Genomic DNA, 115,343 nt, shown 5'->3' with positions numbered 1-115,343 from the left:
GCTTTGTTTTAACTGTTCTTTATTATATGCAATAAGCATTCTGCTTGTCAAGGAAAACAGCAGTTTTTTCTGAAATAAAAATATAAAGAGTCTGAAAGGTTAGTCTTGACAGAAATGGGTTAGATGGTATAAACTTACAATAGTTTCAATAAACTAACTGAACGGACGGGAGTGAACACAATGGAAGCACTGAGAGAGACCATATTTAATGATACATTGGATTCTGATAGGAATTCCTGCCGTGATCAGCAATACCAGCGGAGTAATATGCAGAGAAGTGCGATTATGAACAAACTTCGTCAGGCCGGCTGCAGAATTACAAAGCAGAGAAAAATCATATTGGACATCATTTTACAGGAAGAATGTACCTGTTGTAAGGAGATTTATTTTCTGGCAGCCAGGAAAGATCCAAATATTGGAATGGCTACAATTTACCGGATGATCAATCTTCTGGAGGAGATGGGAGCACTTAAGAGAAAACGTGCCTATCGCATCTGCGATGAAGAAACTATGGTAAATATCTGCAGTATCAGACTGGATGATCATACCAACGTTCGTCTGGATGGAGAGAAGCTGCGCCAGGTGATTGAAAGAGGAATGGAATCCTGCGGTTACCTGAATAACAGACGGGTAAGGAGCATTTCTGTGGAGCGTGGTGAGTAACCGCTCTTCACAGAAATTTTGAAAGGATACAGTGTAAAAGCTTATATTTTTACACATTAATGAGAAAATTTCTCAGGGAAGTAAATTGTTCTGGACTTTTGAAGAAGGAAGAATATAATGTCATTAATGTCAAAATATGGAAGCGGATTTCAATGTTCTGGCAGATGCAGCAAATGATTGAAACAAAAAATAACTTACAGGAGGTTTAAGATAATGATCAAACTTAACACAAAACACAGCGGACTTTTTGCAGCAGGAGTGGTATTTGGAACAGCGGGTATTAAAGTGCTTTCCAGTAAAGATGCAAAGAAACTTTATACGAATTGTACAGCAGCAGTTCTTCGTGCAAAGGACTGTGTCATGAAGACAGTATCCAAGGTTCAGGAAAATGCAGAGGATATCTATGCTGAGGCTAAGCAGATCAATGAGGACCGCGCTGCCGCAGAAGAAATCTTTGAGGATGCCGCAGAGGAAGAAACCGTAGAAGAGACAGAAGAAACAACAGAAGAAACAACAGAAGAAACAGCAGAAGAAACAGCAGAAGAATAAAAAACAGGAATACCTGTGGTGATGAAGATCATTGCGGGAGGAAAGATGATATGAAATTCAAAATAGAACATCAGATCAGAGGCAGGATGAGGATTCATCTCTGCCAAAAAAGAATGACCTGCCGTCAGGCAGATCAGCTGGAGTACTTTCTCAGAGGGCTTGAAGGCGTGATCACGGCAAAAGTGGCAGAACGCAATCAGGATGCCGTGATCTGTTATGATGGAGACAAGACAGAAATTCTGAAAGCTGTGCAGAGGTTTTCTTACAGTCATGCGGAGGCACCGGAAAGCTATCTTCAGAACTCCGGGCGGGAGATGAACAGTGAATACTGGGAAAAAATGGTAAATCATGTTGTGATCCATTATGGAAAGAAGCTTTTTCTTCCGATGCCGATAAGGACAGTGCTTACTACGCTACGTTCTGTAAAATATATCTGGAAAGGTGTCCGTACACTTGCCAGACGAAAGATAGAAGTTTCGGTTCTTGATGCGACAGCAATTGGAGTATCCATTTTCCGCGGTGATTTTGCAACAGCATCTTCTGTCATGTTCCTGCTTGGATTTGGAGAAATCCTGGAAGACTGGACACATAAGAAATCCGTAGATGATCTTGCAAGAAGTATGTCTTTGAATGTAAGTAAAGTATGGCTTGTGACAGAAGAAGGAGAAGTGCTTGTAAATTCAGATCGTATCAGACCGGGAGACGAGGTCAGGATCCGTATGGGAACAGTGATTCCATTTGACGGCGTTGTCACGGCCGGAGAGGGAATGGTCAATCAGGCATCTCTTACGGGAGAGTCCATGCCGGTTGCAAAACGGGAATCGAGTTATGCATATGCAGGAACAGTTGTCGAGGAAGGCGAGATTACTATCTGCGTCAAAGAAACGACAGGTTCCACCAAGTTTGAAAAGATTGTTACAATGATCGAAGAAACCGAGAAACTGAAATCAGCAGTGGAAAGTAAAGCAGAACATCTTGCAGACAGCCTGGTTCCATACACACTTGCCGGAACAGGACTTACATATCTGCTTACCAGGAATGTGACCAGGGCATTATCCATTCTTATGGTGGATTTCTCCTGTGCACTGAAGCTTGCAATGCCGATTTCTGTTCTTGCGGCAATACGTGAAGCGAACGCACACAAGATCACCGTCAAGGGAGGCAAATTCCTGGAAGCAGTTGCAGAAGCGGATACGATTGTGTTTGATAAGACAGGAACTCTGACAAAGGCACAGCCGACAGTTGTAGATGTTGTCTCCTTTAACGGAGATTCAGGAGATGATCTTCTTCGTCTTGCTGCCTGCATGGAAGAGCATTTTCCGCATTCTATGGCAAAGGCTGTCATGGATGCGGCCAGAAACCGAGGTCTGACTCATGAAGAAATGCATTCGAAGGTAGAATATATTGTGGCACATGGTATTTCTACAACGATAGATGGAAGAAAGGCTGTTATCGGAAGCCATCATTTTGTGTTTGAAGATGAGAAATGCAAAATCCCGGATGGAATGGAAGAAAAATTTGCAGAGCTTCCACCTGAATATTCACAGCTGTATCTTGGCATCGAAGGAGAACTGGCGGCTGTTATCTGTATTGAGGATCCGCTTCGTGCGGAGGCACCTGGTGTGATCCGGAAACTGCGTGAAGCAGGATTTAAACAGATTGTCATGATGACAGGTGACAGTGACCGCACAGCCAGGGCTATCGCGTCAAAGGTTGGTGTTGATGAATACTATTCTGAAGTACTTCCAGAAGATAAAGCAAGATTTATTGAGGAAGCCAGAAAGAATGGACATAAAGTGATTATGGTCGGGGATGGAATCAATGATTCTCCTGCACTTTCGGCTGCTGATGTGGGCATTGCGATCAGTGACGGAGCAGAACTTGCAAGAGAAATCGCAGATATCACGATAGGGGCAGACGATCTCTCTGTAATGGTTACCCTCAAAGAAATCAGTAACGGACTGATGGCAAAGATACACAGAAACTACAGACGCATTGTGGGAATCAACGGAACACTGATCGCACTTGGTGTGACAGGTGTGATCCAGCCAACGACTTCTGCGCTTCTTCATAATACATCTACTTTACTGATTGGTATGGATTCCATGAAATCGGTAATTTGAAAAAAGTTAAACGCAAAAAACTATTGACAGTGCAGGAAAAATATAGTACTATCCTAGTAGTTAGTTAATACTAACGACGGAGTAAAGATTACGCATATGGAGACATATGCGTAACTTTTAAAACATGGGTTAGTTAGAACTAACGATATTCCTGCGTATAAACGGTGAAAGCCGGAAATTTCTTTCTCCTGCAGGATGCATCATGAGCGAAATGGGGGTAACCAAATGTTAGAATCAGATATTGTTGCGCACTGCGCTCCGACGCTTGCAGGGATAAAGACGGCAAATATGTTTAATTATCTGCCGGATGATATGGAAAAACTGCATCAGGAGATACAGGAAGAAAACTGTAAGCTGAATAGTAAAGGTGTCTATGTGGAAATACTTCGGACAGGTGAGAAGAGGGCTTTGATATATGTCTATCGAAAAAACAGACTGGAAGCTGATCTGAACAGGAAAGGGGCAGAGAGTATTCTTCAGACCTGTGGATATGAATGTGGGGAGACAGACTGCTGTCTTCGAAAGCTTCAGGAGCGCTTTTTTCAGTATGAATGTTTTCCGCATGAGGTGGGACTGTTTCTGGGTTATCCGCTGGATGATGTGGCAGGATTTATTGAACAGAAGGGAAAAAATTACAAGTGCTGTGGAATCTGGAAGGTTTATGGAGATGAGCATAAGAGCCGGATGACTTTTCAGAAGCTGAAGAAGTGTTCAGAAATCTATCAGAGATTATTTGCGGATGGCAGAAGCATTCTCCAGCTTACGGTGGCAGCATGATCAAGGACCAAGAAAGGACAAGGTAAAAAGAATATGAGTAAAGTAGCAGTTGTATACTGGAGTTCTACAGGAAATACAGAAAGCATGGCCAATGCAGTGGCAGATGGTGCAAAAGCAGCAGGTGCAGAAGTGTCTGTATTCGAGACAGCTGATTTTGATGCAGCAAAAGTGGATGGATTTGATGCGATTGCTTTTGGATGCCCGGCTATGGGTGATGAGGTTCTGGAAGAGGATGAGTTTGAGCCGATGTTCAGTTCCTGTGAGGCAAAGCTTTCCGGCAAAAAGATCGGGCTTTTTGGATCCTATGGCTGGGGAGATGGAGAATGGATGCACAACTGGGAAGATAAATGCAGAGAAGATGGAGCACTTCTTGTCTCAGATGGTGTAATCTGCCAGGAAGAGCCAGACGATGAAGCAGTAGAAAAATGCAAAGAACTGGGAAAAGCTCTGGCATAAATGAAAGAATAAATGAAAGATGCTGCCGTCAGAAACCATTATCTTTTATGAAGATAGCTGTAACTGTTCACAGGTAATATCCCGCGAGGTGTTTTGTCATGTATATGACAAAATCCCGAGACATACGGGGCAAAATCCCATCACCGAAGGTGATATGGAATGGATTTTGACCAAGTTACTGCGAACGGAGTGAACAGTAACAGATGGTTTTCTGAGGCAGCATTTTTGCTTTTATAAAAGGATGAACAGTAAATTTCGTATATTGCAATAAAACAGATCTTATATTATACTGTACAGCAGAATAGTGGTAACTGTTCACAGGTAATATTCCGCAAGGGATTTTGCCAACGCTGCTGTGAGCGGAGTGAACAGTAACGATTAATATACAGTATTTTATGAGAAGGAATTTACAGAATGAGCAGAATATATCAGCAGCGTGCCAGAATCCTGGTAATAGACAATTCAGAGATCAACAGAGAAATGTTGAATGATATTTTGGGGGAAATCTATGAGATAAAACTGGCAGGAAATGGTCGTGAGGCTCTGGAAATCCTTGAAAAGGAACATTGGAATCTGGAACTGGTGCTTCTGAAGCTGGAGATGCCGGACATTGATGGATACGAACTCCTCAGGATTATGGGAGAGAAGAAGTGGCTGGATGAGTTTGCTGTGATCGCTGTGATTGCAAGTCTGACTGCAGATGTTAAGAGAGCATACAGACTTGGGGCCTGTGACTGTTTCAGACTTCCTTTTGTTACAAGCATACTGAATCACCGTATCGAGAATGCGATCGCCACTCATGAGAAGGAATACAGAGATTATCTCACCAGAGCCTATAATCGCCGGGGATTCGTCTATATGGTAGAAAGATTCCTGAATCATTGCGAGGACAGAACCAGATATGGAATCCTGTACTTTAACATTAAGAACTTTAAAGCAACAAATGAACTTCTTGGTGTAAAGGAGGGAGACTGCATCCTTCAAAGTTTCTGCAAGAGTATAGAGAGGTCTTTTTTGCATCCTGTTTATACAGCAAGGGTAGAAGCAGATCATTTCGTGAGTTTTGTGGAGCGTGACAGGATCTCTCTGAAGAAGCTGGAAGAGTTTTGTAATCAGACTTTTGAAATTTACAATAAGAAGATTCGTGTGCACAGTTGCTGTGGCATTTTTTATCTGAAGGATGAGAATATGCCCGTGGCAGGGATGGTCGACCGGGCTAAGCTCGCAAAGCAGCACATTGTAGATGAATACCTTAAGCCATATGCAGTGTTCGATCAGAAGATGGAGATGGAATATATTGATAAGGCGGAAATCGCAGCTGCATTCGAAGAAGCAATCATAAATGAAGAACTGGAAGTGTATTATCAGCCGATTGTAGATCCTGTTACAGGCAGGATTATGTCAGCAGAGGCATTGGTTCGTTGGATACATCCAAAGAAGGGATTTATTTCTCCTGGTATATTTGTACTGAAACTGGAGGAGGATGGCTCTGTTTCCAAACTTGACCGTTATGTTTTTCAGAAGGTGCGTTCCTATATCTCGGGCAGATATGAGAAAGGGCTGGAGGTTGTTCCGGTCTCCATGAATCTTTCATGGATGGATTTTTATGATGAGGCACTGATCGATGAAATCGTCGATTTTCTCGAACATCCGGAGTTTCCGTCGGAACTGATCCGGTTTGAGATCACAGAAACCTCCTATGCGGCACTGGAGGAGAATGTCGGTAAGGTTCTGAACAAGATCAAGAAAAAAGGAGCATGGATTCTTCTGGATGATTTCGGAAGTGGATATTCCTCTTTCAACATGCTTCAGAGGTTTTCCTTTGATATCCTCAAGATCGATATGTCTTTTACGAGAGAGATTGAGATGAATTCAAGGACAAGAAGGCTGATTCCACTGATCATAGAGACAGCACACGCACTGGACGCCAAAACCGTGGCAGAGGGTGCAGAAACAAAGGAACAGGTAGAATTCCTCAGAAACCATGGCTGCGATTACATTCAGGGATATTATTTCTACAGACCGTTGAAAAAAGATGAGTTTTCGGAAAAACTGGATCAGAATTCCTGAAAATGTTCACAAAACAAACATAAATCTCTGATAAGATAACAGCATATGAACGATAGAGGAAGCGGTGTAACTGTTTACAGGTAATATCCCGCGAGGTGTTTTGCCATGAATATGGCAAAATCCCGAGACATACGGGGCAAAATGCTATCACCGAAGGTGATTTGGAATGCATTTTGACCAAGTTACTGTGAACGGAGTGAACAGTAACAAAGCGGTCATTGTGAGCAGTGACAAGAAAATTTGATTGGAGGAATCAGAGATGGAAGCCCCGAAAATTCTTATAGTAGATGATGAAAGCCGTATGAGAAAGCTGGTGAGAGACTTTCTCGAAAAAAAGAATTTCCAGGTTCTGGAGGCCGGTGACGGCGAAGAAGCAATGGACATTTTTTATGAAGAAAAGGATATTGCCCTTATACTTCTGGATGTTATGATGCCGAAAATGGACGGCTGGGAAGTATGCAGGGAGATCCGTAAGAATTCCAAGGTGCCGATCATCATGCTGACAGCACGTGGGGATGAGAGGGATGAACTCCTGGGATTTGACCTTGGAGTGGATGAATACATCTCGAAACCGTTTAGCCCGAAGATTCTGGTTGCGAGAGTGGAGGCCATTCTTCGAAGAACAGGACAGGATGCAGGAAATGATGTTCTGTCAGCCGGTGGAATTGTGATCGATAAGGCCGCACATCAGGCGACTGTTGACGGGGCGCCTATGGAACTGAGCTTTAAGGAATTTGAACTCCTGACATATTTCCTTGAGAATCAGGGAATTGCTCTTTCCAGGGAGAAAATTCTGAATTCCGTATGGAATTATGATTATTTTGGAGATGCCAGAACTATTGATACGCATGTCAAGAAACTGAGAAGTAAGATGGGTGCGAAGGGAGAATATATCAAGACAGTCTGGGGAATGGGTTATAAATTTGAGGTGGATGAATCATGAAATGTTTACACGAAGATTCAGCTAAGAAGCACAAGACCAGGAAATTTCATCCGCTTCGCCGACAGATAGCAGTCCTGTTTATCGGACTGCTTCTTCTTTCTATGATCGTCATAACACTGATCAATGGACTGTTTCTGGAACATTATTATATCAGCAGGAAAACAGAAGTTCTGAGAGATGCGGTGCAAAATCTGGAAAGTCTTGATGTAGTAACGGACTCGGACGGAAACAGCAGTGCAGAAATCTCAGATCAGATATTTAAGGACTGCTCTGAGAATAATCTTACCTGGGTGATGATCACAGCGGATGGTCAGACGATATGTGCTGTCGGAAGCAATGAGGATCTGCTGGAGGCCCGGCTGGTAGGATATATTTACGATCTGGACCGGAAGAAAGGTAAGGAAAAAGTCCTTCAGAAGTATGACAGCTATGTGATCCAGCAGGTAAGTGACCGCTTTGCGGGAATGGAGTATGTAGAAAGCTGGGGAGAACTGGGAAATGGATGCTATTTTCTGATCCGTACCCCGCTGGAGAGTATTCGTGAGAGTGTTGCAATCTCCAACAGTTTTTATTTCTACGTGGGTCTTGTGATCATTGCTCTGAGCGGACTGATGATCTGGGTGGTCACGAAGCGTATCACAAAGCCTATCAGTGAACTGACGCGGCTTTCTACCAAGATGAGTGAACTGGATTTTGATGCAAAGTATCACAGCCAGGCAGGTAATGAGATTGATGAGCTTGGAGAGAACTTCAACAGAATGTCCGAACAGCTGGAAAAGACAATCTCAGAGCTTAAATCAGCGAACAATCAGCTCCTTAAGGACATCGAAAATAAGGAAAAGATTGACAGGATGCGTCAGGAGTTTTTGAATAATGTTTCTCATGAGCTTAAGACGCCGATCGCACTGGTGCAGGGATATGCGGAAGGCCTTAAAGAAAATATCTCTGATGATCCGGAGAGCAGAGAATTTTATTGTGATGTGATCATGGATGAAGCGGCCAAGATGAACAAGCTTGTCAAGAACCTGCTGACACTGAATCAGCTGGAATCCGGCCGGGATGAGGTGACCATGGAGAGATTTGATATTGTAAGTCTGATTCGGGGAGTCCTCCAGTCTATGGATATCATGATCCAGCAAAAAGAGGCAAAAGTGAATTTTGAAGCATCGGATCCGGTATATGTCTGGGCAGATGAGTTCAAGATTGAAGAAGTTGTGACGAATTATACCAGCAATGCACTGAATCACTTGAATGGCGAGAGGGAAATTGAAATCCGTGTGCTGCCTGAGGATGACCGTGTCCGGGTAACGGTATTTAATACAGGAACTCCGATCCCGGAGGAGGATATTCCGAAACTGTGGAATAAATTTTACAAGGTAGATAAGGCAAGGACCAGGGAATATGGTGGAAGCGGAATCGGACTTTCCATCGTAAAAGCGATCATGGAAAGTCTGCATCAGCAGTATGGTGTGCAGAATTATGATAACGGAGTCGAATTCTGGTTCACACTGGACCGCAAAAATGATTAAAAAAGGAGCGGATGTAAAGAAATTACTTTGCATCTGCTTCTTTTTGCTGTATACTTGCTTACATGACAGTTGCTTTTTGGAGAACTGTGTTATATGAAAAAAGACAGGATGTGAGACGCGAATGATAGGTATTATTGATTACGATAGCAATTATTTTTTATAACACACTGATTATCATTTAATAACAAGAAAATCTTTAGCACTTTTATTACTTTTACGAATTATTTACGAATTATAGTGTCTCGAATATGTCATATAGAAAAAGAAGGCAGACTGGTTTTTATTTACCAATCTGCCTATATTTATATACACACTCACATTTTCTTACATATTATTTTTCTGCTCTCAACAGCGTCACATCGATATTAGAAGTGTCAGCGTTGACGTCTGTATTGGTGTATGCAGTAGCATCAATCGTATAGTCAACGACTCTTACGATAATGAAGTCACTCTTAGCATATCCTTCTTCATTGAGCATCTTTTCAACTCTTTTATCCAAAGCTTCTTTGGAACCGAGTTCAAGCGGAATTACCTCGCCATCAATATTTGTTGTCAAATATTTATACAGCGTTTCGTAATTATCTCGCTTAGCCTGAGCAATCATAATTCTATACATTCTCAAGCACCTCCTGTTTAATGCTTTGTCTTTGCTTTTGCGTTTTTCACGTATGTAGCAGTACCATCAAATTTGTGTTTATACTGTTCCGGTGGCTGTTTAGGCAACGCACGTATTTCGTCCATAAGACCTTCTACAAATGAGTTACCATGCTCATGCTGATAGATTAAGAATCTACGCTCTAAGCATTCCATAGAGTAGTCATCAATCCATCCATGCTCATATACGAAGAAATGATGACGTTCTGTTACATAAGCCTTGATACTTTCCTTGTCAGACTCAATCAGCATAGCAATACTGTCATTGATTTTGTCTACAGAATTATTCGTATCTTCTTTAGCTTCCTTCAGTTCATCTACATCTTCTTTAATCGTGTCAATCTCTTCTCGTTCGTCATGGTCTTTATCATAGTATTTGCGGACACGATCACAAGCCCAGTCGATAAAAGACACTACTCCCTTAACAGCAAGACACAGGATTACTGTGTACATGATAATATCTGTGGGAGAATAGTTTGTAAGTAATTTTTCCATATTTCCCTCCAAAAGTTACATGCCGGAAACACATAAGGGCGGAATTTACCGCCCAAACATAGATTACAGTTTTACGCAGTAATCAAGAGAAATCCATCCGGCTCCGGATTTCAATTTTCCCCAACCCTTAGTAGAGCCAGTTCCTGCTTTTTCCTCGATAATAGTGAAAGTTCCCTTTCCGGTATATTCACCAGTAGTCGGATAGTTTGTGCCAGCGCCAGACCGAATTCTAAGATCACTTGCATCGACACGAACCTTATACGGTACTTTTGATACGTTTGTAGATGGTTTTGAAGATGTACCAGATACAGATGAGCCAATCGTACAATAATCCGCATTTGCAAGATAAATCCATCCAGCACCAGATTTAAGCTTTCCCCAGCCATTCTTCACAGATGTAATTGTAAATACACCCTTTCCGGTTTTCCCGACAATATCTCCATTAGGTGCTTTTCTGATATTCAAATCAGACACAATCACGTTGACTGTAAATGGTACCTTTGGGAAGTTTGTATTCGGTTTTGATGGTGCAGAAGTGTTTGTAGAGTCATTAGAGTTTCCTCCTGATGCTGTGGTTCCGCTTCCGAGTAATGCATTGATACGATTAGCTAAATCGCTATATCTCGAATAAAGCCAATCGCCAGGACAGCTCTTATTCGCAAAGAAGCGATGAGCAGTCAGCACCATCTCATTGCTCTTTGGTTCGTATGCAAGAGAAGCAGATTTGCTACCCTTCCAAACTACTTTAGTTTTACCGTTTCTACGACAGATATCAGCGCAAAGCTTAATCAGCTTTTCATATACGGTATTATTCATTTCGTAAGGCTCTTTCATACCGCTGGCACATTCAATAGTAATGGCTCTCTGGTCGTTTGCGTTGCTAGATGAACACCAACTCCGGTTGGCTTCATCAACACATAACACAACTCGTCCATCCTTGCCGATACCATAGTTACAGCTTGCTTGTACAGATGAGCTTGTAAAACAACTTCCGATTGATTCAGCAGAAAGCTGTCCAACAACGCAATGCGGTGTTAATCTATCAATGGAGTGAGTACGTCTGCCACTGTGGTTCGGACTCTTTACCACACAATCTACAAGTGAACTATTTGTGTAACCCATAGTTTTACCTCCTTCTGGTTTAGTTGCTTTTGAAGCAAATTTGTCATAATATACCTGACCGTAAGATGCTCTGCGTCTCTGTACGGCAGAACTCTGGTCAGCAGGACGTTCATACTTTAAGAGCACAGCATTGGATGCTTGAAGAACAGAAGTTGCGCTACGCAGTTCGGAAATCACAGTACCGTAGTTTTCACTCAGTTCCTTGTACATGAACTCAAGCTGCATCTCCAGATCGCCAATAGATGTGCCTTTAGACTGGCAGAATGCAAGTAATGCCTGTTTTCTGCTCCAATAAGTCCACTGGCACAGACCATATCCAGCACTGTCTCGTACAAAATTTTTGTATGATCCGTTATCGACTGCTGCTGTGTAAGCTGCATCGGTATATCCGAGTTTCTTTTCAAATGAATTTTGCAGGTTGGTAGGGACTAATCCGCTTTCTGCGTAGATGTTTCCCATAAGACCTGCGGCTCCGCATTTGCTCATTCCTTTGCCAATACAAAAGTTCCAGATGCGTTCTTCATTTGTCGTTCCTTTTAATGCCATAGAGAAATCAATCCCCTTTCGTAAATAATTTAATTAGCATGAATAACTAACAAGAAAGACGGGATTTAATTCCCGTCTTTGCTAGTAGATGTTGCATTTGTTTTTACAATTTCACGCAGAGTATCTAATGCAGAATCAATCTGCTCATCAATCCATTCGATCAGAGCTTTCTGATCTACGACTTTAGAGAGAATAGGATATTCTTCATAGATCTGCTTGATTACCTGAGCACGTTTGATAGAGCCTGCTTTGCTCCATTCCTGCCAATCAACCTCTGCATCACTAATCATTTTCAGAATAGTTGTCTGAATCTGTTTCTTTGCGATTTCAATCTTTTCATCCTGACTCTTGGACATATAATCCTGAGTTTTCTTCACGATGCCGATGACAAGACCAATGCATACGAGAATACTTGTCCAGTTGTCATTCAGAAGCTGTAAAAATTTCTGTAAGCCTTCCATAATCCATTACCCCTTTCCTGATTCCGAATTGATTATTGCTTCCTGTTCTTTCATAGCAGTTTCGTAGACTATGCCACCTTCTGTATTTTCGGCTCTGGACTTACTATAGTATCCAAAGATAACAGGTGCGAGTGACGCTACGATGCCGAGTAGAGCATCAGAATCGCTTATCAGCATTCGTCTAAATACGGTATATAAAAAGGTTTCATCAATACCCGGCTGAGCAATAATCTTATTTGCTCTAATGCCGCGAGCCGCATCGCTTGCGTAGACGAATCGAATCATTGTTCCATCTTTCAATTCAATCCAGCAGCCACAACGTGATTTAATCATCTTGTTAATCATGTCATGCGGATATGCATCCAGAACCTTACTGAACATCTCGTCTCTCCATTCGATGTCAGAATATACAATCAAAATTCGTTGTCTTAATACTGTAGTTAAATCGTTCATTTCTTCTCCTTAAAATTCCATCGATAATATGGCTTTTCTTCTCCAAAAAACCAGTATCGCTCATAGTCATCAATCACAATCGCACATGCAGATAACACCACCCACAAAAGAGAGAATGGTAGACAAATCTGACCGAGAATATTAAATGGCATATTTGAATAGTCCCAGATACCAAGTCCGAGCCATAGATTCAAAATACATCCAGATACAAATTCTCCGATTGTTACAATACACGACCCAATGATTGCCTGCAGCCAGATCGGTGTATCCATTGATAAGACTTCATTAATAAGTCCAATGCATACGCCGCATACGCCTGCTAGAATAAACATGCTGATATGGCTATATCCTCTCCACACGATTTCAATCATGTAGTAAATAGACCCCATCACAGCAAACAGCGACAGATATTTAAGGCATAATGATAGAGCCTTTTTCATCATATAACCTCCGTATAAATGCAAAGAGCCGGATATACCGACTCAGTGCATATTATTTAATTAGCGTGATATGTTAAGCCTCTGCGTTTGCCTGAGAATACAGCATCTTCAGAACTTCGGACTGATAAGCCTCTGGGATATCAGCACCGTACTCTACAGCACAAATATCATTGATATCAGTCATACTCTCGATATAGTCTCTCAGAGAGTTAAAGTATGTAGTCTGGAATTCAATGCAGTTCTCCATTGCTGTATTCAGAGCTACTACTTCATCTTTTGTGTAGAATTTACAGGACTCGCCATCTGCATGATACGGGAGAACCGTGATACCAGCATTGGCTCTGTCATTCAGCTTAGAAATTTTCAGCTGATCTGCAACTTCAAGGCTGAAGTGATGAGATTTCTTATCAGACAGAGTGATGTCAAATCCCTGTGTGATGACTTCGTTACAAGCCACACTCATTTCTGCAATTTTAGCAGACTTTACATCTTCGATATTGTCGTTTGTTACAACACCGGATTTGACAAGCTGCTTCATGACAGCACCCTTGATTTTGTCTGGCACTGCATCAAATTCCTTCTCACCATTGTAAACAAGGTCTGTCCAAAAATTGATTAACTGAATCATATAATACCCTCCTCTTAAAGTAATGCACTCAGTTCAATGATGCACTGTTTCATTTTTTCTGCTTCTGTCATTTCGCGGATGATAAATCGAGTATGACCGTCCTCGCTCCAAATATTTGTGCAGGTCATATCTTTATAATCAACACCGCCGATATTTACACTGGATAAATTGTCATCAGACAGAATCTCAATATTAACTTCATCATCTGTGATGTAGTTGTTGCCATTCAGTGTAGCGTGAATCTCTGTTCCGTTTGCGAGGATAATATTGTAAATAGTATTTTCCATCTATAAAACCTCCAAATAAGTCGTAGTAAAGAAGATTTAAGTTATCACGTTGTATCTTACTCATTAGGTGCGCATGACCGCCCATCCAGGATCGAAACATATTCTCGACTTCTTCCTGCGTGCGCTCACCTCTTTGTACCTTTCTATTCAATGCTTTGAGCTTACGTCTCATATCAACAATTCTTTGCATTGTGTTTCTTGTCAATATTAATTAACGAAGAAAAACGGACGAACGCCAAAAGAACCAGACGCGCCGAGGTTGCTCGCAAAGCCGCTGGCGTCCACAAAACAGAAGCTAGTCGCAGACCTCACACCACGAAGCCAATAGTTGAAGCGACGGTGAATGTACTCAGGGGCAAGAGCGAACAGTGGGAACTGAGAGTTGATACATCCGACCTCATAGCCGCTATTAGCCCATACTTTTGTTCCGTATACCATCGTCTCAGACATCAGCTCAACCTTACAGTCGTACCAAGCCCATCCAGAAGCCTGTCCATCAGCTGTTGCATTTGGCAAGATATCTCTATAGGACATTACGTGAGAAGAACCGAAGTCACTCACAATTTTCTGAGTAGCCTGTGCGAGGTTAGCAGTTCTCATGTCAGAATTAGCATAAGCACCAGTTGTGGTATTTGCGGCAGCGCCTTCTGTATACTGACCGCTGTCTGTGTTATGCATCTGAGCATTGTACAGTGCAGAGTCAGGTACGAGACACATGCTATTACCCATAGATGTATTATCTCCAATCTGTTTTCCAAGATTGAACCCGGCAACTCGATATACAGTACCGTTGATTGTCAGGTAGTCACCTACGAACAGGTCATCAAATGTACCACTCTGAATAGCTTTTGACATAGCAGAAGTATAGGAAGTACCTAAGTTCTTACCTCTGAAAATGGAGTTATGACCGCCTGCATTGTTTCTTGCTGCGTTTGTGTACAGTTCATTAATTGCGGCTGGAAGAGATTTTGTACCCTGATCCAGACCGTATGTTTTGCTTGTCAGCTTATTAAGGACGGCAGTGGAGAGATTTCCGAAAGTCACACCCTTAGTACCATTCGCACCGTCAACTGGGAGTACATCAGTATCAGCAACAGAAGTAACAGCGGAAAGGTCTTTAATTCTTGTTGTATTTGCCATAGTATATTCCTCCTCTTATATACCTAATTTCTTTTCTAGTTTTTCTATACGGTCATTGAAATCCTGCATTTGCAGTTCGTCGTATAGCAATCTGACCAATAAAAAATGAGTATACTCAATGCAGTAATACTCATTTTCATCGTCGGGATTTAATTTTCGTGTGCCAAGCATCAGGAGTTTATCTTCAACTCCATGCCTAGCAAATGCATTTCGTAAATCTTGCGCCAGTATTCCGACACACAATTCCTCGTGGTCATAATCTGGTGCTGACATTCTGAACTGTACGAATCGGACTTCTCCAACAGCTTGAATGATATTTCTTGCTATTGGTTCAATATCACGTTTCATACGTCTGTCTGATAGACTTCCACTCCATGTTCCATCAAGGAAGCCCTTTCCTGTTTGAGCCTTCACATGGACACCATCTGATGCGGCATAAATGGAACCATTCTTTTGCTGAGTACCATTGTTGTTGTAGTACCAGTCAGCACATCCATAACCTCCTGATGTTGTTTCGTTCATTAACTGAACACCTTTGAGAATACGCATCAACATAGCACAATCGATTCCGGCACGATTGGCTGTTTTACCGAAAGCAATACCATCACCACCAGCCTTATAGTCCATTGTTGCGAAGCCGTTTGATAATGTCATAGTGGCGACGGCTTCTTTCCCAGCTTTATCTCTGATGGTAAGTTTGATATCATGCAGACTATGTATGCGGATCATTTACAAAGACAGTATGTGAAGCAAAGAATAAGAACCAGTTACTTAAAGCAAAAACTATTGCCGAGGAATTGGGACTTGTTGAAGACATTGATTATGGATGCATCTATGATAAGTGTCTTACAGAACTTGAGCCGGAAGAGGATAACGGCACGACACTCACTGGCATGTGGTTTTGTCCGTTAGACGATGAGGTTGCTCACAAGATTAGTAAAAAATATCAATTATATAAATAGGAGAGAAAATAATGACAACAGCAGATATGAATATAAAGAAATTAAATAATGACTCTATCGTACCTACAAAAGGATCTGAATATGCAGCGGGTCTTGATTTGTATGCATATATTCCAAGAGGTGCGATTGACATCCCGGCTGGCGCTACTGTCAAAATTGGTACTGGCGTTGCAACTGAAATTCCGGCAGGATGTTTTGGCGCTGTATTTGCACGAAGTGGACTTGCTACTAAACGAGGATTGCGCCCATCTAACTGTGTGGGAGTCGTAGATTCAGATTACCGTGGTGAGGTAATTGTTGCACTATACAATGATTCTGATAAATGCGAAACAATTCATCATGGTGATCGTATTGCTCAGCTGGTTATTATGCCGTATATTGATGTTAAGCTACATGAAGTCAGTAAACTGTCTGATACAGATAGAGGTGCGGGAGGGTTCGGAAGCACGGGACTCGGAAAATAACAAGTAGGAGGTAATAAAGTGCAGGAAAAGATTTTACTTTCCATAGCAGAAGCATCTCAATTATTTGGAATTGGTCAGCATAGGTTACGAGAAATAATGAAAGATGATTATAATTGCATATATCATCTTACTGTCGGTCGTGTCATAAAAGTAAAACGCAAACCCTTTGAAGAATACATAAGCAAAGCTGAACAGATATAATATCGACAAAGAGTTTTGAATATGATAGAATTGCTTATGTGGTCATATTCGAGGCTCTTTAATATGGAGGGCTAACGAATGGCAAACAAGACAGCAAAAGAAAAAAATAAACCTGTAAGAAAAACACTCAGAGAAAATGAATACTATAATCCAAAAACAAAGAGATATGAATATCGATATAAGGATGGATTTGGTAAAAATAGAGTAGTTAGTTCATACAGATTAGAACCAACCGACCAAGTACCTAAAGGAAAGAAATCAGGAAAGAGCCTGCGAGAGAAAGAAGAGGAAATTAATGCGCTTCTTTCAAATGATATTGATATAGATGGTTCAAAATTAACTCTTCTTGAGGTAGTAAATAGATATTTAGAGCATCTTTACAACCGCAAAGAGTTAAGTCATAATACAAAAGTTGGATACAATGTAACTGTCAATACATTAAAGCAGTACAAACTTGGATATATGGAAGTTGGTAAGATTAAGCCAGAACACTGTGAGGAATGGCTTGCTGATATGAAGAAGAAATACAGAGGCTCTTCTATACAAAGTCAAATTAGTTTGATTAAGCGTTCGTTTGAATATGCGATTGATTATGATTATATAGCCAAAAATCCTTTCAGACGAATTACGACAGATAGAAGCGATAGTAAACCGATGGTAGCGATACCGGTCGATGAAATGAACAACTTCCTGGATTTCTGCAAGAATGATTCACACAGCAAACACTGTTACGACATGATTTATATACTGTTTTGGACTGGCTTGAGAGCCTCTGAGCTATGTGGTCTTACATTAGATAATATAGATATGGAAAACCATGTTATTAAAGTCGAAAAACAGTTGCAATGCATTAATCATAAACACGTTGTAACAACCACAAAGACATCGAATGGCGTAAGATATATACCAATGACAGATGGGGTATATAATTGTTTTCAGTCAGTTCTTGATAATAGGTATCTAAAGGGAGATATCGAACCCATGTGTTATGACGAGAGAGGAAATTCATACGATGGGTTCGTATTTCTGGCTACAAGGAGTCGTAGAACGATTGTTAGGGCGCATGTAGAAGAGTATCTTCAAAATTGTATTAAGAGATATAATCTTGCTAACCCTGATACTCCTATCCGTAAGTTTGAACCACATATATGTAGGCACACATTTGCTACTAATATGCAAGGGCTACCATTAAAGACTCTGCAATCTATATTGGGTCATGGTAACGTCAGAACCACGATGAATCATTATGTAGATGCAAGACCTTCTCATATTCAAGTAAATGAGATCAATATCATAGCAAACTCAATCGGTTAATTCGTAAGATTTTTCGTGTACGAATTATTTACGAATTATAATGTTAAACGAGATGTATTAGTATGGAATAAAATGTAACGAAATAGGTGGTATCAAAGAATATCAATGTACTGTTATTCAGCTGAAACCACTTATAATCAGGAGGTTATAATAAATGATAGCAATTATCGATTATGATGCAGGAAATATCAAAAGTGTAGAAAAGGCACTTGCATATCTTGGGGAGGAAACGGTTGTATCTCGTGATCCTGAAGTGCTGACAAAGGCAGACAAGGTGATTCTTCCCGGTGTTGGAAGCTTTGGAGAGGCAATGGAAAACCTGCATAAGTATGGTCTGGTTCCGGTAATAAAGGATATGATAAAGGAAGGAACTCCTTTTCTTGGAATCTGTCTGGGGCTGCAGCTCCTTTTTGAGAGCAGCGAGGAGACACCTGGCGTTGAGGGGCTTGGAATCCTGAAGGGCAGAATCCTCCGAATTCCACCATCTCCGGGACTTAAGATTCCACATATGGGATGGAATTCCCTGCATCTGCAGAATAATGGAAGATTGTTTAAGGGCATTCCGGAAGATACGTATGTTTATTTTGTGCATTCCTATTATCTTCAGGCAGAAGAACCGGAGATTGTAAAAGCAGTGACAGATTACAGCACGACGATTCATGCTTCTGTTGAGAAGGACAATGTATTTGCCTGCCAGTTCCATCCGGAAAAGAGCAGCAGATATGGTCTTAAGATTCTCGAAAACTTTGCAAAACTTGAGAAGGAGGGGAACTGAAATGTTTACAAAAAGAATCATTCCCTGTCTGGATGTAAATAACGGCCGGGTGGTAAAAGGCGTTAATTTTGTGGATCTTAAGGACGCAGGAGATCCGGTGGAGATTGCCAGAGCCTATGATGCAGCAGGTGCAGATGAACTTGTTTTTCTGGATATCACGGCATCCTGCGAGGAACGTGATACCGTTGTGGATATGGTGCGGCAGGTTGCAGCGAATGTTTTTATCCCGTTTACCGTAGGCGGCGGCATTCGTACAGTAGAGGATTTCAGGAAACTTCTCCGTGAGGGTGCAGACAAGATCTCTGTCAATTCTGCGGCGATCGATCGTCCGGAACTGATCACAGAGGCAGCAGAGAAGTTCGGAAGTCAGTGCGTGGTCGTTGCAATCGATGCCAAGAGAAGACAGGATGGCGGCTGGAATATCTATAAACATGGCGGACGACTGGATACAGGCATTGATGCCATTGAGTGGGCCAAGAAGGTTGAGAAGCTCGGTGCGGGTGAAATCCTTCTTACCAGTATGGATTGTGATGGCACCAAGGCAGGATATGACATTGAGCTTACCAGAGCGATCGCGGATGCAGTTTCTGTTCCGGTCATTGCATCCGGAGGTGCGGGAACTCTGGAGCATTTTTATGATGCACTGACAGAAGGCGGTGCGGATGCGGCACTGGCAGCATCTTTATTCCATTACAAAGAATTGGAGATCCGTCAGGTAAAGGACTATCTGGCAGAGAAAGGGATTTCCGTCCGAAGATAAGAGGTGATAGGAAATGGCTCCTTTATCAGGAGAGTGGCTGGAAGCATTAAAGGGAGAATTCCATCAGCCATATTATTCGAAGTTATACAAAACAGTGATGCAGGAATACCAGACACAGAAGATTTTTCCTCCGGCAGAGGATATGTTTAATGCATTTCATTTTACCCCGCTGAGTCAGGTAAAAGTCGTGATTCTCGGACAGGATCCATATCACAATGACGGACAGGCGCATGGACTTTGCTTTTCTGTCAAAAGAGATGTGGAGATTCCGCCGTCATTGGTTAATATTTATCAGGAACTGCATGACGATCTGGGATGCTATATTCCGGATAACGGTTATCTGGAAAAGTGGGCGAAACAGGGAGTGCTGATGTTGAATACAGTGCTGACTGTCCGTGCACATCAGGCAAACTCTCACAGGGGCATCGGCTGGGAACAGTTTACCGATGCAGCGATCCGAATCCTGAATGAACAGGACCGGCCGATTGTTTTTCTTCTGTGGGGACGTCCGGCACAGACCAAAAAATCCATGCTCAATAATCCGAAGCATCTGATCCTGGAGGCTCCGCATCCAAGTCCGCTGTCTGCGTACAGAGGCTTTTTTGGGTGCCGTCATTTCAGCAAAACCAATGAATTTCTGCTTCGCAACGGGCTGGAGCCGATCGACTGGCAGATCGAGAATAAGACAGAACAGGAAAATAAGGAGTGAACATGAATCAGAAGAACAATTTAGTCAAAAACGCGTCTTTTCTGATGATCGCGGCAATGATTTCCAAGGTTATCGGGTTATTATACAAAAGTCCGCTTTCTTCGATCGTAGGAAATATGGGAATGGGATACATCAGTCTTGCCCAGAATGCCTATATGATCCTTCTGATGATTGCTTCTTTCAGTATCCCTCAGGCAGTCTCCAAGCTGATCTCTGAGAGGATTGCTTTAAAGGATTACAAAAACGCACAGAAGATTTTTCATGGTTCTCTGATCTATGCGGCAATCGTAGGCGGAATTGTGGCACTGGTGTGTTTGTTTGGGGCGAGGTTCATCATTCCGAGTAATCAGCCCAATGCGGTGCTGGCACTGCAGATTTTGTCACCTACGATTTTTCTTTCAGGAATTCTTGGCGTGTACAGGGGATATTTTCAGGCATACAGAAATATGATGCCTACTTCGATTTCGCAGATCCTTGAGCAGATTTTTAATGCGGCAGTCAGTCTGATTGCTGCGTGGATGTTCATCAAGTATTTTGCGGATGGAAGTGATGGCAGCGTTGCAAAATGGGGTGCTGCCGGTTCTACGGTGGGAACGACTGCAGGTGTTGTGATCGCACTTCTGTTTATGCTTCTTGTGTATGGTGTGAATCGCAGAAATATCAAGAGAAGAGTAGCAGGAGATCATTATCATGAGGCAGAATCTTATGGGGAGATCCTGAAACTGATCATCCTGATCGTATCGCCGATCATCCTGAGTTCTTTTATTTACAATATCAACGGATACTTAAATGGTGTACTGTACTCGGAAATTATGGGAAAACATGGCATGAACGCTGATACGATCAGTATGCTTTATGCAGAATATGCCACTTATTTCATGAGTATCATCAATATTCCACTGACACTCTCCAGTGCGGCACCGACCTCTATGATACCGGAGGTTTCTGCTCTGTATGCGACTGGCGATATCGATGAAACAAGGAGAAGAGTAGACCAGACGGTACAGCTTTCCATGTTTATTTCCATTCCGTGTGCAGTCGGTCTTGCTGTCCTGGCACAGCCAATCGTATCTCTGCTCTTTGGAGGAACAAATGGTGTTGCAGGGAAGCTTCTTATGCTGGGTTCCTTTACGATCCTCCTGAATGGAATGTCCAATATTTCCAACGGTGTGCTTCAGGGAATCGGAAAGCCGAAGATTCCGATGATGACAGCAGCGGTGGCACTTGTGGTTGATGTGATCGCGGTTGTGCTGCTTCTGATGTTTACGGATCTTGGAATTTATGCACTTCTGGTTGCAATGATTATCTATGCGATTGTTGTATGTGTGATGAATGATATCTTTATGAAAAAATATCTGGATTACAGGAATCCATGGAAGACCGCCTATGTAAGCCCGATCATTGCTTCTGTTGTTATGGGAGTAGTGGCAGCAGGGGTATATTATGGATTACATGCCATAGTGCCATCCAATATTATCTGCCTTGGTGTGTCGATCATCCTGGCAGCGGCAGCATATTTTCTGGTTTATGTTATGGTAGATAAGAGTGCTGCCGAGCGTTTGCTTCGAATACCAGGCGGGACATATCTTGTCAGAATTGCAGATAAATTTCACAGATAATGAATAAAAGAGCATTTTCGGAATTCCTCCGAAAATGCTCTTTCCAAGTATACAATACTACCTGTGAACAGTTATTTTCAAAATCCTGAAGTTGGTCATTGTCATTTGGAAAAGTTTGTCGTATAATGTTACGGAATTCGATTAAGAAACACTTTTTAATAAGAAGTAATATATTTTATTACAAAGAAACACGTTACATTCATAACTGTATGATACAGTTTATGACGAGGAGGTCGATTTATTGAATACATACACATTGGGAATTGACATCGGATCCACGACAGTAAAAATTGCGATTCTTGATGAGCAGGAGAATCTTTTGTTTGCAGATTACGAGCGTCATTTTGCAAACATTCAGGAAACACTGGCTGATCTTCTGGAGAAAGCCCAGGGGAAACTTGGGGAAATGACACTTTGTCCGGTCATCACAGGTTCCGGTGGTCTGACACTTGCAAACCATCTGGAAATTCCGTTTGTGCAGGAGGTCATCGCAGTTTCAACTTCGCTGCAGAAGCTTGCACCAAAGACGGATGTTGCGATCGAACTTGGCGGCGAGGATGCCAAGATCATTTATTTTGAGGGCGGAAATATTGAACAGAGAATGAATGGTATCTGCGCCGGTGGTACTGGCTCCTTCATTGATCAGATGGCATCTCTGCTTCAGACAGATGCACCTGGACTGAACGAATATGCGAAGAATTACAAGGCTCTTTATCCGATTGCTGCAAGATGTGGTGTGTTTGCAAAGACAGATATTCAGCCGTTGATCAACGATGGTGCAACAAAGGAGGATCTTTCTGCGTCTATTTTCCAGGCAGTAGTCAATCAGACGATTTCCGGACTGGCATGTGGTAAACCAATCCGTGGTCATGTGGCATTCTTGGGAGGACCGCTGCATTTCCTTTCTGAACTGAAAGAAGCGTTTATCAGAACATTGAAACTGGATGAGGAGCATACGATCGTTCCGGACAATTCTCATCTGTTTGCTGCAATTGGCTCTGCATTGAATGCAAAGAAGGATGTGACCGTTTCCCTGACAGAACTCAAAGACAGACTTCGCCATTCGATCAAACTGGATTTTGAAGTAGAGCGTATGGAGCCGTTGTTTGCATCAGAAGAAGATTATGAAGCTTTCAAGAAACGTCAGTCCTCCTATAAGGTCAAAAAGGGAGATTTGGCTTCCTATAAGGGAAATTGCTATCTTGGTATCGATGCGGGGTCTACTACGACCAAGACTGCTCTGGTAGGAGAAGACGGAACACTTCTGTATTCTTTTTACAGCAGCAATAATGGAAGCCCACTGAAGACCGCTATCCGTTCTATTCAGGAGATTTATTCCATACTTCCGGATGATGCACAGATCGCCTATGCATGTTCTACAGGATATGGAGAAGCACTGATGAAGGCAGCCTTTCTTCTGGATGAGGGAGAGGTTGAAACGGTGTCCCACTATTATGCGGCAGCGTTCTTTGACCCGGAGGTCGATTGTATTCTGGACATCGGCGGACAGGACATGAAGTGCATCAAGATAAAGAATCAGACCGTAGACAGCGTACAGCTGAATGAGGCGTGTTCTTCTGGATGCGGATCCTTTATTGAAACATTTGCAAAGTCACTGAATTACAGTGTGCAGGATTTTGCAAAGGCTGCTCTTTATGCACAGCATCCGATCGATCTCGGAACCCGCTGTACTGTATTTATGAACTCCAAGGTAAAGCAGGCACAGAAGGAGGGAGCGGAGGTATCGGATATCTCTGCGGGTCTTGCCTATTCTGTTATCAAAAATGCTCTTTACAAGGTTATCAAGGTGTCTGATGCGACAGAGCTTGGCAGACATATTGTGGTGCAGGGCGGTACCTTCTATAATGACGCGGTACTTCGAAGCTTCGAAAAGATTGCCAGCTGTGAAGCAATCCGTCCGGATATCGCCGGAATCATGGGAGCCTTCGGTGCGGCTCTGATCGCAAGAGAGCGTTATGAGACAGGAAAAAAGACAACGATGCTCTCTATCGACAAGATTAATGAGCTGAAATATACCACCTCTATGGCAAACTGCCATGGATGTACAAACAACTGTCGTCTGACGATCAATAAATTTACCGGCGGCCGTCAGTTTGTCAGCGGGAACCGCTGTGAGCGAGGAATTGGTAAAGAGAAGAACAAAGACCATGTTCCGAATCTCTATGAATACAAATATAAACGACTGTTTTCCTATGAACCGCTCAGTGCAGATCAGGCGACAAGAGGACAGGTGGGAATTCCGCGAGTCCTGAATATGTTTGAGAATTATCCGTTCTGGTTTACATTCTTTACAAAACTGAAATATGAAGTGGTGCTCTCACCGACTTCAACCAGAAAGATTTATGAGCTGGGTATTGAGTCTATTCCGAGTGAATCCGAATGTTATCCGGCAAAGCTTGCACATGGACATGTCAGCTGGCTGATCAAAAAAGGCGTGAAATTTATTTTCTATCCGTGCGTGCCTTATGAGCGTAATGAGTTTCCGGATGCAGTCAATCATTATAACTGCCCGATCGTTACTTCCTATGCAGAAAACATCAAGAATAACGTGGATGAACTCAAGAACCCGGATATTCGGTTTATGAATCCGTTTATGGCATTTACAACGGAGGCAATTCTGACAGACCGTCTGGTAGAGGTGTTTAAGGATATCCCGGCTGATGAAGTAAAAGCAGCAGCACATGCGGCATGGGAAGAGCTTGCACAGGTGCGTAAGGATGTACAGGCGAAGGGCGAGGAGACTCTTCAGTATCTTAAAGATACCGGCAGAAGAGGAATTGTTCTTGCAGGTCGTCCGTACCATATTGATCCTGAGATCCACCATGGTATTCCGGATCTGATCAATGGTTATGGTATTGCGGTGCTTACGGAGGATTCTGTTTCTCATCTGGCAAAAATTGAACGTCCGATCCGTGTCAATGACCAGTGGATGTACCATTCCCGTCTGTATGCGGCTGCAAACTTTGTCAAGACACAGGACAATCTGGATCTGATCCAGCTGAACTCCTTTGGCTGTGGTCTGGATGCAGTTACGACCGATGAGGTTTATGAAATTCTGGATGGCAGCGGTAAGATTTATACCTGCTTAAAGATTGATGAGGTCAACAATCTCGGTGCAGCAAGAATCCGTGTACGATCTCTTCTTGCAGCACTTCGTGCAAAGGATGCCCAGCATAAAGAACGCGAGATCCGTCCGTCCTCCATAGAGAAGGTTGTATTTACCAAGCAGATGCGAAAGGACTATACAATCCTGTGTCCGCAGATGTCACCGTTCCATTTTGGTATTCTGGAGGCGGCATTTAACAGCTGTGGATATCATCTGGAAGTACTTCCGAATGACAACAAGCATGCAGTAGATGTCGGACTGAAATATGTCAACAACGATGCCTGCTATCCGTCACTGATGGTTGTCGGTCAGGTCATGGATGCACTTCTTTCCGGGAAATATGACCTTGACAAAACTGCCGTTATCATGTCACAGACAGGTGGTGGATGTCGTGCATCTAACTATATCGCGTTTATCCGCCGTGCACTTAAGAAAGCCGGCATGGAGCAGGTTCCGGTTATTTCTCTCAATTTAAGTGGACTTGAAAGCAATCCGGGCTTTAAGCTGACCCTTCCGCTGATCAAACGTATCTGCTATGGTGCAGTCTTTGGAGACATACTGATGAAATGCGTTTATCGTATGCGTCCGTATGAACTGGAAGAGGGAATTGTCAACCGTAAACATAAGATATGGGAGCAGAGAGTTATTTCTTTCCTGACAGGAGGCAGTGTCAGCCACAGTCAGTTCAAGAAGATGTGCCATGAGATGGTACATGAGTTTGACCTGATCCCGATCAGCGATGAGAAGAAACCACGTGTCGGTATTGTCGGAGAGATTCTTGTCAAATTCCTGCCGGCGGCAAATAATCATCTGGCAGAGCTCCTGGAGGCAGAAGGAGCAGAGGCAGTATGCCCGGATCTGATTGATTTTATTAATTATTGTTTCTATAATCAGAACTTTAAATGTGAGTTTCTTGGATTTAAGAAAAACAAAGCAGCCATGGCAAACTGGGGAATCAAGGCGATCGAATGGCTGCGCAAACCTATGAATGAGGCACTTGCACAGAGCCGTCACTTTACACCGTCTGCAGATATCGCAGATCTGGCAAAGATGGCAGAGCCGATCGTATCACCCGGAAACCAGACAGGTGAGGGATGGTTCCTGACTGGAGAGATGATGGAACTGATCCATGGTGGGGTGCCGAATATTGTATGTATCCAGCCATTTGGATGTCTTCCGAACCACATTGTCGGCAAGGGCGTGATCAAGGAGATCCGAAGAGAGCATCCCGAGGCAAATATTGTAGCGATTGACTACGATCCGGGAGCCAGTGAGGTTAACCAGCTGAACCGTATTAAGCTGATGCTTTCCACAGCACAGAAAAATCTTAACAGGGAATTGTCCTGATACCCATCCAAACATTCCCCTTTACCATTTTCGTACCTTCTGATATACTTAAGACCGAGTGATATTATATAAAAACAGAAAGAGGAACGAATATGGCAAAATATACATTGATGAAAACGGAGGGGCGTGCGAAGCGTGCACAGTTTGAGACTGTCCATGGAACGATCCAGACTCCTGTATTCATGAACGTAGGAACCATCGGTGCGATCAAGGGGGCGGTTTCTACACAGGATCTTTATGACATCGGAACACAGGTGGAGCTTTCCAATACCTATCATCTGCATGTGCGTCCTGGTGACAAAGTAGTCAAACAGCTTGGAGGACTTCATAAGTTTATGAACTGGGAACGTCCGATTCTCACTGATTCCGGTGGATTCCAGGTATTTTCTCTGGCAAAGCTCCGTAAGATCAAGGAAGAGGGCGTACACTTCCAGTCACATATTGACGGACATAAGATTTTTATGGGACCGGAGGAGAGTATGCAGATCCAGTCCAATCTTGCGTCCACCATCGCAATGGCATTTGATGAATGTCCGAGCAGTGTGGCAGACAGAGATTATGTACAGAAATCTGTAGAGCGTACCACACGCTGGCTTGCACGATGCAAGACAGAGATGGCACGCCTCAACAGCCTTCCGGATACCATCAACAAAGAACAGCTTCTGTTCGGTATCAATCAGGGGGCAATCTACGAAGATATCCGAATCGAACATGCAAAAGAAATTGCAAAGATGGATCTTGACGGTTATGCGGTAGGCGGTCTTGCTGTTGGTGAGACACACGAAGAAATGTATCGTATCCTCGATGCGGTTGTGCCGTATCTTCCGCAGGATAAGCCAACTTATCTTATGGGTGTCGGAACACCTGCAAACATTCTTGAGGGTGTGGACAGAGGAATAGACTTCTTTGACTGCGTATATCCAAGCCGCAATGGCCGTCATGGACATGTGTACACCAACCATGGCAAGATGAATATGTTTAATGCCAAATACGAGCTGGATACACGTCCGATCGAGGAAGGCTGCGGCTGTCCGGCATGCCGTCATTACAGCCGGGCTTATATCCGTCATCTTCTCAAGGCAAAAGAAATGCTTGGAATGCGTCTCTGTGTTCTGCACAATCTGTATTTCTATAATCATATGATGAAAGAGATCCGTGACGCACTGGATGAGGGCAGATTTGCCGACTATAAGAAAATGCGTCTGGAAGGATTTGCGGCAGGGGAGCAGAAATAATAAAAATATGCAAAAATACTTGAAGTAAAGACTTTTTTTGTGTATGATAGTGTGTAGTGTTCCTGGAGAAGAACAGGAATGTAAGTCAGAAACAGGAGGAACCTCAAATGAACGAAAGTACCGCAAGCATGGGTATGATGATTTTGTGGATGGTTGTTATCTTCGGAGTTATGTATTTCCTGATGATCCGTCCTCAGAAGAAAGAGCAGAAGAGACTTCAGGCAATGCTCAACAGCATGGAAGTCGGTGACAGCATTGTTACCACAAGCGGCTTCTATGGAGTGATCATCGACATGACTGAAGAAGATGTGATTGTAGAATTCGGCAATAACAAGAACTGCCGTATCCCAATGAGAAAACAGGCTATTGCAGAGGTGGAGAAAGCAGAACAGGCATCCGCATAACTGCAAATAAGAAAGTAAGTGCTGCGTCAGATGCGGCACTTCTTTTTTTTACTTTATAGGTACGGCCACTTCGTCTGGCAACACGTTGTAACTTTTAAGTAGTAAAGGGTTGAAAAGTGACAAAAAGTGCGTTATTATAATAACAATATTCGCAACGAAAGGAATCTGCATGTTTTTCGTGTGATGCAGAGAGAGGAAGAAAAAGATGGAATACAGAATCGCATTGATCCCGGGAGATGGAATCGGACCGGAAATCGTTAGTGAAGCAAAGAAAGTTCTTGATAAGGTATGTGAGAAATATCACCACACCTTCACATATTCAGAGGTACTCCTCGGTGGAGCATCGATTGATGTTCATGGCGTGCCGCTTACAGAGGAGGCAATTGCCACTGCAAAATCCTCTGATGCAGTTCTGATGGGTTCTATCGGCGGAGATGCCAAGACGTCCCCATGGTATAAACTGGAGCCGTCCAAACGTCCGGAGGCAGGTCTTCTTGCTATCCGCAAAGCCTTAAACCTTTTTGCAAACCTTCGTCCGGCGTATCTTTACAAAGAACTGGAAGAAGCCTGCCCGATCAAGAAAGAGGTGATTGGCGAAAACGGATTTGATATGATTATTGTCCGTGAACTGACAGGAGGTCTTTACTTCGGAGAAAGAAAAACTATCGAAGAGGACGGCGTAAAGAAAGCAATCGACACACTTTCTTACAATGAAAACGAAATCCGTCGTATTGCGGTCAAGGCATTTGATATTGCAATGAAGAGAAAGAAAAAGGTTACAAGTGTTGACAAGGCAAACGTTCTTGATTCCTCAAGACTCTGGAGAAAAGTTGTAGAGGAAGTTGCAGCGGACTATCCGGAAGTAACCCTGGAGCATATGCTGGTTGATAACTGTGCAATGCAGCTTGTACATGATCCGGCACAGTTTGACGTTATCCTCACCGAGAATATGTTCGGAGATATTTTATCCGATGAGGCAAGTATGGTCACAGGATCTATCGGAATGCTTTCTTCTGCAAGCCTCAACGAGACAAAATTCGGTCTGTATGAGCCAAGCCATGGATCAGCACCGGATATTGCAGGACAGAATAAGGCAAATCCGATTGCGACTATTCTTTCAGCAGCAATGATGCTTCGTTATTCTCTGAATCTGGATGAGGAAGCCGATGCGGTAGAAGCAGCCGTACAGAAGGTGCTGACAGACGGATATCGTACAGGTGACATCATGTCAGACGGATGCAAGGCTGTCGGAACGAAAGAAATGGGAGATCTGATCGCAGCAGCAGTATGATAATCCCGCAATATGCGAATGTCGGGCAGGATTGTAGGAGTGCTATGCACGGAATAATCCGTAAGTATCGTATAGATTAAGTAAAGAGGAGTAAATAAAATGAGAAGTGATTCAGTAAAAGCAGGCTCACAGCAGGCACCTCATCGTTCCCTGTTTAATGCCCTTGGATTAACAAAAGAAGAAATGGAACGTCCTTTAGTCGGAATCGTAAGTTCCTATAATGAAATCGTACCTGGCCATATGAATCTGGACAAGATCGTGGCAGCCGTAAAACAGGGTGTTGCAATGGCAGGTGGTACACCGGTTGTATTCCCGGCAATTGCTGTCTGTGACGGTATTGCAATGGGACATGTCGGAATGAAATATTCACTGGTAACTAGAGATCTGATTGCAGATTCCACAGAGGCGATGGCAATGGCTCATCAGTTTGATGCTCTTGTTATGGTTCCAAACTGTGACAAAAACGTACCGGGACTTCTGATGGCAGCAGCACGACTGAATGTTCCGACTGTATTCGTAAGCGGAGGTCCGATGCTGGCAGGTCATATTCACGGACATAAGACCAGCCTCTCCAGCATGTTTGAAGCTGTTGGCTCTTATGCGGCAGGTAAGATCACAGAGGATGAACTGACAGAATTTGAGAACAAAACATGTCCTACATGTGGATCCTGTTCCGGTATGTATACCGCAAACTCCATGAACTGTCTGACAGAGGTTCTTGGTATGGGACTTCGTGGAAACGGAACTATCCCGGCAGTATATTCCGAGCGTATCCGTCTTGCAAAGCATGCAGGTATGCAGGTTATGGAGATGTACCGCAGAAATATCCGTCCGAGAGACATCATGACAAGGGAAGCCATCCTGAATGCGCTGACAGTAGATATGGCACTTGGATGTTCTACCAACAGTATGCTCCATCTTCCGGCAATCGCTCATGAAGTCGGAATGGATTTTGATATCAGCTTTGCAAACGAGATCAGCGCAAAGACACCGAACCTCTGCCATCTGGCACCGGCAGGTCCAACTTATATGGAAGACCTGAATGAGGCCGGCGGTGTTTATGCAGTTATGAATGAACTGAACAAAAAGGGACTTCTCCATACGGAATGTATGACAGTAACAGGAAAAACTGTAGGCGAAAATATCGAAGGATGTGTTAACCTCAATCCGGAAGTTATCCGCCCGATCGACAACCCGTACAGCCAGACCGGTGGTCTTGCAGTTCTTAAGGGAAATATCGCTCCGGACGGCGGTGTGGTAAAACGTTCCGCAGTCGTAGAAGAGATGATGGTACATGAAGGTCCGGCGAGAGTGTTTGGCTGTGAGGAGGATGCGATCGCAGCAATCAAAGGTGGCAAGATCGTGGCAGGTGACGTTGTTGTTATCCGCTATGAGGGACCGAAGGGCGGCCCTGGAATGAGAGAAATGCTGAATCCGACCTCTGCGATCGCAGGTATGGGACTTGGCTCTTCCGTAGCCCTTATTACAGACGGACGTTTCAGCGGTGCATCCCGTGGAGCTTCCATCGGACATGTTTCACCGGAAGCAGCAGTAGGCGGACCGATCGCACTGATCGAAGAAGGGGACATCATCAGTATTAATATTCCGGAACTTCGACTGGAAGTTAAGGTTTCTGACGAGGAGATGGCAGCAAGAAAAGCAAAATGGCAGCCGCGTGAGCCAAAAGTCACAACCGGATATCTTGCGAGATATGCTGCAATGGTTACCTCAGGCAACAGAGGTGCAATCCTTGAAGTGCCGAAAGCAAAATAATATATGATGAACACAGGAGGAGATACAATGCAGCTTACAGGTGCAGAGATCATCATCGAATGCCTTAAGGAACAGAAAGTAGATACTGTTTTTGGCTATCCGGGAGGTGCAATCCTCAATGTCTATGATGCTCTCTATAAACACAGTGATGAGATCCATCATGTCCTAACATCTCATGAACAGGGTGCTTCTCATGCAGCAGATGGTTATGCCCGTGCTACGGGAAAAGTCGGAGTATGTCTGGCAACCTCCGGCCCTGGAGCCACAAATCTGGTTACAGGTATTGCGACCGCATACATGGATTCTGTCCCGGTGGTAGCGATCACCGCGAACGTAGGAAAACCACTTCTTGGAAGAGATTCCTTTCAGGAGGTTGATATTGCCGGCATTGTAATGCCGATCACAAAACACAGTTTTATCGTAAAAGACATTTCCATGCTGGCTGATACGATCCGCAAGGCTTTTTATATTGCCAAAAGCGGACGTCCGGGTCCGGTACTGGTTGATGTGACGAAAGACGTAACAGCAGCGACATGTGAATATTCTGTACGCCGTCCGGCTACGATCAACCGAGAAGTCGAGACGATCCGTAAAGAAGATCTTGAAATTGCAGCACAGATAATAGAGGAAGCGAAGAAGCCATATATCTTTGTCGGCGGCGGTTGTGTGATCTCTGGGGCTTCCAAGGAGATCAGCGAACTGGCCCACAAGATCCAGGCACCGGTGTGCGACAGTCTGATGGGCAAGGGAGCTTTCTCAGGAGAGGATCCTCTGTATACAGGAATGCTCGGTATGCATGGAACCAAGACTTCCGATCTTGGCGTTACACAGTGTGACCTTCTGATCGTACTGGGTGCACGTTTCAGTGACCGTGTCACCGGTAATGCGAAGACCTTTGCAAAACAGGCCAAAATCCTTCAGATCGATGTGGATGCGGCCGAAATCAATAAGAATGTTGTGGTAGATGCGTCTGTGATAGGAGATGTAAGAGAGGTACTCCGCAGACTTCTGGAAATGATTCCGGAAGAACAGCATCCGGAGTGGATCGAGCATATTCAGGAGATGAAAGCAAAATATCCTCTGACTTATGATCATTCTCAGCTCACAGGACCATACATTATAGAGAAACTCTATGAGATCACCAACGGTGATGCAATTATCTCAACGGATGTCGGTCAGCACCAGATGTGGGCCGCACAGTACTTCAAGTACAAAGAACCCCGTACTTTCCTGACTTCCGGTGGTCTCGGAACAATGGGATACGGACTTGGAGCTGCGATCGGTGCCAAGATGGGAAGACCGGACAAAACAGTTGTCAATATTGGCGGAGATGGCTGTTTCAGAATGAATATGAATGAGATCGCGACAGCAGTGCGCTGCCATAAACAGCTTTTGCAAATTGTCATGAACAATCATGTGCTGGGTATGGTGCGTCAGTGGCAGACCTTGTTCTATGAACACAGATATTCACATACCGTCCTTGACGATGCCGTGGATTTTGTGAAAATATCTGAGGGCATGGGAGCGAAGGCAATCCGTGTCACGAAGATGGAAGAGGTAGAGCCGGCAATCCGAGAGGCGCTGGCGACAGACGGACCTGTAGTACTGGACTGCTGGATCGACCAGGATCTCAGCGTATTTCCAATGGTGCCTGCAGGTGCAAGTCTGAATGAAGTTTTTGACGAGGAGGATATGAAGAACAATGAGCAGAGTATATAATTTTTCCGCAGGACCGGCTGTACTGCCGGAAACAGTTCTGAAAGAAGTAGCAGATGAGATGATGGATTACCAGGGAAGTGGTATGTCTGTAATGGAAATGAGCCATAGAAGCCCGGAATTCCAGAAAATCATTGATGATGCAGAGAAAGATCTCAGAGATCTTATGAATATTCCGGATAATTACAAGGTATTATTCCTTCAGGGCGGTGCTTCCCAGCAGTTTGCCATGATTCCGATGAACCTGATGAAGAACGGAGTTGCTGACTATATTGTTACCGGTCAGTGGGCAAAGAAAGCATACCAGGAAGCACAGAAGTACGGAAAGGTAAATAAGATTGCATCTTCCGAGGATAAGACCTTCTCCTATATCCCGGACTGCAGCGATCTTCCGATCAGCCCGGATGCGGATTATGTATACATTTGTGAAAACAATACAATTTACGGAACAAAATTCAAGACACTTCCGAATACAAAAGGCAAAACTCTGGTGGCAGACGTTTCTTCCTGCTTCTTATCTGAGCCTGTAGATGTAAGCAAATATGGTATCATCTACGGTGGCGTTCAGAAAAACATCGGACCTGCCGGCATGGTGATCGCGATCATTCGTGAAGATCTTATTACAGAGGATGTTCTTCCGGGAACACCAACCATGCTTACATACAAGACACATGCAGATGCAGGATCTCTTTACAATACACCAAACGCATACTGCATCTATGTATGCGGCAAAGTCTTCAAATGGCTCAAGGCTATGGGCGGACTGGAAGAAATGCAGAAGAGAAACATCGAAAAAGCAAAGATCCTCTATGATTATCTGGATCAGAGCAAACTCTTCAAAGGTACAGTAGAGCCGGCTTCCCGTTCTCTGATGAATGTTCCTTTTGTCACAGGTGATAAAGACATGGATGCCAAATTTGTCAAAGAGGCAAAAGCAGCAGGTCTTGTAAACCTCAAAGGACACAGAACAGTGGGCGGTATGCGTGCAAGTATCTACAATGCAATGCCAAAAGAAGGCGTAGAAGCCCTCGTTGCATTCATGAAAAAATTTGAGGAGGAGAATGCGTAATGTTCCAGTATAAATGCCTTAATCCAATCTCCCAGACAGGTCTTGGCCTGTTTGGAGATGAGTACAAACAGACGGAAGAATTAAAGGATGCAGATGCAGTTCTGGTAAGAAGTGCCAAGATGCATGATATGGAGCTTCCGGAGAATGTCAAAGTTATCGCCCGTGCAGGCGCAGGTGTCAACAACATTCCGGTTGAGCAGTGTGCAGAGAACGGTATCGTAGTATTCAATACACCTGGCGCAAATGCAAATGGTGTTAAGGAGCTTGTTCTTGCAGGAATGCTCCTTGCTTCCCGTGATATCGTTGGAGGTATTGAGTGGGTAGCACATGAAGAAGACAAAGAACACATCGACAAACTGGCTGAGAAACAGAAAAAACAGTTTGCAGGATGTGAGATCAGCGGTAAGAAACTGGGTATTATCGGACTTGGTGCGATTGGAGCCATGGTTGCAAACTCTGCAACACATCTTGGAATGGAAGTCTACGGATATGACCCGTTCATCTCCATTGATGCAGCATGGAACCTGTCCAGAACCATCAAACACAGCAAATCTCTGGATGAGATCTACAGCCAGTGCGATTACATCACCATCCATGTACCGCTTACAGACAACACACGCAAGATGATCGACCGTGAGGCTTTCACAAAGATGAAAGATGGAGTCGTTCTTCTGAACTTCGCAAGAGACCTTCTCGTTGACGAGGAAGCCCTTGTAGAAGCTCTTGACAGCGGAAAGGTAAAGAAATATGTTACTGACTTTGCAAATGCAACTGTAGCAGGCAGACCGGGAATCCTTGTAACACCACATCTTGGTGCATCCACAGAGGAATCCGAAGAGAACTGTGCAGTTATGGCAGTCAAAGAAGTCAGAGATTTCCTCGAAAACGGAAATATCAAGAATTCTGTGAACTATCCAAACTGTGATATGGGTACCTGTGTGGCAGTCGGACGTATCACCATCTGCCACAAAAACATCCCGAACATGATCAGCCAGTTCACCAAGATCCTCGGAAGCGAGGGATTGAACATTGCTGATATGACAAACAAGAGCCGTGGTGGATATGCGTATACCATCATTGATCTTGAAAGTGCAGCATCCAAAGAAGCTCTGGATGAGCTTAGAGCAATCGAAGGTGTATCCAAGGTTCGTGTAATCAAATAAAAAGTTTAAAAGCCTTCTGGCAAAAAAAATCCCGGAAATTCTTCATCAGAATTGTCCGGGATTTTTGTATGTAAATGATATGAAAAATTATTTACGGCTTGCAATGAAACTTTCAACTTCTTCACGTGTCGGCATAACACGGAGCGCACCCTTACGTGTGGTAATGAGAGATGCAGCCGCGTTTGCGAAGGTGAGGAGCTCTTTGAGATTTTCCTCTGTGAGATTCTCAAGACCGTGATCGAGAACATAGTTTAATGTGCTTGCACAGAAGGTGTCTCCGGCACCGGTTGTCTCGATGGTGTTTTCCTGAAGGAAAGGAGCTGCCTCTACGATCATGTCCTTGTAGTATGCACGGCTTCCGTCCTTACCCATGGTGATGAGAATAAGCGGGATGTTATATTTCTCCTGGAGCATGGCAGCACCTTTATTGTAATCTGTGGTTCCACACATGAATTCTACTTCATTGTCGGAAATTTTTAATACGTCGCATTTAGACATACCGTATTCGATCTCTGCACGGGCATCTTCGAGAGATTTCCAGAGAGGCGGGCGGAGGTTTGGATCAAAGGTAACGATGCATCCGGCTTCCTTTGCAAGTTCAATGGCATAGCGGGTAGCTTCACGAACACCCTCATGAGTAGAGGAAAGGGTACCAAAGTGGAAGATACGGGAAGCCTCGATCAGGTCTTTCTGAACTTCTTCCTTAGTAAGCATCATATCTGCACCCGGGTCACGGTAGAAAGAAAAGTCACGGTCACCGTCCGGATAGGTATGTACAAAAGCGAGGGTGGTGTGGCAGTTTTCATCCATGATAAGGTTGCGGGTGTCAATACCGACTTCTTCAACAGCGGTCTTTAACTGTGTACCGAACATATCCTTACCAACCTTGCCGATAAAGGCTGTTTTCTTGCCAAGTCTTTCAAGCATTGCGAGTACGTTGCAGGGAGCTCCGCCGGGATTGGCCTCCATCACAGGATTTCCCTGGGAACTGGATCCGTTTTCTGTAAAGTCGATCAGTAATTCGCCGAGAGCGGTTACGTCAAATTTTCTGTTTTCCATAATAAAAAAACCTCCTTGGATTTCTGAATTCTGTTTCCTGTGTATCAGAAAAACGTTAATTTCAATTTATCGCACCAGAGCAGTTTTGTCAAACAAATTTCGTTCTATTCTTTATTTTTACCTGAAAAAATGATAAACTATTTTTTAAAGAGATGTATTTTACAGAAAGGTTTTGACAGCGGCATCTCGGAATGGAGGCAGTAAAGATGGAAAGCAAGGCATATGAGTATATGGACTGGCCGAGGATTGAAGCAATCGTATATGGAGAAGAAGCATCCCCGAAGGATGTCATGGCTCCGCGTCTGACCACAGACGGTGTTCTGGTCCAGGGATTTTTTCCGGAGGCAGATAAGGCAGAGGTTCTGGTCGGATCCCGTAAATATGAAATGGAAAAAGAAGATGAGGCGGGATATTTTGCAGCAATGATCCCGGGCAGAAAGATCCCGGAATATGAATATCGCGTTACCAGAGGAGAAGAAGTTCAGGAGTTTTCGGATCCTTACGCATTTGCAGGACAGATCACAGAAGCAGAGGAGAAGGCATTCTGCGCGGGCGTTTATTATCATGCCTATGAGAAGCTGGGTGCACATCCGATGGAGATCAATGGTGTTAAGGGAACAAGCTTTGCCGTATGGGCACCGAATGCAGTGCGCGTCAGTGTGGTCGGCAATTTCAATGAATGGGACGGAAGACGCCATGCGATGCACCGAATGCCAATGTCGGGTATTTTTGAACTTTTTATCCCAGGTGTGAAGGTCGGAGATATCTATAAATATGAACTGAAGCTCAAAGGAAACCGCATAGAGCTGAAATCTGATCCATATGCTGCCTGTACAGAGGTCCCGCCGGCAGGTGCTTCCGTTGTGGCAGATACAGGAGCCTTCCAGTGGGAAGATGAAGAATGGATGGCAGGACGTAAGAAATTCGCTGACCGTAAACAGCCAGTTTCCATCTATGAGACCTCTCTGACAGACTGGAAGGACGGGGAAGAACTTGTTGAGTTTGTGAAGAAACTGAATTACACGCATGTAGAACTTCATCCTGTGATGGAATATCTGGATGATGAGGCCGGGGAGTACAGTACCTTTGCATATTATGCACCGACCAGGAGATTTGGTATGCCGCAGGATTTCCAGAAGACAGTTAACGAGCTTCACAAAGCAGGAATCGGACTGATCCTTGACTGGACACCATCTCATTTCCCGAGGGTCGAGGGCGGACTGGAGCTTTTTGACGGAACACCTCTTTATGAGAATCCGGATCCGTCTATGGCGATCCATCCGATCTGGGGAACTCTTCTGTATAATTTCGGAAGTCCGATGGTGAGAGATTTTCTCCTTGCAAATGCTTTTTACTGGCTGGAGGTTTATCATGCAGACGGACTGAGACTGGATGATGTGGATTCCATGCTGTATCTTGATTTTGGAAAGGAATACGGACAGTGGAAACCTAATATCTACGGCTCAAATGAAAATCTGGAAGCGGTGGAATTTCTCAAGCATCTGAATTCTATTCTGGATAAAAAGCTTCCGGGAACGCTTACGATCGCACAGGAAGATGGCCTCTGGTCTGAACTCACCGGAAGTGTGGAGGATGATAACATCGGCTTTGATTATAAATGGAATAATAACTGGGCAGGAGATTTTCTTGCATATCTTTCCAAAGATCCGATCGAGAGAAAATATGTCCATGATCAGCTTACGCTGTCCATGCTTTATGCGTACTGTGAGCATTATGTACTTCCTCTTGGAAGCCGTGAGGCGGGAACGCTTGCTGAATTTATGGAGAAGCTTCCGGGAGATGATGCACAGAAGCTGAGTCAGATCCGTGAAGCCTATGCCTATATGATGCTGCACCCGGGATGTATGATGATGTCACCGGGCAGGGAAGTTCCGGCAGAAATGGAGAAATATATCCATGATCTCAACGAGCTGTACCGCACCCATCCGGCACTGGTTCAGAAGGATGATGAGTATGATGGCTTTGAGTGGATCCAGCTTATGAAATATGAAGAGAATGTCCTCACCTTTATGCGTAAGACGGATAAGCCGGAAGAAACACTTCTTGCAGTATGTAACTTTGCGGCTGTTCCTTATGAGGACTATCAGGTTGGCGTTCCATTCTATGGCAAATATAAAGAAATCTTTAACAGTGATGCAAAGGAATATGGCGGTCAGGGAATTGTCAATCCAAGAGCAAAAACCTGTAAGCAGGATGAGTGCGATGAGAGAGAATATTCCATTAAGCTTAAGGTTCCTGCACTTGGTGTGACGGTATTTTCCTGTACTCCGACTAAGAAGAAAGAGGCAGTTTCCGCACCGGTCAAAAAAACCGAAAAAAAACCGGCAGCAAAGAAACCGCGTGTTGCCCGGAAATCATCTAAGGCTTCTGTGAAGAAGCCGGCTGCCACAGAGAAGAAAACAAGAAAAACTGCAGCAAAGGAAACAGCGTGAGAGAAAGAATTCCAGCTGTTCACAGATACAATAATAAAAATTAAAATTAGTTCTTGATTTTTCTGAAAAATCAGGTATAATAATGGTTGTGTTTCAGGCACAGGCTGGAATAGCTCAGTCGGTAGAGCACTTCACTCGTAATGAAGGGGTCGTGAGTTCGAGTCTCATTTCCAGCTTACCATTATTGAATCCGGATACTTTGAACAGAGTATCCGGATTTTTGCGTTATCCGGCGGTTTTTTTGTGATTTTTCAGTGCTTGCATTGCTGAAAATTTATGTTATCATAAGGGGATAAAGGTTTATTGCTTTTATAACGTATTAACTTATGAAAGTGAAGGCTTTTGATCCATACTCTATACCTGAGAAAGCTGTACAGATTTTGATGGACATAGAGGATATCAAGAGAGGATGTTAAACAAATGTTAGATAAAACAGAAGAAAAGATTCTTCAGAGAATTGATGCATACAGAGAGCAGATCATAAATTTTGCAGAAGATATCGCGTCACATCCGGAACCGGGATTTGAAGAAATACGGACAGCACAGAAAACAGCAGAGTGTCTCAGACAGCTGGGATATGAGGTGACGGAGCATCTTGCACGGACTGGTGTACGTGGTGACAGTCATCCTGCAGAAGGCCCGCATCTGACGATCATCGGAGAGATGGATGCAATCGGCTGTAAGGCACATCCTGTGTCGGATCCTGTCACCGGTGTGGCACATGCCTGCGGGCATCACGCACAGATGGCAGCAATGATAGGCTGTGCAGCGGCACTGGCAGATACAGAAATCCAGAAAGAGCTTGGCGGAAGCCTTTCTTTTCTTGCAGTTCCTGCTGAGGAATATATTGATGCAGATAAACGTGTCCGTCTTCAGAAAGAAGGAACAGAATTCTGCTGCGGCAAGAGTGAGATGATCCGAACGGGAGTTTTTGATGATACAGATATTGTACTCACGACACATGTTCATATGGTTCCTGTTGAGGAGGATTTTTACCTGGGAAATCCGGCGTGCAACGGTTACAGTGCCGAACGTGTTACTGTCCGGGGTAAAGCGGCACATGGAGCCATTGATCCGTGGAATGGAGTGAATGCCCTGAGCATTACGACAAGTGCGATCCAGATGATGGGGCTGATGCGAGAGACTTTTCGCGAGGAAGATCATGTGCGTCTTCACAATGTGATCCGTAAGGCCGGTGATGTCATCAACAGTGTGCCGGATGAGGCTGTGATAGAAACGAAGGTGAGGGCAGCCTCGCTTGGGAAGCTGGAGGAGATCACGGATATGGTCAACCGCGCTTATGACGGAGCAGCCTATGCGTTTGGCGGCAGAATCGAGAGAGAAATCCTTCAGGGGTATATGCCGATCCTTCCGCGAACAGCAGATGCAGCACTTATGGAAGCAGCAGACGATCTGAAGCTTACCTATCGCACGGTACAGAGGGGCGATTTTAACAATGCCTGCACGGACGTGGGAGATTTAAGTCATCTGTTTCCGGTCGTGAATTTTACCTTTAAGGGATTTGAGGGACGACTTCATGGAGCGGATTTCAGGATCACGGACCCGGAAAAGGCATATATCCTTCCGGCGAAGCTGCTTGCACTGACTGTATATAAGCTTCTCAGAAATGGCGGAGAAGAGGCAGGGAAGATATGTCAGGACTTTACCCCTGTCTTTGACAGAGAAAGCTATACCGACTATATCCGGCAGCAGACAGACAAAAATAAAACATCAGGAGGAAAGACAGAATAAAAATGGCAGACACATGTTTGGAATTAAAAAATATCAGGAAGTCCTTTTCTAAGGATGAAACCGTTCTGAAGGAAATCAGCCTTTCTATTGGAAAGGGAGAATTCATCACACTTCTGGGTTCTTCCGGATGCGGCAAGACAACAACTCTTCGTATTATTGCAGGGTTGGAAATGCCGGATTCCGGTCAGGTGTTTCTGGATGGCAGGGATGTGACCGCTCTTCCGCCGGAGGCGAGAGATGTAAATACGGTATTTCAGAATTATGCACTGTTTCCGCATATGACAGTTGCAGATAATATCGGCTACGGACTGAAACTCAGGAAAGTCCCGAAAGCAGAAATCAAGAAGCGGGTATCACAGATGCTGGAACTGGTGCAGCTTCCGGGTTATGAGAAGAGGAAACCATCCGAGCTCTCCGGAGGACAGAGGCAGCGAGTAGCAATCGCAAGATCCCTGATCAATAATCCGAAGGTTCTTCTTCTCGATGAACCTCTCGGGGCACTGGATCTCCAGCTTCGCCGCATCATGCAGCTTGAACTTAAGAAACTGCAGAAGAAGCTTGGGATCACCTTTATCTATATCACCCATGATCAGGAAGAAGCGATCAATATGTCTGACCGTATCGCCGTTATGAATCATGGAACATTTGAGCAGATTGGTTCTCCGGATGAAATCTACAACCATCCCAAAACCAGTTATGTGGCTACCTTTGTGGGAAATGCAAATATCCTTAAGGGAAAGGCTGAAGAGCTGGAAGGGGATAAGGTGCGGGTAAGTCTTGCAGGAGGCAGTGTGCTGGCGGCAGCAGATGGAAATACCCCTGCGAAGGCTGCTCCTGTCACACTGGCAGTCCGCAGTGAGAATATTGTTCTGGATGAGAGCTGTCAGAGGGGACTTTTGGCAGAAGTTGTCGAAAAGAGCTTTGCAGGAGGACTTCTCCGGGTTGTATTAAAACTTACGGATGGAACAGAAGTGATCGCGAGCAGGTATGGTATTGACGCCAGTGTGCAGCCGGGACAGAATGTGACCTGTTTCTTTGAACCAGAAAATGCAGTTTTGGTAGATGTTGAAAAAGAAAGCGGGGCAGAATCATGAAGAAAAAGAAATCCGGCGCTGTCTGGATGATCCTGCCGCTGTATATTTTTACGATCATCTTTGTGGCAGGTCCGCTGCTTTATATGGTGGCTTTAAGCTTTGCACAGCCAAAGGCCGGACATGGAGTGGAGTGGATCTTTACTCTGGAAAATTATAAAAAGATACTGGATCCTGTTTATATGCAGACATTTACGGGTTCCTTTAAGCTGGCACTGACCAGTACACTGTTCATCTGTCTGATCGGATATCCGTTTGGATATTTTATGGCAAAGCTTTCCGATAAATGGAAAAAACGTGCGATGATCTTTCTGATGCTGCCATTCTGGGTGAATTCCCTGATCCGGCTTTATGGATGGATGATCATCCTTCAGACAAAGGGACTTCTGAACCATGCACTCAAAAGTCTGGGACTGATCGACAAGCCGCTTCGGATTCTCTACAGCTATCCGGCGATCGTGATCGGTATGACCTATGTGCTGCTTCCGTTTATGATCCTCTCTGTATATTCCAGTGCGGAGAAGCTGGACTGGTCACTGGTCGAGGCAGCCAGAGATCTTGGGGCAAAGCCGTTTAAGGCGTTCTGGACAGTCTCTTTTAAACTGACACTTCCGGGTCTGCTGTCCGGTGTGATCCTGACGTTTGTTCCGTCCATGGGACTGTTTTTCATCGCAGACATTCTGGGCGGAAATAAGATCGTACTTGTGGGAAGTCTGATCCAGGAACAGATGACAAGAGGAAGTAACTGGCCGTTTGCAGCAGCTCTTGCGGTGGTCCTCATGATCCTGACGACACTGATGATCATGCTTTACCGTAAAATTACAAATGCAAAAGAATTGGAGGGTGTGGGATGAAAAAAAATTCAAAACTCTCCGGGTTTTACCTTGGACTGATTTTTGTACTGATGTATCTGCCGATCGCAGTTGTCATCGTATTCTCGTTTAATGAATCAAAACTTCCGGTACGTTTTACCGGCTTTTCGCTGAAATGGTATCAGCAGCTTTTTTCAGACAGTGCCATGATCGAGGCGCTTGGAAACAGTTTGTTCCTGGGTGTGGTCAGCTGTCTGGTATCAGCTGTGATCGGAACTCTTGGGGCAGTGGGACTTTCCAGGATTCACTGGAAGACAAAGGGAGCTCTGGAATATATTTCTATCCTGCCGCTGATGATCCCTGAGATCATCCTCGGTATGGTTATGATGGCATTTTTTTATATGCTGAATCTGCCGTTCGGCATGCTGACACTGCTGATCGGGCATACAGTGTTCTGTGTACCATATATTCTTATGGAAGTAAAGGCGCGTCTGGCGGGAATGGATCCGTCTCTTGAGGAGGCAGCCAGAGACCTTGGAGCGGGACCTTTTAGGGCTTTCTGGGATATCATCCTTCCGCTCATCATGCCGGCGGTAATGTCAGGTTCACTTCTGGCATTTGCAATGTCCATGGATGATGTGGTCATCAGTATTTTTATCAATGGTCCGAGACTGTCCACCCTGCCGATCAAGGTGTACACACAGATAAAGACCGGTGTTACGCCGGAGGTCAATGCACTCTGTACGATCATGCTGGCAGTAACGATCCTGATTCTGCTTATTTATACAGCAATTGGGAAAATTACCGGAAGAAATCAGAAAAATAATTAAGAAACTCTTTTCAATGCAACAAAAGTAAGCTATACTAAACCTGTCTGAGGTTTAAAGTAAATAATGAGTAACTGTTTACAGCTAATGTTACTGCGAACAAAATGGACAGTAACATGAAAGACAAGAAGAGGAGAACAATTATGAAGAAATTAGTGGTATGTGCATTATGTGCGGCACTTGTGGTTCCGACACTGGCAGTTTCTGTCTCGGCAGATGACTCCAAAGAACTTGTACTTTACACATGGGAGAATATGTTCCCACAGGAAGTTCTGGACGGCTTTGAAGAAGAAACAGGTATCAAGGTTGTCTATTCCAATTTTGATACAGATGAAAACATGCTGGAGAAGCTTTCCATGGCAAAGGGCGGAGATTATGATGTTATTGTAGCAGACGATTATATCATCCAGACAGCAATCGAGGAAGGTCTGGTAGAGAAGCTTGACACATCTAAGCTGACAGGCTGGAAAAACATCAATCCGCTTTATCAGGGACAGTTTTATGACCCGAACGATGAATATACAGCACCATACGGTGCAGGCATTCCGCTGATCGTTTACGATCCGGAGCTGGTGGACATTGATATCAAAGGCTATAATGACCTCTGGGATGCCTCTTTGGAGGACAGCATTGCCCTGACTGCCAATTACCGTGTGCTCAACGGTATCACAAATCTTGCTCTTGGCCAGGACTTTAATGACCAGAATACAGATGATATCGCCAAAACAGGGGAGAAGCTTCTGGAGTTAGCACCAAACGTGCGTCTGATTCAGGATGACAATACACAGGATGCGCTTCTTAATGGGGAAGCAAGTGTTGCCTTCCTTTATACATCTCAGGTAACAACAGCCCTTCAGGAGAATCCGGATCTCAAGGTTGTTTATCCGGAAGAGGGACTTGGATTTGGCGTTATGGGTATGTTTATCCCAAGCCAGGCACCGGACAAGGATGAGGCATATCAGTTCATGGACTACATTCTTCAGCCGGAAAACGCAGCAAAATGTTTCGACTACATCGGATATTACTGCACAAACAAAGCAGCAGATTCCCTGCTTGAGAATCAGGATCTTGTTGTCCCGGATTCTGTCACAGAGGGATCAGCAGTAGAAAACATCAGTGCAGAGGCAGATGAAGCCTACAATAAGAACTGGACAGAATTCAAGGCTGCCTGCAACTGATAAAAACAAGGGGGAAGCAGGATGGAAATCTACAAAGGTGTCGCTACCTTTTCGGGAATTGCCATCGGTAAAATTTTATATTACAGCAGAGGAGAATATCAGATACGCCAATGTCTGGTCAGCAATATCAAGAAAGAAATCGATGATTTCCAGAAAGCCAGAGAACAGGCAGTCAGTAAACTCAGAGAGCTGTACGAAACCAATAAATCTCTGAATGAGCAGGAGGCCAGAACTTTCCTTGACCAGGCAAAGCTTCTGGACTCCGAAAGTTTTCAGAGAGCAATCGAGAGCAGCATTGCCAATGAAAAAGTCAATGCTGCTTATGCAGTTATGACAAACCGTGATGAACTGGTGGAGACCTTCCGCAATCTGGAGGAACCAGTGATCCGTAAGAGAATTTCAGATATGCAGGAGATTTCGAATCGTTTGATCCAGATTCTTGGAGGTGCGGCAATTCGCATAAATCTGGGAGAAGAACCGGTGATCCTTGTTGCGGAGGCACTTTCACCGACAGAGATCATGGAGATGGACAAAGAGAAGCTTCTCGGGGTTGTCATGCATCATGGCTCAGCTGTCTCACACGCCTCTATCATGACGAAGACCATGGAGATCCCGACTCTGGTGGATATTGCACCGGATGATGAGTGGGATGGCATGACCGCGATCGTAGATGGTTATACGGGAACTTTGTACCTGGATCCGGATGCAGAGATCAAGCGGGAATATGAGATCCGTCTGGAGGCAGACAGAAAAGAAAGAGAAGAACTTCTCAAACTCAAGAGCCAGAAGGATGAGACAAAAGACGGCAGAAAGATTGGCCTGTATGCCAACATCGGCAACATGAGTGATCTGAGCAGCGTTCTTTTTTACGGAGCGTCGGGTATCGGACTTCTTCGAAGTGAGTTTCAGTACCTTGGAAGAGAAAATTATCCAAGAGAGAATGAACTTTTTCATGCGTATAAGAAGCTGGCAGAGACAATGGGCGAGCGTATGGCAGTAATCCGTACAGCCGATCTGGGGGCTGATAAGCAGGCTTCTTATCTGGATATTCCATCAGAAACAAATCCGATCATGGGAAACAGAGGTATCCGTCTCTGTCTGGACCGTAAGAGAATGTTTAAGGCACAGCTTCGTGCAATCTATCGTGCCAGTGCCTATGGAAATCTTGCGATGATGTATCCGATGATTGATTCGGAGGAGGAGATGGATCAGATTGAGGAGATCATCCGTGAGGTTAAGGAAGGACTTGATGAGAAGGGGATTCCTTATCGCGACATCCGCACAGGGATCATGATCGAGACACCGGCGGCAGTTATGATCAGCCGGGAACTTGCAAGGAGAGTAAATTTCTTAAGCATCGGAACAAATGACCTGACACAGTATACACTTGCCATGGATCGACAGAATCCGTTGCTCAAGGATAAATATAACGATCATCATCCAGCAGTCCTGCGTATGATCAAAATGGTAGTGGAAGCTGCCCATCAGGAAAACCGTCAGGCGGGAATCTGTGGAGAAATTGCAGCAGATACGGAACTGACAGAAACCTTCCTCCGAATGGGCGTTGATTTCCTGTCTGTTGTACCGGCGTGTATCCTTCCGGTCCGAAAGGCGATCCGTGCAACAGATCTCGGAGAGGGTAACTATGAATAAAAAAAGCAAAGTAATTCTTCTTCCCTGTAATTCCTACAGGGAAGAACTCGTTTATGAGAATCTGGAACTCGGTCTGGAGCTTCTGGGTGGAATTGAAGGTATTATAGATAAAAATGAGTCAATTTTGCTGAAACCGAATCTTCTTAAGAAAGCAGAAGTGGACAAGGCAGTCATCACACATCCGACCGTCGTTGGTATGTTTGCCAGACTGATGCGGGAAAAGGGATATCAGGATATCGTACTGGCAGATTCCTGCGGAAACGGAACGACCAGTAAGGTGATCCATGGAACAGGAATGGACACTTATCTGGAGAAGTTTGATATTCCGGCAATTGATTATACAAAGGGGATTCATGTAGAGAACCCGAAGGGAATCCAAGCGAAGGAGTTTGTTCTTCCTAAGGAGCTTCTGGACAGGGACTGTGTGATTTCACTGTGCAAAATGAAGACGCATGCTCTGGAACGCATTACAGGTGCAGTTAAGAACAGTTATGGATTTGTTTATGGATTTCACAAGGCAAAAGGACACACCCTGTATCCGAGTGCAGATAGTTTTGCCAGGATGCTGGTGGATCTAAACCAGTATGTAAAGCCGCGTCTGTATATTATGGATGGAATTGTTGCGATGGAGGGCAATGGACCGGGATCCGGCGAACCGGCACCGATGAATGTAATGCTGATGTCGCAGGATCCGGTGGCACTGGACAGTGTATTCTGTCACCTGATCCATCTGAAGCCGGAGATGGTGCCGACAAACTATCACGGAGAAAAAATGGGACTTGGAACATGGAAGGAAGAAGAGATTGAGATTCTCACACCGAATGGTCCGATCACCATGGGAAATGCGACTGCCCAGTATGGCAATCCATATTTTGATGTGGACAGGAGAGTGGCACGGTCCGGTATGTGGGAGCGTCTCGCAAAGGCTCTGAATATTTTTCAGAAAAAACCATATATCCAGCCAGATAAATGTATCCGCTGCGGCATCTGTATCAAAAGCTGTCCGGTTCCGGAAAAGGCTGTGAATTTCAGAAACGGAAGGGAAAATCCGCCAGTCTATGATTACAAAAAATGTATCCGGTGTTTCTGCTGTCAGGAAATGTGCCCGGAGAAGGCAATTCATGTAAAATAAGATTTTCAGTATATATCTTATAAAGAAAATGTCCCCTGTATGGGCTGTGAAAGGAATCCGCAGTCTGTGCAGGGGACTTTTTGCCGATATTATCTTATGGAATCATGCAGTGCTCTGATAAATGCAGGGGTAGTACCGCAGCATCCTCCGACAACGGATGCACCATTTTCGATCAGAATCTTCATGTAGGAAGCGAAATCCTCTGGATTCATGCTGTACACGGCATTTCCCTTATCATCAATCGTCGGCATGCCTGCATTTGGTTTGGCAATGACAGGAATAGAGACATTTTCCTTAATACTTCTTACAACGGATACAAGCTGATCCGGTCCGACAGAGCAGTTGATACCAACGGCGTCTGCACCGGCTGCCTCAAGCGAAACTGCCGCTTCGATAGCATTGCCGCCGCTGAAGATACTTCCATCCGCTTCAACAGTCATAGTACACATGATCGGAAGGTCGCATACAGAATTTGCAGCATCTACAGCTGCGAGGGTCTCTTCGATATTGATCATAGTTTCGGCCGCGATCAGATCGATGCCGGCATCTGCGAGGATCTTAACCTGTTCCTGATACATTTTGAAAGCGTCATCATAAGTATAGTCGCCGTCAGCGGTGATAAAAGAACCGGAAGTTGTGATGTCCCCGGCTACATAGACTCCGTCTCCGGCAAGTTCTCTGGAATATCCGACCAGTGTGCGGTTGATCTCTTCAATCCGGTCCGTCAGCCCGTGCTTGGCAAGATTGATACGGTTGCCCCCGAAAGTCGGAGCATAAATAACCTGACTTCCTGCTGCAATATAGGCACGCTGAAGCTCCTGAAAGATCTCCTTGTGTTCGATCACCCAGGTTTCCGTGCAGATTCCTCTGGGCATTCCGCTTGCCATAAGATTGGAACCTGTGGCACCATCGAGAAGAAGGATGTTTTCGGTCAGTTTACGGAATTGTTCTTTTGTCATGTTGGTTGCCTCCTTGATGAAAAAATAAAATGTATAAGCAACTTACCTGGCAAGCTCCGCATTTCCGTCGGAAGTGCTTATTTCAGTTTTTTATTATAACATGGGTATCTGCAAATGTCGATATTTGTAGATGAAAACAGGTTGCCGTTTTGGCTGGTCTGTGCTATTTTTTTATTATAATCTTTGTCCGGCAGTTCTGCCGGTAAATTTCCCAAATAAATATTATATATAAAGGGATTCTCATTTTTGTGTGTAGTGAGAAACCAATCAGAATCACGTTACTGTTCACTCCGTTCGCAGTAACTTGGTCAAAATGCATTCCAAATCACCTTCGGTGATGGCATTTTGCCCCATATGTCTCGGGATTTTGCCATATTCATGGCAAAACACCTCGCGGGATATTACCTGTGAACAGTTACAGAATCACAATAATACAATTTCATAAGGAGGCAGCATGAATCTATTCGATTATACGTACTGCGGAAATTATAATCGGCAGATACAAAATCTCTCCAGGATCGTTCCGGAGAAATGGAGTTTTGGCGGCACAGAAGACAACGGTATCCTCAAGGGCTATCTGGAACATACTTTTCAGAGGGTTTATGAAGAAGGAAAAATACTGGAAACAGAGAATTATGCGATTTTCAATACAGGATTATTTAATCGATACTATCAGCCCGTCTATGTATATTTTATACCAAATCAGGTGCCGGACAGGCAGAGATGGTTTCTGGAAGGATTTTATACAGAGTATTATCTTTTGAAATCGGGGATTGACAGTCTGCCAAAGAGAGCAGAGTATGTACAGGACCCTTCAGAACTTATCTTTGATACAGGACTTGATATCATTCCCCAGTATGAACATATTTTTGAGGAAACAGAAAACAATCAGCGTCTTCCGGAAAATATCAGGAACAGTGTCATGAAAGTACCTCTCTTTGACGGTGCACTCCGGCAGACAAAACGAATGCTGGAGGCGGATTATCGCACCGCAATTCCCCAGTATTATGATCATAATATTCAGTTTCTCATTCCGGTCTGTCTGCAGGATCCGGCAAGAGCAGATTTGGCACTTGCCTGCGTCAAGACAGAAGATGGCAAAAAATATCTCGGACGAACCTGTCTCACCCTTAAGATGGCGTATCACAATGCGAGACTGCTGGCCAAGATCCACAGCAGCTGGCTGTGTCCGTAATAGTAATATCCCGGAAGGGATGAAAAACAGCTGTATTTTATATCTGAATCAGAAGTAACAAGATACTATCGAATCCGTACAAAACAGGAGATGAGCAAATGAACAGACAAAGAGAAAAGCGATCAGTGATACATAAGGTTGGAAATGCAGCAGGCATTGTTCTGAGCGGCATTTTGATTTTTATTCTGAGTATGAATTGTATCCTGATCTTCAAAAGCCTTACAAATATGGAGAAAGTGCCCGGAATCGGTGGAATCATACCGATGATCGTCCTGACAGATTCCATGTATCCACAGATCCAGTCAGGAGACCTGATCGTCTGCCGTACCAGAGAGGCAGATAAGGTCAGAGAAGGAGATGTGATCGCGTTCTTTGATCCGGCCGGCAATGGAAGGAGTGTAGTAACACATCGTGTCCGAAAGATCACGAAGGATGAAGACGGAAACCTTGCCTGGGTGACAAAGGGTGACGCCAACAATACAGAAGATCAGGCACTTGTTCCGGCAGAAAATCTGGTAGGAATCTATCGGCACAGAGTTGCAGGACTTGGCAGTGCAGCCATGTTTTTGCAGACCACACAGGGAATGATACTCTGTGTGATCTGTCCGATCCTTTTGATGGTTGTCTGTGATACGATCTGCCGCAGGAGAAACGAAAGATCAGAAAAGAAAGCGGCAGACGCCCTCAGGACCGAACTGGAAACTCTGCGGGCAGAGAAAGAAAAGCATATTTAGTTCTGAACGTGCCACACGGAACTGGATATAAATAACACAAACTGGAAAGGAGTACATAGCAATGAAGAAAAACAAAATGATGAGAAACACAGCCGCCCTGGGGGTAGCTGTATTACTTACAGCAAGTGTGCTGTCCGGAACGTTGGCGAAGTATACGACTACAGCAGAAGGAACTGATTCGGCCAGAGTTGCAAAATGGGGAATTGTCATGAACAGTACAGGCAGTTCCACATTTAAAGATTCTTATGATTCCAGTGTCGCAACAAGTAAAGCAGGCGAAAAGATTGTTGCACCGGGAACCAGCGGATCAGCAATATATGCTGTAACAGGAACACCGGAAACAGCCTATGAGATCACGTTTAAAGGAAGCAGCGAAAATGACGTATATCTGGAAAACGGACTGGCTTATTCTTATGCTGGCACCGATGTCAAGTATACCAAACCAGACGGCAGTCCCGTAGAAAGAGCGTATTATCCGGTAAATTACAGTGTGAAAATTAAACATACAGGAAGTGGAGATGCCAAAATAAGTAAGGCAGGTACGGAGGAAAATGCAGTAAGCATTAATGCATTAAATACGGTTCAGACCTTTGAAACTCTGGAGGCTGCAATGAAGGCCCTTAGCAATACTAAAGTTACATATGACACCCCTAATACAGCAGCTGATCTGACGGTGGAACTCAAATGGGCATGGCAGTTTGATAAGGATACAAATACAAACAGCATTAAGGTAAGTGGAGGACATGAGCCAAATGATGCCTATGATACGGTTCTTGGTGATATCATTGCAAAAAACACGGATCTCACGATAGATGGTCAGAAAGTCAGTGCAATGACTCCTGCTGTTGCTGATAAATATAGTACACAAATTGGATATACACTTCAGATGACAGCAACTCAGGTTGACTAACCTGGATACATATAACTGCGATCAGTCAGACTTCGTCCTTGTTCAGTGGCAGGACAGGGACGTTTTCTGACTTTTCCAAAAACCAGAATCCTCTCTGCTTTTTGGGAAGGTCAGAAGAAGGAGAAAAGAAGATGTCAAAGAACAGTTCTACTGCGAAAAAAAGGAATCACAAAAATCACGGGCTTTGTCAGTTGATACTTATGTTGTCTGTTTTTGTGTTTGTGACAGCTGTGTCTGTCCTGTCCGTGCTGCATATCTGTCACAGTGATCGTGAGATCAGCCTTTATAAGGGGCTTATGAGTGCAGATCAGAATATACACAGAGCGATGGCCATGCAGAGTACAACTGCAAAGCTTACCAAAAAGCAGGCAGAGACTTTTGAGTTTAAGGTTTTGGATGACCGGAAGGTATGGAATACGGAGACTCCCATTGAACTGTTTCATACTTCCTGCCGAAATAAGAGCGATGAAATAACTGTGCAGAGCAGGAACACCCAGAAGGCTGTGGCACCTGGGACGGAGGGCGATTATACATTTTCACTGCAAAATTCAGGCAAAAGGAATGCACAGTATAAAGTCTGGTTTGAGGCTGACAGTAATTTCAGTAATTATGAGATTCCGCTGGAATTTCGTATATCCGGAAGCAATGGCTGGATGGACAGAAGAGGAAAATGGCTGAGCGCAGAAGAATTCAGTAAGATAAGTGAAAAAAGAAAGCTTTGTCCGGGGAGAAATGCAGAGTACACGCTTTACTGGAGATGGAGATTTGAGCGGGGCAAAGATGAACAGGATACGCTCTATGGAGATTTTTCCGCCGGCACGGGAAACATATCTGCAAAGCAAAAGAACGAACATTAGGAAATTTCCTATAGAGTAGTGATACATACACTTGCAGCAGAAGAGGCAGGCACAGAGGAATCTGAGGATTTTGTCCAGGCATGGTCAAAGAATACGGGCAGTGTCTTAAAGAAAGCACCAAAGACCGGTGACAGTGCGCAGACCGGAAGCTGGCTCATTATGCTTGCTGCATCAGGAATACTGGCTGTGGTTGTCAGCTGCCGCCGCATAAATTCCGGGATTTTACGAAGAATTTCCCGGGGACTTTTCTGGCTGATACTGGGGATAAGTCTATATTTTATGAAGGCGCAGGATGTCTCGGGGAGTCCGATGCCCATGCCGTTTGGTATTGGTGTGGCAAATGTTCTTTCCGGAAGCATGGAACCCACTTTTTCCAGAGGGAGCCTTCTGATCGTCAGAAAAACGCAGAAGGTAAACAGAGGAGACATTGTGGTATATCAATCCGGAAACAGCCTGGTAGTACATCGTATCACAGAGATCAGAAAGGACCAGATCATAACGCAGGGAGATGCGAACAATGCACCTGATCCGGCATTTGACAGGTCCGAAATTCAGGGAGTGGTGATCGGGTGGATCCCATGTCTGGGAACTGTCCTGAGCATGGTCTGTACACTGAGAGGGATGTTGTTATTTTGTACGATAATTTTTCTGATCGAATATTTTTTGCAGCGGCGAAAAAACGAGGAAGCACAGGAACTGAATGCTGTCAGGGAAGAGATCCGTATACTCAGGCAGGAAATAGGTCATGCAGAATGTCAGAGAAAAACACTTCGAAATAACAGAATCATACAGATATTAGCCGTTTTATTCTGGATAAGCGTACTGTTTAGCTGGATAGCGTCTGATATTTTTGCGAGATGCATGACACAGGTATCGGAAAAAAACGGTGCGGTCGCGGCGAAATTTGAAGTAATGGAGACAGGGACGCTTATGCAGGAAATTTCCAATATCTCCATAGCACCGGGAGAAGCCGTTGAGTATGAAATTCAAGTAACAAATAAAAGTGAGACAGCAGTCAGGTATGCCATTTATGCAGCCAGCAGAGATAAGAATCTGCCACTGGTGTTCAGAATATACAAAACAACAGAAAACACAGAGCAAAAGCAGTTAAGCGATGGTTCAGTCCTGGCAGACAAAATTGAAGTATCTTCCGATACGATTCTGGCAGATGATCCGAAAGTGCATGGCTATATTCTTGAAATTGTCTGGCCGGTGAGTGAGAATCAGGCAGAGAGGAATGAAGATTATGCCGGAAGATCAGAGACTTTTGTTGTCACACTAAAGACAGAGCAGATTGATTGATACAGACAGGAAAGGGGATGAAAAATGACAGGGACAAAGATATTTTGGGCAGTTTTTTGTATGATCATGATTTCCATTTCCTCTGTGTCGGCAAAATATATAAGACAGACAGAACTGACAGGTGTAGTAAATGCCAGGAATTTTTATTTTGTCAGTGATCTGCTGGATGGCGGCGTACATCAGGTGATGGTAAAAGAGGATACAATGGCGTCGGTGACTCTGATGAACTATATAAATGAAGAGAGATATTCGGAAGTGGATATTGACTATGTGGTGGAAGTGAGAGATACAGACAAAGATGAAAAAAGCAGTCTTACAGTCAGCCCGGCAGCAGGAACCATAACAAAAGGGCAGCGAAATGCGGTGGAAATTGTGGTCAGTGGACTGAAGGCAGGGCATACATATAAGATTACTGCGTCGACAGATAATACATACGCAAAGACACTGACAGGAGTAGTAAAGGTCAACGCGGATGACAGCCCGCTGTGTGCACCGGAAGCCGATGGAAAGGTGCAGTCGGAGGCAGAATTTACAGATTCATTCCTTCCTGAAACTACGCAGGAGAGTACTCCGGAATCTGGAGAAGAAGCAGAGTGGGAGGAGGTTGAACTGGAGGATCTGAGTGAAAATTCAGAAGATATGGAACCGGTGGAATGTGAGCCATTACCCGAAGAGAATGAAATGGAAGCGGATACAAAAAATTATGCTGAAATCCTCTGAAACCTATTGAAATCAGAACGTTTTTATGATACAAAAAGAAAGTTGCTATTTTATATAGAATATTTGTAAAAAAGAGGGGATATTTTAGGAGGACAGCCAATGAGTAATAAGCTGATCGACTTGATCGACATTTCTAAATCTTATGGGATGCAGACAGTTCTGGATGAACTGAATCTTTATATCAGAGAGAATGAATTCCTGACGCTTCTTGGTCCAAGTGGATGTGGAAAGACCACTACACTTCGTATCCTGGGAGGCTTTGAGACACCGGATAAAGGACACGTGATCTTTAACGGGCAGGATATCACAGATCTTCCGCCAAATAAGCGACAGCTTAATACCGTATTTCAGAAGTACGCATTGTTTACACATATGAATATTGCGGAAAATATTGCCTTTGGATTAAAAATAAAAAATAAAAGTAAACAGTATATTTATGATAAGATCAAATACGCATTGAAGCTTGTTAATCTGGATGGATTCGAAAACCGTATGCCGGATTCCCTGAGTGGTGGCCAGCAGCAGCGTATTGCGATTGCAAGAGCAATTGTAAATGAACCGAAGGTGCTTCTTCTGGATGAGCCTCTGGGAGCTTTGGATCTTAAGATGCGTCAGGATATGCAGTATGAGCTGATCCGTCTTAAGAATGAACTGGGAATCACCTTCCTGTACGTAACGCATGACCAGGAAGAGGCTCTTACCATGTCAGATACCATTGTGGTTATGAACCAGGGATATATCCAGCAGATCGGAACACCGGAAAAAATCTACAATGAGCCGGAGAACGCTTTTGTGGCAGATTTTATCGGAGAGAGCAACATTATTTCTGCAACTATGGTAGAGGATCGTCTGGTCAAGATCCTTGGAGTTAATTTTGCATGTGTAGATGAGGGATTTGGACAGAATCAGCCGGTCGACGTTGTGATCCGTCCGGAGGATATTGATCTTCTCAAACCAGGCGAAGGAAGTATTGACGGCGTGGTCACACATATGATCTTTAAGGGTGTCCATTATGAGATGGAGGTAATGGCAAACAATTATGAGTGGCTGATACACAGTACGGATATGTTCTCGGTGGGAACAGAGGTCAGCATTCATGTGGATCCGTTTGACATTCAGATCATGAAGAAACCGGAGTCAGAAGATGAGGAGGCGGTAAACATTGAAGAATAAGCGTATGCTTGCCGGACCTTATCTGTTCTGGGCAGTATCTTTTGTTGTGATCCCGCTTCTGGTGATCGTATATTATGCATTTACCAGTGATGATGGAAGCTTTACGTTTGCAAACCTTGCACAGATCACGACACCTGAGAATCTGAAAGCACTGGGAATGTCCATCCTGCTGTCTTTTCTGAGTACAGTATTCTGTCTGCTTCTGGCCTATCCGCTGGCAATGATCCTGAGTCAGAAAAAGGTCAACCAGACAAGCTTTGTAGTACTTATTTTTATTCTGCCGATGTGGATGAATTTTCTTCTGCGTACACTGGCGTGGCAGACTCTGCTCGAAAAGAACGGTGTTATCAACAGTGTTTTGAGTTTTTTGCATCTGCCGGCTTTGGAAATCATCAATACACCATATGCAATCGTTCTTGGTATGGTCTATAATTTCCTGCCGTTCATGGTCCTTCCAATCTACAATGTGTTGATCAAGATCGACAATAACGTCATCAATGCCGCTCGTGATCTGGGAGCAAATCCGGTACAGACCTTCTTAAAGGTTATTTTTCCACTGAGTATTCCGGGTGTGATCAGCGGTATCACGATGGTATTTGTACCGGCACTGACGACTTTTGTTATCTCTGATCTCTTAGGAGGCGGCAAGATCCTTCTGATTGGAAATGTGATCGAACAGTCCTTTAAACAGAACAGTAACTGGCATGTGGGAAGTGGACTTTCTCTTGTACTGATGGTATTTATCATTGCAAGTATGGCTCTTGTGGCAAAATATGACAACGAAGACGGGGGTGCGGCATTTTGATCAGAAAATACTTACAGAAAATCTACCTGGCACTTATTTTTATTCTGCTGTATGCCCCGATTGTAACCCTGATCGTACTGTCCTTTAACCAGTCCAAGACCAGGGCAAAGTGGGGTGGTTTCACCCTGAAATGGTACAGAGAACTGTTTCGGAATGAACAGATCATGAGTGCTTTTTATACGACACTTATTATTGCGTTTGTTTCTGCAGCGATCGCAACGATCATCGGAACTGCGGCGGCAATTGCAATCCAGGGAATGAAACAGAAATGGAAGACCATGTATATGGGACTTACCAATATCCCGATGATGAACGCAGAGATCGTTATGGGTGTATCTCTGATGCTTCTTTTTATTGCGTTTCATATGACGCTTGGTTTCGGAACGATCCTGATTGCTCATATCACATTCAACATCCCGTATGTGATCTTAAGCGTGGCACCGAAGCTGAAGCAGACAAATCGTTACACCTATGAAGCTGCTCTGGATCTTGGGGCATCTCCGGTCAGAGCATTTTTTAAGGTGGTATTCCCGGATATCGTACCGGGCGTGCTTTCCGGATTTATGCTGGCCTTTACGATGTCACTGGATGATTTTGTTATCACTCATTTTACCAAGGGACCTGGAATTGATACACTTTCAACCAAAATCTACACAGAGGTACGAAAGGGAATCAAACCGGAGATTTATGCACTCTCCACGATCATGTTTGTGACGGTTCTGGTGCTTCTTATTCTGGTCAATTATTCTCCAAAGGAGGATGAGGAGGCAGCGGCAAGAAAAAAAGTCCGCAGACCTTCCAAAGTCAAGAAGATCATCATCCGCCGTGTACTTCCGGTTACAATCTGTATTGTGTTTATCGGAGGCGGTTTTTATTATGCCAAAGAAAGCGATGTCCTGAATGATGAAAAGCTGGTTGTTTATAACTGGGGCGAATACATTGATCCGGAGGTTCTGACTATCTTTGAGAAGGAAACGGGGATCGATGTGATCTATGAAGAATTTGAGACAAACGAAATTCTTTATCCTAAGATCAGTTCCGGTGCGATCGCTTACGATGTGATCTGTCCAAGCGACTATATGATTCAGCGAATGATCAAAAATGATCTGCTTTCGGAGATTGATTTCGATAATATCCCGAATCTCAAAAACATTGGAAAACAGTATCTGGAACAGTCAAGGCAGTTTGATCCGGAGAATAAATACTCTGTACCATATTGCTGGGGAACCGTGGGGATTCTTTATAATAAGACAATGGTGGATGAGCCTGTAGACAGCTGGTCCATTCTCTGGGATGAGAAATACAAGGACAGCATTCTGATGCAGGATTCAGTCCGTGATGCTTTTGGCGTGGCACTGAAATATCTTGGCTATTCTCTGAATTCCACAGACCTGGATGAATTGACCGAGGCGAAGAATCTCCTGATTGAACAGAAACCTCTCGTGCAGGCATATGTCATTGACCAGGTGCGTGACAAAATGATCGGAAATGAGGCGGCCATCGGCGTGATCTATTCCGGCGAGGCAATTTATACACAGAAAGAAAATTCGAATCTGGAATATGTGATCCCGAAAGAAGGAAGCAACATCTGGATTGATTCCTGGGTAATCCCGAAGAATGCAGAGCATAAAGAAAATGCAGAGAAATTCATCAACTTCCTCTGCAGACCGGATATTGCCCTGATGAATTTTGATTATATTACATATTCTACACCGAACGAGGCGGCAAGAGAGCTGATCGAGGATGACGATATCCGAAACAGTAAGATCGCATTCCCGGATCTTTCGAAATATGACAATCTGGAAACCTTCCAGTATCTTGGAACAGAAGCAGATCAGACGTATGGAGATCTGTGGAATAAAGTAAAATCATCGTAACTGTGAGGGTACTGAACAGTTACAAATCATTATAAAAAGTATGGACTGTCGAAAAATGGACAGCTCATACTTTTTTTGTGCATTTTTTATAATAAAAAACGATAGTTAGATTAAACTTACCGACTTGTTTTGAAAAATTATACAAAAAATAAAAGAGAAAACAGGATAAAAATATACAAACTTCACAATTATATACTTGCAATGCTAAAAAGTATCCTATATAATAAAAGATATCCAGGGGGAAACGTAGAATTTTTGATGTATCAATAAAGGAGGGAATTGAATGTTAGACAAAACATACTATGACAAGGCGGATGAGGTCATTGCCGTTTATGGCCGCAAACCGGCTTCGCTGATTCCAATCATGCAGGATATTCAGGCGGAATACCGTTATCTGCCGGGAGAACTTCTCAATTATGTAGCAGATGAGATTGGAGTGACCCGTTCAAGAGCGTACAGTGTGGCAACCTTTTACGAGAATTTTTCCTTTGAGGCAAAGGGTAAATATGTGATCAAGGTGTGTGACGGAACTGCCTGTCATGTAAGGAAATCCCAGCCGGTAAAGGATGCCATTGTCAAGGAACTGGGGCTGGCTGACGGAAAATGTACAACGGATGATATGATGTTTACAGTTGAAACAGTGTCCTGCCTGGGTGCCTGTGGACTGGCACCGACTATGATGGTGAATGAGGACGTTCATCCAAAAATGACACCGGATAAAGCAGTAAAACTGATCCGAGAATTAAGGGGGGATAAGGCATGAGTATTACAAGTAAAGATGACCTGTTAAAGAAGCAGATAGAAGCTCAGGAAGAAATCAATTCCTATACCTGCCGTATCCTTGTCTGTTCAGGTACCGGCTGTGTCGCTTCCGGATCACAGAAGATTTATGATGAAATGTGCAGACTCTGTGAGGGAATTGACGGCGTAGAGGTCAGCATGCAGAAAGATGTACCGCATATCGGAACCATAAAGACCGGCTGCCAGGGCTTATGTGAGCTGGGACCTCTGGTTCGTATAGAACCGCAGCATCTGCAGTATGTACATGTGCAGGTAGAGGATTGTAAAGAGATCGTAGAGAAGACAGTCTTAAAGGGAGAACCGATTGACAGATTGTTTTATAAACATGACGAGGAAGTCTGCAGGCAGCCGGAGGATATTCCGTTTCTGAATCAGCAGACGAGAATCGTCCTGGAACATTGTGGAAATATAGATGCAGAATCAATTGATGAATATATCGCAGTGGGTGGTTTCCAGGCGGTTCTGAAGGCATTTTTTGAGATGACGCCGGAAGAAGTTATTGAAGAGATCACAAAGTCCGGAATCCGTGGCCGAGGCGGTGCCGGATTTCCGATGGGAAAGAAATGGAGTCAGGTAGCGCGCATTGAATCTGATGTGAAATATGTAGTCTGCAATGGTGATGAAGGAGACCCGGGTGCATTTATGGATGGTTCCGTAATGGAGGGAGATCCTTATAAGCTTATGGAAGGTATGATCATTGCTGCATATGCAGTAGGTGCACATGATGGATATATTTATGTACGTGCAGAGTATCCGCTTTCCGTAGCCAGACTCAAAAAAGCAATTGCACAGGCGGAGGAATATGGACTGCTCGGAGATAATATCCTGGGATCCGGCATAGACTTCCATTTACATATCAACCGAGGCGCAGGTGCTTTTGTATGTGGTGAAGGTTCAGCACTGACAGCATCTATTGAGGGCAAACGAGGAATGCCTCGTGTAAAACCACCGCGTACAGTAGAAAAGGGACTCTGGGAGAAGCCTACCGTACTGAACAACGTAGAGACTTATGCAAATGTTGCGAGAATTATTCTTGACGGTGCTGACTGGTATCGCTCCATTGGAACAGAGGGAAGTACAGGAACCAAAACTTTCTCTCTGACAGGAGCAATAGAGAACACAGGTCTGATCGAGGTTCCGATGGGAACAACACTGCGTCACATTATTTATGACATTGGCGGCGGTATTAAGAAGGGAGCAGCCTTTAAGGCAGTGCAGATCGGAGGACCGTCCGGCGGATGTCTGGTTGAGAAGCATCTGGATGAACCACTTGACTTTGATTCCGTCAAGAAGTTCAATGCGATCATTGGTTCTGGCGGACTGGTTGTTATGGACGAAAATACCTGTATGGTTGATGTCGCAAAATTCTTTATGGGCTTTACGCAGAGAGAATCCTGCGGAAAATGCGGCCCATGCCGAATCGGAACGAAGCGTATGCTGGAACTGCTTCAGAAGATCACCGAGGGCAGGGGAGAACTTAAGGACCTGGATAAACTGGAAGAGACTGCAAAATTTATTCAGTCCCGTTCACTCTGTGGACTTGGAAAGAGTGCACCGCTTCCTGTTATCAGTACGCTGCAGAATTTCCGCGATGAATATGAGGAACATATTGTGGAGGGCAAATGCCGTGCCCATGTATGTGAAGCAATGAAGATTTATGAGATTGATCCTGACAGATGCAAGGGCTGTACGAAGTGTGCCCGCAACTGTCCGGTAGGTGCGATAACAGGAGAGAAGAAAGAACCGCATAAGATCGATCAGACAAAGTGTATCAAGTGCGGAACCTGTATGGAAAACTGTACTTTTGAAGCAATCAGCGTGAAATAAACGAAAAGGAGGAGGATGACATGATTCATTTGACGATAGATGGAAAGCCTGTTGAAGTGGAGAAGGGGACGACCATCCTTCATGCAGCCAGGAAGGCAGGAATTGAGATTCCTACTTTATGTTATATAGAAGACTTGCTTCCGGATGGCTCCTGCCGTTTGTGTGTGGTTGAAGTCAGAAATAACGGAAGAACCAAGATAGATACAGCCTGTACCATGCAGGTTTCTGAGGGTGATGAGGTTTTCACCATGTCAGAAAAAGTGATCGAGTCAAGAAGGCAGACACTGGATCTGCTTCTGTCGGATCACAATATTCACTGCTTTTCCTGTCCGGGCAATGGAGACTGTAAACTTCAGGACTATGCATATGAGTATGGACTGGATGGCTCCAGCTATGAAGGAGAGAAGAGCGGAGGAAAGATTGATGACTCCAACAAATTCTTTACCTATGACCCAAGTCTGTGCATCCTGTGCCACAGATGTGTCAACACCTGTAATCAGATTGTAGGAAGAGGTGCGATCGCTACTCTGGAACGTGGATTCCAGTCTGTGATCGGAAATGGCGAAGGTGTGTGGGCAGACGGTACCTGTGAATCCTGTGGAAACTGTGTGCAGGCATGTCCGACTGGTGCACTTACCATGAAACGAAGAAAGAACTACCGTGCATATCAAATCGACAAAAAGGTGCTTACAACCTGTCCGCACTGTGCAACAGGATGTCAGTATTATCTGCTGGTCAAGGATGGTAAGATTGTTGATACAGAAGCTTATAACGGTCCGTCCAATAAGGGACTTCTCTGTGTTAAGGGACGCAGCGGAAGCTTTGATTTCGTACATCATCCGTCCAGAATCACAGATCCGCTTATCAAGAACAAAGAAACCGGTGAATTTGAGAAAGCAACCTGGGATGAGGCACTTGATCTGGTTGCATCTAAGTTCATGGAGATCAAGAAGAAATATGGTTCAGATTCTCTTGCCGGTTTTGCTTGCTCCCGTTCACCGAATGAAGATATTTACATGGTTCAGAAGATGGTTCGTACCTGCTTTGGAACCAATAACACGGACAACTGTGCACGCGTATGTCATTCAGCATCTGTAGCAGGTCTGGCAATGACGCTGGGTTCCGGTGCCATGACAAACCCGATCGAGGATATCACCAGGAAACCAGATGTGATCATGCTGGTAGGCTCAAATCCGGAAGAAGCACATCCGGTTGTTGGTATGCAGATCCGTCAGGCAGTACAGCGCGGCTGTAAGCTGATCGTTGTAGATCCGCGTGATATTGGTCTTGCAAAGCATGCCGATATTCATCTGAAACTGAAACCGGGAACCAATGTTGCATTTGCAAACGGTATCATGAATGTTATTATCTCCGAGGGACTTCAGGATGAGAAATTCATCGCAGAGAGAACTGAGGGATATGAGAAGATCAAAGAGATCGTTAAGGATTATACACCGGAGAGGGTTGCAGAAATCTGCCATATCGATGCAGATGAATTGAGAAAAGCAGCCATCATGTATGCAAAGGCAGATAAGGCTCCGATCATTTACTGCCTTGGTGTAACAGAGCATTCTACCGGTACGGAGGGTGTTATGTCCATGTCCAATATGGCACTCCTTGTAGGTAAACTTGGCCGTGAGGGCTGTGGTGTCAACCCACTTCGTGGCCAGAACAATGTACAGGGCGCCTGTGATATGGGTGCATCTCCGACAGATTTCCCGGGATATCAGAAGGTGGCGAATCCGGAAGTAGTTGCCAAGTTTGAAAAGGCATGGAATACGAAGCTGAACCCGAATCCGGGACTTCATGCAACAGACGTATTTCCGGCAGCAATCAAGGGAGATGTCAAAGGTCTTTATATTTATGGTGAAGATCCGGTTGTTACAGATCCGGATACCCATCATATCATTAAAGCACTGGAAAGCCTAGAATTCTTTGTGATCCAGGAACTGTTTATGACTGAGACAGCAGCGTATGCAGATGTGATCCTTCCGGGTGTCAGCTATGCAGAGAAAGAAGGAACCTTTACCAACACCGAACGTCGTGTGCAGCGTGTTCGCAAAGCAGTGACGATTCCTGGAAATGCAAGACTGGATACAGATATCATCATTGATCTTATGAACCGTATGGGATATCCGCAGCAACATCTGACATCGGCACAGATCATGGATGAGATTTCTTCTGTGACCCCATCCTTTGGCGGAATCAGTCATGCCCGTCTGGACAGTGAAGAGGTAGGCGGAAAGGGCCTTCAGTGGCCATGTCCGACAAAGGATCATCCGGGAACACCGATTATGCATGTCGGTAAATTCGCGAGAGGTCTTGGATGGTTTTATCCTGCAGAATACATTCCTTCAGCAGAACTTCCGGATGAGGAATATCCGATCATCCTGATGACTGGTCGAATCCTGTATCATTATACGACAAGAGCAATGACAGGCAAAACACCGGAACTTATGGAAATAGAGGGCAGCTCTTTTATTGAAATGAACGAGGAGGATGCAGCGGCACTTGGAATCAGGAACGGAGACAGGGTACGACTGACTTCAAGACGAGGCCAGATAGAATCCACAGCCCGTGTAGGAACAAAAGTATCCAAGGGAGAGTCCTGGATGCCATTCCACTTCCCGGATGGAAACGCAAACTGGCTTACCAATGCCGCACTTGATAAATATGCGAGAATTCCGGAATATAAAGTATGCGCAATTCGAATTGAAAAGGCATAGGCACATTGCCTTGAAACAGAGAACGGAATAGTTGTCCGTCAGCAGGGAATATTTTAAACCCGTCAGGGAATAAAATATTCCCTGTATTTTTTTTATAAGTTGAGGATTTTTTGTATATATGTTACAATAAAACGAAAATAGGATTGTAACATTTAGTGATAAAATATCGTCAGCGAAATGCGGTTCGGAAGATGATATTTGAAAGGCAGGATAAAGTTTTGGAGAATCTTAAGGTAGAAGATGCAATTGAACAATTATTGATCCACACAAGGATCATACAGGAAACAGAAACAGTAGACTTGCTTTCGACACGGGGAAGAATACTTGCAGAGGATATGAAAGCGGAGCTTGACAATCCTCCGTTTGACCGTTCGCCAATAGACGGATATGCCTGTAAGTCAGAAGATCTGACGGGGGCGGCACCGGGAAATCCGGTAACGCTTAAGGTGATCAGGGAGGTTGATGCAGGACAGTATTATGATGGAATGGTACAGTCCGGCGAGGCTGTTCGAATCATGACAGGAGCTGCGATCCCGAAGGGATGTGACTGCTGCGTAAAGCAGGAGGATACGGACTACGGAGAGGACAGGGTACAGATTTATAAGAGCATGAAGCAGTGGGAGGACTACTGCTTTCAGGGAGAGGACTTTAAGAAGGGTACGGTCTTACTGAGGGCAGGTACGAAGCTTGACTTTGTAGAAATCGGAATTCTTGCAAGCATGGGAGTGGCAGAAGTGCCTGTCAGAAGGCGGGCGAGGGTTGCCATCCTGACAACAGGTGATGAAGTCATGATTCCCGGTGAGCAGTTAAAGCAGGGGAAGATTTATGACTGTAACCAGAGTCTTCTTGCCGCACGTCTGATGGATTTTGGGGCAGAGCTGATTCGCGTGGACAAGATCGCAGACTGTCCGGAGGATATGACGAAGGCTCTTGAAGGAACTGTCGGGACAGTAGATATGATCATCACAACAGGGGCAGTTTCCGTCGGAAAAAAGGACATTATGCATGAGGCACTTAAGGAACTCGGGGCAGAGAGGATTTTCTGGAGGATAGAAATGAAACCGGGAATGCCGACGCTTTTTTCTGTGTACAAAGATACCCCGATTCTGAGTCTTTCCGGAAATCCATTTGGCGCAGTGGTATCGGCTGACGTTCTGATCCGGCCGATGGTGCAGAAGATGACACAGGATCCCGGGCTTGGCACGATCAGGAAAAAATGCACACTGACCAATGAATTTGGGAAGAAGATCAAAGGTCGGCGCTATGTGCGTGCAGTTACGGATGGAGAGACGGTGACGATCCCGTCAGGACTTCATTCCAATGGAATCCTTGCAACAATGGCAGGATGTAACTGTCTGATCGAGATGGAGGCTGCAAGAGAAGGAAACTATGCCGGGGAACAGGCAGAAGTTCTTCTTCTGTGACAGGACAGAAAGAATGAAAACACAGAAAAAACAACTGATACTGGCAGTGAGCGGAATCAAGAATTCAGGAAAGACAACACTGATCACCGCACTTTTGCCGGCATTAAAAAAAAGAAACCTTAATACGGCTGTGATCAAGCATGACGGGCATGAATTTGAGGCGGATATACCGGGAACAGATACCTGGAAGGCCAGAGAAGCCGGAGCCTGTGGGACGCTTGTTTTTTCCGGTACGAAATACATGATGGTCAAATATCATCCGGCAGAGTCAACGGAGGAACTGATCTCTTTATTTCCGGAAGCAGATATTATTTTGCTGGAAGGATTCAAACATTCGGAATATCCCAAAATCGAAGTGATACGAAAGGCAAATTCTTTGTGTTCTGTCTGTGACCCGAGATTCCTTCAGGGAATAGTGACTGATATTTCGAGGGAAGAACTGAAATATGATGCCGGTGAAGAAGTGGAGGAGATCCCATTTTTTGAGCTTGATGAAACAGAACCTCTTGCGGAGTGGATCTGTCAGCTATGGAAGAAAAAACAGAGTAGTTTATGATATACAAAAACAGGAGTAATAAAAACGCGGAATGAATGAAAGAAATGAGAATATAGAAGGTACTGCAGAAACACAGGCCTGTGATCTTGGTGTCAAGACAAAGGTGATCCTGACCAAAAATGCGGATTTTTTTGGGCCGGGGCTGTTTCATCTTCTGCAGTATATTGATGAGGAAGGAACGATTCATGCAGCATCCAAAAAGATGGGAATGTCTTATTCCAAATGCTGGAAGCTTCTGAATCGTGCGGAGGAACAGATGGGTTTTACCTTTCTTGACAGATATAATGGAGGCCCTCATGGTGGAAATTCCAAAATTACCGAAGAGGGCCGTGAATTTATGAAACGATATGAAGCATTATTAGATGAAATGCAGCAGACAGGTCAGAAGATTTTTGAAAAATATTTCGAGAAATATTTTAGCTGACAGTTATGAAGACTTTCATACGGTCTCTTCTTGCTGCACAGATGAGTGTCAGCTGGTATTTTCTGGCAAGCTCGATCGCTTCCGCAGTGGGAGATGCCTTTGAGCAGAGAATCGGAATGCCGGCATAGATCGCTTTTATTGCCATATCGGTGGGAATCCTGCCGCTGGAATAAATCATACATTCCCTGAGATCGATCTGGTGCCGGAGGGCATATCCAATCACTTTGTCGAGGGCGTTGTGCCTGCCGATGTCTTCACAGGAAAAAAGAACCTCATTTTTTCGGGCGAGAAGACAGCTGTGCGTGGCAAAGGTAACACTGTGAAGAGGCATTCCATCGGCAAAAGTATCAGCCATATGGAAGATCCATTCAGACTTCCATTCGATCGGAGTAACCGGAACCGGTGGATGGTCCGAGGAAAAATAATCGTTGAGGATATGGTTTCCGGTGCAGCAGGAGGGAGTGGTCTCCACAAAGGAAGCCCCCAGGGCTCCGGACTCTTTATTCTGGGACGGGCGGAGATAGACTTTGGCGCGTTTTCCATATTCGCAGATATAAATCTGCTCGATGTCATCGACGGAACGGATGATGTGCTCTGTCAGAAGCCGTCCAAGGACGAGTTCTGTGAGATGCTGTGGAAGACAGATAAGCTTCATTGTGAGACGGTCATTGATATAGACATCAAGCAGATGCTCATTCAGAACCTGCTCTTCTGTAGAGAAGTTCTGTCCATCCCGGCCAATAAACTGATAGGCTTTTGTTTCCAGTAATGGAAGATCATGGTATTGTTCGTTAATATGCATAATAATTTCTCCAATATTATAATCAGTGGATTCTGAACAGCAGCAGAGACTGCATAAGCTGTAATGCCAGAAATCCCTTTGCAGATATCTTTACTATAGCAGAAAACGGACAATTTCAAAAGAGTAATATATAGGTAGACAAAAAGAAACGGAGAAAGATTTAGTTATGAAAGACAGATATGGACGTGAGATTGACTATCTTCGGATATCCATCACAGACAGATGCAATCTCAGATGTATTTACTGTATGCCGGAGGAAGGAATCTGCCAGACAGCGCATAAAGAAATCCTGACTTATGATGAGATCAGGAGAATCTGCCGCTGTATGACAGCTTTAGGCATCAAAAAAATAAAACTGACAGGCGGAGAGCCTCTGACAAGAAAAGACAGTGCGGTTCTTGTACGAATGCTGAAAGAACTTCCAGGAATAGAGAAAGTGACGCTGACCACAAACGGGATTCTTCTGAAAGAACAGATGGCTGAACTGGCGGAGGCAGGAATTGATAATATTAACATCAGTCTGGATACACTAAATACAGAGGCTTTCAAAAAAATAACACGAAGAGAGGGACTGGCAAGGGTCCTGGAGGGATTGAAAGAAGCCATGAAATATCCGCAGATTGGTCTTAAGATCAACTGTGTACCGGTTCTCGAAGATCCGGAGAATCTGATAAATCTTGCCGAGATTGCAAGAGACAATCCCATCCATGTGCGTTTTATTGAGATGATGCCAATTGGCTATGGCAAAGAATTTCGTTTTTGTGGTGAGGATGAAATCTGTTCTGTTTTGGAGGGAGCATATGGAGAAATGACTCCGATCACAGAGAAATATGGAAATGGTCCGTGTCATTATTACAAAATCTCTGGTTTTCAGGGAAAAATCGGTTTTATCAGTGCAATGACCCACAAGTTCTGTTCGCAGTGTAACCGTGTCAGGATGACTTCAGAGGGATATCTCAAGGCATGCCTGCAATACCAGACGGGAGTAAGTCTCAAAGATATGATGCGGACCGGCTGCAGTGACGAGGAACTGACAGAAGCAATCCGTAAGGTGATCTGGGAAAAGCCGGGAGAACATCATTTCACATCAAGGGTGATCGATGAAGGCGAAAGCAGGCTGATGTCACAGATCGGCGGCTGAAAACAAAGCAGGAGGGAAAGGGCGTATGGCAGAAACGAAACTGGCAATGATCGTTCTGGCAGGAGGAGCCAGCAGTCGTATGGGCAGGGAAAAGAGCGATCTGCTCCTGAACGGACGAACGTTTCTTGAGACACAGATCGCAAAAGGAAAACAGCTTGGAGTGAACAGGATTTATGTTTCCGGCTATCATGGAGAGGGCTGCACAGAAGAAATTGTGATGGACCGGATCAAAGAAAGAGGACCACTGGGCGGACTCGAAGCCTGCCTCAGTAAAGCAGCCGGTGATGGAGCGGACAGATGTCTGGTTCTTGGTGTGGATACTCCGCTGGTCCCGGTATCGGAACTGTATAATCTTATTCAGACAGCTGAATATGAAGGCTTAAGCCGAGTGGTTCTTCTTCGGCATCATGAAAGGGAAGAGTCATTGATAGCAGTTTATGAGACCAGTCTGCATAGGGAGATCCGGGAATTTCTGGAACGAGGACAGTCTTCGGTTTTTCGTTTTCTGAATGAAATCGGTTATTCCTGTTATGATGCACAGGAGAAAGAAGTATGTTTTACGAATATCAATGATCCGCAGATTTATGAGACAGTCTGCAAAAATCAGTATGAATAAAAGACCCTGAAAGATCGCCTTTTCTTTTTATTTTTTCAGTGTATATTTCTCGATGAGATCCAGCATTGCATACAGCACCATGGCGATGACACACAGGATCACGATCGACATCAGCACCCATGTCAGCTTGAAGGTCTGTGATCCGTAGATGATCAGATAGCCAAGACCGCATCGTGCACCGATAAATTCACCGATGACCACACCGACAAGGCATAACCCGATATTTACTTTCATGATACTTAAAATAAGAGGCACAGAAGACGGAAGGACAATTTTTGTCAGTTCGTCTTTTTTTGTGCCGCCAAGCGTGCGGATAAGCTTTAACTTTTCCGGATCCGCCCCACGAAATCCTGTGTAAAGATTGATCACAGAACCGAAAAGTGCCACAGACATTCCTGAAACAATGATGGTTCGGACATTCGCACCGAGCCAGACAATCAGAAGTGGTGCGAGAGCGGATTTGGGCAGACTGTTCAGGACGACGAGATAAGGTTCCAGTACTTTTGACAGCTTTGGACATGCCCACAGAAGAACAGCGGTGCCGATTCCAAGTAATACCACAAATGCAAAGCTTATAAGTGTTTCCATCAGTGTGATTCCAATGTGTGCAAAAAGCGACTGATCCTGTATCATGTGGAGAAAGGTCTGCCCTATCGCGGAGGGACTGCTGAAAATAAACGAATCGATCCACTCCTCTCGGGCGGAAATCTCCCACAAAAGCAGAAAACCCAGGAACAGGAAGATCCTGGATATCCGGATCAGATATTTTTCATGACGGATATGAGTCAGATATTTCTTCTGAGCAGGGGAAAGGTCAGTCATTCTGGTTCAGCTCCTTCCAGATGAGATTGAAATAAGATTTAAACTCCGGTGCACTGCGAGAAGCGAGAGGGGTTCGCTCTGTGAGGGACAGCCTGATTGGAACGATGCGTGCAACATGAGCCGGGCGGGCGGAAAGGATGATCACACGGTCAGCCATGCTGATCGCTTCGGAAATATCGTGTGTGACAAGGATCGCTGTCTTCTGTTCTTTTCTGAGAATACGTCCGATGTCATCACTGACATTTAAACGGGTCTGATAGTCGAGGGCAGAAAAAGGTTCATCAAGCAGCAGAAGTTCCGGCTTTAAAGCGAGAGTGCGGATCAGGGCCGCTCTCTGGCGCATTCCTCCGGACAGCTGTGAAGGATGGGCATTGCGGAATTTATCCAGCCCATAAGTCTTCAGCATCTCTTCAACGCAGGAGAGCTTCTGGGGGGTCAGTTCTTTTCGAATCTCAAGGCCGAGAATAACATTTCGATAAATTGTCCTCCATTCCAGAAGATGATCCTTCTGGAGCATATATCCGATGCGGGGGTCTCCGGGAAGCGGAGGCGTACCGTTCATAAGAATCGTACCTTTTTCTGTTGGAAGAAGACCGCAGATCAGGTTCAAAAGCGTAGATTTTCCACAGCCGGACGGACCGACAACAGCCAGAAATTCGCCAGGCATCAGATGAAAGGATATATGTGAAAGAGCCCTGGTTTCTCCGGATACGGTATGGTAGGAAAGAGAAACGTCTCTGATTTCGAGAAGGGGGTTCATGGTAATACCTCCATGCAATGTAAATTCAAAAGATGAAAATCTGTAACTGTCCAGTACCCTGTTACTGTGAACAGTTATGTACTCTCGCAGTTACGAAAATCTTATTTTAAGATATGCGAAGAGAGTCATATGTGTTATGATAGGTTACATCAGAGTATAGGATTAAAGGAAAGATAAATGATGAATAAACGAAATTACCAGAGGGAACTGGATGCCCTCCTTACAGAGATAGAAAAAGAACATAAGATCCCACGGCTTTTCCTTCACAGCTGCTGTGCACCGTGCAGCAGTTATGTGCTGGAATATCTTTCGGAATATTTTGAGATCACGGTATTTTTTTATAATCCAAACATCTCTCTGGAAGAAGAATACCGTAAGAGGGTAGAGGAGATCAAAAGGCTGGTCAGGGAAATGAAATTTGCCCATCCGGTCCATATCGAGGAAGGAAGCTATGACCCGCAGGTTTTTTATGAGATGGTCAAAGGGATGGAGAAGCTTCCGGAAGGCGGAGAGCGCTGCTTTAAATGCTATCGTCTCCGCATGGAAGAGGCAGCAAAAGCTGCCAGAGACGGCGGCTATGATTATTTCACGACCACGCTCTCCATAAGTCCGCTCAAGAACGCACAGAAAATTAATGAGATCGGGGAAGAACTGGCAGAAATCTATGGGGTAGCACATCTTCCATCGGATTTTAAGAAGAAAAACGGTTATAAACGATCAATAGAGCTGTCTCATGAATATGATCTTTATCGGCAGAATTACTGTGGCTGCGTCTTTTCGAAGCGTGAACAGGAAGGAAAAATACAGCAAAAACAAGATTCAGAGAATTCAGCCTCTTGATTTTCCACTGGAATGTGGTAAACTGATAACACGTTCTGTGCTGACAGCTTTTTCAGAGAATATTGTCAGATTAAAAATCAGCGTACAAAAGGAGGACATTATGGCACAGTTATGGGGAGGACGTTTCACAAAGGAAACCGACAAACTGGTATACAACTTTAATGCGTCTATTTCATTTGACCAGAAATTTTATAAACAGGATATCCGTGGAAGTAAGGCACATGTCAGAATGCTTGCAAAGCAGGGAATTCTGACAGAAGAAGAGAGAGATCAGATCCTTGGCGGTCTGGACAGTATTCTTGCAGATGTAGAGTCCGGCAGGCTGGAGATCACATCCGAATATGAGGATATCCACAGCTTCGTAGAGGCAAATCTGATCGACCGTATCGGAGATCCGGGCAAAAAGCTTCACACAGGAAGAAGCCGCAATGACCAGGTTGCCCTTGATATGAAACTCTATGTCCGTGATGAGATTGAGGAAATCGATGCAGAGCTTAAGAAACTTCTGGAAGCACTTCAGACGATCATGGAAAATAATGTGCATACGTATATGCCGGGCTTCACACATCTGCAGAAGGCACAGCCGGTCACACTGGCACACCATGTCGGAGCATATTTTGAGATGTTCCGCAGAGACAGAAGCCGTATGGCAGATATCCGCAAGCGTATGAATACCTGTCCGCTTGGTGCAGGTGCACTTGCAGGAACTACTTATCCTCTGGACAGATTTTATACTGCAGAGCTGCTTGGTTTTGACGAGCCGACCAGAAACAGTATGGATTCTGTATCTGACAGAGATTATGTGATCGAGCTTCTTTCTGCAATGTCTACCGTTATGATGCATCTGAGCCGTTTCTGCGAGGAGATCATCCTCTGGAATTCCAATGAATATCGTTTTGTGGAGATTGATGATGCCTACAGTACAGGAAGCAGTATCATGCCGCAGAAGAAGAATCCTGACATTGCAGAGCTTGTAAGAGGAAAAACAGGCCGTGTCTATGGGGCACTGACCTCTATTCTGACAACCATGAAGGGAATCCCGCTTGCATACAACAAAGATATGCAGGAAGACAAGGAACTGACCTTTGACGCGATTGATACAGTTAAAGGCTGCATTGCCCTGTTTACAGGAATGGTTTCTACCATGGAGTTCCGTAAGGATGTTATGGAGGCAAGCGCCAAAAACGGCTTTACAAATGCGACAGATGCAGCAGACTATCTGGTAAACCATGGTGTGCCGTTCCGTGATGCACATGGCATCGTAGGACGACTTGTTCTGACCTGTATTGATAAAGGAATTTCTCTGGATGAACTTCCTCTTGAGGAGTATAAAGAAATTTCTCCTGTATTCGAACAGGATATCTATGAGGCAATCAGCATGAAGACCTGTGTGGAGAAGCGTGAGACTTATGGTGCACCGGGACCAAAAGTTATGGAACAGGTTATCGCCTTAAATCGAGAATATTTGAAAAATAATTAAAAAACCTCTTGCATTTTTATACGAAGTGGTATAGTATGTACAAAGAAAACATATGTATGCCGTGCAAAGACATGCAAAGAATGAGTGAGGAGAAAGTATTATTATGAGCGAAAAACTGAGAGTTGGCATTTTAGGTGCAACAGGAATGGTAGGACAGAGATTTATCTCCCTTCTGGAGAATCATCCGTGGTTTGAGGTTGTTACCCTCGCTGCAAGCCCGAGAAGTGCAGGAAAGACTTATGAAGAGGCAGTAGGCGGAAGATGGAAAATGGACACTCCAATGCCGGAAGCAGTAAAGAATATTGTTGTAATGAATGTTAATGAAGTAGAGAAAGTTGCATCTACCGTAGACTTTGTATTCTCAGCAGTAGACATGTCTAAGGACGAGATCAAAGCAATCGAAGAAGAATACGCAAAGACAGAGACTCCTGTTGTATCCAACAACAGTGCACACCGCTGGACACCGGATGTACCGATGGTAGTGCCGGAAATCAACCCACAGCATTTTGACGTGATCCAGTATCAGAAGAAACGTCTCGGAACAACCAGAGGCTTCATCGCTGTAAAACCAAACTGCTCTATCCAGAGCTATGCACCGGTACTTACCGCATGGAAAGAATTCGAGCCATATGAAGTAGTTGCCACCACATATCAGGCAATTTCCGGAGCAGGAAAAACCTTCAAGGACTGGCCGGAAATGGAACATAACATCATTCCATACATCGGTGGAGAGGAAGAGAAGAGTGAGAAAGAGCCGCTCAGACTGTGGGGCAAGATTGAGGACGGTGTGATCGTACCGGCTACAGAGCCAGTGATCACCTGCCAGTGTCTGCGTGTTCCGGTACTGAACGGACATACAGCAGCCGTATTTGTTAAGTTCCGCAAGAAACCTACAAAGGAACAGCTGATCGAAGCTCTGAGAAACTTCAGAGGACTTCCTCAGGAACTGGAACTTCCGAGTGCACCGAAGAACTTCATCCAGTATCTCGAAGAAGACAATCGTCCGCAGGTAAGCGAGGATGTCAACTACGAAAACGGAATGGGTATCTCAATCGGACGTCTCCGTGAGGATACAGTTTATGATTACAAATTTGTAGGACTTTCCCACAATACTGTAAGAGGAGCTGCCGGTGGTGCTGTACTCTGTGCAGAGACACTGAAAGCAAAAGGATATATCACAAAGAAATAAGACACAGCCGTAAACTGTGAGAATAAGGAACCGCTCTGTCAGAGAAAGATCTGACCGGGGCGGTTCTTTTTGCCCGCTGTTGTAAACAGAGTGAACAGTAACGTGAAAATACCCGGAAACTCCAGGAGTGAAATTTTACTATAGAGAATGTATGGGATTTATGATATGATACATATCATAGATGGAAAGGGATGATCCCGTTATCTAAAGAAGGGAGTATCAGATAAAATGGAAAAGATATATCTGACAAAGCTTGCACCGAACTGCGGCTGTGCTGCCAAAGTCGGCCCCGGCACACTGGCGGGAGTGCTCTGCAAACTGCCGAAATTTCACGATGAACATCTTCTGGTTGGAACAGAAACTTCAGATGATGCGGCTGTCTATAAGATTTCAGATGATCTGGCAATGATCCAGACTCTTGATTTCTTTACACCGGTGGCAGATGATCCCTACGATTTTGGACAGATTGCAGCAGCTAATGCATTAAGTGATGTGTATGCCATGGGTGGAGAACCGAAGACAGCACTGAATATCGTGGCTTTTCCGAAAGAGATGGATACAGAGATCCTGGGTGAGATTCTTAAGGGAGGTGCTGACAAAGTACTGGAGGCAGGCGCAGTCCTTGCAGGCGGTCATACGATCCAGGACGACACACCGAAGTATGGACTGAGCGTCACTGGGTTTGTAGATCCGGAGAAATTCTGGAAGAACTATGGAGCACAGACAGGAGACAGGCTGATCCTGACCAAGCCGCTTGGGACAGGAATCGTCAATACTGCGATCAAGGCCGATCTTGTATCGGAGAGAGCAAGGGAAGCAGCTCTTCGTTCCATGAAGACGCTGAATAAATATGCATGTGATATTCTGAGAAAGTACACAATTCATGCATGCACCGATGTGACAGGGTTTGGTCTTGGCGGTCATGGCACAGAGATGGCAGATGGTAGTCAGAAGACACTGGTCATTGATACCAAAGCCCTGCCGGTACTTCCGGATGTGGAGGAGTATGCATCCATGGGGCTGATCCCCGGCGGAGCATATCGTAACCGGGAATTTGCAGATAAATCAGGGTATCAGAGCAGTGCGCAGCTTTGGAGAGAGGATCTTGTGTTTGATCCGCAGACATCCGGAGGACTTCTGGCAGCAGTTCCGGCAGAAGAGGCGGAGAAGCTTCTCGCCGAACTGAAAGAGCTTAATCTGCCCTGTGCAATGATCGGAGAGGTTATTGACAGACAGGAGTACGCATTGCAGATTCGATAACGGTAAGTTATCGGTAATAGCAACAAGTTTGTTAATTAAATATCGAACTTTTTTGAAATTGTGTTGAGAATCTTTGTGGAAAATGCTATAATAAATTCACACAATATGCGGAGGATATATTGAATTATCACAACGATTTGGTGATTAAACCATAAATACAATATATCCTGGGAAAGGGAGGTATTTTTTATGAATCACGAGGATGTACAGAAAGTATCAAATGCGGCAAATGCAAAGATCACTCTGCTTCAGAATAATTTTCTGAAGTATTTTATGAGAGCGGTCATGGCAGGATTCTTCATTGTGGTGGCAATGATCTTTTCCAATGTGGTCGGCAATGTTTTTGCCGGAGCAGAGGAACCGGCGTGGGGTAAGTTCCTCGGAGCAATCGTGTTCTCAATTGCCGTTCTTCTGATCTCAATGGTTGGAGGAGAACTCTTTACCGGAAACAACCTGGTTATGGCGTTTGGAGCTTATGACAAGAAGGTAAGCTGGGGAGATGCCGGTAAGGTGTGGGTTGTAAGCTACATAGGAAACTTTGTGGGATGTCTGATTCTGTCGCTTATCTTTGTATGGGCAGGAGCTTCAGGAACCGGAGATTATTTTGCCGGATTTATCGGAAACAAGCTTGCGATCCCGGCAGGCCAGATGTTTTTCCGTGCTGTTTTGTGTAACTTCTTTGTATGTCTTGGGGTACTTTGTGGAATCAAGTTAAAGAGTGAGACTGCAAAGTTTTTGATGATCGTTATGTGCATTGCAGGTTTTGTTGTCAGTGGATTTGAGCACTGTGTTGCAAATATGGGTATTTTTGTGACAGCGGGTTTCCTGGTACCGGGACTTTCCATTGGTGCAATGTTCAAGAGCATGGTGATCGTCACACTGGGAAATATGGTTGGCGGTGCAGTTCTTCTTGCATGGCCGCTTAGAAAGATGAGTGCAGATCAATAATATGAGTAAGGCTTTATATATTGCAGAGAAACCGAGCGTCGCTCAGGAATTTGCAAAAGCATTAAAAATTAACGGACAGAGAAAAGACGGATACCTGGAATCAGAAGATTCTATCGTGACCTGGTGTGTAGGACATCTGGTCACGATGAGTTATCCCGAAAAATATGACATCAAGTACAAAAGGTGGAGTTTTGATACCCTGCCTTTTTTGCCGCGTGAATTTAAGTACGAGGTGATCCCGGGGGTTCAGAAACAGTTTGACATTGTGAAAAGGCTTCTGAACCGCCCGGATGTAGAGACTATTTATGTGTGTACCGACTCCGGACGTGAGGGAGAATATATCTATCGTCTGGTAGCACAGATGGCTGGTGTGAAGGATAAGGATCAGAGACGTGTCTGGATCGATTCCCAGACAGAAGAAGAGATCTTAAGGGGAATCCGTGAGGCGAGGGAACTGTCAGCTTATGACAATCTGGCGAACTCTGCTTATCTCCGGGCCAAGGAGGATTATCTTATGGGGATCAATTTTTCCAGGGTGCTTACACTGCGCTATGGAAACAGTGTCTCCAATTATCTGAATACGAAATATCAGGCGATCGCAGTAGGAAGGGTCATGACCTGTGTTCTTGGGATGGTCGTGCGCAGGGAGCGGGAGATCCGCTGCTTTGTCAAGACACCGTTTTATCGCGTGATCTCCGGAATTGCTCTGGAGGGTGAGAAGTTTGATGGTGAATGGCGGGCAATGGAAGGAAGCCGGTATTTTAAGTCTCCTTATCTGTATAAGGAAAACGGCTTCAAAGAAAGAAAACACGCACAGGAACTGATCGATTTCTTAAATAAGGAGCAGCCGCTTAAGTGCTGTGTCGAGAAGATCGAGCGTAAGAGAGAAAACAAAAATCCACCGCTTCTTTTTAACCTGGCGGAGCTTCAGAACGTATGCTCTAAGCTGTTCAAGATCAGCCCGGATGAGACTTTGAAGATCGTCCAGGAATTATATGAGAAGAAGCTGGTCACATATCCAAGGACGGATGCCAGAGTGCTTTCCACGGCAGTATCGAAAGAAATTTACAAAAATATCGCAGGTCTTCGCAGTTATTCCGCAATTGGAAATGCCGCAGAAGAAATCCTTCAGATGGGAAGCTACAAAAGCATTGCAAAGACACGGTATGTCAATGATAAGCAGATTACAGATCATTATGCGATCATTCCGACCGGTCAGGGACTGAATGTGCTTGGCAGGCTTTCACTTACGTCGCAGAGAGTTTATGAGACGATCGTGCGCCGTTTTCTGTGCATTTTCTGTCCTCCGGCAGTCTATCAGAAGGTCAGTCTGGTGACGGAGATGCAGAAGGAGAAGTTTTTTTCAAGCTTCAAGGTACTTCAGGAAGAAGGATATCTTAAATATGCGGTGAATTCTTTTGCCCGTCGAAATACAGGTGGAACACAGGATGCAGAAAAAAGTGACAGTGAGGATGTTTCCTGTGATGCACAGCTTCTGGCCGCATTGCATAAGCTCAAAAAGGGTGATATACTGGACATAGATTCGCTGGAGATCAAGGAAGGCGAAACTTCACCGCCGAAACGTTATAATTCAGGTTCTATGATCCTTGCGATGGAGAATGCAGGACAGCTTATCGAAGATGAGGAACTGCGTGCACAGATCAAAGGAAGCGGGATCGGAACCAGTGCGACCAGAGCAGAGATATTGAAGAAGCTTTTTTCCATCAAATACCTTTCGCTTAATAAGAAGACACAGGTGATCACGCCGACGCTTCTGGGAGAAATGATCTTTGATGTGGTGAACTGTTCGATCCGGCAGCTTCTGAATCCGGAGCTGACTGCAAGCTGGGAAAAGGGACTGAACTATGTCGCAGAGGGAAGTATCACGCCGCAGGAATATATGGATAAGCTGGAACATTTTGTCCGGATCCGTACGGATCAGGTAGAGCAGAGCAATTATCAGTATGCGTTGCGGCAGTTTTTTGATGCGGCGGCGGTTAATTATCAGAAGAAACAGACAACGTCAAAACGAGGAGGAAATATCTGAATGTTAAAAGATTTTACAATTTCAAATCTGCTGGATTTAAATGAGACGATTGCAGGGGAATTATTTGAAGGAAAAACCTATCCGTGGGAAGTGCTTCCGGAGATTGGAGATTTTATTCTGAAGCTTGGCAAGACTCTGGATCCACAGGAATATGACTGTAAGGATGGCAATATCTGGATCGCAAAGAGTGCAAAGGTTGCACCGACAGCATGTATCAATGGACCGGCGATCATAGGAAAGGACGCAGAAGTGCGCCATTGTGCATTTATTCGCGGAAATGCCATCGTAGGTGAGGGTGCTGTTGTAGGAAATTCTACAGAGCTTAAAAATGCAGTACTGTTCAACAAAGTACAGGTTCCGCATTATAACTATGTAGGAGATTCTGTCCTTGGTTATAAGTCCCACATGGGAGCCGGATCCATCTGTTCCAATGTGAAATCCGACAAGAAGCTGGTTGTAGTCAAGGATGGTGAAGAAAAGATTGAGACCGGGGTTAAGAAATTTGGCGCAATGCTTGGAGATCATGTAGAGGTTGGCTGCGGTTCTGTTCTGAACCCGGGAACTGTGATCGGAAGAAATTGCAATATTTATCCTCTTTCACCGGTAAGAGGCTGCATTCCTGCAGACAGTATTTACAAAAATGCAGCAGAGATCGTCAAAAAGAACTGATCGTGACGTTTAACGGTAGAACAGGATCTGCCGGAGGATCACCAGAAGGATGATGTGCACCGGATAAAACAGATAAAAAAAGTATTTCGCGGCTTTTCCTTGGATAAAGCCGCGTTTTCCATTGTACATATTAATGGAAATAAAGGAAAAACACATTTTCCACTCATAATTCATCCACAGAGTGCTGACAAGTGCCTGCTGGAACTTCTGGGTACGGAGCAGATACATGATCAGGATCAGAAGAAAGCCATGCCAGCTGTAATCTGCGTGTAAAACAAAAGAGAAACCGAAGAGTCCGGCAATACATAACAACTGCAGCAGTGGCTTCTCCCACAGAGCCTCCAGCGCACAGAGTCCAAGATAACCCAGAAATAAGGTAAAAAATACATTCTGTGTATCCGGGTAATGCCAGGTATTGCTGAACATGAAATTCCATGGGATTTCTGAGATCAATGCAAAGAGAAGCAGGTTCTGTCCGTATTTCCGGCGATCATGTGTGTGCAGGAATCCTTCCATCAAAAGAAAGCAGAAGATTGGAAAGGCAGATCTGCCAATGTCCCGGACAATACGGTACCAGGTGATCTCAGTGGAACCGATGGTAAAAAGAACCCGAAGCGCGGGCTTATAGTTGGCAAGGATCAGAACTCCGGTATGATCGATCAGCATCAGAATGCAGGCAAGAAGCTTAAGGGCACTGCCGCTTAAGATCTGAAATCTTGTCGGAAAAATACTCGGAGGTAATGTCGGCTGTGTGCAGGTAGTCATAAAAATCTCCTTCGATAAAATTTTCGTGTTTTGTATGCTCATATTTTTGCATGAATGAACAATATCCTTATTTTAGCATAAAACATACTATTTTACCAATCTTGTCTGGGAAAATAGGCTATGTTATATTGTAACTGTTCACAGGTAATATTCCGCGAGGTGTTTTGCCATGTATATGACAAAATCCCGAGACATACGAGGCAAAATGCCATCACCGAAGGTGATTTGGAATGCATTTTGACCAAGTTACTGCGAACGGAGTGAACAGTAACGTTATATTAAAGTAATAAAGCAAATGGCGCAGGCTGGGAGGGATGTTTATGGTAAACAGATGGAAAATTCAGATTCCGGAGCTGACAGGGGAGGAAGAGAGGAATCTTTATATTTATCTTCCGGATTCCTATGACTGGGATAAAGAAAGATATTATCCGGTCTTGTATATGTTTGACGGACACAACGTTTTCTTTGATTCTGATGCGACCTATGGGAAATGCTGGGGAATGAAGGAATACATGGACTATACAAACACGCAGATGATCATTGTGGCAGTCGAGTGTAACCACAGCCCGGACAATGGACGGCTTAAGGAATATGCCCCATTCAGCTTCCATGACGCAAGATGTGGAAGCATCACAGCGAAAGGCACGATCACGATGGACTGGATGGTTCACACTCTGAAACCAAAGATTGACAGAGATTTCCGGACGATCAGTGACAGGAAGCATACTTTTATCGCGGGCAGTTCCATGGGAGGCCTGATGAGTCTGTATGCAGTGACCCAGTATAACGCTGTTTTTGGAAGGGCTGCGGCACTGTCTCCGTCTGTATGGACAAGTGCTGATAAACTGGAGCAGCTGATCCGCAGGACCAAGATCCGACAGAATACAGTGATCTACATGGATTACGGTTCTGTAGAACTGGAACAGCGCCCAAAGGTCTACAGAGATTTTGAGCGGATCGCGGCGGCATTTTTCCAGAAAAGAGCTCTTCTGGAAGTCAGAATCGTTCCGGGCGGCACACACTGCGAGGCAAGCTGGGAAAGACAGATCCCGTTTTTTATGAATACACTTTTGTACGAGGAATAAAGAGATGGAAGTACAATACAAAAAAGAATACAGTCCGGCTCTTGGGCGGGATATGGAGTGCAAAATTTATGGTCACAAAGGCAGACCGGTGCTTTTTATCCCGTGCCAGGACGGAAGATTTTTTGACTTTGAAAATTTCCATATGACAGACACCTGGAGTCCCTGGCTGGAATCCGGTGAGGTGATGGTATTTTCTATTGACACGATCGACCAGGAAACCTGGTCAGATACAAATGGCGATCCATACTGGAGGATCCGGCGTTACGAACAGTGGCTTCAGTATATCACGGATGAGATGATTCCGTTTATGCGCGAGATGGTCAATGAGAGGAACGGTTGGAGTGGATATCCGGGAATTATGGTGTTTGGCTGCAGTCTCGGTGCGACGCATGCGGCAAATCTGTACTTTCGAAGACCGGATCTGTTTGACCGGCTGCTGGCACTGAGCGGACTTTATTCTGCAGGTTATGGTTTTGGCTCCTATACAGATGAGGTTGTTCATCGGAATTCTCTGGTGGATTTTCTTGGTGATATGTCAAAAGATGATTCTAGGATCACGCTTTATAATCTTAAGAAAGCCGTGATCTGTGTTGGACAGGGACCGTGGGAACTTCCGGATTCCACAAGACAGCTGTCTCATATCCTGGAGGAGAAGAACATCCATGCGTGGGTGGATTTCTGGGGTTATGACTGTGCCCATGACTGGTACTGGTGGTATAAGCAGGTGGAATATTTTGTCCCATACCTGCTCAAGAACGATTGAGATAAGACGAGAAGAAAAGAGTGATATTATGAAAAATTTTCTGTTTATTTCCCCTAACTTTCCTGAAAATTACTGGATGTTCTGCCGGGAACTTAAGAAAAACGGGCTGAACGTTCTGGGAATCGGGGATCAGCCGTATGAAGAACTGAGTCAGGGCCTGAAGGACAGTCTGGATGAATATTATAAGGTGAGCAGTCTGGAGAATGAAGAAGAAGTATACCGCGCAGTTGCATTTCTGATTTTTAAACACGGCAGGATTGACTGGCTGGAGTCCAATAATGAATACTGGCTTGAAAGAGATGCAAGGCTTCGTACAGCATTCCACATCACAAGCGGATTCCAGGAGGATGATATTCCGAGGATCAAATATAAATCCAGGATGAAAGAGTATTATGCGCGGGTGGGAATTCCTACCGCGAGATATCATCTGGTCGATACGATGGAGGGATGCAGGAAGTTTATTGAAGAAGTGGGATATCCCGTTGTTGTAAAGCCGGATAATGGCGTCGGAGCAAGTCACACTTATCGCCTTGAAAATCAGGAACAGCTGGAGGAGTTCATGCAGACCAAAGAAGCAGATGTTTCCTATATTATGGAAGAGTTTGTCTTTGCAGAAGTGAATTCTTATGATGCGATCATTGACTCTCATGGAAATCCGATCTTTGAGACGGGAAATGTATCCCCGGTTTCGATCATGGACATTGTAAACAACGAAGACAATGCGATCTTTTATATTGTGAAGGAGCTTGCCGGAGATACGCGTCAGGCCGGTCGTGCCACGGCAAAAAGCTTCAATGTCCGAAGCCGTTTCGTTCACTTTGAGTTTTTCCGCCTTCAGAAGGATCAGGAGGGACTTGGAAGGAAGGGAGAGCTTGTCGGTCTTGAGGTAAATATGCGTCCAAGCGGCGGATTTTCTCCGGATATGATGGATTTTGCCTGCACAACGGATGTTTATAAGATGTGGGCAGATATGATCGCATTTGATAAGACAGAAATGCATCCGGGTGAAAGACAGTACTGTGCATTTGCCGGACGAAGAGATGGCAAGAGGTTTGTCCTAAGCCATGAAGCTGTTATGGAAAAATATCGCCAGAATATCCGCATGGAGGATCGTTTGCCGGAGGTTCTGGCAGATGCGATGGGCAATCAGATTTACATTGCAGTATTTCCGACCAGGCACGAAATGGAGAATTTTTTTCAAGATATCCTAAAATCTGAGTAATAATGACAAAATTACTTAAGTTTTACTGGACTAACAAGAGGTTTTATGAGAAAATACTGTCAGGTTGTTAGTCTATCTTTTAACAACATTATAGTAAATCTATACTTGAAAGGAGTTTTAACATGATTTATTCACGCGAAGTAGAAGAAATGTGCCCAGTTGCACAGGGTGTCCATCACGGCGCCGCTCCAATCCCGGAAGAAGCAAAATGGGTTCAGGCTAAGGAAGTGAAGGACATTTCCGGTTTCACACATGGTGTAGGCTGGTGTGCTCCGCAGCAGGGTGCTTGTAAGCTGTCCCTGAACGTAAAGGAGGGTATCATCCAGGAAGCACTGGTTGAGACAATCGGATGTTCTGGTATGACTCATTCTGCAGCTATGGCATCTGAGATCCTTCCAGGACTGACTGTTATGGAAGCGCTGAATACTGACCTTGTATGCGATGCTATCAATACTGCTATGAGAGAACTGTTCCTTCAGATCGTATACGGACGTTCTCAGTCTGCTTTCTCTGAAGACGGACTTGCAGTAGGTGCAGGACTTGAGGATCTTGGTAAAGGACTTCGTTCTCAGGTTGGTACTATGTACGGAACACTCAAAAAAGGTCCTCGTTATCTGGAAATGGCAGAAGGCTATGTTACAGGTATTGCTCTTGACGAAGATAATGAAATTATCGGTTATCAGTTCGTAAGCCTTGGCAAAATGACTGATTTCATCAAAAAAGGTGATGACCCGAATACTGCATGGGAAAAAGCAAAAGGTCAGTATGGCCGTGTTGCAGATGCTGTTAAGATCATCGACCCACGTAAAGAATAATTATACCGATTATAATTTCAGGAGGATAAGTAAATGGCTTTATTTGAATCATATGAGAGACGAATTGACAAGATCAATTCAGTTTTAAACAGCTATGGAATCGCTTCTATCGAAGAAGCAGAGAAAATCACTAAAGATGCAGGCCTTAACGTATACGATCAGATCAAAGGCATTCAGCCGATCTGCTTCGAGAACGCTTGCTGGGCATACATCGTAGGTGCAGCTATCGCAATCAAAAAAGACTGCAGAAGAGCAGCTGACGCAGCAGCAGCTATCGGTGAAGGCCTTCAGGCATTCTGTATTCCTGGATCCGTTGCTGATACACGTAAAGTAGGTCTTGGACATGGTAACCTTGGTAAAATGCTTCTGGAAGAAGAAACAGACTGCTTCTGCTTCCTGGCTGGACATGAGTCCTTCGCAGCAGCTGAGGGTGCTATCGGTATCGCTGAGAAAGCAAACAAAGTTCGTAAAAAACCTCTTCGTGTTATCCTGAATGGTCTTGGAAAAGATGCAGCTCAGATTATCTCCCGTATCAACGGATTTACATATGTAGAGACTGAGTATGATCCATACAAGAACGAAGTTAAGGAAGTATTCCGCAAATCCTACTCTGAAGGACTTCGTGCAAAGGTTAACTGCTACGGTGCAAACAGCGTTCCGGAAGGTGTTGCTATCATGTGGAAAGAAGGCGTTGACGTTTCTATCACAGGTAACTCCACTAACCCGACACGTTTCCAGCATCCGGTTGCAGGTACCTACAAGAAAGAATGTAACGAAAAAGGAAAGAAATACTTCTCCGTTGCATCTGGCGGTGGTACAGGACGTACACTTCACCCGGACAACATGGCAGCAGGTCCTGCTTCCTACGGTATGACCGATACACTTGGACGTATGCATTCTGACGCTCAGTTCGCAGGATCTTCTTCCGTACCGGCTCATGTAGAAATGATGGGTCTTATCGGTGCTGGTAACAACCCGATGGTTGGTATGACAGTAGCAGTAGCAGTTGCCGTACAGGAAGCTGCTGATGCTGGCAAGTTCTAAGAAATACCGAATTTTAGCCGATTTTGGTAGTATAAAATAGGGCTAAAAGGTGACAAAAAGTGTGTTGTTTGACCACTGTTTGACAACTTATTGCTAAATTTATAGGGAGCTGTTCTAAGCGAGCAGTTCCCTTTTCTATTGCATTTTTTCCAAATCTTCACGCAGCCATTCGACGTACATCTTTAGCTCGCATAAGCTGATAGGTACAGACAAATACAAGACTACAGCTGATAGGCGTCCACTGATTCGAATGATATTAGACCAGATATTAAAGAAGCAATTGATAGCTACGAAACTTTCATGAATGATTATTGCGATTTTATGACAAAATACTCAGAGTCAGATGACGTGGTATCAATGATGGCGGATTATGTCGATTATATGTCAAAATATGCTGATATGGCTAAAAAGTTCGATGATCTTGAAAACGATAATTTGAACGATGCTGAATTATCTTACTATCTTGAAGTACAAACAAGAATCACTCAGAAATTGGCGAATGTGCCAACAAATTAAATAATAATTTCCAAAAGGGCTTATGTTACTGACATAGGCTCTTTTTTTCATTTTTGGAGGATATTATGAAATACTATTACAACAAGCCTGAATATTACACATCCATATATGGTATGATTTATCAATGTAATCACCCTATATATACCAGATGTACTTTATATAAGATAGGACAAAAAGGTTTAGCGGTTATTCAGCAACGTTATATTTCGGACTCAAAATCCACTTATTGGACTGAAATAGAGCCATGGCTTGTGGACTATTTATATTTGAATCCCAAATTCAAAAAATTCTTTGATGAGCGTGCCGGAGAATGTGTTGAAGGATTGTATCTGACAGTATCTATACGTCAGATTATGTGGGGTCTTAGGGTGAAGCCACTGAAGCGGGAACGCTGGGAAACCTGTTTCGATCGTAAAAATATTTAGCGAAAATTACATTTGCTATTATGAAAGGAACTTCCTGATAAGTTTTAGAGGAAGTCGGATATCGTTTCTTTGAGCCATTATTAGTAAGAATATTATCCCAAACAGTTTTACCAGCTTGGAATACAATTCCAACACCAAGAAGTCCAAGAAGAGCTGGAGCAATGGAACTTAATACTGTTAATAGTCCGGAGCCTGCAGACTTTATTCCGGCCATTAAACCTGCACCGCCAAATAATGATCCAAGACCTCCAGAAGAAGCAGTCGTATTAGAATAAGTAGCGGCGACCTCTTCAGCAGTATGTGTTTTGTAAGCGTTATGCAAAAATGATCCGGCAATATTCTCGGTAAGATATCCATCAGAATCTACTTGTTTTAAATATTTTGCGGCAATATTTAAGTCTCCAAATGAACCAAGAGCGGTTGTCAATCTCGTTGCGTCCAATGGATTGGTTTTATATGCTTAAAAAGCTTTTGTCAAATTTCCGATTTTACTTAATGACACTGTATAAAAACATGCTATAATTAATACATATAAAACGGGAGGATAAAGCAATGACTCTTTTAAAATGTCCGAAATGTGGTTGTGACCATGTATGGAGAAATTCAATATGTTCATCTTGCAGTTTTAACACTCGAACATATTTGGAGCAACTAATAAAAGAAACAGAAAATATGGACGATGACACACGGAGAAAGTATATTAGTGATACAATTTTATATAAAGAAAATAGTGATCAAATGATTAGTGATATTTTAATGAATATGGACTTAACTGCTAAAAAATTAAAAAAAGATAAAGAGAAGCAACTATATAATCAACCAATAATTCCATGTCCAGCGTGTGGTAAAAATATTTCAATAGAATCAGATGTTTGTGTACATTGTGGTTATCCATTAAAAAAGAAACTTATTGAAAATGGGATTTTAAATCCCTTGCCATCAACTCCTTGCCCTCGCCCCTCAACTCCAACCAACCAAGTCCGTTGTCCAAAGTGTGGATCTACATCAATCGCAACAGAAAAAAGAGGTTTCGACCTCATGTGGGGATTCTTGGGATCCGAATGGGTTACATACAATGTATGCCAGAAATGTGGACGCAGGTGGAAGATAGGAAGATAGGAGAAAAATATTATGGGAAGTCATATATGGGGTAATATATATCTATATTGCTGGGAAAATAAAATTGATTTTCGACAGGTGTTCAGAAAGCTTTTGAATACTGAATTAGAGATGTATAAAAAGGGATGCGAACAATTCTTAGTCCCTTATACGCACAATAAAAATAATCTATTTAATAAAAGAAAGCTTGTTGGTTCTACATTAGAACTTGATGTGGATGTGTTAACTTCACATTTTCATATTCCTATTGAAGAAATTTTTAAATCTCAAAATTATCTTAAAAGGTTAATAGAACTGATGAAAACAGTTGCGTATGATTGTAGATCAGATGCAGAATATGAATCTTTGCAAAATCTATGATCGCCTACACAAATCTGGTTCATCAGATATATTTTCACAGTTGAACACAGAATCTATTTTTAAAGTATACGGTTATACGGTTGATGTAAATGAGGGATTATCAGATAAAGCTAGGCATAATCTTTTGGACTTCCTTATTAATAGAAAAATTGTAACAGTATTGCAAACATTAAATTTTCTATAGTGGCTCATCAACAGTAGAAAAAATAACTCAAATATGTATAATGCTGTACAAAAATGGGAGAATGATTTTTCTTATATAAATGAAAAGTATAATTCTTTGCAAAATGTTATTGTTGTATAAGCATCCGACTTCATACTGGGATATCCGTTATCCGGACAGTATTTTTCTTCAACTAGATCACAAATAAAGTTCTAATCGATTGCCTTATTAATCGTAGCATATGATTTAAAGGTACCATGTCATCCATGGAAAACATCATCAGTTGTTTTCTTTTTTTATCTGCATTTTTTGTCATCAGAGTTGAAGGAAGTCATAAAAAAGACTATCGTGTAACACTGTATTTGGGACAGTGTTCTTCTACAGGAAGGTTTCAAGTTGTGCATAAGAAAAAAGTATATGCAAGGGAAACAATTGTAGGGGTTGTATTTCCAGATAAAATACCGATAATAGATCCAATGGCAGCAGAGATTATAGAGAGAAAAGGGCTTAATGCATTTCGGAAGGCGAGAGGAAATATGGCTAAGTCGGAAAGCATAGAGCTTCATCATGTAAATGGATATATAAGAGCGAAGAATATGAGAGAAGCATTTAAAAATATGAAGGAAAATTGTAATCCTAAGTACATAAGATTTTTACAGGCACAGGCACATGAAGTTTTGAGTCGGATAGGAAATCATCCAGGAAATCTTTATAATGGAAATGAAACATCAGAGGACATTAAGAATCTTGGGCGAGCAATAACTGCTTCTGGGATAGAAGAACCATTGACGCATTTGCCAGGAGAAAGAAGAAATACTGGAGATATTTGTAGCACATCAGATGTTACATTACAAAATGGGACGAAGATGAATATATATGATTTTGTAAATGCATTTCTTGCCGGAAAGATTGACGGAGAAGGAAATATTTTGGAAAGACCTGCTCAGGTAGTTGCGACGAGAATAACAACAGAAAATTAATTAGAATTTAAGCCTAAAGAGAAAAGCCTGGATAGCAGAAATATTCCATAAACTACTGCTATCTGGGGTACTTATAACGGAGAAGGGGTTTTTATTTTGGGGTATTTCCTAGATCTGGTCTAGTTATACACTGGGAGCTTATGCGATTAATTAATGGTGACTGATATTTATATCCTCTCCGTGGAATCCAAAAAATGAGTTGCCGAAACAGGTTTATCCATATTATAATGGAAGTATAAGAAAATAAAGTTTGTAAAGATGAACAGGAGTGAGAGTAATGCCAGAGATATCGTTGTTTTATGGGATTCGTGTTACCATGTATTATAATGATCATATGCCGCCGCATTTCCATGCAGAGTATAATGGTAAAAAAGCATTGATTGATATTGTCAATATTCAGGTTATAAAAGGGGCATTACCGAATAAGCAGCTTCGCCTGATCTTAGCCTGGTGTACGATCCATCAGGATGAACTGATGCAAAACTGGGAACTGGCAAAAGATATGAAGCCATTAAACAGAATTAATCCACTTATCTAAGGGGGGAATCATATGAACGAATATTTTCCGACGGTAGTACAGGTGATACCACTGGATAATTTTCATGTACAGGTATTCTTCGATGACGGCAAGATTGTAGATTATAATGCTACAGAAGATCTGAACGCAGAGATATTTAAACCATTAAGAGATATCAATGCTTTTAAAGATGCATGTACTGTCATGAACGGTACTCTTGCATGGGATATTTCTGGTAACAGAGATGAATCCAGTTGTATTGATATTGATCCATTTACTATATATGAGTTAGAATCTATCAATAATTTGATTGCCTGAGGAGGTTGTTATTGACAAAAAGGAAAACAGGTTTTATTATTAAACGTAACACATGGGAAATTGGAATGACGTGTGCGGTTATTTGGAATTTGACGTGTCTAAATCTTGATTTTCTTTGGAAAAAGCCGTATAAGTACCGGCTCATGTAGAAATGATGGGTCTCATCGGTGCTGGTAACAACCCGATGGTTGGTATGACAGTAGCAGTAGCAGTTGCCGTACAGGAAGCTGCTGACGCTGGCAAGTTCTAAACATACTTTTAACAGAGAGATAATATAACAAGAAAGTACCGTAGTTCCAGGGACTGCGGTACTTTTCACTTTTTCACTTGATTTATATTCGTTGCACCAGCCTTGTATATCATGCAGGAAGAAAGAGATAACTATGGTATTACTAAAAAAAGTTAAAAAATCCTTACGGAAAATAGTTCCGGCAGGAAGAACCTATATAGATAAAAAATTCGAAGATCAAAAAAAGAACATTTTCAGTGAAATAAAAGAACAGAACATCGCATTGGAGGATGAACTCAGGAGTTCTCTGTCAGAATCGTATACGAAACAGCTGAAAGAGATGGAAAAGAGAATCCTCAGAGAAATGGAAGATTATTTTGAACAGCAGGAAGCCAGCCATGAGCTTCAGCAAAAAAAGACGCTGGAGATTCAGGATCAGATTGGGCGATTTCGTAAGGGAATGGAAAGAGAATTTGACCGAAGAGATAACTGGCAGAAAATGGCATCAGAAGTTGAACGGCTTGCAGAGGGACGTCAGGTTTGGGTGATAAAATGTCCTGCGACAGAGGGAATACTGAAATACCATTGGGGAGATTATTATTATGCACTGGCATTACAGAAATATCTGGAGCGAAAAGGCAGATATGTGATTCTGGATACCAGACAGGACTGGGGCTGTGATGAGGGTGCAGATGTAGTTCTTGTTTTACGTGGAAAATATTTTTACCGTCCAGACAGAAGAAACAAAAAATGCCTGTATATTATGTGGAATATCAGCCATCCGGATCAAGTATCCAAAGCAGAATATGAACTGTACGATGTAGTATGTGCAGGTTCCAGATATTTTGCAGAAAAATTGAAGAATAAAATAAAAGTTCCGGTAGTTCCGTTGCTTCAGTGTACAGATACGGAATTGTTCTGCCCGGAAGGCAAGAAGGATGAACTTCACAGCGATCAGTATATCTTTATAGGAAGTACAAGAGGTGTGATGAGAGATTGTGTTCTCTGGGCTGTAGAAGATGGAATGCCGTTACACGTGTGGGGCGGTGGATGGAAGGAAATGATTCCGGACCATACCGAAATAATAGAGGGAGATTTCAAAGAAAATGAAAAGCTTCCGGAATTATACAGGGCCGCAAAAGTAACTCTAAATGATCACTGGAAAGACATGCTGGAATATCAGATTATTAATAATCGGGTATTTGATGCACTGGCATGTGGACTGCCTGTTATTTCGGATGGTTGTCCTGAAATGAAAGAGATATTTCCGGACGCGGTTCTTTATTATGAAACCAAAGAAGAATTTGATGCCTGCGTTCAGAAAGCAGAAAAAGAATATTCCTCTTTAAAAGAAAAGGCACTTGAACAATTTGAAATGATAAAAAAAGAATATTCCTTTGAACGACGGGCAGAGGAACTGATAGAGATTGCAGAGAAATATGGAAAGAAAACAGAAGTATTATAACATAGAATTTCTTCGTTTTGCTTTTGCCATATGTATTGTGTATTTCCATCTGCTTCATTCATTTATGATGGATTATACAGGTGGATGTGATTTGTATCTGAGGCTTGCAGAGCAGTCGAAGTATGCGAAATATATTGTGGAATGTTTCTTTATCATATCGGGTTATTTCCTTTATCATACGATACGGAAACATCCGGATATGACAACGCAGAGTTTTGTTATAAGAAGAGTGATCCGCTTATGGCCTGCACTGGCATGTTCTATTATTATTTCGGCAGTATTTTTTGGAAAATCCATTTATGCATCTTTTGTAGACCTTTTGTTTCTTCAGTCCAGTGGACTTGCAACTGACTGGCAGGGTCTGAACTGGTATGTGTCGGCATTTTTTGTTGTAGAGATATTTTATTTTGTATTATACAAATGTTTTCATAATTCTTCAAAGATGAAACTTCTGATCTGTATGCTGATCTATTTTGGATATGAGATCAATATCAATGCCATGGATGGTGGATTTGGAAGGACAATGTTCCACGGTATTATCAATCTCGGAATGGCGCGTGCTGTGGCAGGAATCGGTCTGGGGTATATGTTTGCAATAGAATGGACGGATATTACAGAGAGATGGAAACAACAGAAATCATCGAGGGAAAGGCCGGATAACAGAGGATTCTGGATTATTTCTGCTCTTGAAATCCTGACGTTATCCATGCTGCTGGTTGATTTCTTTTACAGCAGGAAGGCGTACGAGAATCAGTTTATTGTGGTAATCCTTTTTCCGATATTTCTGGCCTGCCTTCTGACAAGAAAAGGCATCGTTTCCAGACTGACAGATTATAAATTTGTTGGCTTTCCGGGAAAATATGCATATTCTATTTATGTCATGCAGGAAGTCGCATTTGCGATTCTTAAGAGAACACTCTGGAAAAATACAGATTTTCTCTATGATTATCCGGTAGCAGCGATTGCAACGTCTGTTTTTTTGACAGCAGCATTGGGAATTCTGACTTACTATCTGGTGGAACAGCCCTCCGCCAGATTTCTGAAAAAAACATTACAGGATTATTTTTGAAAAAATCCTGCAATCTCCAGAATTAATCTTGGCAGATTGCAGGACTTTTTAAATTTATATTTGTTGCCTCTTTAAAAATAATGAATCGGAGTCAACACAAAATTGATAGGAGTTTTTGGAGGAGGACAATATATCCGGGAATCCTGGCTCGTCGCGGAGATTTTTAAATATTACGGAATGCTCATCACATGTCATACAGAACTGTAAGCGGGTTTGTCTGCGGAGCAGCCGCAGAGGAATTCTGACTTCGAAGTTCAGGAACTGAGACAGAAGAGTCCCGTCAAAGATAAAATCAGAAGATGTATCTGCAGACCAGTCACAGGGAAAAGTATGAGTCTTCAGTAAACCGTGCAGCCGGACATAAAGTGCAGAAGGATTTGGAAATCTTCTGTTGAATTTTACAGCACCTGTAAGTTTTAAATTGTTGTCTGAAATTTCAGCATGAAATAATTTCAGAAGGTAGGAGGAGGCAGGATAAAGCTTTAAACAGTCATACTGGAAAAAAATATCGTTGCTACAGTGTTTCAGGCTGCCTTTGCCGTGTTTGAGGGATATAATATAATCTTTCTGTTCGCGGGAAAGATTTCTCTGCTGTAGAATGATCTTATCATCAATGGATCGGAGAATTTCTCTCAGAAGCGTTCGGAATTCTTCATGTTCATCTGGTGACAGGATGGATGCAGGTATTTCAGGCACACCAAAACGACTCTGAAGATCATACATGACATTATATTGTACAAAAAGCGGAATCGAACCATATTTCTGTCTGGCAGTCTGAAGAGCCCACAGAAGATAGTCTTTCAGGCAGTCCAGATACCATTCTTTGTGCAGTTTTGTTCCGTTCAGGGCAGAATTCTGTGTGTTTCGGAAACGATAATAATAGCAGCCGGAAGGAACGATTCCATAGTATGGGTGTTCCAGAAGAAGCTGCATGATTACCTTCGCATCTTCTGCATAGCGAAGTGAAGTGTCGAAGGAATGTTCATTAAGTACTTCGCGTTTTATAAAAGAAGAGGCAATAGACATCTGTACATAAGAATACTGGGTATTCAGATTTATGATCTGGTTTTTGCCGTCTTTGTATTTGTAATTCAGCCGATGAGCAGTTTCTTTTTTTTCAAAAAATTGGATAGGAACAGATACAAGGCTGATCTGATCATCGACTGTGGAAAAAAAGTGATATACTGCAGACAGGGTGCAGGGAGAAAGTTTATCATCTCCATCCAGAAAATTCAGGTACCTTCCGGATGCAAGGGCAATTCCAGCGTTTCTGGCAGAGGCGGCCCCTCCGTTTGGCTTGTGCAGTACTTTGATATTATCCGGGTATAAAGTCTGATAGTGATCGCAGATTTTACCGGAAGAATCAGTGGATCCGTCATCAACAAGAATTAATTCAACAGAATCCTTAAAACCAATATCCTGACAGAGGATGCTTTCGATGGCTTCAGACAGATAGGAAGCCACATTATATACAGCGGTGATGACAGAAAATTTAAAAGAATATGTTTCAGATTTATGGTTCATAATACGATCTCCTCGTTTAAGATATCTGTATCATATCATAAAATGTTGAAATGAACCGGAAAATTATAAAAACATAAAAGATATTTAATATTGTTCAGAGATTCATAAATAAATTGTAAAATGTATACAGTCTATGTTATACTATATACACCTATATATAGAAAAAGCAAGGAGAGATCTATGAAGGACGAGGAGGAAAGGGATAATAAACGAGATATTTCCGTTATTATTCCTGTTTATAATGTCGAAAAATATATTGATCAGTGTCTGGACAGTCTTCAGGCACAGAGCTTTGACAATTTTGAAGTAATCTGTGTAGATGATGGTTCGCTGGATCACACAGTCGACAGAATCCGGGAACATATGAAGACAGATCCGAGGATCAGACTGATAGAGATGCCGCATTGTGGCCTGGCGGGAGTTATGCGCAACGAGGGAATTAAGCGGGCAGAGGGGAAATATTGTCTGTTCCTTGACGGAGATGATTTTTTTGAGAGAGATATGCTGAAGAAGACCTTTGAAAAGGCTGAAGAAGATCAGGCAGATATTTGTCTCTTTGATGCCAGACTTTATAATGAGAGAACAAAGGTATATAAAGAGATTGATTACATTATCCAGAAAGATTATCTTCCGGAAAGTATTCCGTTTAAGGGCAGAAGTTTTCCTTACATTTTGAATATCACCACAGGATGTCCGTGGAATAAACTGATCAGGAAGAGTCTGATCGATGAATATCAGCTTCAGTTTATGCCGCTGCATAGAAGCAATGATGTTTATTTTATCTTTATGGCATTGGCACTTGCAGAAAAGATTACAGTCGTGCAGGAGGTGTTTGTAAATTATCGGCAGTCGGGGAGCAGTCTTCAGGCAAATAATGTCAAAAGTCCCTGGGACTGGTATGAGGCATTAAAGGCATTGAAGCTTAAATTCGAAGAACTGCAGATTTACGAAGAACTGCGAAGCAGCTTTCGGAACCTTGCGTTTGGTGTCGGAATCTATAATTTGTGCTCCCTGAAATCAGGGGAAGCCTTTTGCAAGGTGTATGAACGGATGAAGCAGGAATTTTTTGAGGAGTTTGATCTGACAGATTTCAAAGAAGAAGAGTGCTACTCCTATAACAGCAAAAAATACGAAATCTATCGGAATATGATGCAATGCACAGCAGGAGAATATCTGTTTCTGGAGGTTCAGAAACTAAAACAGGAAAAATCATACTGGGTAGCCAGAGCCAAAAACGCTGAAAAAGAAAATAAAAATAAAAATCCGAAAGAAAGACTATCCTCACTGGCACATAAAGTGATGAGAAAATTCGGACGATAAGAATGCTTCTGTTCTCAAAATAAATATAATGTGATATCATGGTGAGACTGAGAACAGAGATTGTAGAAAATGAATGTTTGGAGGAAGGAAAATGGCAGTAAAAGTATCGGTGATCATTCCGGTATACAATGTAGAGAAATATCTTCGGGAATGTATAGACAGCATTCTGAATCAGACACTTCGAGATCTGGAACTTATCTGTGTAGATGACGGGTCGACGGATGGATCTCTGGAAATCCTGCATGAATATGAGAAAGCGGACAGCAGAGTCAAGGTGCTTACACAGCACAATATGGGAGCAGGCGCAGCAAGAAATAAGGGGCTGGCAATTGCGACCGGAGAGTATCTTTCATTTCTTGATTCGGATGATTTCTTTGCGTCAGGACTTCTCGAGGAGAGTTACAGAAGGTGTCAGGAAACAAGGGCAGAAATCTGCATATATCAGATTATGCGTTATAATGATACAACGCATGAGACATATTTTGACAAGGGATCTTTCCGGAAAGAAAATGCTCCCCGCAAGGAGGTTTTTTCTTACAAAGATATGCCGGAGCATATTCTTGATTCCTTTCAGAACTGGGCATGGAACAAACTTATCAGTCATGATCTGGTAAAACGGAATGGAATCAAATTCCAGGAAATTTTCAGAACGAATGATCTGTTCTTTGTTGCATCCTGTATGATGCTGGCAGAGAGAATTACGCTTCTCGAGAAAAAACTGGTATATTATCGTATAGGAATCAAAAACAACTGTCAGTCTACAAATTACAGATTTCCACTGGATTTCCTTAAGGCATTTTATGCAGTGCGTCAGTTCCTTGAAGAGCATGGAATGTATGCGGAGGTAGAACGAAGTTTTGTGAACAAGGCTGCATCCGGATGCGTATATAATCTGGCTTCCATCAAAGATCCAGAGGCCAGAGAATTATTATATAATGAACTGAAAGAAACTGGTTTTGAGAAGCTTGGAATTAAAGGTAAAGAAAAAAGTTATTTTTACGATGAAAAAATATATAAAAAATATCAGGAGATTTGTATGAACAGTTTTGAAGAATTTGAGATTAAGAATGGTTCCAAACCGGAAAAGAGAAAATATTTACAGAAGAAATTCCTTGTAAAAACAGAAAATCCTAAAGTTTCTATTATCGTGCCTATATACAATGTGGAAGATTACCTTGAAGAATGCATGGAAAGCATAGTAAGACAGACTCTGGAAGATATTGAGATCATCTGCATCAACGATGGTTCAACAGACAGTTCCATGGAGATTCTCAGCAGATATGCAGACAATGATTCGCGTATCATTGTTGTTGACAAGAAAAATGAAGGTTATGGGATTGGAATGAACATTGGTCTGGAACGTGCAACCGGTGAATATGTAGGTATTGTCGAGCCGGATGATTATGTTCCGCTTGATATGTATGAAGATCTGTATCTTAAAGCAAAAGAATATGAGCTTGATTTTGTAAAGGCAGATTTCTTCCGTTTCAAGACAGCTCCAAATGGAAATATGGAACTTGTGTACAATCATCTGACAGGAACAAAAGAGGATTATAATGTTGTATTTAATCCAAGCAATACACCGGAAGCTCTTCGTTATGTCATGAATACATGGAGTGGTATCTACAAAAATGATTTCCTGCGAAAATACAATATCCGTCATCATGAGACACCAGGAGCTTCTTTCCAGGATAATGGCTTCTGGATCCAGACATTCTGCTTTGCTTCAAGAGCTATGATCCTGGACAAGCCGTATTATATGAATCGAAGAGACAACCCGAATTCCTCCGTAAACAGTCCGGAAAAGGTATATTGTATGAATGAGGAATACAAATATATTAAGGGAATTCTGAGCAAAGATCCTGAATTGTGGGACAGATTCAAATACCATTATACATTAAAGAAATTCCAGAACTATATCTTCACATTAAACAGAATCAATGTTCGTTTCAAAAAACAGTACGTGCAGGATATCTGTGATGAACTGACAGAGGCTGAGAAAATCGGTGAACTCGACAGAGATATTTTTACGAAGGCAGACAGAGAAAAACTGGACTTGCTCCTCGCAGACCCGGAAGTTTTCTATATGACATATTGTTCAAATACAAATGTTAAAATGAAAAAGCGTGTAGAAGAACTGGAAAGTTCAACAACCTGGAAGGTAGGAAAGGCAATTATGTATCTTCCAAGACAGGTTAAGATCAGATTAAAGAAGAATAAGAAATAATTATTTTTCGTATTCAGGAGATGGCAGATGTAATATGCAGATGCAAAAGGTGTCTGCATTATAAATTTCACAGGAGGATTGGTTTCATGAACAAACATTACGATTATCTGGTAGTAGGAGCAGGTCTTTATGGCGCTGTATTTGCGCATGAAGCGAAAAAAGCAGGCAGATCAGTACTTGTTATCGACAAGCGTCCAAACATTGCCGGAAATGTATATACAGAAGACATGGAGAAGATTCATGTGCATAAATATGGTGCACATATCTTTCATACCAACAACAAAAAAGTATGGGATTATATCACACAGTTTGCGGAGTTTAATCGTTTTACAAACAGCCCGGTAGCAAATTATCATGGAGAGTTGTATTCCCTTCCGTTTAATATGTATACTTTCAATAAAATGTGGGGTGTGGTGACACCACAGGAGGCAGCTGCCAAGATTGAAGAGCAGAAGCGTGAAGCAGGTATCACAGAGCCAAAGAATCTCGAAGAACAGGCTGTTTCCCTTGTGGGAAGAGATATCTTCGAAAAACTGATCAAAGGATATACAGAGAAGCAGTGGGGAAGAAGCTGTCAGGAGCTTCCGGCTTTTATCATCAAGAGACTGCCGGTACGTCTGACCTTTGATAACAATTATTTTAATGCATTGTATCAGGGAATTCCGATGGGTGGATATACGAAGATGGTTGCGAATATGCTGGAGGGCATTGAAGTCCGTCTGGAGGAAGACTATCTTGAGAAAAAGGATGAGTGGGATGCACTTGCCGATAAGGTGGTTTACACAGGACCGATCGATGCATACTTTGACTATCAGATGGGATATCTGGAATACCGTTCTGTACGATTTGAGACAGAACTTCTTGATACACCGAATTTCCAGGGAAATGCAGCAGTCAATTACACGGATGCAGAAACTCCGTGGACCAGGATCATTGAACATAAATGGTTTGAATTCGGCAAGGATGATGAGGGACAGGATATCCCTAAAACAGTGATCAGCCGGGAGTACAGTTCTGAATGGAAACCGGGAGATGAACCGTATTATCCGGTAAATGACGAGAAAAACGGAACATTGTATGAGAAATACAGAGGTCTTGCTGCGAAGGAAGAGAAGGTAATCTTTGGCGGTCGTCTGGGCGAATACAAATATTATGATATGGATGCGGTGATTGCCTCTGCACTTGCGATGTGTGAGAACGAACTCTGATTAGCTTACGGCAATGGAGTGAACAGTAATAAAATGTGACAAAAATATGAAATTCTAATGAAAATTATATTGCAACCATTCCGGAAAGCTGTTATAGTAAAACTCGTAAATAAAGGAAGACTATGATTTTTATGGATGAAACATAAGTAAGGAGTTTTTTTATGAGAAAAGCCACGATGAACAGGTGGAAAGGAATTGTTTTTTTAACGTTGTTGTTCGGAATTCTGTTTCTGGCAGGCAGCAGACCGATGTCAGTCGAGGCTGCTAACACGAAGAAATGCAAGGTTGTCTTTGCAAATTCCAATGGTGTAGTTTCCAATGATACGTTCCGTAAATGGGCCAAAACCGTAGACAAGGGAAGTTATATAGAACTTCCTAAGGTAACACGTTCTGGTTATAAATGCGTGTGGGTGGAGAAGAACGGAAACAAAGAATTGAAGTATTCTGTTGGAAGACGCGTTAAGATCACCAAAAACACAAAGTTCTGTCTGCGTTATTATAAGCTTTATACAGTACGGTATTATACCATGAATGGAAACAAGGAGTATGTCAGTCTTCGGGAACAGGCATATAAGGGGCAGATACTGTCAGCACCTTTGTATCCAAATGCAGTCGGATATAAATTCCTCGGCTGGAGTACATCCGTGAATGGAAAGAAAGTCATAAAAGAGGGAGATAACATACGTGTAAGCGGCAATATGAAATTTTATATTGTCGGAAAGAAAATCTCCGGGGTTAATCTGCGTAAATATGATGGAACGATGTGGAAGGTTATGGATACCAGTTCCGGAAATGCAACTTTCCCGGCAGTGAACCTTAACAGTGCGAATATGTGTCTGGGCTGGTCACGTACGAAAGGAAAGACAACAGATCCTGAATATAAGGCAGGAGATAAGATTCCTACCAAAACAGGAAATTATTATATGGTTATATTTTCCGTGAAACAGGATCGGGCACCGTCCTCTATCAGAAAACCAACGAAACATGAGATGGTTTATTTTGTAGGCGACTCAAGAACTGTTTTTATGGAGAGGGCTCTGGGAAATTCTGCTCCTTCAAATGTAGATTTTGTATGCGAAACCGGTCAGGGACTCACCTGGTTCAAAGAAACAGGATACAGAGAACTGGTACGTAAACTGGCCAGACAGTCCAGAAATACCAGGAAAGCAGTAATCATAAATCTTGGAGTCAATGATCTGCAGAATATTAACGGATATGTGAGCTACATGAAAGCCGTGGCAACTAATCTGAAGAAGAACTATAACTGTGAGATGTATTATCTGTCAGTGAATCCGGTAAACAGTGCTGTGATCAGAGCAAATGCAGGATATGTGCGGACAGAAGCACAGATTGCTTCTTTTAATAAGACAATCTATCAGAAGTTGTGTAATGGCAGCAAACGTTCTTTCACTTACATTAATACCTGTACAAATCTGCAGAAATATGGATGGATCAGCAACCGGTTTAATACAGGTGTGAATGACGGACTTCATTATTCAACGGAAACAACTCTTCGTATTTATGACTATTGTATCAGGAAATTAAATTCCTGATCTATCATTGAAATCAGAGAGGAATCTTATAACATGAGACGAGTAATCACATACGGAACGTTTGATCTGCTTCATTATGGACATATTAATCTTCTGCGTCGTGCCAGACAGCTTGGAGATTATCTGATCGTTGGCCTTTCTACAGATGAGTTCAACTGGAACGAAAAGCAGAAGAAATGTTATTTTTCCTACGAAAAACGAAAACAGCTTCTGGAGGCAATTCGATATGTGGATCTTGTGATTCCGGAAGAAAACTGGGAGCAGAAGCGTTCCGATGTAAAAGAATATCATGTAGATACGTTTGTCATGGGAGATGACTGGGAAGGAAAGTTTGATTTTCTTAAGGAAGAGGGCTGTGAGGTTGTTTATCTGCCGCGTACGCCTGAGATTTCCAGCTCTCAGATCAAAGAGGATCTTCATACAATCGAAAAACAGAAATAATGACTGGCCGGGGATCATACCCCGGTCAGTTCTTTTAAAGAATGAAACTCATAACCCATTTCTTCCCATTTGGTAAGAAGTTCATCCAGAATTTCGGCATTGGTGGAAGAAGTGTTGTGAAGGAGGACAATTGCTCCGGGATGAATGCGCGTCAGCAGTTTCTGAAAAGCTTCTTCTCTGGAGGGCTGCTGATCCTGGATCCAGTCGACATAGGCAAGACTCCAGAAAAAGGTGGAGTATCCCAGTTCTTTTGCCATCGAGAGGTTTTCTGTGTTGTAGATACCGCGTGGAGGACGGTAAAATTTTGTCATAGCCTCCCCGGTCAGCGAGGTATATAATTCTTCCACATCCTGAAGTTCTTTTTGGAAAGCGTCCATTGAGGAAATCTGTGGCAGATCGGGATGTGTCATAGTGTGATTCCCTATGATGTGGTCGTCTGCCAGGATGCGTCTGATCAGATCAGGATTATCTTTTATAAAATTGCCGACTACAAAAAAGACAGCAGGTGCCTGATGCTTTTTCAGTGCATCAAGGATTGCCGGAGTATTTCCGTTTTCATATCCGGCATCAAAGGTCAGATAAATGATTTTCTGGTCTGTATCACTGGCATAGTAGGCATTGTACTGTTTAAGATCATCGATGGAGGCGTTTCCGGCAGGACGCTTCCCCTCCTCCTGAAAGCTTAATCCCCAGCCCGTGGACTGAGCAGCAGAAGAAGTTTCTTGGGAACGGGGAATTTGCCCGGTGAAAACACCCAGCATACTGCCAAGAATAAAGGCAGTGACCATCAGAAGAAGAAAGCGAAGAAAAAAGGAGTTTTTCAGGCGGCGAAGGAAACGAGAAACATAAGATAGCATGGAAATCTCCGGCGGACTTTTGATTTAATATATGCGCAAGGGCAAAAAAATAGAGCCATCAGATGAATGATTTAATCTGGTGGCTCTTTTACTGTTCATTGTCCAATGGAACGTACCTCCTGTTTTTTTATAAAACTTCTGGAATTGTTATAAGATTATGTTTCTGGTGGTCCGTACCTCACTTTCTTAAATTATGATGTATTAAGATTTACGTTTCTGGTGGTCTGTACCTTCCTTTCTTAAAATAGGGTAGTTCATTTAAGTTTTCGGTGGTCTCACGCCTTTCTGTTTGTTTTTTGTTTTCGTTCCTTTGTTTTATGTACTTAATATAACAGATAAAACTTGAAATGTCAACAATAAAAAATAAAAATTTTAAATAAAATATTTTGTATACTGCAAACAATAAAAATAAAATGCAATTATCAGAAAATACGCAAGGAATAAAACAGGATGGCTCCTGCATAGAAACAGAAGTCTGAGGGAAAACTATCCGTATCATTTAATGAAGGAGGTATTCTCATGCTGCGTTATTTACCTGTACGCAGGATTCATGCAAGACAGATTCTGGATTCCAGAGGAGTTCCTACCGTAGAGGTGGAGGCCACTGTAGGAGAGGGAATCATTGGAATTGAGGGATATACGGCGAGGGCGATCGTGCCTTCCGGGGCATCGACGGGAAGGTTTGAAGCAATAGAACTTCGGGATGGAGAAAAAGGCTGCTATCTTGGCCTTGGCGTACAAAAAGCAGTGGAAAATGTAAATACAAGACTTGCAGAAGTGATTGTAGGAGAAAATGCACTGGATCAGGTGCGAATCGATGAACTTCTGATACGGGCAGATGGAACAGAAAATAAAGCAAGTACAGGAGCCAATGCTGTACTGGGAGTATCCATGGCAATTGCAAGAGCGGCGGCAATGGCGTTGAGGATCCCGCTGTATCAATATCTGGGAGGCTGTCATACGAAAAAACTCCCTGTTCCTATGATGAATATTATGAATGGAGGAAAACACGCGGATAATACCGTTGATCTGCAGGAATTTATGATCATGCCCTGTGGTGCCGGAAGCTTTGAGGACGGGATTCGAATGTGTGTGGAAATCTATCAGTTTCTAAAAATCCTTCTTCGAGAAAAGGGACTTTCTACAGCAGTCGGAGATGAAGGCGGTTTTGCACCGGACCTTAAAGACTCCGAAGAGGTTCTGAGAATGATTGTGGAAGCGGTTGAAAAGGCAGGATATGAACCAGGAAAGGATATTTTTATCGCTATAGATGCAGCTGCAAGTGAACTGTACGATGAAGAGCTGGGAGTATACCGCTTCCCGGGTGAAAGCAAGATGAAAGACAGGGAGATTCTCAGGGATGCGAAAGAAATGATAGAGTATTATGAGAAACTGCTGGAAAAATTTCCGCTCATATCTATCGAGGACGGTCTTCAGGAAGATGACTGGGAAGGATGGAAGACAATGACAGAGCGTCTTGGTTCCAGAATCCAGCTTGTAGGGGACGACCTTTTTGTGACAAATGTCAAGAGACTTGCCTGTGGGATCAGGCTTCAGGCAGCGAATGCGATTCTGATCAAGGTAAATCAGATCGGAACATTAAGCGAAGCGATCGATGCTGTCAAAATGGCTCAGCAGGCGGGGTATCGGACGATCATCTCACATCGATCCGGGGAAACCGAAGATTCGTTTATCGCGGATCTTGCGGTGGCAGTCGGAGCAGGACAGATCAAAACCGGTGCACCATGCCGGTCGGACAGGAATGCAAAATATAATCAGCTTCTCAGGATCAGTGAGATGCTTGCGGAAACTGCAATTTATGAAAATCCATTTCCAAAAGAGAAATCAGAAAGCTGAAATGGATATTACAGGGATCAGATTGTAACTGTTCACAGGCAGAGTTGCTGTGAACGGAGTGAACAGTAACATCCGATTCTGTCTGCAGAGCACAGAATCGGATTTTTTGCCCTGAAACTTATTCGAAAACGGTTGAAATTCAAAGGGCAGTATGGTACAATATTTTGCAGTTGATTAGGAGGTGTAACCGAGGTGCAGATTTTAAGAACGATACTGACTATTATTTTTGCTATAGATTGTATTGCACTGACTGTTGTTGTCCTGATGCAGGAAGGCAAGCAGCAGGGTCTGGGTGGAACAATTTCCGGTGCCGCAGATACATACTGGGGAAGAAACAAGGGACGTTCCATGGAAGGCGGACTTGTGAGAGCAACTACGATCATGGCAGTGTTATTTTTTATACTGGCAGCTGTTTTAAATATGAATTTTTAGAAATCAAGTAACTATTCAGAAGGTAGTATCCCACGAGGTGTTTTGGCGTATTTTTTGCCAAAATCCCGAGACATACAAGGCAAAATGCCATCACCGAAGGTGATTTGGAATGCATTTTGACTCGTGACTGTGAGGGTACTGAACAGTTACGAAATCAAAGGAAACACTCTTGTATAAATTACAAGAGTGCTTTTTTTTCATAATAGAGGAGCACATAAGTGGGCAGAAAGAAAATCTGGGAAAAGAAAAAGAAATTTTCCAAACAAAAAAAGACAGACAAGAATAAATTTAAATTAAAGAAAAGAGATCTCAGAGAACTTGAAAAGAAAGGTCTGGTTAAAGAGGGAATGTTCATCGGCAACCAGAAGGGCTTCGGCTTTGTAGAGCTTGAGGATGAAGAGGATGATATCTTTATACCGGCAAATGCGGTGGGAACTGCTATGCACCAGGATACGGTGCGGGTTCTTGTGAAGGAAAAAAACGGCGGAGGGAAGCGTCAGGAAGGCAAAATTATTGAAATCCTGGAGCGTGGCACGACAGAGGTCGTCGGTACCTTCCAGAGAGAACGGGATTATGGATTTGTGCTCTGTGATAATCAGAAATATGCAAAGGATATCTACATCGCGGCCAAGAACTCAAAGGGAGTCCGTGATGGAGATAAGGTTGTTGCGGAAATTATTGATTACGGTGATGAGAGGCACAAGCCGGAGGGCAGGATCAAGGAGGATATGGGAAGTATCAATGCTCCTGGAACGGATATCCTGGCAATCGTAAAGAGCTTTAATATTCCGTCTGAATTTCCACCGAAGGTGATCACACAGGCACAGCGTGTGCCGGATCACGTACTCGATGCTGACCGGGATGGCAGAACCGATCTTACACATCTCCAGACAGTAACCATTGACGGAGAGGATGCAAAGGATCTTGACGATGCGATTTCTCTTTCAAAAGAAGGGGATATTTATCATCTCGGAGTCCACATTGCAGATGTAAGCAATTATGTTCAGGGAGGAAGCGCACTGGACAGAGAGGCTCTTAAGAGAGGAACCAGTGTCTATCTTGCAGATCGCGTGATCCCGATGCTTCCTGAGAGACTGTCCAATGGCATTTGTTCTCTGAACCAAGGAGAAGACAGACTGACTTTAAGCTGTCTTATGGATATTGACAGGAGCGGACAGGTGGTTTCGCACGAAATCTTAGAAACGATCATCCGTGTAGACCGCAGGATGAGCTACACACAGGTTCGCTGTATTTTAGAGGATGGAGATACAGAGACAAAGCGTGAATATGAAGAATTTGTACCGATGTTTTTCCTGATGAAAGAGCTTTCAGAACTTCTCAGGAGCCGGAGACATCACAGAGGTTCGATCGACTTTGATTTCCCGGAGAGCAAGATCACACTTAATGGTGCGGGCAGGGCAATCGATGTGCAGCCGTATGAAGCAAATGTGGCGACAGAGATTATAGAGGATTTTATGCTGATGGCCAATGAAACGGTAGCCAGGGAGTACTGTCAGGGTGATTACCCGTTTGTATATCGTACCCATGAAACACCGGATCCTGAGCGTGTGGAAAGTCTTCTGACACTTCTTCGAAATCAGGGTGTTTCGGTACAGAAGGCAGGGGAAGAAATCACCCCAAAGGAAATCCAGGAGATTCTGGAAAGCATCCATGGTCTTCCGAACGAAACCATGATCAGCAGACTAACTCTTCGGACAATGAAGCAGGCAAAATATACGACGCAGTGCAGCGGACATTTTGGTCTTGCAGCGAAATACTACTGTCATTTTACATCTCCGATCAGAAGATATCCGGATTTACAGATTCACCGTATCATTCGTGATAATATAAGGGGAAGACTTCAGAGAGAGGGAAAGACAGAGCATTACAGGGAAATACTTGAGACCGTTGCCGAACAGTCCAGCGTATGTGAGAGAAGAGCACAGGAGGCAGAGCGGGAGTCAGACCGCCTCAAGAAAGCGGAATATATGTCCTACCATCTCGGGGAAGAATACGAAGGTATTATCTCAGGAGTAACCGCTTATGGCTTCTATGTGGAGCTTCCGAATACAGTTGAGGGACTGGTTCATGTGACAAGTCTTAGAGATGATTATTATTCCTATAATGAAGAGACATATGAGTTAAGCGGAGAATTAAGCAAAAAGGTCTATCATCTTGGACAGAAGGTCAGAGTTCGGGTGGCCGATGCAGATGCTCTGAGAAGAACGGTAGATTTTACCGTTGTCGAGTAAAGGAGGATTTTATGGCGAAAACAACAGGAATCAAGCTGATTGCCAACAACAAAAAAGCCTTTCATGATTATTTTATAGAAGATACCTATGAGGCAGGTATTTCTCTGGCCGGAACAGAGGTAAAATCTCTTCGCATGGGTAAGTGCAGTATCAAGGAATCCTTTATCCGTGTGGAGAGGGGCGAGGTATATATTTACGGTATGCATATCAGCCCTTATGAAAAGGGAAATATTTTTAATAAGGATCCGCTGCGTGTGCGCAAACTGCTCCTGCACAGATATGAGATAAATAAGATTGAGGGAAAACTTCAGGAGAAGGGGCTTACCCTGGTCCCTCTGAAGGTATACTTCAAGGGAAGCCTTGTGAAGGTTGAGATCGGCGTGGCACGTGGTAAGAAATTATATGACAAGCGACAGGATATTGCCAAAAAAGATCAGCGCCGGGAAGCAGAGAGAGAGTTTAAGGTTAAAAATCTGTAACTTTAAAAATTGTATGAATTTTGAGACATTTGGTTGACAAGAATCTGAGACTCTGTATAATTAAAGATAACTGTAACTATATGAAGATTTGGATAGATGAATCATGACATCACAGAATAATGCGTAATAGGAAACAGGAGGGATAGATATGTTTAAAAAACGTTATTTGGCCATTGCAGGATTTGCTGTACTGCTTATAGCAGCAACAGGATGCGGCAAGAAGAACACAACAGAACAGACGCCAGTCCAGGTAACGCCTACTGAAACTCCTCAGGCGACGCCTACAGTTACGATAGAGCTTGTAAATATGGAAGAAACGACGGAGAAGAATGTAATTGGTGAGAAGACTGCGACAGCATCTAAGCTTGCCATTGTAAACCGCACCGGTTCAGAAATCGCTGCTATTTATATTCGAGAGACACCGACAGATGCCTCTGAGGATGAAGACGAGGATGACAGTACAGATGAATGGGGCAATGATCTTGTAAATGGCATGTTTACACTGAAGAATGGTGAAAATGCGATTTATTATTATCAAAAGCCGTCCTCAGCAAAAACAACTTATGATATCCGCATTACCTACACCGATGAGGATGCAAACGAGTGCTTCTTCAGAAATCTTCCGTTGGCATCCATAAAGCAGATCACTTTGCGTATGGATGGAAAGGGTGAGGATGCAATTCCGTATGCAACTTATCTTACAACAAATGCCACGAAGGAAGTTTCTACATTAAATGAGGTTAAGAAGAGACTGGGACTGGATTCAGACAGTGAAGATCTGACTCCGACTCCGGAGCAGGACAGTGAGGATCCGACCCCGACCCCGGAGGCATCAGATCCGGAGCCAACACAGGCACCTTCAGATGATGATAACAATAACAACAATAATAATAACGACGGTGATGATAACACAGATACAAGACCGACAGATTCTACGATCCAGACTGCAGAAGACTATATCGGCAAATCTCTGGATGATCTGATTTCTGCAATCGGGGATTCGGTTTCCTCAGAATATGATGAGGATCCGGACAATGGCACAAGCGGATATTATTATTATAATAATTTCACGGTTTCAACAACTGTAGATCCTGACGGAAACGAAATCGTTACAGGTGTATGGTAAAGAACAGTAGCGGTTCGCTCAGAGAAACGTACAAAGAAATACTGGTGCGGATGCATCGGGGGAAAGGATAAACAATATGAAGAGAATTTTACTGAAATTAAGCGGAGAAGCTCTGGCGGGAGCAGAAAAGAAGGGATTTGATGAGGCTACAGTCATTGCCGTTGCAAAGCAGATCCGTACGATCGTAGAAGAGGGAACACAGGTAGGAATCGTTATCGGTGGAGGAAACTTCTGGAGAGGACGTACCAGTGAAACAATCGACCGTAACAAGGCAGATCAGATCGGTATGCTGGCTACAGTTATGAACTGTATCTATGTTTCCGATATCTGCAGATATCTCGGACTTCGCACAGAGATTTTCACACCGTTTGTATGTGGTGCATTTACCAGCCTGTATTCAAAGGATGCAGTGGAGGAAGGATTTGCACAGGGTAAGGTTCTGTTCTTTGCAGGCGGTACAGGCCATCCGTATTTTTCTACAGATACAGCAACGGTACTTCGTGCTGTTGAGATCGAGGCAGAGGCAATTCTTCTTGCCAAAGCAGTGGACGGAATCTATGACAGCGATCCGAAGGTGAACCCAAATGCTGTAAAATACGATGAGATCAGCATTCAGGAGGTTGTTGACAAGAAGTTGGCAGCTATGGACCTTACAGCTTCTATCATGTGCCTGGAGCAGAAAATGCCGATGCTTGTTTTCGGACTTGAAGAAGAAAACAGTATTATCAATACTGTTCACGGTAAATTCAACGGTACAAAAGTAACTGTATAGTTCTTTAAACGGAGTGAGCAGTAACACTGTATAAGTAACCGTCAGTGAACAGAACAGTTAGCTGTATAAAATAAATCATCATAAAAGGGAGATTTGACAAATGGATGAAAGAGTTCAGAAATATGAGCAGAAGATGACCAAGACACTGAAAGGCTTTGAGGAGGAGCTGACAACGATCCGTGCAGGACGTGCGAATCCGCATATTCTTGACAAGATCATTGTAGATTATTATGGAAGCCCGACACCGATCCAGCAGGTGGCAAACATCACTGTACCGGAAGCACGTATGATTCAGATCCAGCCATGGGAAGCAAGCCTGATTAAAGGAATTGAAAAAGCAATCCTTACATCTGATCTTGGTCTGAATCCGAACAATGATGGTAAGCTGATCCGTCTGGTGCTTCCGGAACTTACAGAGGAGCGTCGTAAAGAACTGGTAAAAGACGTCAAGAAAAAAGGTGAGGCAGCCAAGGTTGCTGTCCGCAATGTTCGCCGTGATGCAAATGATGCATTTAAGAAACTTGCAAAACAGGATGTTTCTGAGGATGAAATCAAAGATCTTGAGGATGCTGTACAGAAACTGACAGATCAGTTCATCAAGAAGATCGATGCTGCAGTAGATACCAAAGCAAAAGAAATTCTGACTGTATAATCCCGGTCAGGACTGAGAGGAGAGGGAGAGCCGGCAAAAGGCTCTCTTTCTGTTGTATAAAATTTACCAGAGAAAAAGAGGAGAATCTTATGAAAGTACCAAATCATATTGCCATTATCCTTGATGGAAACGGCAGGTGGGCAAAGGCAAAGGGAATGCCCAGAGGATACGGACATATTAAGGGATGTGCAAATCTGGAGACGATCTGTGACGATATCAAAGATCTTGGTGTAAAATATCTGACAGTCTATGCTTTTTCTACAGAGAACTGGAAACGTTCCAGGGAAGAAGTTGAGGGACTTATGAAACTGTTCAGAAGTTATCTTAAGAAGTGCATGAAGAGTGCCGAGAAGAATCATATGCGTGTCAAGATAATCGGCGATCCGTCTGCTTTTGCACCGGATATCCAGGATAAGATCCGTCAGTTGGAAGAATTTTCCAAGGATTATGACGAACTTTATTTTCAGATCGCACTGAATTACGGAAGTCGTGATGAGATTGTCAGAAGTATCCGTAAGCTTGCGGCTGATGTGGCAGACGGCAAGGTTGCACCGGATGCGATCGATGAGTCCTGCTTCGAAAACTATCTGGATACTGCCGGGGTGCCGGATCCGGATCTTCTGATCCGAACAAGCGGAGAGCAGAGATTATCTAATTTCCTGATGTGGCAGCTTGCATACACAGAGTTTTATTTTACAGATGTTCCGTGGCCGGATTTTCATAAGAAAGAGCTGATCGAAGCGATTGAGAAATATAATGCAAGAGACCGGAGATATGGCGGAGTCAAGGAGGAGTAATTATGTTTAAAACACGACTGATCAGTGGCATCTTTCTGGTAATTGCAGCGCTTCTGACGATCATCAGCGGAGGATATGTGCTCTTTGTGACTCTGCTCTGCGTTTCTCTTCTCGGGATCCAGGAACTTTACAAGGCTATGGAAGTCCATAAGGATGGAATCGGACTTCTGGAAATGGCAGGATATCTGGGTGCAGTTTTGTATTATGCATCTCTGCTTCTGGATTTTGAGAGATATGGAATGATGGCGGTTCTTCTGGGGCTGGTGCTTCTGATGTTTGTATATGTATTCACATACCCCAAATATGAGGCAGACCAGGTGATGTCAGCGTTTTTTGGAATCGTATATGTGGCGGTCATGCTGTCTTTTATCTTTCTTACCAGAAATCTGGAGGGAGGAAAATTTATTGTATGGCTGATCTTCCTTTGCTCCTGGGGCTGTGACACCTGTGCTTATTGTGTGGGAATGCTGATCGGAAAGCATAAGATGGCACCGGTGTTAAGTCCAAAGAAATCCATAGAGGGAGCTGTCGGCGGTGTTGTCGGAGCAGCAGCACTTGGTGCGATCTATGCGGCAGTCACTCATGGACCAGGTGTGGAATATGCAGTGATCTGTGCAGTTGGAGCTCTGATCTCCATGGTAGGAGACCTGGCCGCATCTGCGATCAAGAGAAACAGGGGAATCAAGGATTATGGCAAACTGATACCGGGGCACGGAGGAATTCTGGACCGGTTTGACAGTGTGATCTTTACTTCTCCGATCATCTTTTATCTTGCAAAGATGCTTCTTGGTTTATAAATTTCGGATGGAAGGAGGAATTTTGTTATTATGAAAAAAATAGCAATCTTAGGTTCTACAGGCTCTATTGGAACACAGACACTGGATGTTGTTTGTGCAAATAAGGATATTGAAGTTCTGGGTATCAGTGCGGGGAGGAACATTGAGAAGCTGGAAGAGCAGATCAGGGAGTTTTCTCCGAAGCTGGCAGCTGTCTGGGATGAGAAGGCAGCAGAAGACCTCGCACAGAAAATCCAGGACACTGATACAAAAGTAGTGTCAGGGATGGATGGACTTCTTGAACTGGCGGCCATGCCGGGAACAGAAATCCTTGTAACAGCAATCGTAGGAATGCTTGGTATCCGTCCTACGATCGAGGCGATCCGTGCGGGTAAGGATATTGCTCTGGCAAATAAAGAAACCCTGGTAACTGCAGGACATCTGATCATGCCGATGGCAAAGGAGTACGGAGTAAAAATCCTTCCGGTTGACAGTGAGCACAGTGCGATCTTTCAGGCTCTGAATGGAGAAGACAGCAAAGAAATACATAAGCTTCTGATCACGGCATCCGGAGGTCCGTTCCGTGGCAGAAAGAGAGATGATCTTGAAAAGGTGACTCTTGAGGATACCCTGAAGCATCCGAACTGGGTAATGGGACAGAAGATCACAGTAGATTCCGCGACTCTGGTAAATAAAGGCCTTGAGGTCATGGAAGCCAAATGGCTTTTTGGGGTGGATCTTGATCATATTCAGGTGGTGGTCCAGCCGCAGAGTGTGATCCATTCCATGGTGGAGTTTGAGGATGGTGGCATCATTGCTCAGCTTGGAACACCGGATATGCGCCTTCCGATCCAGTATGCACTCTATTATCCGCACAGAAGATATCTTGCCGGCGACCGCCTTGATTTTGCGAAGCTTGGCCAGATAACTTTTGAAGAGCCGGATATGGAGACCTTCCTGGGACTTCCGATGGCAATCAGGGCTTCCAGAGAGGGCGGCTCCATGCCGACGGTATTCAATGCAGCAAATGAGCTTGCAGTAAAGAAATTCCTGCATCGAGAGATCAGATTCCTGGATATTTATGATATCATCGGGCAGGCTATGGAAAGACATAAAAAAATCGAATATCCAAAGTTAGAGGATATTCTTGCAGTAGAAAACGAGACTTATCAGTGGATTGAAAGCAGGTGGTAAATTGAAGATTCTGATTGCGATCATCATGTTCAGTGCAATCATTTTGATACATGAGCTGGGACATTTCCTTCTGGCCAAAATAAATGGAATCAGTGTAACAGAGTTTTCACTTGGCATGGGACCAAGGCTGTTCAGCATCCAGAAGGGAGAAACACGTTATTCCGTGAAACTGCTGCCTCTGGGCGGTTCCTGTGCGATGGTCGGTGAGGATACCGCGGAGGAAGAGCTTCCGGGATCTTTTAATGTAGCCCCGGTCTGGGCGAGAATCTCTGTTGTGGCAGCAGGACCGGTATTTAATTTTATTCTTGCATTTATTCTGTCCGTGATCATTGTAGGATTTGTCGGTTATGATCCGGCAGAGATCATGGATGTCCAGAAGGACTCGGCAGCAGAGACGGCAGGGCTTGAAACCGGAGATGTTATTACAGAGTATAATGGATATCATGTGGACCTGGCGAAGGATCTGTATGTTTACAGCTATCTGAATGAACTGAAAGAGGGGGACACTGTCATACTGAAAGTGCGCCGTGACGGCGAGACAAAGGAAATCCAGTATACACCAGATGTATCTGTGAGATATCTCCTTGGATTTAACCGCTCGGATGCTTCTTCCATGACAGTAGAATCTCTGATCGCGGGAATGCCTCTTGAAATGGCCGGTCTGCAGCCGGGAGATACGATCACGGCAATCAACGGAACGGAGATCGCAGATGGAGAAGCATACGATGCCTATCTCAAAGAGCATCCACTCTCTGATGAGCCGGTGGAGATTACCTATGTGCGTGATGGACTGGATTATACGGCGACGATCACACCGCAGGAATACCGTACACCACAGCTGGGCTTTTCTTACAATCTTGGTTACGAGAAAACCAGTGGACTGGGCGTGCTGAAATATGGTGTTCTGGAAGTGAAGTATATGATTCGTACGACACTTCTGAGTCTGAAGCAGCTGGTTACCGGAAGCCTTGGATTTAAAGATTTGAGCGGACCGGTGGGAGTTGTTGATGCGATCGGAACGACTTACGAAGAGAGTAAGAGCGAGGGTACACTGATGCTCTGGATGAACCTGTTGAATATGGCAGTATTTCTGTCAGCAAACCTTGGGGTTATGAACCTTCTGCCTCTTCCGGCACTGGACGGAGGAAGACTGGTCTTTCTGGTCATCGAAGCAATTCGAAGAAAACCAATCAACCGGGAAGTAGAAGGAATGGTCCATTTTGCGGGGTTGATGCTTCTGATGGCGTTGATGGTTGTGGTCATGTACAATGACATCCTGAAAATTTTCTGACATCCGGCAGTCTGACAAACTGCCGGATATACAGTGACGGCGCAGGTTTTGACTTAATAGTTGGGAATAAGAAGTGAATTGGAGATTATGAGATATAAATATATGGCAGCGGTTGTATTCTCGGCTCTGCTTCTGGGTGGCAGTATCTGCCATCCGACAGGGGAGATCCTGGCGGCAGAACAGCAGGAGAATGCAGAGGACGACCTGAATTATGAAACCGATACCCTGAAAGTAAATATAGAACAGAAAGATACAGGATATACGAAATACTGGATCGCTCATGTGCAGACATTTAGTACAAAGCAATTGAAATCTGCCTTATGCGGAGGAACCTATGGAAATCCGCGAAAGACAACTTCAGAAGAACTTGCAGCCCACGATGGAATCATTGGTATTAACGGAAGCGCGTTTTCCTATGGCTCAGGGGAGCCGGCACCAGGCAAGACGATGATCAAAGACGGTCGTGTCTACAATGATGTCAGCTCAAATGGAAACATTTTCTGTGTCACAGAAGATGGAGGGATGTTTACCGCGGCAGCAGGAATGACAACAAAAGATCTTCTGAATCGTGGTGTGCAGGATACCTATTGCTTTGGACCGACTCTTGTAGAAAATGGCAAGGCCTGTGAAATTTCAGGACAGTTTCACCAGACTGCCCGATATCAGAGGGCAGCTGTTGGAATGGTAAATCCGGGAGATTATTATCTTGTGGTCGTAGACGGTAAGGGATATGGCGGTTCCCAGGGAATGACTTATCAGGAATTGCAGCAGATTTTTCTGGATGTGAACTGTGATTATGCCTATAATCTGGACGGCGGCGGTTCGGCAACTCTGGTTTTCCAGGGAAAAGTGCTGAATATGCTGACCGACAAAGGAAAAGAGAGAGCCTGCGGAGATATCCTTTATTTTGTGGATGCAGGCAGCGGCTCAGAGGGGAAAGACATTGTCGTACATGAAGAGGAAGGAATGATCCATTCTGCCGGAGATTCTATATGGTGATTTTTTGATGTGATGATGAGAGGGAAAGAGTTTAAAGCTGATAAGCTTTGAATTCTTTCCCTTTTTATGTTCAGTGTCTCTGCATTGCAGGAACATTCAGTTATTGCCAGGTGTTTTCTGCTTCGTTGAGCTTTTCTTTAAGAATCTGCTCAAGGCCAGTGAATGCAGGAAGAAAGCTGTCACGGATCAACATGATCATTTCATCAATTTCTTCTTCGTTATATATATGAACGGATGTGTTTCTTTTTTTCAACATCAGTAACCAAACTGCGGAGTCATTCAGAAAACCGATTTTGTAAGCAAGCTGCAAAATTTCTCTTGGAGAACCGGTCACAGAACCTTCAACACCATGGAGTTTCATTATTTCCTGCAGAGCTTTCCAGGCAAGTTCAAAAGTCAGATTAAATTGTCCTATGATGCCTGTTCTGTAGATATCATTCGTTTCTGCAAGCTTAAAATCAGCATTTCTTAATATGGAAAGACAGTTTGAGAAGTTATCAAGCTTTTTCATAAATAACAACACCATCCTTTTTGATTTCTTTCTCCAGTTCATTTGAAATGAATCCATCTGCCTGTACAATATCAAACATCAGAAGAGAGTTTGTTTTTTCTTTTACATCCCAGTAAAAACTGTCAAAATCTCCCCCATATACAGCAATGTCTACATCGCTTCTTTCGGTATTGGTGCCTCGTGCACGAGAGCCGAATAATATGATTTTATCGATGGAATATTTTTGCGCAAAAGAAGATAGTTCTCTTAAAATCCGGTCCGGCAGATTATAGTTCATTGCAACAACCTCCATGTTTAATACAGAATAAAAAGTGCAATCAGGATTCTTTTTTCAGCATAACATATTTTTGGGGGATAAACAAGCGTTGAAAAAGTTTGTGATCGCACTGAATCTTCAGATTGATGAAAATATCTGTTCCATGTATGACTATTTTGAGATATTTCTTGACAGAATGATGTTCTGCAGAAAATTAGCAGAGATCATCCGGAACAGGGAGAAGTGATATGCTCCCACCACTTAAATTATAAATTTTGAAGTGGGGGCTTCTTGCTCAATGGCTCTATTGAGCCAAGTATCTACAAGCTATCCTCGCGTACCCCGCGATTTTTATAAGTCCGGATACGGACTTTGTATTGTGCTGTCATGCACATTCTGCAAAGATTCTTTTTCCCTCATTCATGAGGTTCACTGCTGCATTTACATCACGGTCCATTCTGTTTCCGCATTCACAGTAATAAAGCCTTTTAGATAAAGACAATTCGGCTTTTTTCTTTCCGCATACACTGCAAATCTTACTGGATGCAAAATAACGATCTACTTTTATCAGATATTTTCCTCGTTCCTCCAGTTTATATTCCAGCATAGNGTGACATGCTCCTACCACTTAAATCATAGATTTTGAAGTGGGGGCTTCTTGCTCAATGGCTCTACTGAGCCAAGTATCTACAAGCTATCCTCGCGTGCCCCACGATTCTTATAAGTCCGGATACGGACTTTTTATTGTGCTGTCATGCACATTCTGTAAAGATTCTTTTTCCCTCATTCATGATGTTCACTGCTGCATTTACATCACGATCCATTCTGTTTCCACATTCACAGTAATAAATTCTTTCAGATAAAGACAATTCGGCTTTTTTCTTTCCGCATACACTGCAAATCTTACTGGATGCAAAATAACGATCTACTTTTATCAGATATTTTCCTCGTTCCTCCAGTTTATATTCCAGCATAGACAGGAACAGGCCATATCCATTATCATGTACGCCTTTTCCAAAATGAAGTCCTCCTGCCATCCCTTTCAGATTCAGATCTTCCACGCATACTGCATCGTAGTTCTCTGCAAGACCTGCACTGAGTTTATGCTGAAAATCTTTTCTCTGATTTCGGATCTTTTCATGACACAGTGCAACCCGTTTCTTCTGTTTTTCATAATTCCGACTGCCTCTCTGACATCTGGACAGTTTCCGCTGTTCCCGTGCAAGCTTTTTCTCTGTATTCCGGTAGAACATCGGATATCCGGCTCTTTCACCGGTAGAAAATACACACATCCCATGCATGGCAAAATCAATCCCCAGAAATTTTTCTGCNGATTTTGAAGTGGGGGCTTCTTGCTCAATGGCTCTACTGAGCCAAGTATCTACAAGCTATCCTCGCGTGCCCCACGATTCTTATAAGTCCGGATACGGACTTTTTATTGTGCTGTCATGCACATTCTGTAAAGATTCTTTTTCCCTCATTCATGATGTTTACTGCTGCATTTATATCACGGTCCATTCTGTTTCCGCATTCACAGTAATAAAGCCTTTTAGATAAAGACAATTCGGCTTTTTTCTTTCCGCATACACTGCAAATCTTACTGGATGCAAAATAACGATCTACTTTTATCAGATATTTTCCTCGTTCCTCCAGTTTATATTCCAGCATAGCCAGAAACAGGCCATATCCATTATCATGTACGCCTTTTCCAAAATGAGGTCCTCCTGCCATCTCTTTCAGATCCAGGTCTTCCACACATACTGCATCATAGTTCTTTGCAAGACCTGCACTGAGTTTATGCTGAAAATCTTTTCTCTGATTTCGGATCTTTTCATGACACAGTGCAACCCGTTTCTTCTGTTTTTCATAATTCCGACT

110 protein-coding genes, 1 tRNA gene and 2 pseudogenes are annotated in these 115,343 nt (G+C 43.6%); 88 read left to right on the top strand and 25 right to left on the bottom strand.

Going from position 1 to position 115,343, the window contains the following annotated elements:
- Positions 1 to 180: 180 nt before the first annotated feature.
- The 8 genes from GT674_RS04300 (at position 181) to GT674_RS04265 (ending at position 9,110) form a co-directional block, all read left to right on the top strand.
- Positions 181 to 663: a transcriptional repressor gene (locus GT674_RS04300; protein ID WP_161284592.1), complete on the top strand. Its 483-nt coding sequence runs from the start codon at positions 181 to 183 to the stop codon at positions 661 to 663.
- 213 nt (positions 664 to 876) lie between these two features.
- Positions 877 to 1,212: a DUF6110 family protein gene (locus GT674_RS04295; RefSeq protein WP_161284591.1), complete on the top strand. Its 336-nt coding sequence runs from the start codon at positions 877 to 879 to the stop codon at positions 1,210 to 1,212.
- 50 nt (positions 1,213 to 1,262) lie between these two features.
- Complete coding sequence (locus tag GT674_RS04290) at positions 1,263 to 3,335, top strand: heavy metal translocating P-type ATPase (RefSeq protein WP_161284590.1); 2,073 nt, start codon at positions 1,263 to 1,265, stop codon at positions 3,333 to 3,335.
- Positions 3,336 to 3,560: 225 nt separating this feature from the next.
- The gene (locus tag GT674_RS04285; RefSeq protein ID WP_161284589.1) at positions 3,561 to 4,112 is read left to right on the top strand and encodes a DUF3793 family protein; all 552 of its coding nucleotides are present in this window, start codon (positions 3,561 to 3,563) and stop codon (positions 4,110 to 4,112) included.
- Between the two features lie 33 nt (positions 4,113 to 4,145).
- Positions 4,146 to 4,568, top strand: a complete 423-nt coding sequence (locus GT674_RS04280; protein ID WP_161284588.1) for a flavodoxin — start codon at positions 4,146 to 4,148, stop codon at positions 4,566 to 4,568.
- Between the two features lie 414 nt (positions 4,569 to 4,982).
- On the top strand, positions 4,983 to 6,638 hold the full coding sequence (locus tag GT674_RS04275; RefSeq protein ID WP_161284587.1) for an EAL domain-containing protein: 1,656 nt from the start codon (positions 4,983 to 4,985) through the stop codon (positions 6,636 to 6,638).
- A 259-nt stretch (positions 6,639 to 6,897) separates the two neighbouring features.
- Complete coding sequence (locus GT674_RS04270; RefSeq protein WP_161284586.1) at positions 6,898 to 7,581, top strand: response regulator transcription factor; 684 nt, start codon at positions 6,898 to 6,900, stop codon at positions 7,579 to 7,581.
- On the top strand, positions 7,578 to 9,110 hold the full coding sequence (locus GT674_RS04265; protein WP_161284585.1) for a sensor histidine kinase: 1,533 nt from the start codon (positions 7,578 to 7,580) through the stop codon (positions 9,108 to 9,110). The genes GT674_RS04270 and GT674_RS04265 overlap by 4 nt, the downstream gene beginning before the upstream one ends.
- A 331-nt stretch (positions 9,111 to 9,441) precedes the next feature.
- On the opposite strand, the gene GT674_RS04260 is transcribed toward GT674_RS04265, so the two are convergent.
- The 10 genes from GT674_RS04260 to GT674_RS04215 all read right to left on the bottom strand — a co-directional run bounded on the left by GT674_RS04260 (position 9,442) and on the right by GT674_RS04215 (position 15,990).
- On the bottom strand, positions 9,442 to 9,726 hold the full coding sequence (locus GT674_RS04260; protein ID WP_161284584.1) for a hypothetical protein: 285 nt from the start codon (positions 9,724 to 9,726) through the stop codon (positions 9,442 to 9,444).
- Positions 9,727 to 9,743: 17 nt separating this feature from the next.
- On the bottom strand, positions 9,744 to 10,259 hold the full coding sequence (locus GT674_RS04255; protein WP_161284583.1) for a hypothetical protein: 516 nt from the start codon (positions 10,257 to 10,259) through the stop codon (positions 9,744 to 9,746).
- A 63-nt stretch (positions 10,260 to 10,322) separates the two neighbouring features.
- Positions 10,323 to 11,927: a phage tail tip lysozyme gene (locus GT674_RS04250; protein WP_161284582.1), complete on the bottom strand. Its 1,605-nt coding sequence runs from the start codon at positions 11,925 to 11,927 to the stop codon at positions 10,323 to 10,325.
- A gap of 65 nt (positions 11,928 to 11,992) precedes the next feature.
- Positions 11,993 to 12,388 (bottom strand): hypothetical protein, encoded by a 396-nt coding sequence (locus tag GT674_RS04245; RefSeq protein WP_161284581.1) that lies wholly within the window; start codon positions 12,386 to 12,388, stop codon positions 11,993 to 11,995.
- A 6-nt stretch (positions 12,389 to 12,394) separates the two neighbouring features.
- A complete protein-coding gene (locus GT674_RS04240) occupies positions 12,395 to 12,841 on the bottom strand; it encodes a hypothetical protein (RefSeq protein WP_161284580.1) in 447 nt (148 codons plus the stop codon).
- Complete coding sequence (locus tag GT674_RS04235; RefSeq protein ID WP_330585462.1) at positions 12,838 to 13,284, bottom strand: putative ABC transporter permease; 447 nt, start codon at positions 13,282 to 13,284, stop codon at positions 12,838 to 12,840. Before GT674_RS04235 ends, GT674_RS04240 begins: the two co-directional genes overlap by 4 nt.
- Before the next feature lie 70 nt (positions 13,285 to 13,354).
- Positions 13,355 to 13,909 carry a hypothetical protein gene (locus tag GT674_RS04230; RefSeq protein WP_161284579.1) on the bottom strand — a complete coding sequence of 185 codons (555 nt, stop codon included), beginning with the start codon at positions 13,907 to 13,909 and terminating at the stop codon, positions 13,355 to 13,357.
- A gap of 14 nt (positions 13,910 to 13,923) precedes the next feature.
- Positions 13,924 to 14,196, bottom strand: coding sequence for a hypothetical protein (locus GT674_RS04225; protein WP_161284578.1), 273 nt, complete (start codon positions 14,194 to 14,196; stop codon positions 13,924 to 13,926).
- A 207-nt stretch (positions 14,197 to 14,403) separates the two neighbouring features.
- A complete protein-coding gene (locus GT674_RS04220; RefSeq protein WP_161284577.1) occupies positions 14,404 to 15,336 on the bottom strand; it encodes a hypothetical protein in 933 nt (310 codons plus the stop codon).
- A 15-nt stretch (positions 15,337 to 15,351) separates the two neighbouring features.
- Positions 15,352 to 15,990 carry a tail fiber domain-containing protein gene (locus tag GT674_RS04215; protein WP_161284576.1) on the bottom strand — a complete coding sequence of 213 codons (639 nt, stop codon included), beginning with the start codon at positions 15,988 to 15,990 and terminating at the stop codon, positions 15,352 to 15,354.
- Positions 15,991 to 16,309: 319 nt separating this feature from the next.
- On the opposite strand from GT674_RS04215, the gene dut reads away from it, so the two are divergent.
- The 15 genes from dut to GT674_RS04135 all read left to right on the top strand — a co-directional run bounded on the left by dut (position 16,310) and on the right by GT674_RS04135 (position 35,265).
- Positions 16,310 to 16,762, top strand: coding sequence for a dUTP diphosphatase (gene dut, locus GT674_RS04205; protein WP_161284575.1), 453 nt, complete (start codon positions 16,310 to 16,312; stop codon positions 16,760 to 16,762).
- 18 nt (positions 16,763 to 16,780) lie between these two features.
- Positions 16,781 to 16,963 (top strand): excisionase, encoded by a 183-nt coding sequence (locus GT674_RS04200; protein ID WP_161284574.1) that lies wholly within the window; start codon positions 16,781 to 16,783, stop codon positions 16,961 to 16,963.
- Positions 16,964 to 17,041: 78 nt separating this feature from the next.
- A complete protein-coding gene (locus tag GT674_RS04195) occupies positions 17,042 to 18,277 on the top strand; it encodes a tyrosine-type recombinase/integrase (protein WP_161284573.1) in 1,236 nt (411 codons plus the stop codon).
- Between the two features lie 154 nt (positions 18,278 to 18,431).
- Positions 18,432 to 19,052, top strand: coding sequence for an imidazole glycerol phosphate synthase subunit HisH (gene hisH / locus GT674_RS04190; protein ID WP_161284572.1), 621 nt, complete (start codon positions 18,432 to 18,434; stop codon positions 19,050 to 19,052).
- A gap of 1 nt (position 19,053) precedes the next feature.
- On the top strand, positions 19,054 to 19,812 hold the full coding sequence (hisF, locus tag GT674_RS04185; RefSeq protein ID WP_161284571.1) for an imidazole glycerol phosphate synthase subunit HisF: 759 nt from the start codon (positions 19,054 to 19,056) through the stop codon (positions 19,810 to 19,812).
- Between the two features lie 13 nt (positions 19,813 to 19,825).
- Positions 19,826 to 20,521, top strand: a complete 696-nt coding sequence (gene ung / locus GT674_RS04180; protein WP_161284570.1) for a uracil-DNA glycosylase — start codon at positions 19,826 to 19,828, stop codon at positions 20,519 to 20,521.
- Positions 20,522 to 20,523: 2 nt separating this feature from the next.
- On the top strand, positions 20,524 to 22,140 hold the full coding sequence (locus tag GT674_RS04175) for a putative polysaccharide biosynthesis protein (protein ID WP_161284569.1): 1,617 nt from the start codon (positions 20,524 to 20,526) through the stop codon (positions 22,138 to 22,140).
- A gap of 241 nt (positions 22,141 to 22,381) precedes the next feature.
- A complete protein-coding gene (locus GT674_RS04170) occupies positions 22,382 to 26,614 on the top strand; it encodes a 2-hydroxyacyl-CoA dehydratase (RefSeq protein ID WP_161284568.1) in 4,233 nt (1,410 codons plus the stop codon).
- Between the two features lie 92 nt (positions 26,615 to 26,706).
- Positions 26,707 to 27,849, top strand: coding sequence for a tRNA guanosine(34) transglycosylase Tgt (gene tgt / locus GT674_RS04165; protein ID WP_161284567.1), 1,143 nt, complete (start codon positions 26,707 to 26,709; stop codon positions 27,847 to 27,849).
- Between the two features lie 107 nt (positions 27,850 to 27,956).
- Positions 27,957 to 28,253 carry a preprotein translocase subunit YajC gene (yajC, locus tag GT674_RS04160; protein ID WP_072521354.1) on the top strand — a complete coding sequence of 99 codons (297 nt, stop codon included), beginning with the start codon at positions 27,957 to 27,959 and terminating at the stop codon, positions 28,251 to 28,253.
- 205 nt (positions 28,254 to 28,458) lie between these two features.
- Entirely contained in the window at positions 28,459 to 29,544 is a 1,086-nt protein-coding gene (gene leuB / locus GT674_RS04155) for a 3-isopropylmalate dehydrogenase (protein WP_161284566.1), read from the top strand.
- A gap of 99 nt (positions 29,545 to 29,643) precedes the next feature.
- The gene (gene ilvD / locus GT674_RS04150) at positions 29,644 to 31,317 is read left to right on the top strand and encodes a dihydroxy-acid dehydratase (protein ID WP_161284565.1); all 1,674 of its coding nucleotides are present in this window, start codon (positions 29,644 to 29,646) and stop codon (positions 31,315 to 31,317) included.
- Between the two features lie 27 nt (positions 31,318 to 31,344).
- Positions 31,345 to 33,036, top strand: coding sequence for a biosynthetic-type acetolactate synthase large subunit (ilvB, locus tag GT674_RS04145; protein WP_161284564.1), 1,692 nt, complete (start codon positions 31,345 to 31,347; stop codon positions 33,034 to 33,036).
- Positions 33,020 to 34,102, top strand: coding sequence for a 3-phosphoserine/phosphohydroxythreonine transaminase (gene serC, locus GT674_RS04140; protein WP_161284563.1), 1,083 nt, complete (start codon positions 33,020 to 33,022; stop codon positions 34,100 to 34,102). The genes ilvB and serC overlap by 17 nt, the downstream gene beginning before the upstream one ends.
- Entirely contained in the window at positions 34,102 to 35,265 is a 1,164-nt protein-coding gene (locus tag GT674_RS04135) for a phosphoglycerate dehydrogenase (protein ID WP_161284562.1), read from the top strand. Before serC ends, GT674_RS04135 begins: the two co-directional genes overlap by 1 nt.
- Positions 35,266 to 35,352: 87 nt before the next feature.
- On the opposite strand, the gene GT674_RS04130 is transcribed toward GT674_RS04135, so the two are convergent.
- Positions 35,353 to 36,324 (bottom strand): carbohydrate kinase family protein, encoded by a 972-nt coding sequence (locus tag GT674_RS04130; protein WP_161284561.1) that lies wholly within the window; start codon positions 36,322 to 36,324, stop codon positions 35,353 to 35,355.
- Positions 36,325 to 36,530: 206 nt separating this feature from the next.
- On the opposite strand from GT674_RS04130, the gene glgB reads away from it, so the two are divergent.
- The 9 genes from glgB (at position 36,531) to GT674_RS04085 (ending at position 47,222) form a co-directional block, all read left to right on the top strand.
- On the top strand, positions 36,531 to 38,777 hold the full coding sequence (gene glgB, locus GT674_RS04125; RefSeq protein WP_161284560.1) for a 1,4-alpha-glucan branching enzyme: 2,247 nt from the start codon (positions 36,531 to 36,533) through the stop codon (positions 38,775 to 38,777).
- 103 nt (positions 38,778 to 38,880) lie between these two features.
- A tRNA-Thr gene (locus tag GT674_RS04120) sits at positions 38,881 to 38,953 on the top strand.
- A gap of 244 nt (positions 38,954 to 39,197) precedes the next feature.
- The gene (locus GT674_RS04115; RefSeq protein WP_161284559.1) at positions 39,198 to 40,529 is read left to right on the top strand and encodes an amidohydrolase; all 1,332 of its coding nucleotides are present in this window, start codon (positions 39,198 to 39,200) and stop codon (positions 40,527 to 40,529) included.
- A gap of 2 nt (positions 40,530 to 40,531) precedes the next feature.
- Positions 40,532 to 41,623, top strand: a complete 1,092-nt coding sequence (locus tag GT674_RS04110; RefSeq protein WP_161284558.1) for an ABC transporter ATP-binding protein — start codon at positions 40,532 to 40,534, stop codon at positions 41,621 to 41,623.
- On the top strand, positions 41,620 to 42,474 hold the full coding sequence (locus GT674_RS04105) for an ABC transporter permease (protein ID WP_161284557.1): 855 nt from the start codon (positions 41,620 to 41,622) through the stop codon (positions 42,472 to 42,474). Before GT674_RS04110 ends, GT674_RS04105 begins: the two co-directional genes overlap by 4 nt.
- Positions 42,471 to 43,262, top strand: a complete 792-nt coding sequence (locus GT674_RS04100) for an ABC transporter permease (protein ID WP_161284556.1) — start codon at positions 42,471 to 42,473, stop codon at positions 43,260 to 43,262. The genes GT674_RS04105 and GT674_RS04100 overlap by 4 nt, the downstream gene beginning before the upstream one ends.
- Positions 43,263 to 43,402: 140 nt before the next feature.
- Complete coding sequence (locus GT674_RS04095; protein WP_173901903.1) at positions 43,403 to 44,437, top strand: polyamine ABC transporter substrate-binding protein; 1,035 nt, start codon at positions 43,403 to 43,405, stop codon at positions 44,435 to 44,437.
- A gap of 21 nt (positions 44,438 to 44,458) precedes the next feature.
- Entirely contained in the window at positions 44,459 to 46,090 is a 1,632-nt protein-coding gene (ptsP, locus tag GT674_RS04090) for a phosphoenolpyruvate--protein phosphotransferase (RefSeq protein WP_161284555.1), read from the top strand.
- Positions 46,083 to 47,222: a DUF362 domain-containing protein gene (locus tag GT674_RS04085; protein ID WP_161284554.1), complete on the top strand. Its 1,140-nt coding sequence runs from the start codon at positions 46,083 to 46,085 to the stop codon at positions 47,220 to 47,222. The genes ptsP and GT674_RS04085 overlap by 8 nt, the downstream gene beginning before the upstream one ends.
- Before the next feature lie 89 nt (positions 47,223 to 47,311).
- Here GT674_RS04085 and GT674_RS04080 read toward each other — a convergent pair whose 3' ends face one another.
- Entirely contained in the window at positions 47,312 to 48,181 is an 870-nt protein-coding gene (locus GT674_RS04080; RefSeq protein ID WP_161284553.1) for a homocysteine S-methyltransferase family protein, read from the bottom strand.
- 454 nt (positions 48,182 to 48,635) lie between these two features.
- On the opposite strand from GT674_RS04080, the gene GT674_RS04075 reads away from it, so the two are divergent.
- The 15 genes from GT674_RS04075 to GT674_RS04005 all read left to right on the top strand — a co-directional run bounded on the left by GT674_RS04075 (position 48,636) and on the right by GT674_RS04005 (position 65,512).
- Positions 48,636 to 49,376: a DUF3825 domain-containing protein gene (locus GT674_RS04075; RefSeq protein ID WP_192925977.1), complete on the top strand. Its 741-nt coding sequence runs from the start codon at positions 48,636 to 48,638 to the stop codon at positions 49,374 to 49,376.
- 98 nt (positions 49,377 to 49,474) lie between these two features.
- On the top strand, positions 49,475 to 50,110 hold the full coding sequence (locus GT674_RS04070) for a signal peptidase I (RefSeq protein ID WP_161284552.1): 636 nt from the start codon (positions 49,475 to 49,477) through the stop codon (positions 50,108 to 50,110).
- 61 nt (positions 50,111 to 50,171) lie between these two features.
- Positions 50,172 to 51,020, top strand: coding sequence for a hypothetical protein (locus GT674_RS04065; RefSeq protein WP_161284551.1), 849 nt, complete (start codon positions 50,172 to 50,174; stop codon positions 51,018 to 51,020).
- 131 nt (positions 51,021 to 51,151) lie between these two features.
- A complete protein-coding gene (locus GT674_RS04060) occupies positions 51,152 to 51,877 on the top strand; it encodes a hypothetical protein (protein WP_161284550.1) in 726 nt (241 codons plus the stop codon).
- 18 nt (positions 51,878 to 51,895) lie between these two features.
- Positions 51,896 to 53,179, top strand: coding sequence for a signal peptidase I (locus tag GT674_RS04055; RefSeq protein WP_161284549.1), 1,284 nt, complete (start codon positions 51,896 to 51,898; stop codon positions 53,177 to 53,179).
- Positions 53,180 to 53,203: 24 nt separating this feature from the next.
- Positions 53,204 to 53,899, top strand: coding sequence for a hypothetical protein (locus tag GT674_RS04050; RefSeq protein ID WP_161284548.1), 696 nt, complete (start codon positions 53,204 to 53,206; stop codon positions 53,897 to 53,899).
- 99 nt (positions 53,900 to 53,998) lie between these two features.
- Positions 53,999 to 55,072 (top strand): ABC transporter ATP-binding protein, encoded by a 1,074-nt coding sequence (locus GT674_RS04045; RefSeq protein WP_161284547.1) that lies wholly within the window; start codon positions 53,999 to 54,001, stop codon positions 55,070 to 55,072.
- Positions 55,062 to 55,877 carry an ABC transporter permease gene (locus tag GT674_RS04040; protein WP_161284546.1) on the top strand — a complete coding sequence of 272 codons (816 nt, stop codon included), beginning with the start codon at positions 55,062 to 55,064 and terminating at the stop codon, positions 55,875 to 55,877. The genes GT674_RS04045 and GT674_RS04040 overlap by 11 nt, the downstream gene beginning before the upstream one ends.
- On the top strand, positions 55,874 to 57,754 hold the full coding sequence (locus GT674_RS04035) for an extracellular solute-binding protein (RefSeq protein ID WP_161284545.1): 1,881 nt from the start codon (positions 55,874 to 55,876) through the stop codon (positions 57,752 to 57,754). The genes GT674_RS04040 and GT674_RS04035 overlap by 4 nt, the downstream gene beginning before the upstream one ends.
- A 283-nt stretch (positions 57,755 to 58,037) precedes the next feature.
- On the top strand, positions 58,038 to 58,517 hold the full coding sequence (locus GT674_RS04030) for a complex I 24 kDa subunit family protein (RefSeq protein ID WP_161284544.1): 480 nt from the start codon (positions 58,038 to 58,040) through the stop codon (positions 58,515 to 58,517).
- Complete coding sequence (locus GT674_RS04025; RefSeq protein ID WP_161284543.1) at positions 58,514 to 60,382, top strand: NADH-quinone oxidoreductase subunit NuoF; 1,869 nt, start codon at positions 58,514 to 58,516, stop codon at positions 60,380 to 60,382. The genes GT674_RS04030 and GT674_RS04025 overlap by 4 nt, the downstream gene beginning before the upstream one ends.
- A gap of 20 nt (positions 60,383 to 60,402) precedes the next feature.
- Positions 60,403 to 63,108, top strand: a complete 2,706-nt coding sequence (gene fdhF, locus GT674_RS04020) for a formate dehydrogenase subunit alpha (protein WP_161284542.1) — start codon at positions 60,403 to 60,405, stop codon at positions 63,106 to 63,108.
- A 218-nt stretch (positions 63,109 to 63,326) separates the two neighbouring features.
- Positions 63,327 to 64,532 carry a molybdopterin molybdotransferase MoeA gene (locus GT674_RS04015; protein WP_161284541.1) on the top strand — a complete coding sequence of 402 codons (1,206 nt, stop codon included), beginning with the start codon at positions 63,327 to 63,329 and terminating at the stop codon, positions 64,530 to 64,532.
- Positions 64,533 to 64,545: 13 nt separating this feature from the next.
- Positions 64,546 to 65,088, top strand: coding sequence for a molybdopterin-guanine dinucleotide biosynthesis protein B (gene mobB / locus GT674_RS04010; protein ID WP_161284540.1), 543 nt, complete (start codon positions 64,546 to 64,548; stop codon positions 65,086 to 65,088).
- A 31-nt stretch (positions 65,089 to 65,119) separates the two neighbouring features.
- Entirely contained in the window at positions 65,120 to 65,512 is a 393-nt protein-coding gene (locus GT674_RS04005; RefSeq protein ID WP_161284539.1) for a winged helix-turn-helix domain-containing protein, read from the top strand.
- Here GT674_RS04005 and fdhD read toward each other — a convergent pair.
- Positions 65,505 to 66,314, bottom strand: a complete 810-nt coding sequence (gene fdhD, locus GT674_RS04000; RefSeq protein WP_161284538.1) for a formate dehydrogenase accessory sulfurtransferase FdhD — start codon at positions 66,312 to 66,314, stop codon at positions 65,505 to 65,507. The genes GT674_RS04005 and fdhD overlap by 8 nt on opposite strands.
- 166 nt (positions 66,315 to 66,480) lie before the next feature.
- On the opposite strand from fdhD, the gene moaA reads away from it, so the two are divergent.
- Both moaA and mobA read left to right on the top strand, forming a co-directional pair.
- Entirely contained in the window at positions 66,481 to 67,455 is a 975-nt protein-coding gene (gene moaA / locus GT674_RS03995) for a GTP 3',8-cyclase MoaA (RefSeq protein ID WP_161284537.1), read from the top strand.
- Positions 67,456 to 67,480: 25 nt separating this feature from the next.
- Positions 67,481 to 68,071, top strand: coding sequence for a molybdenum cofactor guanylyltransferase (mobA, locus tag GT674_RS03990; protein WP_161284536.1), 591 nt, complete (start codon positions 67,481 to 67,483; stop codon positions 68,069 to 68,071).
- A 27-nt stretch (positions 68,072 to 68,098) separates the two neighbouring features.
- Here the strand turns inward: mobA and GT674_RS03985 are convergent, their stop codons facing one another.
- Positions 68,099 to 68,893, bottom strand: a complete 795-nt coding sequence (locus tag GT674_RS03985; protein WP_161284535.1) for an ABC transporter permease — start codon at positions 68,891 to 68,893, stop codon at positions 68,099 to 68,101.
- The gene (locus tag GT674_RS03980; RefSeq protein ID WP_161284534.1) at positions 68,886 to 69,653 is read right to left on the bottom strand and encodes an ABC transporter ATP-binding protein; all 768 of its coding nucleotides are present in this window, start codon (positions 69,651 to 69,653) and stop codon (positions 68,886 to 68,888) included. Before GT674_RS03980 ends, GT674_RS03985 begins: the two co-directional genes overlap by 8 nt.
- Before the next feature lie 180 nt (positions 69,654 to 69,833).
- On the opposite strand from GT674_RS03980, the gene GT674_RS03975 reads away from it, so the two are divergent.
- The 7 genes from GT674_RS03975 (at position 69,834) to GT674_RS03945 (ending at position 78,086) form a co-directional block, all read left to right on the top strand.
- Positions 69,834 to 70,493, top strand: coding sequence for an epoxyqueuosine reductase QueH (locus GT674_RS03975; protein ID WP_161284597.1), 660 nt, complete (start codon positions 69,834 to 69,836; stop codon positions 70,491 to 70,493).
- 100 nt (positions 70,494 to 70,593) lie between these two features.
- Entirely contained in the window at positions 70,594 to 71,973 is a 1,380-nt protein-coding gene (argH, locus tag GT674_RS03970; RefSeq protein ID WP_161284533.1) for an argininosuccinate lyase, read from the top strand.
- A 103-nt stretch (positions 71,974 to 72,076) separates the two neighbouring features.
- On the top strand, positions 72,077 to 73,162 hold the full coding sequence (asd, locus tag GT674_RS03965) for an aspartate-semialdehyde dehydrogenase (RefSeq protein WP_161284532.1): 1,086 nt from the start codon (positions 72,077 to 72,079) through the stop codon (positions 73,160 to 73,162).
- A 228-nt stretch (positions 73,163 to 73,390) separates the two neighbouring features.
- Entirely contained in the window at positions 73,391 to 74,422 is a 1,032-nt protein-coding gene (gene selD / locus GT674_RS03960; RefSeq protein ID WP_161284531.1) for a selenide, water dikinase SelD, read from the top strand.
- A gap of 189 nt (positions 74,423 to 74,611) precedes the next feature.
- Positions 74,612 to 75,370 (top strand): formate/nitrite transporter family protein, encoded by a 759-nt coding sequence (locus GT674_RS03955; RefSeq protein WP_161284530.1) that lies wholly within the window; start codon positions 74,612 to 74,614, stop codon positions 75,368 to 75,370.
- Position 75,371: 1 nt separating this feature from the next.
- A complete protein-coding gene (locus tag GT674_RS03950; RefSeq protein ID WP_161284529.1) occupies positions 75,372 to 77,417 on the top strand; it encodes a DNA topoisomerase in 2,046 nt (681 codons plus the stop codon).
- Positions 77,418 to 78,086, top strand: a complete 669-nt coding sequence (locus tag GT674_RS03945; RefSeq protein ID WP_161284528.1) for a UDP-N-acetylglucosamine pyrophosphorylase — start codon at positions 77,418 to 77,420, stop codon at positions 78,084 to 78,086.
- Positions 78,087 to 78,095: 9 nt separating this feature from the next.
- Here GT674_RS03945 and GT674_RS03940 read toward each other — a convergent pair whose 3' ends face one another.
- Positions 78,096 to 78,851 carry a TraX family protein gene (locus tag GT674_RS03940; protein ID WP_161284527.1) on the bottom strand — a complete coding sequence of 252 codons (756 nt, stop codon included), beginning with the start codon at positions 78,849 to 78,851 and terminating at the stop codon, positions 78,096 to 78,098.
- A gap of 320 nt (positions 78,852 to 79,171) precedes the next feature.
- On the opposite strand from GT674_RS03940, the gene GT674_RS03935 reads away from it, so the two are divergent.
- The 6 genes from GT674_RS03935 to GT674_RS03910 all read left to right on the top strand — a co-directional run bounded on the left by GT674_RS03935 (position 79,172) and on the right by GT674_RS03910 (position 84,296).
- On the top strand, positions 79,172 to 79,936 hold the full coding sequence (locus GT674_RS03935; protein ID WP_161284526.1) for an alpha/beta hydrolase: 765 nt from the start codon (positions 79,172 to 79,174) through the stop codon (positions 79,934 to 79,936).
- Positions 79,937 to 79,940: 4 nt separating this feature from the next.
- Positions 79,941 to 80,699, top strand: coding sequence for an esterase family protein (locus tag GT674_RS03930; protein ID WP_161284525.1), 759 nt, complete (start codon positions 79,941 to 79,943; stop codon positions 80,697 to 80,699).
- A 28-nt stretch (positions 80,700 to 80,727) separates the two neighbouring features.
- A complete protein-coding gene (locus GT674_RS03925; protein ID WP_161284524.1) occupies positions 80,728 to 81,921 on the top strand; it encodes an ATP-grasp domain-containing protein in 1,194 nt (397 codons plus the stop codon).
- 122 nt (positions 81,922 to 82,043) lie between these two features.
- A complete protein-coding gene (locus GT674_RS03920; RefSeq protein WP_005422272.1) occupies positions 82,044 to 82,736 on the top strand; it encodes an iron-sulfur cluster assembly scaffold protein in 693 nt (230 codons plus the stop codon).
- Positions 82,737 to 82,769: 33 nt separating this feature from the next.
- Positions 82,770 to 83,780, top strand: a complete 1,011-nt coding sequence (locus GT674_RS03915) for a GGGtGRT protein (RefSeq protein ID WP_005422274.1) — start codon at positions 82,770 to 82,772, stop codon at positions 83,778 to 83,780.
- 255 nt (positions 83,781 to 84,035) lie between these two features.
- Entirely contained in the window at positions 84,036 to 84,296 is a 261-nt protein-coding gene (locus GT674_RS03910; protein ID WP_330585466.1) for a DUF6591 domain-containing protein, read from the top strand.
- A 363-nt stretch (positions 84,297 to 84,659) separates the two neighbouring features.
- On the opposite strand, the gene GT674_RS03905 is transcribed toward GT674_RS03910, so the two are convergent.
- Entirely contained in the window at positions 84,660 to 85,148 is a 489-nt protein-coding gene (locus GT674_RS03905; protein WP_161284522.1) for a hypothetical protein, read from the bottom strand.
- Between the two features lie 125 nt (positions 85,149 to 85,273).
- On the opposite strand from GT674_RS03905, the gene GT674_RS03900 reads away from it, so the two are divergent.
- Both GT674_RS03900 and GT674_RS03895 read left to right on the top strand, forming a co-directional pair.
- Positions 85,274 to 85,840 carry a hypothetical protein gene (locus tag GT674_RS03900; RefSeq protein WP_161284521.1) on the top strand — a complete coding sequence of 189 codons (567 nt, stop codon included), beginning with the start codon at positions 85,274 to 85,276 and terminating at the stop codon, positions 85,838 to 85,840.
- Positions 85,841 to 85,852: 12 nt separating this feature from the next.
- Complete coding sequence (locus GT674_RS03895; RefSeq protein WP_161284520.1) at positions 85,853 to 86,200, top strand: hypothetical protein; 348 nt, start codon at positions 85,853 to 85,855, stop codon at positions 86,198 to 86,200.
- Between the two features lie 270 nt (positions 86,201 to 86,470).
- Here the strand turns inward: GT674_RS03895 and GT674_RS03890 are convergent.
- Positions 86,471 to 86,682, bottom strand: a pseudogene (locus GT674_RS03890) (IS5/IS1182 family transposase); the annotation flags it as partial.
- 79 nt (positions 86,683 to 86,761) lie between these two features.
- Here GT674_RS03890 and GT674_RS03885 point away from each other — a divergent pair.
- The 6 genes and pseudogenes from GT674_RS03885 (at position 86,762) to GT674_RS03860 (ending at position 90,941) form a co-directional block, all read left to right on the top strand.
- The gene (locus GT674_RS03885; RefSeq protein ID WP_161284519.1) at positions 86,762 to 87,343 is read left to right on the top strand and encodes a hypothetical protein; all 582 of its coding nucleotides are present in this window, start codon (positions 86,762 to 86,764) and stop codon (positions 87,341 to 87,343) included.
- A 277-nt stretch (positions 87,344 to 87,620) separates the two neighbouring features.
- Complete coding sequence (locus tag GT674_RS03880) at positions 87,621 to 87,881, top strand: DUF4160 domain-containing protein (RefSeq protein ID WP_161284518.1); 261 nt, start codon at positions 87,621 to 87,623, stop codon at positions 87,879 to 87,881.
- Between the two features lie 12 nt (positions 87,882 to 87,893).
- Entirely contained in the window at positions 87,894 to 88,178 is a 285-nt protein-coding gene (locus tag GT674_RS03875; RefSeq protein WP_161284517.1) for a DUF2442 domain-containing protein, read from the top strand.
- Between the two features lie 133 nt (positions 88,179 to 88,311).
- Positions 88,312 to 88,428, top strand: a pseudogene (locus GT674_RS03870) (GGGtGRT protein); the annotation flags it as partial.
- 133 nt (positions 88,429 to 88,561) lie between these two features.
- Entirely contained in the window at positions 88,562 to 89,872 is a 1,311-nt protein-coding gene (locus GT674_RS03865; protein WP_161284516.1) for a glycosyltransferase family protein, read from the top strand.
- Positions 89,847 to 90,941 carry an acyltransferase family protein gene (locus GT674_RS03860; protein ID WP_161284515.1) on the top strand — a complete coding sequence of 365 codons (1,095 nt, stop codon included), beginning with the start codon at positions 89,847 to 89,849 and terminating at the stop codon, positions 90,939 to 90,941. Before GT674_RS03865 ends, GT674_RS03860 begins: the two co-directional genes overlap by 26 nt.
- A 54-nt stretch (positions 90,942 to 90,995) precedes the next feature.
- Here the strand turns inward: GT674_RS03860 and GT674_RS03855 are convergent, their stop codons facing one another.
- Complete coding sequence (locus tag GT674_RS03855) at positions 90,996 to 92,465, bottom strand: glycosyltransferase family 2 protein (RefSeq protein WP_161284514.1); 1,470 nt, start codon at positions 92,463 to 92,465, stop codon at positions 90,996 to 90,998.
- 180 nt (positions 92,466 to 92,645) lie between these two features.
- On the opposite strand from GT674_RS03855, the gene GT674_RS03850 reads away from it, so the two are divergent.
- The 5 genes from GT674_RS03850 (at position 92,646) to tagD (ending at position 99,214) form a co-directional block, all read left to right on the top strand.
- Positions 92,646 to 93,785, top strand: a complete 1,140-nt coding sequence (locus GT674_RS03850; protein ID WP_161284513.1) for a glycosyltransferase family 2 protein — start codon at positions 92,646 to 92,648, stop codon at positions 93,783 to 93,785.
- A gap of 91 nt (positions 93,786 to 93,876) precedes the next feature.
- A complete protein-coding gene (locus tag GT674_RS17345) occupies positions 93,877 to 96,012 on the top strand; it encodes a glycosyltransferase (RefSeq protein WP_161284512.1) in 2,136 nt (711 codons plus the stop codon).
- An 86-nt stretch (positions 96,013 to 96,098) separates the two neighbouring features.
- Positions 96,099 to 97,220: a UDP-galactopyranose mutase gene (glf, locus tag GT674_RS03840; RefSeq protein ID WP_161284511.1), complete on the top strand. Its 1,122-nt coding sequence runs from the start codon at positions 96,099 to 96,101 to the stop codon at positions 97,218 to 97,220.
- 161 nt (positions 97,221 to 97,381) lie between these two features.
- A complete protein-coding gene (locus GT674_RS03835) occupies positions 97,382 to 98,773 on the top strand; it encodes an InlB B-repeat-containing protein (RefSeq protein WP_161284510.1) in 1,392 nt (463 codons plus the stop codon).
- Positions 98,774 to 98,806: 33 nt separating this feature from the next.
- A complete protein-coding gene (gene tagD / locus GT674_RS03830; RefSeq protein ID WP_161284509.1) occupies positions 98,807 to 99,214 on the top strand; it encodes a glycerol-3-phosphate cytidylyltransferase in 408 nt (135 codons plus the stop codon).
- A 14-nt stretch (positions 99,215 to 99,228) separates the two neighbouring features.
- Here the strand turns inward: tagD and GT674_RS03825 are convergent, their stop codons facing one another.
- The gene (locus tag GT674_RS03825; protein ID WP_161284508.1) at positions 99,229 to 100,071 is read right to left on the bottom strand and encodes a polysaccharide deacetylase family protein; all 843 of its coding nucleotides are present in this window, start codon (positions 100,069 to 100,071) and stop codon (positions 99,229 to 99,231) included.
- A gap of 519 nt (positions 100,072 to 100,590) precedes the next feature.
- Here GT674_RS03825 and eno point away from each other — a divergent pair.
- The 12 genes from eno (at position 100,591) to GT674_RS03765 (ending at position 112,698) form a co-directional block, all read left to right on the top strand.
- The gene (gene eno / locus GT674_RS03820) at positions 100,591 to 101,928 is read left to right on the top strand and encodes a phosphopyruvate hydratase (RefSeq protein ID WP_161284507.1); all 1,338 of its coding nucleotides are present in this window, start codon (positions 100,591 to 100,593) and stop codon (positions 101,926 to 101,928) included.
- 192 nt (positions 101,929 to 102,120) lie between these two features.
- Entirely contained in the window at positions 102,121 to 102,360 is a 240-nt protein-coding gene (secG, locus tag GT674_RS03815) for a preprotein translocase subunit SecG (RefSeq protein WP_161284506.1), read from the top strand.
- A 218-nt stretch (positions 102,361 to 102,578) separates the two neighbouring features.
- Complete coding sequence (gene rnr, locus GT674_RS03810; protein ID WP_161284505.1) at positions 102,579 to 104,612, top strand: ribonuclease R; 2,034 nt, start codon at positions 102,579 to 102,581, stop codon at positions 104,610 to 104,612.
- Between the two features lie 11 nt (positions 104,613 to 104,623).
- On the top strand, positions 104,624 to 105,091 hold the full coding sequence (gene smpB, locus GT674_RS03805; protein WP_161284504.1) for an SsrA-binding protein SmpB: 468 nt from the start codon (positions 104,624 to 104,626) through the stop codon (positions 105,089 to 105,091).
- A 148-nt stretch (positions 105,092 to 105,239) separates the two neighbouring features.
- Positions 105,240 to 106,217: a hypothetical protein gene (locus GT674_RS03800; RefSeq protein ID WP_161284503.1), complete on the top strand. Its 978-nt coding sequence runs from the start codon at positions 105,240 to 105,242 to the stop codon at positions 106,215 to 106,217.
- Between the two features lie 76 nt (positions 106,218 to 106,293).
- A complete protein-coding gene (pyrH, locus tag GT674_RS03795; RefSeq protein ID WP_161284502.1) occupies positions 106,294 to 106,989 on the top strand; it encodes a UMP kinase in 696 nt (231 codons plus the stop codon).
- A gap of 100 nt (positions 106,990 to 107,089) precedes the next feature.
- Positions 107,090 to 107,641: a ribosome recycling factor gene (frr, locus tag GT674_RS03790; RefSeq protein ID WP_161284501.1), complete on the top strand. Its 552-nt coding sequence runs from the start codon at positions 107,090 to 107,092 to the stop codon at positions 107,639 to 107,641.
- Positions 107,642 to 107,697: 56 nt separating this feature from the next.
- Positions 107,698 to 108,438 (top strand): isoprenyl transferase, encoded by a 741-nt coding sequence (locus GT674_RS03785; RefSeq protein ID WP_161284596.1) that lies wholly within the window; start codon positions 107,698 to 107,700, stop codon positions 108,436 to 108,438.
- Between the two features lie 2 nt (positions 108,439 to 108,440).
- Positions 108,441 to 109,235: a phosphatidate cytidylyltransferase gene (locus GT674_RS03780; RefSeq protein WP_161284500.1), complete on the top strand. Its 795-nt coding sequence runs from the start codon at positions 108,441 to 108,443 to the stop codon at positions 109,233 to 109,235.
- 30 nt (positions 109,236 to 109,265) lie between these two features.
- Positions 109,266 to 110,408: a 1-deoxy-D-xylulose-5-phosphate reductoisomerase gene (locus tag GT674_RS03775; protein ID WP_161284499.1), complete on the top strand. Its 1,143-nt coding sequence runs from the start codon at positions 109,266 to 109,268 to the stop codon at positions 110,406 to 110,408.
- 1 nt (position 110,409) lies between these two features.
- Positions 110,410 to 111,699, top strand: a complete 1,290-nt coding sequence (gene rseP / locus GT674_RS03770) for an RIP metalloprotease RseP (RefSeq protein ID WP_161284498.1) — start codon at positions 110,410 to 110,412, stop codon at positions 111,697 to 111,699.
- Between the two features lie 87 nt (positions 111,700 to 111,786).
- Positions 111,787 to 112,698: a phosphodiester glycosidase family protein gene (locus GT674_RS03765; protein ID WP_161284497.1), complete on the top strand. Its 912-nt coding sequence runs from the start codon at positions 111,787 to 111,789 to the stop codon at positions 112,696 to 112,698.
- 100 nt (positions 112,699 to 112,798) lie between these two features.
- Here GT674_RS03765 and GT674_RS03760 read toward each other — a convergent pair whose 3' ends face one another.
- Both GT674_RS03760 and GT674_RS03755 read right to left on the bottom strand, forming a co-directional pair.
- On the bottom strand, positions 112,799 to 113,209 hold the full coding sequence (locus tag GT674_RS03760; protein WP_161284496.1) for an HI0074 family nucleotidyltransferase substrate-binding subunit: 411 nt from the start codon (positions 113,207 to 113,209) through the stop codon (positions 112,799 to 112,801).
- Positions 113,196 to 113,486 (bottom strand): nucleotidyltransferase family protein, encoded by a 291-nt coding sequence (locus tag GT674_RS03755; protein ID WP_161284495.1) that lies wholly within the window; start codon positions 113,484 to 113,486, stop codon positions 113,196 to 113,198. Before GT674_RS03755 ends, GT674_RS03760 begins: the two co-directional genes overlap by 14 nt.
- A gap of 88 nt (positions 113,487 to 113,574) precedes the next feature.
- Here GT674_RS03755 and GT674_RS03750 point away from each other — a divergent pair, with 88 nt between their 5' ends.
- Complete coding sequence (locus tag GT674_RS03750; RefSeq protein WP_330585459.1) at positions 113,575 to 113,712, top strand: hypothetical protein; 138 nt, start codon at positions 113,575 to 113,577, stop codon at positions 113,710 to 113,712.
- Positions 113,713 to 113,850: 138 nt separating this feature from the next.
- Here GT674_RS03750 and GT674_RS03745 read toward each other — a convergent pair whose 3' ends face one another.
- From GT674_RS03745 to GT674_RS03735, 3 genes are all read right to left on the bottom strand, one after another.
- On the bottom strand, positions 113,851 to 114,072 hold the full coding sequence (locus GT674_RS03745; RefSeq protein WP_243149050.1) for a transposase: 222 nt from the start codon (positions 114,070 to 114,072) through the stop codon (positions 113,851 to 113,853).
- 145 nt (positions 114,073 to 114,217) lie between these two features.
- Entirely contained in the window at positions 114,218 to 114,826 is a 609-nt protein-coding gene (locus GT674_RS03740) for an RNA-guided endonuclease InsQ/TnpB family protein (RefSeq protein WP_330585464.1), read from the bottom strand.
- Positions 114,827 to 114,911: 85 nt separating this feature from the next.
- Positions 114,912 to 115,343: RNA-guided endonuclease InsQ/TnpB family protein (locus tag GT674_RS03735; protein WP_243149049.1), on the bottom strand; the 432-nt coding region annotated here is incomplete at its 5' end.

The organism is Blautia sp. BIOML-A1, assembly GCF_009883055.1.
In the GTDB taxonomy this organism is placed as follows: domain Bacteria; phylum Bacillota; class Clostridia; order Lachnospirales; family Lachnospiraceae; genus Blautia_A.
The sequence above is the reverse complement of the archived record's forward strand: the minus strand, read 5'-3'. Positions and strand labels throughout refer to the sequence as shown.

Bases quoted from the DNA above. Each gene is read 5' to 3' on its own strand.
- GT674_RS04300 (WP_161284592.1), top strand. From the start codon at position 181: ATGGAAGCACTGAGAGAGACCATATTTAATGATACATTGGATTCTGAT.
- GT674_RS04295 (WP_161284591.1), top strand. From the start codon at position 877: ATGATCAAACTTAACACAAAACACAGCGGACTTTTTGCAGCAGGAGTG.
- GT674_RS04290 (WP_161284590.1), top strand. From the start codon at position 1,263: ATGAAATTCAAAATAGAACATCAGATCAGAGGCAGGATGAGGATTCAT.
- GT674_RS04285 (WP_161284589.1), top strand. From the start codon at position 3,561: ATGTTAGAATCAGATATTGTTGCGCACTGCGCTCCGACGCTTGCAGGG.
- GT674_RS04280 (WP_161284588.1), top strand. From the start codon at position 4,146: ATGAGTAAAGTAGCAGTTGTATACTGGAGTTCTACAGGAAATACAGAA.
- GT674_RS04275 (WP_161284587.1), top strand. From the start codon at position 4,983: ATGAGCAGAATATATCAGCAGCGTGCCAGAATCCTGGTAATAGACAAT.
- GT674_RS04270 (WP_161284586.1), top strand. From the start codon at position 6,898: ATGGAAGCCCCGAAAATTCTTATAGTAGATGATGAAAGCCGTATGAGA.
- GT674_RS04265 (WP_161284585.1), top strand. From the start codon at position 7,578: ATGAAATGTTTACACGAAGATTCAGCTAAGAAGCACAAGACCAGGAAA.
- GT674_RS04260 (WP_161284584.1), bottom strand. From the start codon at position 9,726: ATGTATAGAATTATGATTGCTCAGGCTAAGCGAGATAATTACGAAACG.
- GT674_RS04255 (WP_161284583.1), bottom strand. From the start codon at position 10,259: ATGGAAAAATTACTTACAAACTATTCTCCCACAGATATTATCATGTAC.
- GT674_RS04250 (WP_161284582.1), bottom strand. From the start codon at position 11,927: ATGGCATTAAAAGGAACGACAAATGAAGAACGCATCTGGAACTTTTGT.
- GT674_RS04245 (WP_161284581.1), bottom strand. From the start codon at position 12,388: ATGGAAGGCTTACAGAAATTTTTACAGCTTCTGAATGACAACTGGACA.
- GT674_RS04240 (WP_161284580.1), bottom strand. From the start codon at position 12,841: ATGAACGATTTAACTACAGTATTAAGACAACGAATTTTGATTGTATAT.
- GT674_RS04235 (WP_330585462.1), bottom strand. From the start codon at position 13,284: ATGATGAAAAAGGCTCTATCATTATGCCTTAAATATCTGTCGCTGTTT.
- GT674_RS04230 (WP_161284579.1), bottom strand. From the start codon at position 13,909: ATGATTCAGTTAATCAATTTTTGGACAGACCTTGTTTACAATGGTGAG.
- GT674_RS04225 (WP_161284578.1), bottom strand. From the start codon at position 14,196: ATGGAAAATACTATTTACAATATTATCCTCGCAAACGGAACAGAGATT.
- GT674_RS04220 (WP_161284577.1), bottom strand. From the start codon at position 15,336: ATGGCAAATACAACAAGAATTAAAGACCTTTCCGCTGTTACTTCTGTT.
- GT674_RS04215 (WP_161284576.1), bottom strand. From the start codon at position 15,990: ATGACATTATCAAACGGCTTCGCAACAATGGACTATAAGGCTGGTGGT.
- dut (WP_161284575.1), top strand. From the start codon at position 16,310: ATGACAACAGCAGATATGAATATAAAGAAATTAAATAATGACTCTATC.
- GT674_RS04195 (WP_161284573.1), top strand. From the start codon at position 17,042: ATGGCAAACAAGACAGCAAAAGAAAAAAATAAACCTGTAAGAAAAACA.
- hisH (WP_161284572.1), top strand. From the start codon at position 18,432: ATGATAGCAATTATCGATTATGATGCAGGAAATATCAAAAGTGTAGAA.
- hisF (WP_161284571.1), top strand. From the start codon at position 19,054: ATGTTTACAAAAAGAATCATTCCCTGTCTGGATGTAAATAACGGCCGG.
- ung (WP_161284570.1), top strand. From the start codon at position 19,826: ATGGCTCCTTTATCAGGAGAGTGGCTGGAAGCATTAAAGGGAGAATTC.
- GT674_RS04175 (WP_161284569.1), top strand. From the start codon at position 20,524: ATGAATCAGAAGAACAATTTAGTCAAAAACGCGTCTTTTCTGATGATC.
- tgt (WP_161284567.1), top strand. From the start codon at position 26,707: ATGGCAAAATATACATTGATGAAAACGGAGGGGCGTGCGAAGCGTGCA.
- yajC (WP_072521354.1), top strand. From the start codon at position 27,957: ATGAACGAAAGTACCGCAAGCATGGGTATGATGATTTTGTGGATGGTT.
- leuB (WP_161284566.1), top strand. From the start codon at position 28,459: ATGGAATACAGAATCGCATTGATCCCGGGAGATGGAATCGGACCGGAA.
- ilvD (WP_161284565.1), top strand. From the start codon at position 29,644: ATGAGAAGTGATTCAGTAAAAGCAGGCTCACAGCAGGCACCTCATCGT.
- ilvB (WP_161284564.1), top strand. From the start codon at position 31,345: ATGCAGCTTACAGGTGCAGAGATCATCATCGAATGCCTTAAGGAACAG.
- serC (WP_161284563.1), top strand. From the start codon at position 33,020: ATGAGCAGAGTATATAATTTTTCCGCAGGACCGGCTGTACTGCCGGAA.
- GT674_RS04135 (WP_161284562.1), top strand. From the start codon at position 34,102: ATGTTCCAGTATAAATGCCTTAATCCAATCTCCCAGACAGGTCTTGGC.
- GT674_RS04130 (WP_161284561.1), bottom strand. From the start codon at position 36,324: ATGGAAAACAGAAAATTTGACGTAACCGCTCTCGGCGAATTACTGATC.
- glgB (WP_161284560.1), top strand. From the start codon at position 36,531: ATGGAAAGCAAGGCATATGAGTATATGGACTGGCCGAGGATTGAAGCA.
- GT674_RS04115 (WP_161284559.1), top strand. From the start codon at position 39,198: ATGTTAGATAAAACAGAAGAAAAGATTCTTCAGAGAATTGATGCATAC.
- GT674_RS04110 (WP_161284558.1), top strand. From the start codon at position 40,532: ATGGCAGACACATGTTTGGAATTAAAAAATATCAGGAAGTCCTTTTCT.
- GT674_RS04105 (WP_161284557.1), top strand. From the start codon at position 41,620: ATGAAGAAAAAGAAATCCGGCGCTGTCTGGATGATCCTGCCGCTGTAT.
- GT674_RS04100 (WP_161284556.1), top strand. From the start codon at position 42,471: ATGAAAAAAAATTCAAAACTCTCCGGGTTTTACCTTGGACTGATTTTT.
- GT674_RS04095 (WP_173901903.1), top strand. From the start codon at position 43,403: ATGAAGAAATTAGTGGTATGTGCATTATGTGCGGCACTTGTGGTTCCG.
- ptsP (WP_161284555.1), top strand. From the start codon at position 44,459: ATGGAAATCTACAAAGGTGTCGCTACCTTTTCGGGAATTGCCATCGGT.
- GT674_RS04085 (WP_161284554.1), top strand. From the start codon at position 46,083: ATGAATAAAAAAAGCAAAGTAATTCTTCTTCCCTGTAATTCCTACAGG.
- GT674_RS04080 (WP_161284553.1), bottom strand. From the start codon at position 48,181: ATGACAAAAGAACAATTCCGTAAACTGACCGAAAACATCCTTCTTCTC.
- GT674_RS04075 (WP_192925977.1), top strand. From the start codon at position 48,636: ATGAATCTATTCGATTATACGTACTGCGGAAATTATAATCGGCAGATA.
- GT674_RS04070 (WP_161284552.1), top strand. From the start codon at position 49,475: ATGAACAGACAAAGAGAAAAGCGATCAGTGATACATAAGGTTGGAAAT.
- GT674_RS04065 (WP_161284551.1), top strand. From the start codon at position 50,172: ATGAAGAAAAACAAAATGATGAGAAACACAGCCGCCCTGGGGGTAGCT.
- GT674_RS04060 (WP_161284550.1), top strand. From the start codon at position 51,152: ATGTCAAAGAACAGTTCTACTGCGAAAAAAAGGAATCACAAAAATCAC.
- GT674_RS04050 (WP_161284548.1), top strand. From the start codon at position 53,204: ATGACAGGGACAAAGATATTTTGGGCAGTTTTTTGTATGATCATGATT.
- GT674_RS04045 (WP_161284547.1), top strand. From the start codon at position 53,999: ATGAGTAATAAGCTGATCGACTTGATCGACATTTCTAAATCTTATGGG.
- GT674_RS04030 (WP_161284544.1), top strand. From the start codon at position 58,038: ATGTTAGACAAAACATACTATGACAAGGCGGATGAGGTCATTGCCGTT.
- GT674_RS04025 (WP_161284543.1), top strand. From the start codon at position 58,514: ATGAGTATTACAAGTAAAGATGACCTGTTAAAGAAGCAGATAGAAGCT.
- fdhF (WP_161284542.1), top strand. From the start codon at position 60,403: ATGATTCATTTGACGATAGATGGAAAGCCTGTTGAAGTGGAGAAGGGG.
- mobB (WP_161284540.1), top strand. From the start codon at position 64,546: ATGAAAACACAGAAAAAACAACTGATACTGGCAGTGAGCGGAATCAAG.
- GT674_RS04005 (WP_161284539.1), top strand. From the start codon at position 65,120: ATGAATGAAAGAAATGAGAATATAGAAGGTACTGCAGAAACACAGGCC.
- fdhD (WP_161284538.1), bottom strand. From the start codon at position 66,314: ATGCATATTAACGAACAATACCATGATCTTCCATTACTGGAAACAAAA.
- moaA (WP_161284537.1), top strand. From the start codon at position 66,481: ATGAAAGACAGATATGGACGTGAGATTGACTATCTTCGGATATCCATC.
- mobA (WP_161284536.1), top strand. From the start codon at position 67,481: ATGGCAGAAACGAAACTGGCAATGATCGTTCTGGCAGGAGGAGCCAGC.
- GT674_RS03985 (WP_161284535.1), bottom strand. From the start codon at position 68,893: ATGACTGACCTTTCCCCTGCTCAGAAGAAATATCTGACTCATATCCGT.
- GT674_RS03980 (WP_161284534.1), bottom strand. From the start codon at position 69,653: ATGAACCCCCTTCTCGAAATCAGAGACGTTTCTCTTTCCTACCATACC.
- GT674_RS03975 (WP_161284597.1), top strand. From the start codon at position 69,834: ATGAATAAACGAAATTACCAGAGGGAACTGGATGCCCTCCTTACAGAG.
- argH (WP_161284533.1), top strand. From the start codon at position 70,594: ATGGCACAGTTATGGGGAGGACGTTTCACAAAGGAAACCGACAAACTG.
- asd (WP_161284532.1), top strand. From the start codon at position 72,077: ATGAGCGAAAAACTGAGAGTTGGCATTTTAGGTGCAACAGGAATGGTA.
- selD (WP_161284531.1), top strand. From the start codon at position 73,391: ATGGAAAAGATATATCTGACAAAGCTTGCACCGAACTGCGGCTGTGCT.
- GT674_RS03955 (WP_161284530.1), top strand. From the start codon at position 74,612: ATGAATCACGAGGATGTACAGAAAGTATCAAATGCGGCAAATGCAAAG.
- GT674_RS03950 (WP_161284529.1), top strand. From the start codon at position 75,372: ATGAGTAAGGCTTTATATATTGCAGAGAAACCGAGCGTCGCTCAGGAA.
- GT674_RS03945 (WP_161284528.1), top strand. From the start codon at position 77,418: ATGTTAAAAGATTTTACAATTTCAAATCTGCTGGATTTAAATGAGACG.
- GT674_RS03940 (WP_161284527.1), bottom strand. From the start codon at position 78,851: ATGACTACCTGCACACAGCCGACATTACCTCCGAGTATTTTTCCGACA.
- GT674_RS03935 (WP_161284526.1), top strand. From the start codon at position 79,172: ATGGTAAACAGATGGAAAATTCAGATTCCGGAGCTGACAGGGGAGGAA.
- GT674_RS03930 (WP_161284525.1), top strand. From the start codon at position 79,941: ATGGAAGTACAATACAAAAAAGAATACAGTCCGGCTCTTGGGCGGGAT.
- GT674_RS03925 (WP_161284524.1), top strand. From the start codon at position 80,728: ATGAAAAATTTTCTGTTTATTTCCCCTAACTTTCCTGAAAATTACTGG.
- GT674_RS03920 (WP_005422272.1), top strand. From the start codon at position 82,044: ATGATTTATTCACGCGAAGTAGAAGAAATGTGCCCAGTTGCACAGGGT.
- GT674_RS03915 (WP_005422274.1), top strand. From the start codon at position 82,770: ATGGCTTTATTTGAATCATATGAGAGACGAATTGACAAGATCAATTCA.
- GT674_RS03900 (WP_161284521.1), top strand. From the start codon at position 85,274: ATGACTCTTTTAAAATGTCCGAAATGTGGTTGTGACCATGTATGGAGA.
- GT674_RS03895 (WP_161284520.1), top strand. From the start codon at position 85,853: ATGGGAAGTCATATATGGGGTAATATATATCTATATTGCTGGGAAAAT.
- GT674_RS03880 (WP_161284518.1), top strand. From the start codon at position 87,621: ATGCCAGAGATATCGTTGTTTTATGGGATTCGTGTTACCATGTATTAT.
- GT674_RS03875 (WP_161284517.1), top strand. From the start codon at position 87,894: ATGAACGAATATTTTCCGACGGTAGTACAGGTGATACCACTGGATAAT.
- GT674_RS03865 (WP_161284516.1), top strand. From the start codon at position 88,562: ATGGTATTACTAAAAAAAGTTAAAAAATCCTTACGGAAAATAGTTCCG.
- GT674_RS03860 (WP_161284515.1), top strand. From the start codon at position 89,847: ATGGAAAGAAAACAGAAGTATTATAACATAGAATTTCTTCGTTTTGCT.
- GT674_RS03855 (WP_161284514.1), bottom strand. From the start codon at position 92,465: ATGAACCATAAATCTGAAACATATTCTTTTAAATTTTCTGTCATCACC.
- GT674_RS03850 (WP_161284513.1), top strand. From the start codon at position 92,646: ATGAAGGACGAGGAGGAAAGGGATAATAAACGAGATATTTCCGTTATT.
- GT674_RS17345 (WP_161284512.1), top strand. From the start codon at position 93,877: ATGGCAGTAAAAGTATCGGTGATCATTCCGGTATACAATGTAGAGAAA.
- glf (WP_161284511.1), top strand. From the start codon at position 96,099: ATGAACAAACATTACGATTATCTGGTAGTAGGAGCAGGTCTTTATGGC.
- GT674_RS03835 (WP_161284510.1), top strand. From the start codon at position 97,382: ATGAGAAAAGCCACGATGAACAGGTGGAAAGGAATTGTTTTTTTAACG.
- tagD (WP_161284509.1), top strand. From the start codon at position 98,807: ATGAGACGAGTAATCACATACGGAACGTTTGATCTGCTTCATTATGGA.
- GT674_RS03825 (WP_161284508.1), bottom strand. From the start codon at position 100,071: ATGCTATCTTATGTTTCTCGTTTCCTTCGCCGCCTGAAAAACTCCTTT.
- eno (WP_161284507.1), top strand. From the start codon at position 100,591: ATGCTGCGTTATTTACCTGTACGCAGGATTCATGCAAGACAGATTCTG.
- smpB (WP_161284504.1), top strand. From the start codon at position 104,624: ATGGCGAAAACAACAGGAATCAAGCTGATTGCCAACAACAAAAAAGCC.
- GT674_RS03800 (WP_161284503.1), top strand. From the start codon at position 105,240: ATGTTTAAAAAACGTTATTTGGCCATTGCAGGATTTGCTGTACTGCTT.
- pyrH (WP_161284502.1), top strand. From the start codon at position 106,294: ATGAAGAGAATTTTACTGAAATTAAGCGGAGAAGCTCTGGCGGGAGCA.
- frr (WP_161284501.1), top strand. From the start codon at position 107,090: ATGGATGAAAGAGTTCAGAAATATGAGCAGAAGATGACCAAGACACTG.
- GT674_RS03780 (WP_161284500.1), top strand. From the start codon at position 108,441: ATGTTTAAAACACGACTGATCAGTGGCATCTTTCTGGTAATTGCAGCG.
- GT674_RS03775 (WP_161284499.1), top strand. From the start codon at position 109,266: ATGAAAAAAATAGCAATCTTAGGTTCTACAGGCTCTATTGGAACACAG.
- GT674_RS03765 (WP_161284497.1), top strand. From the start codon at position 111,787: ATGAGATATAAATATATGGCAGCGGTTGTATTCTCGGCTCTGCTTCTG.
- GT674_RS03760 (WP_161284496.1), bottom strand. From the start codon at position 113,209: ATGAAAAAGCTTGATAACTTCTCAAACTGTCTTTCCATATTAAGAAAT.
- GT674_RS03755 (WP_161284495.1), bottom strand. From the start codon at position 113,486: ATGAACTATAATCTGCCGGACCGGATTTTAAGAGAACTATCTTCTTTT.
- GT674_RS03745 (WP_243149050.1), bottom strand. From the start codon at position 114,072: ATGCTGGAATATAAACTGGAGGAACGAGGAAAATATCTGATAAAAGTA.